At 69.6% G+C, this 113,566-nt stretch carries 111 protein-coding genes and 1 tRNA gene (1 of these 112 cut by a window edge); 58 read left to right on the top strand and 54 right to left on the bottom strand.

Features of this window, described 5'->3' with window-relative positions:
- Positions 1–151: the 3' end of a MurR/RpiR family transcriptional regulator gene (locus JD276_RS04925; RefSeq protein WP_200114467.1), read on the top strand. It extends 818 nt beyond the left edge of the window; the window shows 151 of its 969 coding nt (coding positions 819–969); its start codon lies off the left edge, out of view; the stop codon is at positions 149–151.
- A gap of 138 nt (positions 152–289) precedes the next feature.
- On the opposite strand, the gene JD276_RS04920 is transcribed toward JD276_RS04925, so the two are convergent.
- From JD276_RS04920 to JD276_RS04895, 6 genes are all read right to left on the bottom strand, one after another.
- Entirely contained in the window at positions 290–1,093 is an 804-nt protein-coding gene (locus JD276_RS04920) for an ATP-binding cassette domain-containing protein (protein WP_200114466.1), read from the bottom strand.
- Positions 1,090–2,130 (bottom strand): ABC transporter permease, encoded by a 1,041-nt coding sequence (locus JD276_RS04915; protein ID WP_200114465.1) that lies wholly within the window; start codon positions 2,128–2,130, stop codon positions 1,090–1,092. The genes JD276_RS04920 and JD276_RS04915 overlap by 4 nt, the downstream gene beginning before the upstream one ends.
- A 114-nt stretch (positions 2,131–2,244) precedes the next feature.
- Positions 2,245–3,336: a substrate-binding domain-containing protein gene (locus JD276_RS04910; protein WP_200114464.1), complete on the bottom strand. Its 1,092-nt coding sequence runs from the start codon at positions 3,334–3,336 to the stop codon at positions 2,245–2,247.
- A 295-nt stretch (positions 3,337–3,631) separates the two neighbouring features.
- Positions 3,632–4,348, bottom strand: coding sequence for a deoxyribose-phosphate aldolase (deoC, locus tag JD276_RS04905; protein WP_200114463.1), 717 nt, complete (start codon positions 4,346–4,348; stop codon positions 3,632–3,634).
- A gap of 37 nt (positions 4,349–4,385) precedes the next feature.
- Positions 4,386–5,087: an HAD-IA family hydrolase gene (locus tag JD276_RS04900; protein ID WP_200114461.1), complete on the bottom strand. Its 702-nt coding sequence runs from the start codon at positions 5,085–5,087 to the stop codon at positions 4,386–4,388.
- Entirely contained in the window at positions 5,084–6,130 is a 1,047-nt protein-coding gene (locus JD276_RS04895; protein ID WP_200114459.1) for an NAD(P)-dependent alcohol dehydrogenase, read from the bottom strand. Before JD276_RS04895 ends, JD276_RS04900 begins: the two co-directional genes overlap by 4 nt.
- A gap of 100 nt (positions 6,131–6,230) precedes the next feature.
- Between JD276_RS04895 and JD276_RS04890 the strand changes: the two genes are divergently transcribed.
- The 5 genes from JD276_RS04890 to JD276_RS04870 all read left to right on the top strand — a co-directional run bounded on the left by JD276_RS04890 (position 6,231) and on the right by JD276_RS04870 (position 11,420).
- Positions 6,231–7,163 carry a sugar-binding transcriptional regulator gene (locus tag JD276_RS04890; protein ID WP_200114457.1) on the top strand — a complete coding sequence of 311 codons (933 nt, stop codon included), beginning with the start codon at positions 6,231–6,233 and terminating at the stop codon, positions 7,161–7,163.
- 85 nt (positions 7,164–7,248) lie between these two features.
- Positions 7,249–8,325: a substrate-binding domain-containing protein gene (locus JD276_RS04885; protein WP_307866454.1), complete on the top strand. Its 1,077-nt coding sequence runs from the start codon at positions 7,249–7,251 to the stop codon at positions 8,323–8,325.
- Between the two features lie 41 nt (positions 8,326–8,366).
- The gene (locus tag JD276_RS04880; RefSeq protein WP_200114455.1) at positions 8,367–10,100 is read left to right on the top strand and encodes a dihydroxyacetone kinase family protein; all 1,734 of its coding nucleotides are present in this window, start codon (positions 8,367–8,369) and stop codon (positions 10,098–10,100) included.
- Between the two features lie 112 nt (positions 10,101–10,212).
- Positions 10,213–10,674: a ribose-5-phosphate isomerase gene (locus JD276_RS04875; protein ID WP_200114454.1), complete on the top strand. Its 462-nt coding sequence runs from the start codon at positions 10,213–10,215 to the stop codon at positions 10,672–10,674.
- A gap of 2 nt (positions 10,675–10,676) precedes the next feature.
- Positions 10,677–11,420: a GolD/DthD family dehydrogenase gene (locus JD276_RS04870; protein ID WP_307866453.1), complete on the top strand. Its 744-nt coding sequence runs from the start codon at positions 10,677–10,679 to the stop codon at positions 11,418–11,420.
- 56 nt (positions 11,421–11,476) lie between these two features.
- On the opposite strand, the gene JD276_RS04865 is transcribed toward JD276_RS04870, so the two are convergent.
- The 7 genes from JD276_RS04865 to JD276_RS04835 all read right to left on the bottom strand — a co-directional run bounded on the left by JD276_RS04865 (position 11,477) and on the right by JD276_RS04835 (position 19,915).
- Complete coding sequence (locus JD276_RS04865) at positions 11,477–12,955, bottom strand: mannitol dehydrogenase family protein (protein WP_200114450.1); 1,479 nt, start codon at positions 12,953–12,955, stop codon at positions 11,477–11,479.
- Between the two features lie 110 nt (positions 12,956–13,065).
- On the bottom strand, positions 13,066–14,232 hold the full coding sequence (gene rhaI / locus JD276_RS04860; RefSeq protein WP_200114447.1) for an L-rhamnose isomerase: 1,167 nt from the start codon (positions 14,230–14,232) through the stop codon (positions 13,066–13,068).
- 73 nt (positions 14,233–14,305) lie between these two features.
- On the bottom strand, positions 14,306–15,073 hold the full coding sequence (locus tag JD276_RS04855) for an SDR family NAD(P)-dependent oxidoreductase (protein ID WP_200114445.1): 768 nt from the start codon (positions 15,071–15,073) through the stop codon (positions 14,306–14,308).
- 61 nt (positions 15,074–15,134) lie between these two features.
- Complete coding sequence (locus JD276_RS04850) at positions 15,135–16,247, bottom strand: ABC transporter permease (protein WP_200114442.1); 1,113 nt, start codon at positions 16,245–16,247, stop codon at positions 15,135–15,137.
- The gene (locus tag JD276_RS04845) at positions 16,244–17,257 is read right to left on the bottom strand and encodes an ABC transporter permease (protein WP_200114440.1); all 1,014 of its coding nucleotides are present in this window, start codon (positions 17,255–17,257) and stop codon (positions 16,244–16,246) included. The genes JD276_RS04850 and JD276_RS04845 overlap by 4 nt, the downstream gene beginning before the upstream one ends.
- A complete protein-coding gene (locus JD276_RS04840) occupies positions 17,254–18,801 on the bottom strand; it encodes a sugar ABC transporter ATP-binding protein (protein ID WP_200114438.1) in 1,548 nt (515 codons plus the stop codon). Before JD276_RS04840 ends, JD276_RS04845 begins: the two co-directional genes overlap by 4 nt.
- Positions 18,802–18,886: 85 nt before the next feature.
- Positions 18,887–19,915, bottom strand: coding sequence for an autoinducer 2 ABC transporter substrate-binding protein (locus JD276_RS04835; protein WP_200114436.1), 1,029 nt, complete (start codon positions 19,913–19,915; stop codon positions 18,887–18,889).
- A 217-nt stretch (positions 19,916–20,132) separates the two neighbouring features.
- Here JD276_RS04835 and JD276_RS04830 point away from each other — a divergent pair, with 217 nt between their 5' ends.
- The 6 genes from JD276_RS04830 to JD276_RS04805 are packed head-to-tail and all read left to right on the top strand — an operon-like array spanning position 20,133 to position 25,805.
- Positions 20,133–21,224 carry a substrate-binding domain-containing protein gene (locus JD276_RS04830; protein WP_200114435.1) on the top strand — a complete coding sequence of 364 codons (1,092 nt, stop codon included), beginning with the start codon at positions 20,133–20,135 and terminating at the stop codon, positions 21,222–21,224.
- Entirely contained in the window at positions 21,215–22,066 is an 852-nt protein-coding gene (locus JD276_RS04825; RefSeq protein ID WP_200114434.1) for a helix-turn-helix domain-containing protein, read from the top strand. The genes JD276_RS04830 and JD276_RS04825 overlap by 10 nt, the downstream gene beginning before the upstream one ends.
- Positions 22,063–22,833 carry a histidine phosphatase family protein gene (locus tag JD276_RS04820; protein ID WP_200114433.1) on the top strand — a complete coding sequence of 257 codons (771 nt, stop codon included), beginning with the start codon at positions 22,063–22,065 and terminating at the stop codon, positions 22,831–22,833. Before JD276_RS04825 ends, JD276_RS04820 begins: the two co-directional genes overlap by 4 nt.
- Positions 22,834–22,892: 59 nt before the next feature.
- Complete coding sequence (locus JD276_RS04815; RefSeq protein WP_200114432.1) at positions 22,893–23,570, top strand: response regulator transcription factor; 678 nt, start codon at positions 22,893–22,895, stop codon at positions 23,568–23,570.
- A complete protein-coding gene (locus JD276_RS04810; protein WP_200114431.1) occupies positions 23,560–24,936 on the top strand; it encodes a sensor histidine kinase in 1,377 nt (458 codons plus the stop codon). The genes JD276_RS04815 and JD276_RS04810 overlap by 11 nt, the downstream gene beginning before the upstream one ends.
- 56 nt (positions 24,937–24,992) lie before the next feature.
- Positions 24,993–25,805, top strand: a complete 813-nt coding sequence (locus JD276_RS04805; protein WP_200114429.1) for a hypothetical protein — start codon at positions 24,993–24,995, stop codon at positions 25,803–25,805.
- A 55-nt stretch (positions 25,806–25,860) separates the two neighbouring features.
- Here JD276_RS04805 and JD276_RS04800 read toward each other — a convergent pair whose 3' ends face one another.
- The 3 genes from JD276_RS04800 to JD276_RS04790 form a co-directional block, all read right to left on the bottom strand.
- Positions 25,861–27,471 (bottom strand): amidohydrolase, encoded by a 1,611-nt coding sequence (locus JD276_RS04800; protein WP_307866451.1) that lies wholly within the window; start codon positions 27,469–27,471, stop codon positions 25,861–25,863.
- Positions 27,472–27,482: 11 nt separating this feature from the next.
- A complete protein-coding gene (locus tag JD276_RS04795; protein WP_233615361.1) occupies positions 27,483–28,844 on the bottom strand; it encodes a sugar porter family MFS transporter in 1,362 nt (453 codons plus the stop codon).
- Positions 28,845–29,049: 205 nt separating this feature from the next.
- Positions 29,050–30,447 carry a threonine/serine exporter family protein gene (locus JD276_RS04790; protein ID WP_200114425.1) on the bottom strand — a complete coding sequence of 466 codons (1,398 nt, stop codon included), beginning with the start codon at positions 30,445–30,447 and terminating at the stop codon, positions 29,050–29,052.
- A gap of 103 nt (positions 30,448–30,550) precedes the next feature.
- Between JD276_RS04790 and JD276_RS04785 the strand changes: the two genes are divergently transcribed.
- Positions 30,551–31,573 (top strand): acyltransferase family protein, encoded by a 1,023-nt coding sequence (locus JD276_RS04785; RefSeq protein ID WP_200114423.1) that lies wholly within the window; start codon positions 30,551–30,553, stop codon positions 31,571–31,573.
- Here JD276_RS04785 and JD276_RS04780 read toward each other — a convergent pair.
- Together JD276_RS04780 and JD276_RS04775 are read right to left on the bottom strand one after the other, a co-directional pair.
- Positions 31,560–33,107 (bottom strand): glycosyltransferase family 2 protein, encoded by a 1,548-nt coding sequence (locus JD276_RS04780; RefSeq protein WP_200114422.1) that lies wholly within the window; start codon positions 33,105–33,107, stop codon positions 31,560–31,562. The two genes, JD276_RS04785 and JD276_RS04780, sit on opposite strands and share 14 nt — an antisense overlap.
- Positions 33,108–33,274: 167 nt before the next feature.
- Positions 33,275–33,838, bottom strand: coding sequence for a phosphorylase family protein (locus JD276_RS04775; RefSeq protein ID WP_200114421.1), 564 nt, complete (start codon positions 33,836–33,838; stop codon positions 33,275–33,277).
- 433 nt (positions 33,839–34,271) lie between these two features.
- On the opposite strand from JD276_RS04775, the gene JD276_RS04770 reads away from it, so the two are divergent.
- Both JD276_RS04770 and JD276_RS04765 read left to right on the top strand, forming a co-directional pair.
- On the top strand, positions 34,272–34,568 hold the full coding sequence (locus JD276_RS04770) for a hypothetical protein (RefSeq protein WP_200114420.1): 297 nt from the start codon (positions 34,272–34,274) through the stop codon (positions 34,566–34,568).
- A gap of 151 nt (positions 34,569–34,719) precedes the next feature.
- Entirely contained in the window at positions 34,720–35,211 is a 492-nt protein-coding gene (locus JD276_RS04765; protein ID WP_200114418.1) for an S-ribosylhomocysteine lyase, read from the top strand.
- Between the two features lie 213 nt (positions 35,212–35,424).
- Here the strand turns inward: JD276_RS04765 and JD276_RS04760 are convergent, their stop codons facing one another.
- Positions 35,425–36,786, bottom strand: a complete 1,362-nt coding sequence (locus JD276_RS04760) for an amidohydrolase (protein ID WP_200114416.1) — start codon at positions 36,784–36,786, stop codon at positions 35,425–35,427.
- A 9-nt stretch (positions 36,787–36,795) separates the two neighbouring features.
- Complete coding sequence (locus JD276_RS04755) at positions 36,796–37,581, bottom strand: isoprenyl transferase (RefSeq protein WP_307866450.1); 786 nt, start codon at positions 37,579–37,581, stop codon at positions 36,796–36,798.
- Positions 37,582–37,745: 164 nt separating this feature from the next.
- Here JD276_RS04755 and trhA point away from each other — a divergent pair, with 164 nt between their 5' ends.
- Together trhA and JD276_RS04745 are read left to right on the top strand one after the other, a co-directional pair.
- Positions 37,746–38,531 (top strand): PAQR family membrane homeostasis protein TrhA, encoded by a 786-nt coding sequence (trhA, locus tag JD276_RS04750; protein ID WP_372432821.1) that lies wholly within the window; start codon positions 37,746–37,748, stop codon positions 38,529–38,531.
- Between the two features lie 129 nt (positions 38,532–38,660).
- Complete coding sequence (locus tag JD276_RS04745) at positions 38,661–39,056, top strand: response regulator (RefSeq protein WP_200114411.1); 396 nt, start codon at positions 38,661–38,663, stop codon at positions 39,054–39,056.
- 59 nt (positions 39,057–39,115) lie between these two features.
- On the opposite strand, the gene recQ is transcribed toward JD276_RS04745, so the two are convergent.
- The 3 genes from recQ to mca are packed head-to-tail and all read right to left on the bottom strand — an operon-like array spanning position 39,116 to position 42,135.
- Complete coding sequence (recQ, locus tag JD276_RS04740) at positions 39,116–40,951, bottom strand: DNA helicase RecQ (RefSeq protein WP_200114410.1); 1,836 nt, start codon at positions 40,949–40,951, stop codon at positions 39,116–39,118.
- Positions 40,952–40,954: 3 nt separating this feature from the next.
- Positions 40,955–41,269 carry a hypothetical protein gene (locus JD276_RS04735; protein WP_200114408.1) on the bottom strand — a complete coding sequence of 105 codons (315 nt, stop codon included), beginning with the start codon at positions 41,267–41,269 and terminating at the stop codon, positions 40,955–40,957.
- Entirely contained in the window at positions 41,266–42,135 is an 870-nt protein-coding gene (gene mca / locus JD276_RS04730) for a mycothiol conjugate amidase Mca (protein WP_200114404.1), read from the bottom strand. The genes JD276_RS04735 and mca overlap by 4 nt, the downstream gene beginning before the upstream one ends.
- A gap of 87 nt (positions 42,136–42,222) precedes the next feature.
- On the opposite strand from mca, the gene JD276_RS04725 reads away from it, so the two are divergent.
- Together JD276_RS04725 and greA are read left to right on the top strand one after the other, a co-directional pair.
- Entirely contained in the window at positions 42,223–42,648 is a 426-nt protein-coding gene (locus JD276_RS04725) for a DUF4307 domain-containing protein (RefSeq protein WP_200114401.1), read from the top strand.
- A gap of 120 nt (positions 42,649–42,768) precedes the next feature.
- A complete protein-coding gene (gene greA, locus JD276_RS04720) occupies positions 42,769–43,254 on the top strand; it encodes a transcription elongation factor GreA (protein ID WP_200114400.1) in 486 nt (161 codons plus the stop codon).
- Between the two features lie 147 nt (positions 43,255–43,401).
- Here the strand turns inward: greA and JD276_RS04715 are convergent, their stop codons facing one another.
- On the bottom strand, positions 43,402–44,814 hold the full coding sequence (locus tag JD276_RS04715) for an APC family permease (RefSeq protein ID WP_200114398.1): 1,413 nt from the start codon (positions 44,812–44,814) through the stop codon (positions 43,402–43,404).
- Positions 44,815–44,828: 14 nt separating this feature from the next.
- On the bottom strand, positions 44,829–46,544 hold the full coding sequence (locus JD276_RS04710; protein WP_200114396.1) for an amidohydrolase: 1,716 nt from the start codon (positions 46,542–46,544) through the stop codon (positions 44,829–44,831).
- 123 nt (positions 46,545–46,667) lie between these two features.
- On the opposite strand from JD276_RS04710, the gene JD276_RS04705 reads away from it, so the two are divergent.
- Together JD276_RS04705 and JD276_RS04700 are read left to right on the top strand one after the other, a co-directional pair.
- Complete coding sequence (locus JD276_RS04705; RefSeq protein ID WP_200114394.1) at positions 46,668–47,273, top strand: TetR/AcrR family transcriptional regulator; 606 nt, start codon at positions 46,668–46,670, stop codon at positions 47,271–47,273.
- Between the two features lie 408 nt (positions 47,274–47,681).
- The gene (locus JD276_RS04700) at positions 47,682–48,746 is read left to right on the top strand and encodes a type IV toxin-antitoxin system AbiEi family antitoxin domain-containing protein (protein WP_200114392.1); all 1,065 of its coding nucleotides are present in this window, start codon (positions 47,682–47,684) and stop codon (positions 48,744–48,746) included.
- Between the two features lie 132 nt (positions 48,747–48,878).
- Here JD276_RS04700 and ilvA read toward each other — a convergent pair whose 3' ends face one another.
- Positions 48,879–50,123 carry a threonine ammonia-lyase gene (gene ilvA, locus JD276_RS04695; RefSeq protein WP_200114390.1) on the bottom strand — a complete coding sequence of 415 codons (1,245 nt, stop codon included), beginning with the start codon at positions 50,121–50,123 and terminating at the stop codon, positions 48,879–48,881.
- Positions 50,120–51,334 (bottom strand): AI-2E family transporter, encoded by a 1,215-nt coding sequence (locus tag JD276_RS04690; protein ID WP_200114388.1) that lies wholly within the window; start codon positions 51,332–51,334, stop codon positions 50,120–50,122. Before JD276_RS04690 ends, ilvA begins: the two co-directional genes overlap by 4 nt.
- 185 nt (positions 51,335–51,519) lie before the next feature.
- On the opposite strand from JD276_RS04690, the gene JD276_RS04685 reads away from it, so the two are divergent.
- The gene (locus JD276_RS04685; protein ID WP_200114386.1) at positions 51,520–52,725 is read left to right on the top strand and encodes a winged helix-turn-helix domain-containing protein; all 1,206 of its coding nucleotides are present in this window, start codon (positions 51,520–51,522) and stop codon (positions 52,723–52,725) included.
- Between the two features lie 101 nt (positions 52,726–52,826).
- On the opposite strand, the gene JD276_RS04680 is transcribed toward JD276_RS04685, so the two are convergent.
- Both JD276_RS04680 and JD276_RS04675 read right to left on the bottom strand, forming a co-directional pair.
- The gene (locus tag JD276_RS04680; RefSeq protein WP_200114385.1) at positions 52,827–53,123 is read right to left on the bottom strand and encodes a hypothetical protein; all 297 of its coding nucleotides are present in this window, start codon (positions 53,121–53,123) and stop codon (positions 52,827–52,829) included.
- Entirely contained in the window at positions 53,120–54,514 is a 1,395-nt protein-coding gene (locus JD276_RS04675; protein WP_200114384.1) for an inorganic phosphate transporter, read from the bottom strand. Before JD276_RS04675 ends, JD276_RS04680 begins: the two co-directional genes overlap by 4 nt.
- A 215-nt stretch (positions 54,515–54,729) precedes the next feature.
- Here JD276_RS04675 and JD276_RS04670 point away from each other — a divergent pair, with 215 nt between their 5' ends.
- Positions 54,730–54,993, top strand: coding sequence for a mycoredoxin (locus tag JD276_RS04670; protein ID WP_200114377.1), 264 nt, complete (start codon positions 54,730–54,732; stop codon positions 54,991–54,993).
- Between the two features lie 73 nt (positions 54,994–55,066).
- On the opposite strand, the gene JD276_RS04665 is transcribed toward JD276_RS04670, so the two are convergent.
- The 6 genes from JD276_RS04665 to JD276_RS04640 form a co-directional block, all read right to left on the bottom strand.
- Positions 55,067–56,095: a 6-phosphofructokinase gene (locus JD276_RS04665; protein ID WP_200114372.1), complete on the bottom strand. Its 1,029-nt coding sequence runs from the start codon at positions 56,093–56,095 to the stop codon at positions 55,067–55,069.
- Positions 56,096–56,219: 124 nt separating this feature from the next.
- Positions 56,220–58,385, bottom strand: coding sequence for a DEAD/DEAH box helicase (locus tag JD276_RS04660; protein WP_200114370.1), 2,166 nt, complete (start codon positions 58,383–58,385; stop codon positions 56,220–56,222).
- 270 nt (positions 58,386–58,655) lie between these two features.
- Entirely contained in the window at positions 58,656–59,591 is a 936-nt protein-coding gene (locus JD276_RS04655; protein ID WP_200114368.1) for a bifunctional riboflavin kinase/FAD synthetase, read from the bottom strand.
- Complete coding sequence (locus tag JD276_RS04650) at positions 59,591–60,037, bottom strand: hypothetical protein (protein WP_200114731.1); 447 nt, start codon at positions 60,035–60,037, stop codon at positions 59,591–59,593. Before JD276_RS04650 ends, JD276_RS04655 begins: the two co-directional genes overlap by 1 nt.
- An 87-nt stretch (positions 60,038–60,124) precedes the next feature.
- A complete protein-coding gene (locus JD276_RS04645) occupies positions 60,125–61,306 on the bottom strand; it encodes a heparan-alpha-glucosaminide N-acetyltransferase domain-containing protein (RefSeq protein WP_200114366.1) in 1,182 nt (393 codons plus the stop codon).
- 56 nt (positions 61,307–61,362) lie between these two features.
- Positions 61,363–62,442 carry a PQQ-dependent sugar dehydrogenase gene (locus tag JD276_RS04640; RefSeq protein ID WP_200114365.1) on the bottom strand — a complete coding sequence of 360 codons (1,080 nt, stop codon included), beginning with the start codon at positions 62,440–62,442 and terminating at the stop codon, positions 61,363–61,365.
- Between the two features lie 202 nt (positions 62,443–62,644).
- Here JD276_RS04640 and JD276_RS04635 point away from each other — a divergent pair, with 202 nt between their 5' ends.
- Both JD276_RS04635 and JD276_RS04630 read left to right on the top strand, forming a co-directional pair.
- Complete coding sequence (locus JD276_RS04635) at positions 62,645–63,880, top strand: MFS transporter (RefSeq protein WP_200114363.1); 1,236 nt, start codon at positions 62,645–62,647, stop codon at positions 63,878–63,880.
- Positions 63,881–63,915: 35 nt separating this feature from the next.
- Positions 63,916–65,373, top strand: coding sequence for an MFS transporter (locus JD276_RS04630; RefSeq protein ID WP_200114362.1), 1,458 nt, complete (start codon positions 63,916–63,918; stop codon positions 65,371–65,373).
- 29 nt (positions 65,374–65,402) lie between these two features.
- On the opposite strand, the gene JD276_RS04625 is transcribed toward JD276_RS04630, so the two are convergent.
- Positions 65,403–66,299 carry a helix-turn-helix domain-containing protein gene (locus JD276_RS04625; RefSeq protein WP_200114361.1) on the bottom strand — a complete coding sequence of 299 codons (897 nt, stop codon included), beginning with the start codon at positions 66,297–66,299 and terminating at the stop codon, positions 65,403–65,405.
- Positions 66,300–66,439: 140 nt separating this feature from the next.
- Between JD276_RS04625 and JD276_RS04620 the strand changes: the two genes are divergently transcribed.
- Complete coding sequence (locus tag JD276_RS04620) at positions 66,440–67,462, top strand: zinc-dependent alcohol dehydrogenase family protein (protein WP_200114360.1); 1,023 nt, start codon at positions 66,440–66,442, stop codon at positions 67,460–67,462.
- Between the two features lie 5 nt (positions 67,463–67,467).
- Here the strand turns inward: JD276_RS04620 and JD276_RS04615 are convergent, their stop codons facing one another.
- The 4 genes from JD276_RS04615 to JD276_RS16300 are packed head-to-tail and all read right to left on the bottom strand — an operon-like array spanning position 67,468 to position 70,770.
- Complete coding sequence (locus JD276_RS04615; protein WP_200114358.1) at positions 67,468–67,827, bottom strand: hypothetical protein; 360 nt, start codon at positions 67,825–67,827, stop codon at positions 67,468–67,470.
- The gene (truB, locus tag JD276_RS04610; protein WP_307866449.1) at positions 67,824–68,849 is read right to left on the bottom strand and encodes a tRNA pseudouridine(55) synthase TruB; all 1,026 of its coding nucleotides are present in this window, start codon (positions 68,847–68,849) and stop codon (positions 67,824–67,826) included. The genes JD276_RS04615 and truB overlap by 4 nt, the downstream gene beginning before the upstream one ends.
- Before the next feature lie 14 nt (positions 68,850–68,863).
- On the bottom strand, positions 68,864–69,481 hold the full coding sequence (locus tag JD276_RS04605) for a response regulator (RefSeq protein ID WP_200114356.1): 618 nt from the start codon (positions 69,479–69,481) through the stop codon (positions 68,864–68,866).
- A complete protein-coding gene (locus JD276_RS16300) occupies positions 69,478–70,770 on the bottom strand; it encodes a sensor histidine kinase (protein ID WP_200114355.1) in 1,293 nt (430 codons plus the stop codon). Before JD276_RS16300 ends, JD276_RS04605 begins: the two co-directional genes overlap by 4 nt.
- A gap of 101 nt (positions 70,771–70,871) precedes the next feature.
- On the opposite strand from JD276_RS16300, the gene JD276_RS04595 reads away from it, so the two are divergent.
- Both JD276_RS04595 and JD276_RS04590 read left to right on the top strand, forming a co-directional pair.
- Positions 70,872–71,354: a DUF2871 domain-containing protein gene (locus tag JD276_RS04595; RefSeq protein ID WP_307866448.1), complete on the top strand. Its 483-nt coding sequence runs from the start codon at positions 70,872–70,874 to the stop codon at positions 71,352–71,354.
- Between the two features lie 9 nt (positions 71,355–71,363).
- A complete protein-coding gene (locus JD276_RS04590; protein ID WP_200114354.1) occupies positions 71,364–72,248 on the top strand; it encodes an iron-sulfur binding domain-containing protein in 885 nt (294 codons plus the stop codon).
- A gap of 28 nt (positions 72,249–72,276) precedes the next feature.
- Here the strand turns inward: JD276_RS04590 and rbfA are convergent, their stop codons facing one another.
- The 7 genes from rbfA to JD276_RS04555 all read right to left on the bottom strand — a co-directional run bounded on the left by rbfA (position 72,277) and on the right by JD276_RS04555 (position 78,136).
- Positions 72,277–72,720 carry a 30S ribosome-binding factor RbfA gene (rbfA, locus tag JD276_RS04585; protein ID WP_200114353.1) on the bottom strand — a complete coding sequence of 148 codons (444 nt, stop codon included), beginning with the start codon at positions 72,718–72,720 and terminating at the stop codon, positions 72,277–72,279.
- 68 nt (positions 72,721–72,788) lie between these two features.
- Positions 72,789–74,297 (bottom strand): acetate--CoA ligase, encoded by a 1,509-nt coding sequence (locus JD276_RS04580; RefSeq protein WP_200114351.1) that lies wholly within the window; start codon positions 74,295–74,297, stop codon positions 72,789–72,791.
- A 61-nt stretch (positions 74,298–74,358) separates the two neighbouring features.
- Positions 74,359–75,123: an enoyl-CoA hydratase/isomerase family protein gene (locus tag JD276_RS04575; protein ID WP_200114348.1), complete on the bottom strand. Its 765-nt coding sequence runs from the start codon at positions 75,121–75,123 to the stop codon at positions 74,359–74,361.
- 17 nt (positions 75,124–75,140) lie between these two features.
- The gene (locus JD276_RS04570; protein WP_200114347.1) at positions 75,141–75,926 is read right to left on the bottom strand and encodes an amino acid ABC transporter ATP-binding protein; all 786 of its coding nucleotides are present in this window, start codon (positions 75,924–75,926) and stop codon (positions 75,141–75,143) included.
- Positions 75,916–76,566 carry an amino acid ABC transporter permease gene (locus JD276_RS04565; protein WP_200114346.1) on the bottom strand — a complete coding sequence of 217 codons (651 nt, stop codon included), beginning with the start codon at positions 76,564–76,566 and terminating at the stop codon, positions 75,916–75,918. Before JD276_RS04565 ends, JD276_RS04570 begins: the two co-directional genes overlap by 11 nt.
- Positions 76,563–77,270, bottom strand: coding sequence for an amino acid ABC transporter permease (locus tag JD276_RS04560; protein ID WP_200114345.1), 708 nt, complete (start codon positions 77,268–77,270; stop codon positions 76,563–76,565). Before JD276_RS04560 ends, JD276_RS04565 begins: the two co-directional genes overlap by 4 nt.
- Positions 77,271–77,281: 11 nt before the next feature.
- A complete protein-coding gene (locus tag JD276_RS04555) occupies positions 77,282–78,136 on the bottom strand; it encodes a transporter substrate-binding domain-containing protein (protein WP_200114344.1) in 855 nt (284 codons plus the stop codon).
- A 132-nt stretch (positions 78,137–78,268) separates the two neighbouring features.
- Here JD276_RS04555 and JD276_RS04550 point away from each other — a divergent pair, with 132 nt between their 5' ends.
- On the top strand, positions 78,269–79,186 hold the full coding sequence (locus tag JD276_RS04550; RefSeq protein WP_200114343.1) for a LysR family transcriptional regulator: 918 nt from the start codon (positions 78,269–78,271) through the stop codon (positions 79,184–79,186).
- Between the two features lie 24 nt (positions 79,187–79,210).
- On the opposite strand, the gene JD276_RS04545 is transcribed toward JD276_RS04550, so the two are convergent.
- A complete protein-coding gene (locus JD276_RS04545; protein WP_200114341.1) occupies positions 79,211–79,972 on the bottom strand; it encodes an enoyl-CoA hydratase/isomerase family protein in 762 nt (253 codons plus the stop codon).
- On the opposite strand from JD276_RS04545, the gene JD276_RS04540 reads away from it, so the two are divergent.
- Positions 79,962–81,809, top strand: coding sequence for an AMP-binding protein (locus tag JD276_RS04540; RefSeq protein WP_200114339.1), 1,848 nt, complete (start codon positions 79,962–79,964; stop codon positions 81,807–81,809). The genes JD276_RS04545 and JD276_RS04540 overlap by 11 nt on opposite strands.
- 75 nt (positions 81,810–81,884) lie before the next feature.
- Here JD276_RS04540 and infB read toward each other — a convergent pair whose 3' ends face one another.
- From infB to JD276_RS04520, 4 genes are all read right to left on the bottom strand, one after another.
- Positions 81,885–84,554: a translation initiation factor IF-2 gene (gene infB / locus JD276_RS04535; protein WP_200114337.1), complete on the bottom strand. Its 2,670-nt coding sequence runs from the start codon at positions 84,552–84,554 to the stop codon at positions 81,885–81,887.
- Between the two features lie 74 nt (positions 84,555–84,628).
- Positions 84,629–84,886 (bottom strand): YlxR family protein, encoded by a 258-nt coding sequence (locus tag JD276_RS04530; RefSeq protein WP_200114336.1) that lies wholly within the window; start codon positions 84,884–84,886, stop codon positions 84,629–84,631.
- Positions 84,887–84,982: 96 nt separating this feature from the next.
- Entirely contained in the window at positions 84,983–85,978 is a 996-nt protein-coding gene (gene nusA / locus JD276_RS04525; RefSeq protein ID WP_200114335.1) for a transcription termination factor NusA, read from the bottom strand.
- 10 nt (positions 85,979–85,988) lie between these two features.
- Entirely contained in the window at positions 85,989–88,394 is a 2,406-nt protein-coding gene (locus JD276_RS04520) for an FtsK/SpoIIIE domain-containing protein (protein ID WP_307866447.1), read from the bottom strand.
- A 256-nt stretch (positions 88,395–88,650) separates the two neighbouring features.
- Between JD276_RS04520 and JD276_RS04515 the strand changes: the two genes are divergently transcribed.
- From JD276_RS04515 to JD276_RS04425, 18 genes are all read left to right on the top strand, one after another.
- Complete coding sequence (locus tag JD276_RS04515) at positions 88,651–88,806, top strand: hypothetical protein (protein ID WP_200114333.1); 156 nt, start codon at positions 88,651–88,653, stop codon at positions 88,804–88,806.
- Between the two features lie 17 nt (positions 88,807–88,823).
- A complete protein-coding gene (locus JD276_RS04510; RefSeq protein ID WP_200114332.1) occupies positions 88,824–89,495 on the top strand; it encodes a hypothetical protein in 672 nt (223 codons plus the stop codon).
- Positions 89,496–89,642: 147 nt separating this feature from the next.
- Positions 89,643–89,715, top strand: a tRNA-Thr gene (locus JD276_RS04505).
- 467 nt (positions 89,716–90,182) lie between these two features.
- Positions 90,183–90,611 carry a DUF4145 domain-containing protein gene (locus JD276_RS04500; RefSeq protein WP_200114330.1) on the top strand — a complete coding sequence of 143 codons (429 nt, stop codon included), beginning with the start codon at positions 90,183–90,185 and terminating at the stop codon, positions 90,609–90,611.
- A gap of 1,082 nt (positions 90,612–91,693) precedes the next feature.
- Positions 91,694–91,930, top strand: a complete 237-nt coding sequence (locus JD276_RS04490) for a hypothetical protein (protein ID WP_200114325.1) — start codon at positions 91,694–91,696, stop codon at positions 91,928–91,930.
- A 94-nt stretch (positions 91,931–92,024) separates the two neighbouring features.
- The gene (locus tag JD276_RS04485) at positions 92,025–93,353 is read left to right on the top strand and encodes a terminase large subunit domain-containing protein (RefSeq protein WP_200114323.1); all 1,329 of its coding nucleotides are present in this window, start codon (positions 92,025–92,027) and stop codon (positions 93,351–93,353) included.
- A gap of 8 nt (positions 93,354–93,361) precedes the next feature.
- Positions 93,362–94,744, top strand: a complete 1,383-nt coding sequence (locus JD276_RS04480; RefSeq protein ID WP_200114321.1) for a phage portal protein — start codon at positions 93,362–93,364, stop codon at positions 94,742–94,744.
- A complete protein-coding gene (locus tag JD276_RS04475) occupies positions 94,704–95,873 on the top strand; it encodes a hypothetical protein (RefSeq protein WP_200114319.1) in 1,170 nt (389 codons plus the stop codon). The genes JD276_RS04480 and JD276_RS04475 overlap by 41 nt, the downstream gene beginning before the upstream one ends.
- An 80-nt stretch (positions 95,874–95,953) precedes the next feature.
- Complete coding sequence (locus tag JD276_RS04470; RefSeq protein WP_200114317.1) at positions 95,954–96,448, top strand: capsid assembly scaffolding protein Gp46 family protein; 495 nt, start codon at positions 95,954–95,956, stop codon at positions 96,446–96,448.
- 15 nt (positions 96,449–96,463) lie between these two features.
- Positions 96,464–97,405 carry a phage major capsid protein gene (locus JD276_RS04465; RefSeq protein ID WP_200114315.1) on the top strand — a complete coding sequence of 314 codons (942 nt, stop codon included), beginning with the start codon at positions 96,464–96,466 and terminating at the stop codon, positions 97,403–97,405.
- Positions 97,406–97,459: 54 nt separating this feature from the next.
- Entirely contained in the window at positions 97,460–97,894 is a 435-nt protein-coding gene (locus JD276_RS04460) for a Gp19/Gp15/Gp42 family protein (protein WP_200114313.1), read from the top strand.
- Positions 97,891–98,280 carry a DUF6093 family protein gene (locus JD276_RS04455; protein ID WP_200114311.1) on the top strand — a complete coding sequence of 130 codons (390 nt, stop codon included), beginning with the start codon at positions 97,891–97,893 and terminating at the stop codon, positions 98,278–98,280. Before JD276_RS04460 ends, JD276_RS04455 begins: the two co-directional genes overlap by 4 nt.
- Positions 98,277–98,663 carry a hypothetical protein gene (locus JD276_RS04450; protein ID WP_200114310.1) on the top strand — a complete coding sequence of 129 codons (387 nt, stop codon included), beginning with the start codon at positions 98,277–98,279 and terminating at the stop codon, positions 98,661–98,663. Before JD276_RS04455 ends, JD276_RS04450 begins: the two co-directional genes overlap by 4 nt.
- On the top strand, positions 98,660–99,067 hold the full coding sequence (locus JD276_RS04445) for a hypothetical protein (RefSeq protein ID WP_200114309.1): 408 nt from the start codon (positions 98,660–98,662) through the stop codon (positions 99,065–99,067). The genes JD276_RS04450 and JD276_RS04445 overlap by 4 nt, the downstream gene beginning before the upstream one ends.
- A gap of 1 nt (position 99,068) precedes the next feature.
- Positions 99,069–99,275, top strand: coding sequence for a hypothetical protein (locus JD276_RS04440; protein WP_200114308.1), 207 nt, complete (start codon positions 99,069–99,071; stop codon positions 99,273–99,275).
- On the top strand, positions 99,256–99,774 hold the full coding sequence (locus JD276_RS04435) for a phage tail tube protein (RefSeq protein ID WP_200114307.1): 519 nt from the start codon (positions 99,256–99,258) through the stop codon (positions 99,772–99,774). Before JD276_RS04440 ends, JD276_RS04435 begins: the two co-directional genes overlap by 20 nt.
- A 79-nt stretch (positions 99,775–99,853) precedes the next feature.
- Positions 99,854–100,336: a hypothetical protein gene (locus tag JD276_RS04430; RefSeq protein ID WP_200114306.1), complete on the top strand. Its 483-nt coding sequence runs from the start codon at positions 99,854–99,856 to the stop codon at positions 100,334–100,336.
- Positions 100,337–100,386: 50 nt separating this feature from the next.
- Positions 100,387–100,737: a hypothetical protein gene (locus JD276_RS04425; protein ID WP_200114305.1), complete on the top strand. Its 351-nt coding sequence runs from the start codon at positions 100,387–100,389 to the stop codon at positions 100,735–100,737.
- Here the strand turns inward: JD276_RS04425 and JD276_RS04420 are convergent.
- Positions 100,734–101,138 carry a hypothetical protein gene (locus JD276_RS04420; RefSeq protein ID WP_200114304.1) on the bottom strand — a complete coding sequence of 135 codons (405 nt, stop codon included), beginning with the start codon at positions 101,136–101,138 and terminating at the stop codon, positions 100,734–100,736. The genes JD276_RS04425 and JD276_RS04420 overlap by 4 nt on opposite strands.
- A 42-nt stretch (positions 101,139–101,180) precedes the next feature.
- Here JD276_RS04420 and JD276_RS04415 point away from each other — a divergent pair, with 42 nt between their 5' ends.
- From JD276_RS04415 to JD276_RS04370, 10 genes are all read left to right on the top strand, one after another.
- Complete coding sequence (locus JD276_RS04415) at positions 101,181–103,718, top strand: tape measure protein (RefSeq protein WP_200114302.1); 2,538 nt, start codon at positions 101,181–101,183, stop codon at positions 103,716–103,718.
- Positions 103,718–104,575 carry a hypothetical protein gene (locus tag JD276_RS04410; protein WP_200114301.1) on the top strand — a complete coding sequence of 286 codons (858 nt, stop codon included), beginning with the start codon at positions 103,718–103,720 and terminating at the stop codon, positions 104,573–104,575. The genes JD276_RS04415 and JD276_RS04410 overlap by 1 nt, the downstream gene beginning before the upstream one ends.
- 9 nt (positions 104,576–104,584) lie before the next feature.
- On the top strand, positions 104,585–105,577 hold the full coding sequence (locus tag JD276_RS04405) for a hypothetical protein (protein ID WP_200114300.1): 993 nt from the start codon (positions 104,585–104,587) through the stop codon (positions 105,575–105,577).
- Positions 105,578–105,585: 8 nt separating this feature from the next.
- Positions 105,586–106,863 carry a hypothetical protein gene (locus tag JD276_RS04400; RefSeq protein ID WP_200114298.1) on the top strand — a complete coding sequence of 426 codons (1,278 nt, stop codon included), beginning with the start codon at positions 105,586–105,588 and terminating at the stop codon, positions 106,861–106,863.
- A 485-nt stretch (positions 106,864–107,348) separates the two neighbouring features.
- Complete coding sequence (locus tag JD276_RS04395; protein ID WP_200114297.1) at positions 107,349–110,618, top strand: carbohydrate binding domain-containing protein; 3,270 nt, start codon at positions 107,349–107,351, stop codon at positions 110,616–110,618.
- A 172-nt stretch (positions 110,619–110,790) separates the two neighbouring features.
- Positions 110,791–110,967 carry a hypothetical protein gene (locus tag JD276_RS04390; protein ID WP_200114296.1) on the top strand — a complete coding sequence of 59 codons (177 nt, stop codon included), beginning with the start codon at positions 110,791–110,793 and terminating at the stop codon, positions 110,965–110,967.
- A 29-nt stretch (positions 110,968–110,996) separates the two neighbouring features.
- The gene (locus JD276_RS04385) at positions 110,997–111,755 is read left to right on the top strand and encodes a peptidoglycan recognition protein family protein (RefSeq protein ID WP_200114295.1); all 759 of its coding nucleotides are present in this window, start codon (positions 110,997–110,999) and stop codon (positions 111,753–111,755) included.
- A 4-nt stretch (positions 111,756–111,759) separates the two neighbouring features.
- Entirely contained in the window at positions 111,760–112,182 is a 423-nt protein-coding gene (locus JD276_RS04380; RefSeq protein WP_200114294.1) for a hypothetical protein, read from the top strand.
- Between the two features lie 2 nt (positions 112,183–112,184).
- Positions 112,185–112,499 carry a hypothetical protein gene (locus tag JD276_RS04375; protein WP_200114293.1) on the top strand — a complete coding sequence of 105 codons (315 nt, stop codon included), beginning with the start codon at positions 112,185–112,187 and terminating at the stop codon, positions 112,497–112,499.
- Between the two features lie 9 nt (positions 112,500–112,508).
- Positions 112,509–112,826 carry a hypothetical protein gene (locus JD276_RS04370; RefSeq protein WP_200114291.1) on the top strand — a complete coding sequence of 106 codons (318 nt, stop codon included), beginning with the start codon at positions 112,509–112,511 and terminating at the stop codon, positions 112,824–112,826.
- 513 nt (positions 112,827–113,339) lie between these two features.
- On the opposite strand, the gene JD276_RS15850 is transcribed toward JD276_RS04370, so the two are convergent.
- The coding region (locus JD276_RS15850) for a hypothetical protein (RefSeq protein ID WP_233615336.1) at positions 113,340–113,566 on the bottom strand (227 nt) is incomplete at its 5' end.

Raw genomic sequence — 113,566 nt, 5'->3', positions numbered from 1 at the left:
CGCCCGGCTCCGCGGCATGAAGCAGAAGCTGGCCGGGTTCCGGGCCACGCTGGACCCGCACGCGGGCGAGCAGGGCGACGGGCCCGAGCAGGGGGCCGATCGGGATCCCGCGCAGAGCGACGCACCGGAGACGCGGGCCGAGAGCGCCTGACCGGCGAGCCGTCGCGGCGAGCGCGACAGGACCGGACCCGTCGGCACGCTCCGCGGCCGGCATCGGAGCACGCGGAAGGGGCCGCCCGGGAGCTGCGCGCCCCGTCCGGCCCCTTCTGCGCCGTGGTGGTCGTGCGGTCTACGCCTGCGCGGCGCCCGTCATGATCGCCACCGCATCCGTCATCGAGTGCGACTGCGGCGTGATCGTCGCCGCCCGCTTCCCCAGCCGCTGGATATGGATCCGATCGGCGATGTCGAACACGTTCGGCATGTTGTGCGAGATCACGATCACCGCCGTCCCGTTGTCCCGCAATCGCCTGATCAGATCCAGCACCTGATTCGTCTCCCGCACGCCCAGCGCCGCGGTCGGCTCGTCCAGCACCACGACCTTCGAGCCGAACGCCGCCGCACGCGCCACGGCGACCGCCTGGCGCTGACCCCCCGAGAGGTTCTCGACCGCGACCGTCACGTCCTGCAGCGTCGAGATGCCCAGCGCGCTGAGATTCTGCTTCGCCTTCTCGCGCATGCCCTTCTTGTCGACCACCCGGAACACGGAACCGAGGATCCCCTTCTTGCGCTCCTCACGGCCGAGGAAGAGGTTGGAGGCCACGTCGAGCGCCGGCGAGACCGCCAGGGTCTGGTACACGGTCTCGATGCCCGCCTCGCGGGCGTCCTGAGGGCGCTTGAAGTGGACCTGCTGCCCGTCGAGGAACATCTCGCCCTCGTCGGGGATCTCGGCGCCGGTGAGGCACTTGATCAGGGTCGACTTGCCGGCGCCGTTGTCGCCGATCACGGCGAGCACCTCGCCCGGGTAGAGCTCCATGCTCACCCCGTCCAGCCCCACGACCCGGCCGAAGGTCTTGACCAGGCGCCGCGCCCGCAGGATCGGCTCCGGCCCGCCCGTCGGGGCTGCGGCCTCCGCGGTGTTCACTGCGTTGCTCATTTGCGTACCTTCCGAATCCACTGGTCGACGGTGACCGCGACGATGACGAGGATGCCGACGGCGAGGGTCTGCCACAGCACGTCGAGGCCCGCGAGCGAGAGCCCGTTGCGGAACACGCCGACGATCAGGGCGCCCAGCAGGGTGCCCCAGACGAGGCCGCGGCCGCCGAAGAGGCTCGTGCCGCCGATCACGACCGCCGTGATCGAGTCGAGGTTGAGCTCGCCCGCCACGTTCGGGGAGGCGGCGTTCGAGCGGCCGATCTGGATCCAGGCCGCGACCGCGATGATCGCGCCGGCGACGAGGTAGACGCTCAGCAGCACCCGGTTCACGCTGATGCCCGCGAGGCGCGAGGCCTCGGGGTCGTCGCCGACGGCGTAGAGGTGGCGGCCCCAGGCGGTCTTCGCCAGGATGAGGCCGAGCACCACGTAGAGCGCGAGCATCATGAGCACGCCGACGGAGACGTTGACCCCGGCGAGATCGAACGTGGTGCCGGTCCAGGTGAGCAGATCCGGCATCGCCGCGCCGCGCACCGTGGCGCCCTTCGAGTAGAGCAGCGTGATCGCGAGGAACACGTTCAGGGTGCCGAGCGTCACGATGAACGGGGGCAGTTTCAGCCTCGTGACGAGGAAGCCGTTGAAGGCGCCGGTCGCGATGCCGACGACGAGGCCGATGAGGATCGCGACGATGGCAGGGAGGCCGTTGTCGGCCGAGAGCTGCGCCATCACCATCGACGACAGCGCCATCGCGGCGCCGACCGACAGGTCGATGCCCGCCGTGAGGATGATGAGCGTCTGCGCCAGCGCCAGCGTGCCGACCACCGCGACCTGCTGGGTGATGAGCGAGAGGTTGCCCGGCGAGAAGAAGCGGTCGTTCAGGATCCCGAACACGATGACCGCGATGACCAGCACGATGGCCGGGCTGAGCGCCGGGTACTTGTGCAGGGTGTTGCGGACTCGGGTGAGCGGGGTGGAACGGTCCAGGAACTCCTCGGCGAGATCGAGCGCCGAGGTGGGAGGGTCGGTTTTCGGTTGACTCATCTGTGTGCCCTTCTGAGGTGGGACGGAACGGGTGCGGGCGCGGGCGGCGGCCCGAGCGCGGTGCGGGGCATCCGGCTCGGACCGCCGGCGCGTCTCACGGACGCCGGTGCGGCCCTAGCCCCAGCAGATCTCCGAGGCGGCGGCGCTGTCGATCGACTCGACGCCCTCCATCGGCTCGTCCGTGACGAGCTCGACGCCCGTGTTGAAGAAGTCGAGCCCCTCGCTGGTCTCGGGGGTCTCCCCCTCGGTCGCGAGGTCGTAGATCGCCCGCACGCCCATGTCGGCCATCTTCATCGGGTACTGCTGGCTCGTGGCGCTGAAGGTGCCGTCGGCGATGGCGTCGACGCCGACGCAGCCGCCGTCGATCGTCACGACCTGCAGGTCGTCGGTCTTGCCCGCGGCTTTGAACGCCTCGACCGCACCGTAGGCGGCGGGCTCGTTGATGGCGTAGAGCACGTTGATGTCGGGGTTCTTCGCAAGCAGGGTCTCGCCAGCGGTGCGGCCCCCGTCCTCGGCGCCGAGCGAGGCCTCGTGGCCGACGATCTCGTACTCGCCGCCGCTGTACTCGCCCGTGGCGTCCTCATCGCCGACCACCTCCGGGTCGCCGATGTCGATGCCCATGCCGTCGAGGAAGCCCTGATCGCGCTCGTAGTCGACGGCCACGACCTTGTCGTCGAAGAGGTCGACCATCGCGATGGTGGCCTTCTCGCCGTCGAGCTTGGCGGCCGTCCACTGGCCGATCTTCTGGCCGGCGAGGAAGTTGTCGGTCGCGAAGGTGATGTCGACGGACTCGGCGTCGGTGGGCGGCGAGTCGAGTGCGATGACGTAGAGGCCGGCGTCGCGGGCCTTGATGAGCGCGTCCTCCACCGCGGGGCCGTTCGGCGTGATCAGGATCCCGGCGTCGCCGCGGGAGATCGCGTTCTCGATGGCCTGGATCTGCGTGTCCTCGTCGCCGTCCTCCTTGCCGGCCGCGAGCGTCAGGTCGACGCCGAGCTCGTCGGCGACCTCCTGGGCGCCCTCCTGCATCTTCACGAAGTAGGGGTTGATGTTGGTCTTCGCGATGAGCGAGACGCCGATCTCCTCGCCGCCGTCGCCGCCGCCGTCGCCCCCGTCCGACGAGCAGCCGGTGAGCGCGAGCCCGGCGACCATCGCCATCGAGCCGATCATGGTGAGCTGACGCCGCAGCCCCTTGCCAGTGCGATTCATCGTCGAATCTCCTTTCTGACGCGCGGAGGCCCTTCTCCGAGCGATGCGATCCCAAACGTACCAAGCGACAGCCGCTTTGTAGTAAAACTACTATAACGATTCGATGACCGCGGGCAAAACGGGTCGAGACAACGTAGTCTCGGGAGAATCGCCCGAATTCGAGTAGCAACGCTTAATCAGTGGTGCGACGGGGCGGCGCGCCGAGGGGGTGACGGTGGAAGCGCGCCGAGGGGTCGAGAGAGACCGCGAGGGGCGGCGGCGAGGGAAGACGGCGAGGAGCCGGTGGAAGCGGGAGTCAGTAGTCCGACGTCGGAGCGGCCGCGCCGACCCGGCCCTCCCAGTCGGCGAGGATCGCCGCGGTGCCGGACACTCCGAAGCGCGTCGCCCCCGCCGCCCAGAGCTCGCGCACGAAGCCGGCCGTTCTGACGCCCCCGGAGGCCTTGACGCCGAGCCGGCCGCCGACGGTCTCGGCCATGAGCCGCACGGCGTGGACGCTCGCGCCGCCGGCCGGATGATAGCCCGTGGAGGTCTTCACGAAGTCGGCGCCGCCGGTCTCCGCGGCTCGGCAGGCCCCCACGATCTCGTCGTCGGTCAGCGCAGCCGTCTCGAGGATCGTCTTGAGGACCAGGCCGGGACAGGCCTCCCGCACCCTCCGCACCTCGGCGGCGACGGCCTCCCAGTCGCCCGCGCGCACGAGGCCGAGATTCACCACCATGTCGATCTCGGCGGCCCCCATGGCCGCCGCGCTCCCCGCCTCGGCGGCCTTCACCTCGGCGAGGTGGGCGCCCGACGGGAACCCGGCGACGGCGACGACCTCGAGAGCGCCCGCCTCGACGGGCAGCGCCGAGGGGTTGAGGCAGACCCGCGCCACCCCGAGGTCGCGCGCTCCCGCGAGGAACTCCCGCACGCTCCCGCGCGTCGCGTCGCTCGCGAGGAGCGTGTGATCGGCCACCGCGAGGAAACGCTCCCTCGTGAGTTCGCCGCTCTCAGGGAGCTGGGGGTCCGGTGCCATGGGGCGCTCCTTCCTCTCGGTCCGTTGCGGGCCCACCCTATCGGCCGGTCGACGCGACCGACGGCCCGGCGACGGAATCGATCTCGAGGCGCACGCCCCGCTCGCCGACCTCCGCGACCCGCACGTCGGCGAGGCTCTCGACGACGGCGTCGGCGAACGGGGCCAGGCTCTCGGCCGTCTCGGTGCCGACGATGCCGACGGTGCGGCAGCCCGCGGCCCGCGCGGACCGCAGGCCGACGGCCGTGTCCTCGAACGCCACGGCGCGCTCCGGCCCGTCGGTCAGGCGTCCCATCAGATAGGGCTCGGGATCGGGCTTGCCCGCGGTCACGGCGTCGCCGGTGACGAATCGCTCGGACACCCGGATGCCGATGCCCGTGAGCCGCGCCTCGGCGACGACCCGGGTCGCCGACGTGACGACGGCCCAGCTCCCGTCTGGCAGGCTCGAGACGAGCTCGAGCGCGCCCGCGGTCGGGCGGGCGAGGCCGGCCGTCTCGACCTCGAGCGCGTTCATCCGCTCGAGGGAGGAGGGCACGCGATCGGGCGTCACGAACTCGGAGATGATCGCGACGGCGGTGCGGCCGTGGAAGGGGCCGAAGTCGGGGAGCTCGAAGCCCAGCTCCCGGGCCCAGGTGCCCCACGCGGCCTCAGCGGCGAGCACCGAGTCGACGAGGGTGCCGTCCATGTCGAAGAGGAGCTCCTCGGCCCACCAGTGCAGTGGCGCGCAGACCTCCACCGTCACGCCTCGGCCTCGGTCAGCGCCGGCACGACGAGCGTCTTGATCGCGGCAGGATCGGTCCGGCCCATCGTCAGCGCCTCCTCCACGGCGTGCAGCCCGTGGCGTCCGGTGACGAGCGGGGCCGGGTCCACGAGGCCGCTCGCCACGAGGTCGATCGCCGCCGGCCACGTGTTGACGTAGCGATAGGTGCCGATGAGGTCGACCTCCCGTTGCTGGATCGTCGAGATCGGCACCTCGAGGACGGTGCGGCCCATGCCGACGAGGCAGGCCGTGCCGCCCGAGCGGATCGCGTCGAAGGCCGGGAGGATGGCCTGGGGGCTGCCCGAGGCGTCGATGTAGATGTCGAAGTGCTGCGCGTACGCCGCCAGCCCCTCGGCGGTCGGATCGAGCACGGCCGTCGCTCCGTGCGCGAGCGCGAACTCGCGGCGGTTCGCCACGGGATCGCTCACGACGATCTCGGTCGCGCCGCACGAGCGCGCGACCTGCGCGGTCAGGATCCCGATCGGCCCGGCCCCCGTCACGAGCACCCGCGCACCGGGGAACACGCCGGCTCTGCGGCAGGCGTGCAGCGCCACGGACACGGGCTCGATCATCGCCCCCTCCTCCGCCGTCATCGAGGGCGGCAGCGGGAACGCGAAGTCGTCGTCGATGACGGCGTACTCGGAGAAGGAGCCATCGACGGGCCAGGCGGCGTAGAACTCGACGTCGGGGCAGAGGTGGTAGCGCCCGTCCTTGCAGTAGCCGCACCGGCGGCAGGGCCGCTGCGGCTCGACGGCGACCAGCTGGCCGACGCGGCCGGGGTCGACGTCGGCCCCGACCGCGACGATCGTGCCCGAGGTCTCGTGCCCGAGGATCACCGGGCCCTCCGCGACGATGTCGCCCACGTTGCCCGACTCGTAGAAGTGGGTGTCGGAGCCGCAGACCCCGACGGCCTCGACCCGCACGAGCACCTCCCGCGCACCGAGCGCCGGGACGGGGACCCTGCGCAGTTCGACGGTGCCGGGTTCGACGAGGACGCTGGCGAGCATGGTTTCGGGTGCGGTCATGGCTCTATCCTTGCAAACGAACCGCCGCGGTAGTGTAATCCGATACCGAGACGGGCCGACCCGGCTCCGCACTCGACCCGCACGCAGGAAGGGAGGGCGCATGGCGCTCGGAACCCTCGAGGCCGCACAGCTCGCGCACGTCGCGCGGGAGCACTACGTCAACGGGAAGTCGCGCGTCGAGATCGCCGCCGAGATGGGCCTCAGCCGCTTCAAGATCGGCCGGATGCTCGAGGAGGCGGTCGAGAAGGGCATCATCCGCTTCGAGATCGTGAGCACGCCGGGCATGAATCTCGACCTCTCGGTCCAGCTGCAACGGCGGTACGGGCTCGAGCACACGATCGTGGTGGACACCCCCGTCGACACCGACGCCGAGGCCCAGTCGACCCTCGGCAAGGCCGCGGCGGAGTTCCTGCACGAGATCGTCGGGTCCGAGGACGTGCTGGGCGTCACCTCGGGTCGCACGCTCAACGCGATGGCCAGGAACCTCCCCTCGCTGCCGTGCGCCGGCGTGGTGCAGCTGGCGGGCATCGCGGGCCCGGTCGAGGAGAGCGGGCTCGAGGTCATCCGCCGCCTGGCGGCGTTCCCGGGCGTGCACCCCTGGCCCATCTACTCCTCCCTCGTCATGAGCGACGCGGCGACGGCGACGGGCACCCTCCGGCAGCCCGGGATCCGCGCCGCCGTCGACATGTTCCAGCACGTGAGCGTCGCGGTCTGCGCGATCGGCTCCTGGGTGCCGCAGAACTCCCTCATGATGATGAACCCCGCGATCACGGAGCGCGATCACGCGGCGCTGCTGGCGCGGGGCGTCGTGGCCGAGATCGCGTCGACCCTGGTCACCGACTCGGGCGAGATCGTCGACGACATCAGCGACCGCTGCATCGCCATCACCGAGCAGCAGATCCGGAGGGTGCCGCGCCGGATCGCGGTCGCCGGCGGCCCCTCGAAGACGCGCGCGATCCGCGCCGTCCTCGCCTCCGGCCTGCTCACCGGCATCGTGACGGACGGGTTCACGGCGCAGCGCCTGCTCACATGAGCACTGCTATTTGCATTCTGCAAAAGGGGTCAATATCGTGACGGCAACGGCGTTGTCACACGATTACCCAGCAAAGGAGCTCGACGTGCCTCAGATCCCCTCCCCCAAGCGCTTCACCGGGCGGAAGCTCGCACTCGCCGCGACGGCGGGCGCCGCCGCGGCGGCACTGTCCCTGACCGGCTGCGGCGCGGGAGACCCCAACGCCGGAGAGGACACCATCACCGTCGGCGTGACGGTCTACGACATGTCGTCCTTCATCACCCAGGGCAAGGAGGGCATGGAGGCCTACGCCGCCGACAACGGCATCGAGCTGCAGTGGAACTCCGCCTCGGGCGACGTCTCCACCCAGGCGAGCCAGATGGAGCAGTACGTCAACGCCGGGGTCGACGCGATCATCATCGTCCCCGTGCAGGCCGACTCGCTCGGCCCCCAGGTCGAGGCGGCGAAGGCCGCGGAGATCCCGGTCATCGCCGTGAACACGGCGCTCAGCGGCACCGAGGTCGACGCGAGCGTGCAGCCCGACGACGTGGCCGCGGGCGAGCAGGAGGCCCAGATGATGGTCGACGAGCTCGGCGGCGAGGGCAACGTCGTCGTGCTGCAGGGCCCCCTCGGCTCCTCGCCCGAGCTCGACCGCGGCGAGGGCATCGACAACGTGCTCGCCGAGAACCCGGGCATGACGGTGCTGGCCAAGGACACCGCGAACTGGAAGCGCGACGAGGCCGTCAACAAGATGAAGAACTGGATCTCGGGCTTCGGCGACGAGATCGACGGCGTCATCTCCCAGAACGACGACATGGCGCTCGGCGCGATCCAGGCGCTGCGCGAGGCGGGGATGACCGATATCCCGGTCGTCGGCATCGACGGCATCGAGGACGGCCTGAAGGCCGTGGAGGCGGGCGAGATGATCGGCACCTCGCTGCAGCACGGCACCGTCGAGCTCGCCACCGGTCTCGCGGTCGCCGCGAAGGTCGTCCGCGGCGAGGAGGTCGACACCGAGCCCGTGTACGTGATGCCCGCCATCACGGCCGACAACGTCGAGGAGGCGATGAAGAACGTCGTCACCGAGCGCGAGCCCTTCCTGCAGGAGCTCTCCGACCTCGTCAACGGCAACCTCGAGACCGGCAACATCGCCTACGAGGGTCTCACCGGCCAGACGAAGTAGCCGGCGCCCCCGCCCACCGGCAGACCGATAGGAAGGCATCGATGACCACCCTCTACAACGACCCCGCCGAGTTCGCCGAGGATCAGCTCCTCGGGTTCGCAGACCTCTACGCCGACCGCCTGCGCGCGGTTCCCGGCGGCGTGGTCGCGCATCGCGGCCCCGAGCCCATCGTCGCGGTCGTCGTAGGGGGCGGCTCGGGCCACTACCCGGCCTTCGCCGGTCTCGTCGGTCCCGGGTTCGCCTCGGGCGCCGTCGTGGGCAACATCTTCACCTCGCCCTCCGCGGCGCAGGTCTACTCGGTCGCCAAGGCGGCGGACCAGGGCCGCGGCGTGATCCTCACCTTCGGCAACTACGCCGGCGACGTCATGAACTTCGGGATCGCGGCCGAGCGCCTGCGCCGGGAGGGCATCGACACCCGCGTGGTGCTCGTCACCGACGACGTCGCCTCGTCGCCCGTCGAGGAGCAGCGCCGCGGCATCGCCGGCGACTTCACGGTCTTCAAGGCGCTCGGCGCGGCGGCCGCCGCCGGAGCCGGCATCGACGAGGTCGAGCGCATCGGCCGCGCGGCGAACGCGGCGACCCGCTCGTTCGGCGTCGCGTTCTCGGGCTGCACGATGCCCGGAGCGACCGAGCCGCTGTTCACCGTCCCGCATCGCCACATGGGCGTCGGCCTCGGCATTCACGGCGAGCCGGGGATCCGGGACGAGCCGCTCATGCCCGCCCGGGATCTCGCGAGGCTCCTCGTCGACGGCATCCTCTCGGCGCGGCCGGAGCCGTCCGACGCGGCGCCGACGAGGGGAACGGGCGCGTCGCGCGTCGCGGCCATCGTGAACGGTCTCGGCACCACGAAGTACGAGGAGCTCTTCCTCCTCTGGAACGAGATCCGCCCCCTGCTCGACGCAGCGGGCCTCACCCCGGTCGAGCCGGAGGTCGGCGAGCTCGTCACGAGCCTCGACATGGGCGGCTGCTCGCTGACGCTCATGTGGCTCGACGAGGAGCTGGAGACCACCTGGCGCGCCGACGCCTACGCGCCCGGCTACCGCAAGCAGGCCGCGCCCCTCTCGGAGCTGCGCCCCGTCGATCCCGGGGCGCTCGACACCGCCGAGGCGGCCGCGCCCGAGCCCTCCGCGGCCGGAGCCGGGCTCGCCCCGCTCGTGATCGCGGGGCTGCGCGAGCTGCAGCGCACGCTGCACGAGAACGAGGCCGAGCTCGGGCGCATCGACGCCGTCGCCGGCGACGGCGACCACGGGCGCGGCATGGTCAAGGGCATCGACGGCGCGATCCGCGCGGTCGATGCGCTCGGCGACGCCGGCTTCGGCCCCGGCTGGGTGCTGCGGTCGGCCGGTCGCGCCTGGGCCGCCGACGCGGGCGGCACCTCCGGCGTGCTGTGGGGCGCGGGCCTCGAGGCGGCCGGGGACGCGCTGACCGACACGCGGGAGCGCTACGACGCCGACGCCGTGAGCGAGGCCGTGGGCGCCTTCGTCGACGCGATCCTCGAGCTCGGGCGCGCCGAGATCGGCGACAAGACCCTGGTCGACGCGATGGTCCCGTTCCGCGACGCGCTGAACGCGGGGATCGAGGCCGGCAGCGGTGCGGCGCGGGCCTGGGCCGCGGCCGCCGAGGTCGCGACCGACGCCGCGCGCGAGACCGCGGCGCTGACCCCGAAGAAGGGCCGCGCGCGGCCGCTCGCCGAGAAGAGCGTCGGCACCCCCGACGCGGGCGCGACGTCGTTCGGGCTCATGGTGACGGCCCTCGGCGCGCTCGCCGCGCGGTGAGCGGGAACCGGGCGACGGCGTGCAGCACCGGGCGACGACCGGCAGGGCCGCGGGCGTAGGCTCGGACGAAGACCGCAGACGTGAATACGGACGTACGAAGAAAGGAACACCCATGAGCGAGACCCCCCTCCGCCTCGTCATCGGCTGCGATGACGCCGGGTACGACTACAAGGAGATCCTGAAGAGCGATCTCGAGGCGGACGCCCGCGTCGCCTCCGTGACCGACGTGGGCGTCGACGCCGACGGCCACACCGCCTATCCGCACATCGCCGTCGAGGCGGCGCGCATCGTCGCCTCCGGCGAGGCCGACCGCGCCATCCTCGTCTGCGGCACGGGCCTCGGCGTGGCGATCGCCGCGAACAAGGTCCCCGGTATCCGCGCGGTGACCGCCCACGACTCGTTCTCGGTCGAGCGCGCGATCCTCTCGAACGACGCGCAGGTGCTGTGCTTCGGTCAGCGCGTCGCGGGCATCGAGCTCGTGCGCCGCCTCGCGAAGGAGTGGCTGGGCTACCGCTTCGATCCGAGCAGCGCCTCCGCCGAGAAGGTCAACGCCATCTGCGAGTACGAGGCGTGAGCGTGACCCGGGATTTCGCAGGCAGGGTCGCGGTCGTCACCGGCGCCGCGAGCGGCATCGGGCTCACGGTGGCCCGGTACTTCGCCGAGCGCGGCGCGCGCGTCGCCGGCGTCGACCTCAACGAGCAGGTCGGCGAGGTCGTCTCGTCGCTCCCGGGCGACGGCCACATCGGCATCGTGAAGAACCTCGTCGATCCGGACGCGGCCTCAGCGGCGATCGCGGAGACGGTGGAGAAGCTCGGCGCCCCGCACATCCTCGTGAACTCGGCGGGCCTCGTCTTCCTCGACCCGGCGGTCGACGTGCCCGCCGAGCGCTGGCAGAAGACGCTGGACGTGAACCTCAGCGGCACCTTCTACATGGCCCAGGCCGCGGGCCGGGTGATGGTGGAGGCCGGCTACGGGAGGATCGTCAACCTCGCCTCCCAGGCCGGCGTGATCGGCCTCGACCAGCACGCCGCCTACTGCGCGAGCAAGGGCGCCGTGATCGCGCTCACCCGCGCGCTGTCGCTCGAGTGGGCGCCGCGGGGCGTGACGGTCAACGCGGTCTCCCCCACCGTCGTCGAGACCCCGCTCGGCAAGGCGGCCTGGGCGGGCGAGAAGGGCGAGAAGGCGAAGGCGGAGATCCCGGTGGGCCGCTTCGCGCAGCCCGAGGAGGTGGCCGCGATGATCGGCTATCTCGCGAGCGAGGACGCCGCCATGGTGACGGGCACGAACATGCTGCTCGACGGCGGCTTCACCTCGGTGTAGCCGAGTCTCGACGCGGGGGTCGCTTCGGCGGGCCCCGCGGTCGTCTCTCCGGCCGCCTACGCCCGCTCGGCGAGCTCCGTCAGCAGGGCGCGCGCGCCGCGCTCGTTCAGGGCCGTGAGGGCGTACAGGTAGGGCTCCGTGAACTCCGGTCGCTCGGCGAGGTCCCCGAACAGCTCGGGGTCGCGGATGAACGCCAGCGGGTCGTCGCTCGGCGCGGCGGCCGCCATGACCTGCTCCCTGCGATTGTCGACGACCTCGATGGGCTCGCCCTGCTCGTCGACGCCCCGGGCGTAGCGCGCCCACGACGCGACGATCGCCGCCGAGAAGTCGACGCTCCGCCCCTCGGCGAGCAGATCGAACACGACGGGCAGCAGCCACTTCGGGATGCGATCGCTCGATTCCGCGCAGAGCCGCGCCACCGTGTCGCCGACCTGCGGGTTGCGGAAGCGCGAGATGCAGGTCTCGCCGTACTCGGCGGGATCGACGCCCCCGATCGGCCGCAGGGTCGGGATCGCCTCCCGGCCGATGTAGTTCCTCAGGAGCCCCGAGATCAGCGGGTCGCTCGTCGCGTCCGCCACGAACCGGTAGCCCAGCAGATAGCCGAAGTAGCAGAGCCCTTGATGCGACGAGTTCAGCAGCCGCAGCTTCATCATCTCGTAGGGCTCGACGTCGTCCACGAGCTCCACCCGGGCGAGCTCGTACGGCGGGCGGCCGTTCACGAACGAGTCCTGCAGCACCCACTGGAAGAAGGTCTCGCAGACCACGGGCCACGCGTCCTCGAGACCCGTGAGCTCGAGCGCCGACCGCCGGTCGGCGTCGGTCGTGGCGGGGGTGATGCGATCGACCATCGAGTTGGGGAAGGCGACCTCGGCGTCGATCCAGGCGGCGAGCTCGGGATCCTTCGCCTCGGCGAACGCGAGGATCGAGCGGTGCGCGACGCGGCCGTTGTCGGGCAGGTTGTCGCACGACATCACGGTGAACGGCGTGGTGCCGGCCTCCCGGCGGCGGCGCAGCGCCTCGACGATCAGCCCGAACACCGTGCGCGGCATCGCGCCCTCGGCGAGGTCGGCGACGACGTCCGGCGCATCGATCAGGAACTCGCCCGTCGACTGGTTGATGTTGTAGCCGCCCTCGGTGACGGTGAGGGAGACGATGCGGGTGGTGGGGGTCGAGAGCAGCTCGAGCACCGCCTCGGCGCCGTCGTCGGCGAGAGTCAGCATGCCGAGGATCGAGCCGATCACCCGCGCGTCCTGCGCGCCGTCGGCGTGCTTCTCGATGAGGGTGTAGAGCCCGTCCTGCTCGCCCAGCGCCGCCCGCATGCGGGAGTCCTCCGGGCGCACGCCGATGCCCGTGATCGCCCACTCCCGGGCCTCGCCCCGGCGCAGCAGCTCGTCGATCATCAGCGCCTGGTGCGCGCGGTGGAACCCGCCCATCCCGAAGTGGGCGATGCCCGTGACCAGGCCGGCACGGTCGTACGGCGGCGTGGCGACGCCGCTGTTCGCCTGATCGAGTGTCGCTGCTGTGAGTCGCGGCATGAGTGCTCCCTTGCGCAAAGTGAGAAAAGTGGAACGGGCGGGTGTGAAACGAGCCGTACAGCGAAGATATCGACTCGGCGGCCCGGGGGCCACGCGGACGGGCGCGGCCCCTACGCGCCCCAGCCGGCCTGGACGCCGCCGACGCGCTCCTCGGCGATGGCGGCGAGGTACCCGGAGTCGGCGAACGCCCGCTCGGGGTCGGCGGGGAGACCGCGCGACCGGCGCCACTCGACCAGCCCAGGCCGTACGTCGGTGTAGAAGGCGTCCATGAACACGCGGTTCGCCTCGAGCACGTCTCCGGCCGCCTGCGCCGAACGCAGCGCCTCGGCGTCGACGAGCAGCGCCCGCGCCGTCATCTCCTGCACGTTCAGCACCGAGCGGATCTGGCCCGGGATCTTGTCCTCGACGTTGTGGCACTGGTCGAGCATGAAGGAGACGTCCGGGTGGTTCAGACCGCCGCCCCGGATCACCTCGAACAGGATCCGGAAGAGCTGGAAGGGATCGGCCGCCCCGACGATCAGGTCGTCATCCGCGTAGAAGCGGCTGTTGAAGTCGAAGGAGCCGAGCTTGCCGAGACGCAGCAGCTGCATCACGATGAACTCGATGTTGGTGCCCGGCGCGTGATGGCCCGTGTCGAGGCACACCATCGCCCGATCCCCGAGCGCCGCCACCTGCGCGTAGCTCGTCCCCCAGTCGGGCACGTCCGTGTGGTAGAACGCGGGCTCGAAGAACTTGTACTCGAGCACGAGGCGCTGCGACTCGCCCAGGCGCCCGTAGATCTCGGAGAGGGACTCGTGCAGCCGATCCTGCCTGCCGCGCATATCGGCCTGCCCGGGGTAGTTCGACCCCTCGGCCAACCAGATCTTGAGATCCCGCGACCCGGTCTCGTGCATCACGTCGATGCACTCGAGGTGGTGGTCGATCGCCTTGCGCCTGATGCGCTCGTCCTCGTGGGTGAGGGCGCCGAACTTGTAGTCGTCGTCCTGGAAGGTGTTGGAGTTGACGGTGCCGAGCTCGACGCCGTGCTCCTCGGCGTGGCGGCGCAGGTCGGCGAAGGAGTCCACCCGGTCCCACGGGATGTGGAGCGCCACCTTCGGCGCGAGCGCCGTGTAGCGGTGCACCTGCGCGGCGTCCGCGATCTTCTCGTAGGGGTCGCGCGGCGTGCCGGGGGTGCCGAACACCTTGAAGCGCGTGCCCGAGTTGCCGAACGCCCACGAGGGCAGCTCGATCGCCTGCGCCTCGAGTCGATCGAGGACGTCGGATGCGAGGTTCGTCATGGTGCCTGCTTTCTCTCGTCGCCGGGGGGGGGGCCGGGCCGGCGAGCGCTCCGGAACCCGCCGGCCCCCTGCCTCAGTAGAGCGTGTAGCCGCCGTCGATCACGACGACGGACCCCGTCATGAACGCCGAGGCGTCGGAGACCATGTACACCACGGTCGGCGCGATCTCCTCGGGCACGGCGTACCGCTTCATGGGCGCGTCCTCGATCCAGTGCTGCCGGAACCGGGGCTCGTCCACGGGCGCCATCTCGGTCTTCACGTAGCCGGGGGCGATCGCGTTGACCCGGATCCCGTGCTCGGCCCACTCGGCGGCGAGCGACTTCGTGAGCTGGTGCACGGCGGCCTTCGAGGCGTTGTAGGCGGGCTGCCACTGCGGGCGGTTGACGATGAGCGAGCTGATCGATCCCACGTTCAGGATCGTGCCGCTGCCCTGCTCCTTCATCACGCGCGCCGCCGCGGTCGACACCTTCCACAGCGCGTTGAGGTTGAGGTCGATGACGGCGTGCCACTCCTCGTCGGGGATCTCGAGCGCGGGGCGGTGGATCGCGACGCCCGCGTTGTTGATGAGGATGTCGAGGCGCCCGAGGATGTCGACCGCGTCGGCGACCATCTGCGCGGCCTGCTCGCCGTCGGTGATGTCGACGGCGAGGGTGTGCACCGTGTGCCCGTCCGCCCGCAGCGTCTCGGCTGCCTCCTCGTTCTTCGCCGCGTCGCGGGAGGCGATGACGACCTCGGCGCCCGCCTCCGCGAGGCCCCGGGCGAAGGCGAGCCCCATGCCGCGGTTGCCTCCGGTGATGAGCGCCTTCTTCCCCGCGAGCGAGAACGTGTCGAGTACGGCCATGTCTGTTTCTCCTGTTCGATTGCGTGTGAATGCGTCTGAGCGCGCCGCCCGTGCCCTCGGGCTAGGTCAGCACTTGGAATCTCCGGTTCGTGTAGCCGTTCAGCAGCGCGGCGAACACGAGCACGACGCCGAGGGCGAGCAGCTGGTACTGCGTGCCGTGGTTGCCCGGAAAGATGAGCAGGATCCCGGCGTTGAGCCACACGACGAGCAGCCCGGCGAGCACGACGCCCGCCACCCGGCCGATGCCGCCCGTGATGGCCACGCCGCCCAGCACCGCGATCGTGATCGCGGGAAGCGCCATGCCGTTGCCGGAGGTGCCGGCGTCGGGCCGGGCCGAGGCGAACTGGCCGACCGTCACGACGGCGACGAGCCCCGAGATCATGCCCGAGATCACGAACGCGCGCATCCGCACCGCGGCCACGTTGATCCCGGCCCACTCGGCCGCGACGTCGTTGGTGCCCGTCGCGTACAGCCGGCGCCCGTAGGGGGCGCGGTTCAGCAGGTACCAGACCACGATCACCGTCGGGATCAGGAAGAGGAAGATGCCGAGCGGGATGTTCGGCACGAATCCGGAGAGGCCGGGGATCGGGATCGCCCGCGCCGTCTGGTACATCTCCTGGATCTCGGGCGAGTTGATGGGCTTCTGGTCGTTGACCACGAGCGCGATCGACCAGTAGGCGTAGTAGGTGGCGAGCGTCGCGATGAGCGGCGGGAAGCCGAGGTAGGCGACGAGCACGCCGTTGACCGCGCCGAGGATTCCGCCCGCTGCGATGGCGAGCACGATCGCGGGGATGAGGGGCACGCCCCACATGCCGTGGGCGAAGCCGAAGATCATGCTCACGAGCGACACCATCGATCCGACCGAGAGGTCGATCGCGCCGCGCCCCGTCACGATGACGACGAGCTGCGCGAGCGCCAGCATGACGAGCGGCACCACGTTGATGAGCGAGCTCGCGAGGTACTGGGCGTTGTAGTTGCCGCTCATCTGCCCCGACGCGTCGAGGGAGAACATCACGGCCAGCATCACGATGAGCAGGATCGCGACGAGCAGCACGCGCTGGGTCAGCACGGTGCGCAGGATCGAGGACCACCTGCTGTCGCTCCCGCCGCCGGTCTCCACGACGGGGCCGGTCTGCGGGGCGGGGCGGGTCTCCGCCCGGGTCTTCTCGCTCATGCCTTCCTCCTGAATCGCTGCTGGATGAGGTCGGCGCCCACGGCGATCACGATGGCGACGCCGACGAAGAAGTTGGCGAGCTGCGAGGGCCAGCCGAGCTGGATCGTGCCCGAGGTCACCGTCTGCACGAGGATCGCGCCGAGCACCGTGCCCAGCACCGTGCCGCGCCCACCGAGGATCGAGGTGCCGCCGATGACGACCGCCGCGATCACCTGCAGCTCCATCCCCTTCCCCACGGTCGGCGCGAGCGACTGGGTGCCGTTCGCGATGACGATGATCGATGCGAGGCCGGCGAGCAGACCGGTGAGCACGTACGGGATCATGGTGTGCCGCTCGACGCGGATGCCCGCGAGCTTCGCGGCCGGCGCGTCGCTGCCGATCGCGTAGAAGTGGCGGCCGCCGGCGGTGTAGCGCAGGAACCACCACACGATGGCCGCGAGCACGAGCATGATGAGGAACGAGTGCGGGATCCCGAACAGGCGCCCGGCCTCGCCGCGGCCGAACACGCCCACCGACGAGGGGATGCCGTTGACGACCTGCGCGTCGAAGATCCGCAGGCCGATGAACAGGAAGATGTTCGCCGTGCCGAAGGTGATGATGATGGGATGCACCCGTCCGATGGCGATGAGCACGCCGTTGAGCAGGCCGAGCAGGCCCCCGATCGCGACGCCGATCGGCAGCGCGACGGGGAGGGGGACTCCTCCCTCGGCCATCAGCTTCGCCATGACCACCGAGCAGACCATCACCATGCCCGCGACCGAGATGTCGATCCCGGCCGTGATGATGATGATCGTCATGCCGATGCCGATGATCGCGATCGGCGCGATGCTCGCGAGGAGCGGCTGCAGCGACGCGGGCTGCAGGAACCCGGGCGTGAAGACGCCGAGCAGCGCCCAGAGCAGGACGATGACGCCGATGAGCACGAACTCCTGCCCGCTGATCGCGCGGGGCAGCACGCGCCCGGAGGGGCGGCTGATCGCCTTCGTGTGCGTGGGGACCGAGGTGCTCATGCGGCCCGTCCTTCCTCGTCGCCGGCAGCCGCGGCGAGCAGGTCGACCTGCGTCGCGTCGGGGCCGAACGTCACGGTCGTCGTCCCGTCCCGGACCACGACGATGCGGTCCGCGAGGCGCAGCGCCTCGGGCAGGTCGGTGGTCACGACGAGCACGGAGACGCCGCTCTCGGCGAGCTCCGTGACGATCGAGTGGATCTCCTCCTTCGCGCCGACGTCGACGCCCTGGGTCGGCTCCTCGAGCACGAGCAGCCGGGGCCGCTCGACGAGCTGCCGCGCGAGCACGACCTTCTGGGCGTTGCCGCCCGAGAGCGCCCCGATGGGCTGCTTCTCGCTCGGGGTCTTCACCGCGAGGCGCTTCACCAGGTCGACGGCGATCTTGCGCTCCCTGGCACGGTCGAACCAGATGCCGAACCGGGTGAGCAGGCCGATCGAGCCTGCCGAGATGTTGAAGGCGATGCTCTGGAACCCGAACATGCCCTGGCCCTTGCGGTCCGCGGGGAGCAGCGCGATGCCCTTCTTCTGCACGTGCCGCGGCGACCGGGGCCGGAAGACCTCGCCGTCGAGCATGATCTCGCCGCCCGTCGCGCGCTTCATCCCCCAGATCGACGCCGCGACCTCGGACGCCCCCGAGCCGACGAGGCCGTACAGGGCCACGATCTCGCCGGGCGCGACCGAGACGTTGACGTCGCTGAAGTCCTCTCCCCTGGCCAGCTTCCGGAGTTCGAACAGCGGCTTCTCCCCCGAGAGGTCGACGTGGCGCTTCTCGGCCACCTCGATGCCGCCGACCATCGCCTCGGCGATCGACCTCACGGTCATGTCGGCCATGGAGTGGGTGCCCACCGTCCGGCCGTCGCGCATCACCGTGATGTCGTCGGCGATGCGGAAGAGCTCGTCGAGGCGGTGCGAGATGTAGATGATCGCCACCCCCCGCTCGCGCAGCCGGCGCACGACTCCGAAGAGCACGTCGATCTCGGCGTCGGTGAGGATCGCGCTGGGCTCGTCGAGGATCAGCACGGAGGCGTCCTGGGCCAGCGCCTTCGCGATCGCGACCTGCTGCCGGCTCGCGATGGAGAGGTCGTCGACCACTCTCGTGGCGTAGCGCTGAGGCAGGCCGATGATGTCGAGCAGCTCGTCGACCCGCTGCTTCTGCTGCTTCCAGTCGATGCGGCCGCCGGCGCGGAGCTCGCGTCCGATGAAGATGTTCTCCGCCACCGTGAGCTCGCCGAAGAGCTGCGGCTCCTGGTAGACGGTCGCGATGCCCGCGGCGATCGCGCCCGAGGTGCTCGTGTAGGACGCGGAGGAGCCGTCGATCTCGATGCCGCCCTGATCGGGGACCTCAGCCCCCGCGAGGATCTTGATGAGGGTGGACTTGCCCGCTCCGTTCTCGCCGACGAGCGCGTGCACGCTCCCCGGGCGCACGACGAGGTCGGCGTGCCGGATGGCGCGCACGGCGCCGAAGCGTTTGGATATGCCGCGCAGGGCGACCCGGGGCGGCGAGGAGTCCGCCGGGCGGGAGTCCTCGGTTGGCTGCTGTTCTGACAACGCCCTCTCCTTCGAGGTCATCGGCGTGGTGGATGCGGTGGGAACGGCTCGGGGGCGGAGTGCTCCGCCCCCGAGCCCCGGGCGATCAGTAGTCGTACCCGGCGGCGTTCTCGGCGTTGAACTCCATCGCCGGGCCGAGGATGAGGGTCTTCTCGTCGGCGATGTACTCCACCTCGGGCAGCGTGTCGCTGACCTCGTTGGTCGCCTGGAAGTCCTCGCCGAGGCCGAGCTGGAGGCCGGCCCACGCGGTGAGGTACCCGAGCTCCTCGACGTCCCACAGGATCGAGGCCGACGACGAGCCGTCCTCGAGGTAGGGCACCATCGACGCCGGCGTGCCGACGCCGACCGTGAAGACCTCGCCGATCTTGCCCGCGTCGCGCACGGCCTGGGCCACACCGACCGCGGAGGTCGTGCACTGCCCGATGAGGCCCTTCAGATCCGGGTGGGCGTTCATGAAGTCGGTCGCCATCTGCGCGTTCGCCGCCTGGTCCTCGCCCGAGTAGCCGATGTCGACCAGCTCCATGTCGGGGTAGTTCTCCTCCTGGTGGGCCGTCTGCGCCTCGATCCAGGAGTTGAGGTTCTCGGCGGTCTCCCCGCAGGAGACGACGGCGTACTCGCCCTCCTCGCCCATGGCCTCCGCGAGAGAGTCCATGACCTGCGACCCGACGCCCTCGGCGGTCGCCTGGTTGACGAAGACCTCGCGCACGGAGTTGGGGGCGTCGGTGTCCGCCGTGCCCACGCGGATACCGGCGTCCTTGGCCTCCTGCAGCAGCGGGGCCATAGAGTCGGGATCGTTCGGCGCGACGATGAGCACGTCGACCTGCTGCTGGATGAAGGACCGGACGACGTCGGCCTGGGCCGCGGCGTCTGCGGTGGTCGGGCCCTGGTAGAGCCACTCGAGGTTGTCGTAGTCCTCGGCGGCGACCTCGGCCCCGGAGTTCATCGCCTCGAAGAAGGGCGAGCCCTGGAGCTTCGGCACGAAGGCCACGGTGACCGTGTCATCGCCGCCGCCGTCTCCTCCGCCGTCGCCGTTGCCCCCGCCCGAGCAGCCGGCCAGCACGAGACCGGCGGTCGCAGCGGTGGCGATCATGAGTGTTGCGCGAGATTTCTTCATTGATGTCTCCCAGTGTGAATCGCCGCCCGTCCTCGGGTGGCGCGTGATCGGCGGCAGGCCGCTCGCTCCGTCGTGGCAGCGCTCGGCGCTGCCCCAAAGTGAACCATATACCGAACCCGAGTACAACATATGGTCCAATAAACGTAAGCTGTTCGTTACCGGAGCTCGAATCCTCCGGAGCCCGTCGGGGCGTCGGAGCCGTCGGAGGGACATCGCAGTGACCCCACACACCCGCTCACCGGCGGTCGCGCGCGCCGCGGCGATCCTAAGGCTCCTCGCCGCCTCGCCCGCGCCGCAGACGGTGGCGTCGATCGTGCAGGCGACCGCTCTGCCGAAGACGAGCGTGCTCGGGATCTGCCGGGCGCTCGCCGACGAGCGGCTGCTCGCCCGCGGGGCGAACGGCAGCTACGCCCTCGGCCCGCGGGTCGCCGAGTTCGCCGCCGCCGCACGGCTCACCGCTGAGCAGTCCCTGAAGTTCGGGCTGCTCATCCCGACGCGGGACAACGAGTACTACACCGCCCTCATCGAGGCCGCGGAGGAGGCGATGCAGGAGGCGGGGGGCGAGCTCATCGTGCTCCAGGCCGACGAGGATCCCGACCGGCAGCAGGCCCAGTGGCAGGAGCTCCTGGATCTCGGAGCCGACGTCGTACTCATCGACTCCGTGGACTCCGACGCCCTCGGACGCCAGCTCCGGCACTCGCAGCGGGCCGACGTGCCGGTCGTCGCGGTGGGATCCCGCATGAGCGGCGTGAACGCGTCGGTCAGCAGCGACAACACGCAGGCGGGCCTCCTCGCCGGCCGCTTCCTCGCATCCCGCCTCGGCCCCGGCGCGAAGGTCGCCGTCGTCGACGGGCTGCGCAAGAACGCCAACGCCGACCGGGTGGCGGGCTTCCGGGAGGCGCTGCTCGAGTTCTCCGGCGTGGAGCTCGTCGCGCACATCAGGGGCGATCACGACAACCCCGAGGCCGGCGGGGCGGCGATGCACCGGGCGCTGGACGAGCACCCGGACCTCGCCGGCGCCTTCGCCGTCTGCGACCCGATCGCCTTCGGCGCGTCCGAGGTGGCGCGCGGCGCGGGCCGCCCGATCCCGATCGCGAGCGTCGACGGGCGGGCGCGCGCCATCGACCAGATCACCGGCGCCGGCCCGATCGTGGCCACCGCCGCGCAGGATCCCGCCCGGATCATCCGCACGGCGCTCGACATCGCGAGGAACCTGTGCCGCGGCGTCGACCCCCCGCAGGGCACCGTCCTCATCCCCGTGAGGCTGATCACCGAGCAGAACGCCGGAGGGTACACGCCGTGGCTGTGAACGACTCCTCGCGGGCGCCGGCGGTGCGCCGCGCCGTCGCCGCCCTCGACTTCCTCGCCCACATCGGGAGGGCCAGCGCCGCGGACGTCTCGCGCGATCTCGGCCTCGCGAAGAGCTCGACCGCGGATCTGCTCGCGACGATGCAGGCGGTCGACCTCGTGCGCAAGCGGGGCGACGAGTACGAGCTGGGCGCCCTCGCCTCCGAGCTGACCGCGGGCTTCGTCGGGGACCCCGCCATCCTCGACGGCTTCGCGAAGCACTGGGCGAGGCAGCCCATCGTGAACGAGCACACGGTGACGATCGAGACGCTCCTCGGCGCCACCGCGCTCTGCCTCGACCTGCGCATCGGCCGCTACGTCCTGCCGTCGACCCCGCGGATCGGCAGACGGATCCCGCTCTGGGACGGCGCGGCCGGCTCGCCGCTGCTCCTCTGCATGCCGACCGAGGCCCTCGCCCGCACCCTCGAGCGCTTCGAGGGGTTCGACGGCTCGCCCGAGCGCACCGCGGCGATCCTCGAGTGGCGCGCCCGCGAGGCGCCCCGGCCGCGCGCCGCGACGCGCCTCAGCAGTCGGGGGAACATCGAGATCAGCCTCGCCCTCCCCGTCGCCTTCGCCGGCTCCCCTCCCGTGACCGTCACGGCGCACCTCCCGCCCGAGAGCGAGAACGGCGTGGTGTCCGCCGTCTCGGCGAAGCTCGAGGATCTGGCGAACGCCGTCGTCGGCTCGGCGAGCCCGACGAGCTCCGCCCTCGCCGAGCCCGTGCAGATCCTGCCGAGGATCGAAGCCGCGAGAGTGCGCGGGCGGAGCCCGCTCCCCGACTCGGTCGATAGGCTCGATGCATGACGTTCGCACTCATCCGCCACGGTCAGACCGATTGGAACCTCGCCGCACGCATGCAGGGGCGCAGCGACATCCCGCTGAACGCCACGGGCCGGGATCAGGCTCGAGCCGCCGCGCAGCGGCTCGCGGCCGAGGGGGAGCGCTGGGACGTGATCGTCAGCTCTCCCCTCGACCGCGCCCGCGAGACGGCGGCCATCATCGCCGAGGGGCTCGGGATCCCGCTCGGGAGCGCCTACGCCGGCCTGACCGAGCAGGACTTCGGCGAGGCGGAGGGACTGGCCGTCGAGGAGGCGCTGAGCCTCTGGCCGGATCGCCGCTACCCGGGCATGGAGCCCGACGCCGAGGTCGGCCTGCGCGGCGCGCGGGCGATCGAGGACGTGCTCGCCGAGCACGGGGACGTGCGCGTGCTCGCGGTGGCGCACGGCACGTTCATCCGGCGAACCCTCTCGGAGGTGTCGGGGCACGAGATCGAGCGGTTCCCGAAGCTCGAGAACACCTCGATATCGACGCTGCGGCGGCTCGAGCGGGCGATGGAGGACGAGGCCGCCGAGGCGCGGGCCACCGGCGCGCCGGACCTCGCCGAGCGGGCCGAGGCGCAGGCGGAGCGCGCCCGCGCACGGCTCTGGGAGCTGCTCACCGTCGGCGACGCCCCCGTCGGGCTCGCGCTCGGCCTCGACGCGGATCGCGTCGCGGATCCCGCCCACGGGCCCGGGGCCGGCCGGGGCGCGGGCCCGGGGGCATCCGGCGAGGTGCTCGGCCGACGTCCCTGACGAGCGCGCTTCAGCCGCGCTTCAGCCGCGCTTCAGCTCTCCCGATACACACTGGAGGCATGCGGATACTGCTGGTGGATGACGAGGTGCGCTTCGCCGACGGCGTCCGTCGCGGCCTGGAGGCCGAGGGGATGACGGTGGACGTGGCCCACACCGGCACCGACGGGCTGCGCCTGGCCGGCGAGAGCGACTACGACGCGATCGTCCTCGACGTGATGATCCCGGGCATGAGCGGCTACCTCGTGTGCCGCGAGCTCCGCGCCGGAGGCGACTGGACGCCCGTCCTCTTCCTGACCGCGAAGGACGGCGAGTGGGATGAGGTCGAGGGCCTCGACACCGGCGGCGACGACTGGCTCACCAAGCCCTTCTCGTACCCGGTGCTCGTGGCGCGGATCCGCGCGCTCGTGCGCCGGGGGGCTCGCGAGCGGCCCGCCGTGCTGGAGGCCGGGGATCTGAGGCTCGACCCCGCGGCGCGGCAGGTGTTCCGGGGCGCCACGGAGGTGTCGCTCACCGCCCGCGAGCTCTCGGTGCTCGACTTCCTGATGCGGCGGCGCGGGGAGGTCGTCACCAAGCGCGAGGTGATCGCGAACGTGTGGGGCGAGGAGTTCGACGCCGACCCGAACATCGTCGAGGTCTACATCGGTCACCTCCGGGCGAAGCTCGACCGCCCCTTCGGCAAGAACGCCATCCGGACCGTCCGCGGAGCCGGCTACCGATTGTCGGCCGATGGAGCCTAGACCCCGCCGGCGCCCGCTCCGATCGATCAAGGCCAGGGTCACGCTCGGAGCCGTGCTCGTGGTCGCGCTCGCGCTCGCGGGCGGGGCCGCGGGGGGCCTCGCGATCCTCTCGGGGTCTCTGACCTCGGGCGTCGAGGCCTCGCTGCGCCTCGACCTCGAGACCCTCGACGACCGGATCGAGGACGGGAGCTTCTCCGTCGGCGACTCGGAGGGCGACGCGCTCGTCGCGCTCCGCGGCGACGCGGTCGACGACGACCGCGATGGCGACGACGCGCTCGACGACGACCACGATGGCGAGGCGGATCCGGACTACTCGGACGACGACGCGGCCGAGCTGCCGACCGTCGCGGAGGATCGCTTCGAGAGGATCCGGATCGACGGCGAGCCCTACCTCGTCGCGTCCGAGCGCACCGATGCCGGCGTGCTCACCGTGGGGCGTCCCCTGGAGCAGGTCGACGAGGCGGTCGCGACGGCGGCGACGCTGCTCGCCGTCGCCGTGCCCCTCGCGGTGCTGCTGATCGGCGGGGTGGTCTGGATCGTCGCGGGTCGAGCGCTCGCACCCGTGGAGCGGATGAGACGCCAGGTCGACGACATCGACGCGTCCGAGCTCGACCGGCGCCTCGACGGCGGAGGAGCGGGCGACGAGATCGACCGGCTCGCGGGCACGATGAACGGCATGCTCGACCGGCTCGAGCGCTCGCAGCGGACCCAGCGCCAGTTCGTGAGCGACGCCTCGCACGAGCTCCGCTCTCCGCTCGCCACCGTGCGGCAGCACGCCGAGCTGGCCGCCGCGCATCCGGAGACGACGTCCGCGGAGGAGCTCACGCAGGTCGTGCTGCACGAGGGCGCGAGGATGCAGGAGCTGGTCGAGGCGCTGCTGCTGCTCGCCCGGCTCGACGAGCACCGCGGCATCGGCCCCGCCGCCGTGGTCGACGTCGACGATCTGGCGTTCGCCGAGATCCGTCGGCTCCGCGGCCTCGGGGTGGTCGTCGACGGCCGGGGCATCTCGCCCGGCCGGGTGCGCGGCAGCTCGGCGCTGCTCGGACGGGCGCTGCGCAACCTGGCCGACAATGCCGCGCGGCACGCTCGGCAGCGGGTCGCGATCCGGGTGCGCGCCGAGGGCGACCGCGTCGTCGTGACGGTGGAGGACGACGGCGCGGGTGTCGCTCCGGATCAGCGGGAGCGGGTCTTCGAGCGGTTCTTCCGCCTGGACGAGGGGCGGGCCCGCGATGCGGGCGGCAGCGGGCTCGGCCTCGCGATCGTCCGCGAGGTGGCGCTCGCCCACGGCGGTGCCGTGTCGGTCGGCTCCGGCGAGAGCGGAGGCGCGGTGTTCACCCTGGTGCTGCCCGCCGCGTCGGATTCCTGAAGCGTTCTTCAGCCGGCTTCAGAAGCGCTTCAGCACCCGCGCGAGAGGCTGGACGCATGAACGAGAACGAGAAGCCCACCGACGAGAAGCCCACCGACGACCACCAGTACCGGGAGCACGGCGGGGTCCCGGCCGACGGAACCGCCCCGGCGCCCCCGGCGCCCCCCGCGACATCGAAGCGCCGGCTCGGCCGCCCGGCGATCATCGGCATCGGGGTCGGAGCGGCCCTGCTGCTCGCGGGCGGCGGCCTCGCGATCGGCATGGAGATCGCCGACGATCGCGATGACTCCCCCGCGGCGGCGGCCGACCGCGCTGCGCGCGCAGACGACGGCGATCGCGCGGATCGCGACGCCGACCGCGGCGACGACGCGGACGATCGCGGCGACCTCGCGGACGATCGCGATGGCCTCGGGCAGGACGCCGGGCCGGGCGCATCGCTCCCGGCCTCCGACGGCGCCGCCCTGCGCGACGCGGCCGAGGCGGCGATCGCCGCCGTCGACGGCGCCGGGGCGACCTCGATCGACGTCGAGGCGGGAGGCTACGAGGTCGAGGTGCTGCTGAGCGGCGGCACCGAGACCGACGTCTTCGTCCCCGCCGACGGGGGCGAGGCCGAGCTCATCGACCGCGACGACTCGGACACGACGCGGGATCCCGCCCTCGACCTCGACGGCCTCGATCGGATCGTCGCGGCCGCGCTCGAAGAGGCGTCGCGCGTCTCCGACGGCGCCGACGGGAGGGTCGACTCCGTCTCCTCCTCCGATGATCGCGGCGTCGCCTCGGAGGTCACCGTGCGCCTCGACGCCGACCGCGAGGTCGAGGTGGCGCTCGACGCCGACCTCGGGGTCTTGTCGACGGACCTCGACGACTGACCGCCGACGGGGATCCGGCCCCGATCCCGATGGGGCGCCGGCACTCCCGGCGCCCCTACTCGAGCACGCCGTCCACGGCGGTCGCGAGCACCCGGCCCGAGGCGAGGGCCTCCGGTCCGACCGCGCGCGGGTCCACGTCGAGCACCGTGAAGTCGGCGTAGAGACCCGGCGAGAGCGCGCCGATCTCGTGCTCGCTGCGCAGCTGCCACGCGGCGTTCGCGGTGTGGGCCCGCAGGGTGTCGGCTCGCGCCGCGGGGGTGCCGCCGTCGAGGTGCCGGCCGGTGCGCGAGGTGCGCGTCTCGGCGACGGCCATGTTGCGCAGCGGTTCGCACGGCGTCACCGTGCCGTCGTTGTGGAACGTGGCCCGGTGCCCGGCCGCGAACGCCGCCCCGGCGTCGGCCCAGGCCGCTCCGCGCGGGCCGAAGAGATCGTCGACGAGCACGTCGCCCCAGTAGGTGATGTGGTCCACGAAGAGGCTCACGGTGACGCCGAGGCGGCTCGCCCGGCGGAACTGCTCGGGGGTCATCAGGCCGCAGTGCTCGACCCTGAAGCGGTGATCGCCCAGCCCGAAGCGCCCGATCAGCTCTTCGTAGGCGTCGAGCGTGCTGTCGATCGCCACGTCGCCGTGCGAGTGGCAGGCGAGCTGCCACCCGTCGCCCGCGTACTGCCCGCCGATCTCGATGAGCTGATCGGTCGTGTAGTTCGCGCGGCCGACGTGGTGCGGCCCCAGCCCGAGCGCACGGGTCGCGGGGGTGTCGAGGTAGGGGAAGGACGTGGCGATGTTGCCGACCCAGGGCGAGCCGTCCGACCAGACCTTCACGCCGACCTGCCGCAGCCGGGCGTCGCCGTTGCGCAGCTCGACGCCGGGCCGCCCGCCCGGCTTCGACATCTCGTAGGTGCGCAGGCGCACGGACAGGCTCCCGCTCTCCTGGAGGCCGCGGATGACGGCGTCGAGCGGGCGCGACCACGAGAGGTCGCCCACCGTCGTGATCCCGCTTCGCCGCAGGCCGCCGAGATAGGAGGCCATGAGTTCGGGCAGGCGCGCCTCCGCGGCCTGCATGGCGGGGCCCGCGACGCGGAAGACGGCGGCCGCCTCCAGTGCGACGCCGTCGAGCTCGCCCGACGCGTCGCGGCCGAAGGAGGCGCCCGCGGGATCCGGGGTGTCGCGGTCGATCCCCGCCTCGCGGGCCGCGGCGGTGTTGAAGTAGAGCGAGTGCCCGGAGTTGTGGACGATGACGAGCGGGGTGTCGCCCGCCAGCGCGTCGAGATCCCGGATCGTCGGCGCCGCGAGGCCCCGCTGCAGCAGCGGATCCCAGCCGTTCGCGAGCACCCGCTCGGGCCCCGCCGCGAGGGCGGCGCGGATGCGCTGCCACACGCCGTCGGCAGTCCCGATCACCACCGGTCGGATGTCCACGACGGCGTCGCTGAGCTGCACGGCCGCCTCCGAGGGGTGGCCGTGGGGTTCGATGAGGCCGGGCACGGCCCATCCCTCCCCCAGGTCGACGTCGTCGACGCCCCGCTGCGCGGGCACCTCGTCGCGGGATCCGAGCGCCGCGATGCGGCCGTTCTCGACGAGCATCGCCTCGGCCAGCGAGGCGGGGTCCTCGGGGTCGCGGTCGGTGCGGACGAAGCGCCCGGTGAAGCGGGTCGCGGTGGGATCGCTCACGCGCACCGGCGCTACTCCATCGACTCGAGCTCGCGCCCGCGGGTCTCGCGGACGAACTTCCACACGAAGAACAGCGACAGGACCGCCATCGCCGTGTAGAGGCCGTAGGCCAGTCCGAGGCCGGCATCGGCGAGCGGCGGGAAGGTGATCGACACGAGGAAGTTCGCCGCCCACTGCGCGGCCGCGGCCACCGAGATCGCGTAGGCGCGGATGCGGTTGTTGAACATCTCGCCGAGCAGCACCCACACCACCGGCCCCCAGCTGACCCCGAAGAACACGACGTAGAGGTTCGCCGCCAGCACCGCCACGACGCCCGCGGCGTCCGAGAGCACCGGCTGCACCTCGCCGCCGACCATCTCGGTGGGCGCCGTGCCGAAGATGTAGGCCATCGTGCCCAGGGTGATGGCCATGCCGACGGAGCCGATGACGAGCAGCGGCTTGCGCCCGATCTTGTCGACCAGCAGGATCGCCACGATCGTCGTCGCGATGTTCACCACCGAGGTGATGACGCCGGTGAGCAGCGCGTCGGACTCGTCGAAGCCGACCGCCTCCCAGAGCATCGTCGAGTAGTAGAAGATGACGTTGATGCCGACCAGCTGCTGGAACAGGGAGAGCAGGATCCCGATCCAGACGATCGGCGCGAGCCCGAAGCGGGGCCCCTTGATGACGGTGATCGACTGCGTCGCCTCGAAGTCGAGGGTCGCGCGGATCTCCTTGATCTTCTCCGTCGGGGTGCCGCCGACGTAGTGCTCGAGGATCCGCTCGGCCTCCTCCGTGCGCCCCTTCCCCACCAGGAATCGCGGCGATTCGGGGATCCTGAAGGCCAGGAGGCCGTAGATCACCGCCGGCAGGCACTCCGCCATGAACATCCATCGCCACGCCTCGAGCCCGAGCCAGAGCACGCTGCCGGCGCCGCCGGCGGCCTGGGCGAGCGCGTAGTTGCTGAGCAGGGAGACGAAGATGCCGACCACGATCGCGAGCTGCTGCAGCGACCCGAGGCGACCGCGGACATTCGCGGGAGAGACCTCGGCGATGTACGCCGGGGCGATCACGCTGGCGGCGCCGACGCCGAAGCCCCCGACGAAGCGGAACACCGTCAGCGACCAGATGTCCCACGCGAGGCCAGATCCCAGCGCCGAGATGAAGAACACGGCCGCGGCGACCTGCATCACGCGGATGCGGCCGAACCTGGCGGCGAGCGGCCCCGCGAACCACGCGCCGATCGCGCAGGCGATGAGCGCGCTCGCGACCGAGAAGCCGAGGAGCAGGGGCCCGGCCCCGCTCCACTTGCCGACGGCGCCGACTGCGCCGTTGATCACGGCCGTGTCGAAGCCGAAGAGGAAGCCACCCATCGCGGCCGCCGCCGCGATCATCACCACCCGCGATATCGGAGGCGTGGGCAGCACTCCCGAACCCGCATTCTGACCGACATCGACCATCTGCCCACACCACCTCGTGTCGCGGCCTCGAGCGTCTGCGCCGGATCCGGTCCGAGGCGATTGCCCGCTTGCGAGAAGTCTGGCGCACCGACACGATCAGCGTCAAACTCCCCGGCCCGGGCATACCCGGGCCGTCGCGTCAGCGCCCCGCGCGCATCCGGGACCGCACGACGCCGTCGAGCGTCGCCCGGACGGGCGTGCCGAGGTACAGGCCGAGGGACGCGCCCACCGCGAGCCCCACGCCGATCATGCCGGCGAGCACCAGGGCACCGGCCCCGGTCATGAGGACGGGCACCGAGCCGTCCGACTGGGCGAGGGCCAGCAGCCCTCGGAACACGGCGCCGCCCGGCACGAGCGGGATGATCGCCGCGGTGGTGACCGCGACCGACGGGACGTGGAGCCGATGCGCGACCAGCGTGCCGACGAAGCTCGCCACCAGCGCTCCGATGCCGCTCGCGGCGGCCTCCTCGATCCCGACCCCGATGCTGAGGAAGTGGCCGAGCATCGCGATGGCGCTGAGTACGGCGCTGACCGCGAGGATCCGGGCGCCGCCGCCGTTCAGCAGCGCCACCGCGACCGCCGCGACGACCGCCCCGACGAGCTGGTGGCCCGGCCCGGCGAACTGCTGCGCGTGCTGCGGCAGGTCGATGCTGAGCCCGAACAGCCGGGTGAGCCCGAGCCCGACGACGATGCCGATGACCACGCCGAGGGTCTGCATGATGAGCTCGAGGATCCGCCCGCCTGCGGTCAGGGCGAAGCCGTCGATGGCGTCCTGAGCGGCGCCCACGACGGTCATGCCGGCGAACATCATCACGATGCCCGACGCCACGATCACCGAGGGGCGCACGTCCTCGAACGGCCCGATCCCGAGCTTCGCCAGCTCGGACACCGCGACCGCGACGAGCGTGATCACCAGCGCTCCGGCGATCTGGCTGAAGAAGGACGGCACCCGCAGCCGCATGAGCCAGGCCTGGGTCGCCGCGGCGGCGAGCGCGGCGGCGAAGGTGGCCCCGAGGATCGTGGGCGAGGCGCCGAACATCACCGCGACCCCGACGGCGAGCAGCGCTCGGGAGACGATCACGACGACGGGCCGGTAGAGGAAGGGGGTCCGCCTGATCAGCCGGTACTCGGCGCGGGCCTCCTCGAGCGGCAGCCCGTCGCCGATGTCGGTCACCAGCGCCTGGAGCCGCTGCAGCTTCGCGTGGTCGGTCACCGCCTGCCGCACCACGCGCAGCAGCGTGATCGGCCGGTCCTCCCCGCTGCGGTGGAACGAGGCGGTGATCGAATTGTAGGTCACGTCGACGTGCGTCGGGTTCAGCCCGTAGTGCTCCGCCACCCGGGTCGCCGCGAGGGTGACCTCGTGGGCCGAGGCGCCGACGCCGAGCATCGATTCCGCGATCCGCATGGCGAGGTCGAGCACCCGCACGGCCGTGCCGTCGTCCACGACGGCGAGGGCCTCCGTGGGGGTGGCGCTCCGGGCATCCGCGTGGAGGGCCCGGCGCACGGACGCCAGGAGCCGCCGGCGTGGTTTCTGCATGCCCCCATTCTGCCGGTGCGCGGCTGATCGCCGCCTCCTCGTCGCGCCTCCCGCCCGCGCCCGGGCCCGGTCCCACAGCGCCGTGATAGAGTCCCGTGTCCGTATGGGGAGACGGGGAGAACTTCGAAGCTCGGGCGGTGGGCCGGAGGGGCGCGCGGAGCGCTCCGGCAAGGAGCGCTCGGGCGCCATCGACGCCGTGCGCCTGCTCAGCGTCGTCGCCATCGTCGCCGGCCACATCTGGGGGTACGACAACACGGCGAAGCTGCTCTACACCTGGCACGTCCCCGTCTTCTTCTTCCTGAGCGGCTACCTGTGGAAGCCCGGCCGGGCGGTCGGGGCCGAGCTCCGATCCCGGCTCCGATCGCTCGGACGCCCGTACGTCGCCTGGCTCGCGATCCTCACCGTCTGCCTCGTCGCGTTCGGGATCGCGGCCGGCGAGGACGTCTCCGGCGACGTCGCGGCCGGGCTCTACGGAGGGGCCGGCGCGACCCAGCCCTACACGACGATCTGGTTCGTGTCGGTGCTCTTCTTCGCCACGCTCGGATACCGCCTCCTCGAGCGGCTGCCCGGGTGGGCCCGGTGGGCCGCGATCCTCGCGGGCACGGCCTCGGGGTATCTCTGGGGGCCGGAGCTCGCGGCGACTCCCCTGAGCGTCGCCTCCGCGGTGCCGTGCCTCGTGCTGCTCGCCGCCGGCGCCGCGTGCCGCTCCCTCCGGTCGTCGATCGCGCGACCGCTCCTCACGGGCATCGCCCTGCTCGCGGCGAGCGCGGCGCTCATCCTCTTCGACGTCTCGGCGCCCGTCGACATCAAGGCCGGCGATTACGGCACGCCCGTCCTCTCGCTCCTGTGCGCCGTCGCGATCTCCTTCGCACTCGTGCTCGTCGCCGAGCGCGTCGTCCCGGCGGGGCGGGTCTCGCGCTGCCTCACCTGGCTGGCGCTCCCCGCACTCGCCGTGGTGTTCGCCCATCCCCTGTTCTTCGACGTGCCGGGTCCGCGCGTCGTCGTGTTCGCCGTCGCGTTCCTCGTCCCGCTTGCGGTGGGACTGATCGGCCTGCGCACCCCGTTGTCCCCGTGGCTCACGGGCCAGGAGCGGCGCGGCGCGGACCGGTCCCTCAGCCCTTCCTGACGTCGAGGCTCGCGTTGCCCTGGTTCGTCTCGTAGACGCGCACGCGGCGGCGCCCGACGCTCGCCTTGAGCGGCAGATCGCACCCGGCCCGCAGCCGCTCGCGATTGCCGTCCACGCCGTCCTCGCTGCGCGCCACCGTCCAGGCGTCCGCGATGTCCCCGCGGTACCGGCCGAGCGTCGCCGCCGGCACGATGAAGCTCCGGCGCGGCGCGTCGGCCGGCAGGCCGGCCGAGCCCTCCGTGCCCGCGCCCGCCGGGGCGAGGATCGCGGCGAGCACCGCGGGGCTCGGCCGGTCCCGGCCCGCCAGCTGCAGCGTCAGCGGCTGCTCGCCCCAGAGCGCCCGCTCGATCCGCCGGTAGAGGATCCGGCCCCTGCGGCGGTCGAGCAGGGGCGCGAGAAGCGACCGCGCCGCGCCGGCGAGACCCCGCCTCCACGCCGCGCGAGGGCCGGCGAGCTGCTCGGCGAACGCGTTCTCGCGGGCCGAGACGGCGACCACGAGCTCGAGCGTCCGCCGCATCGGCCGCACCTCCACCAGGGTCGCCGTGTGCCCCAGCGCGACGGCTGCGCGCACGACCGCGTCCATCGCCGCCGCGTCACCGGCCCGGATCAGTTCGAGCTTGAGCCGATCGGCCTGCTTCGGAGCGGTGGGGTCGAGCTCCGCCGGCACCAGGTCGGCCAGGTACTCGCGGTGCAGCTCCATCCAGCGACGCTGCCGCTCGGGGCTCATCTTCAGCCAGCGCTTGGGCGCGTAGAAGCGCAGCCCCTTGCGCAGGAAGAGCTCGAAGACGAGCCGGTCCGCCTCGTCCCGGTCCTCCACGTGCTCGCGCAGGATCTCGGCGATCGTCCTCACGGAGCCCGCGTACCCCGCCGGGTCGATGTCGCGCGAGGAGATGTTCTGCCCGTCGTCGCGCTGGGCGATGTAGTAGAGCGGGTGCTCGGCCCACATGCCGATCCTGCGGGCGAGCAGGTAGGCGCGGGTCACGAACATGCCGTCCTCGAGGCGCACCCGCCCCTCCGGGAAGCGCAGGGCGTGAGCCTCGACGAGGTCTCGGCGGAAGAGCTTCTGCGGCGAGAGGGTCTCCATCGCCCGGGCGATGGAGACGTCGCCGTGGGGGTGCTTGGTGAAGAGCGACTGCACGAGGCGCCCGCCCGTTCCCTCCATCCTCGGGATCACGACGTCCATGCCCTCGGCGTCGGCCATGTCGGCGAGGCGCCGCAGCGTCTCGGGCTCCATGGTGTCGTCGGAGTCCATGAAGAAGAGATACCGGCCGCGAGCGAGGCCGAGGCCCCGGTTCCGGGGCATGCCCGGCCAGCCGCTGTTGGGCTGGTGGACGACGGTGACGCGGCCGTCGGCGACGGCGAACCGGTCGAGCTCCTCCCCCGAGCCGTCGGTCGAACCGTCGTCGACCGCGATCACCTCGAGCTCGCCCTCCCCCAGATCCTGGGCGAGCAGCGACTCCATGGTCCCCGTGAGATAGGGCATGGAGTTGTACACCGGCATGATCACGCTGACGCGCGGTTCCCGACCGTTCACGGATCCCCCCTGTGTTCCTTCGGCTGGAGCGAGCCGGGCGCCGGGTCCCCCGCGGCCGCCGCCGGCGAACTCGGCTACAGCGCCAGGCTAGCCCGCTTCGCGCGGTCGAGGCTCCGAATATCCCGGTGAGAGGGGAACCCCGGGGTTCCGGGGAGGGATCCGCTCCGCTACGGCAGCAGTTCCGGCAGCGCGGCGGCGCAGAACGCCCGCAGCTGGTCGCTCTTGCTGAAGACCACCGTGTCCCACTCCTCGGCGGTCGTGGAGCTGTCCGCGAAGTCCGAGGGGACCTTGAACACCTGCAGCGGCACGCCGAAGCGCTCGCACACGCTCGCGTAGGCGTAGGTCTCCATGTCGACGAGGCTCGCCCCGAGGGCGGCGATCCTGGCGCGCTGCGCGTCGTCCTGCACGAAGAGGTCGCCCGTCGCGATCGCGAGGGTCCGATCCTCGTCCAGCAGGACGGGGCCGCCGAGGCACAGCTCGCGGGACGGGAGCGAGAAGTCGTGCTGCACGGCGCGGGTGATCTGGTAGACGGTGTCGAGCCGCGGGCCGGCCGCGACCACGCCCGCGGTGCCGAGCACCACGACGCGCTCCACTCCGCCCGCGGCGAGCTCGCTCGCGAGGCTCGTGGCCGCGTTCACCTTGCCGACGCCCGTCAGCACGTGCGGCACGTCGCCGAAGGCCGTCGCCTCGTCGGCGTGGGCGAACACCAGCAGCGTCTTCTCAGCGGTCACGTCTTCCTCCGGTTCTGCGCGCCCGATCGACGCGACCGATCCACACTAGCAACACGCCTGCATATGTGTATAATGGGAGGCTGAGCACGCGCGATCTCGTTGCAGACGCTACCCACCGAAGGGAGCGGGTTCCCCACCGGGAGCAGGATCGCAGCGGCTCGCGGGGCCCCGATCGGGCTCCGCTCACGGCGGCGGGCACCCCGTCCGCGCCGCGGCTGCCGCGCGCCGCGAACTCCCGCGCCGAAGCAGCGGCGGAGCGCTCGAGCGCCCGATCAGCAGCTCGCGGGGAGCAGGCGCGCACCATGCGCACCGGACGCGCGTCGGCCCCCACCATGGGGATCAACCGCGCGGAAGCGCACGGTCCCGCACAGCAAGCACCGCGCGGCACCCCGCGCAGCACCGCGCGATACCGCGCGGCACGAAAGGACTCATCATGACTCACACGATCAACGCATCCGCGACCGCGCGACCGGCGCGGCCCCTGCACACCCCCTACCACGCGCTCGGCGGCGAGCGCGGCGTGCACGTCCCCTCCTGGGTCGGGCACCGCTCCGTCTACCGCTCCGCTGGCCGGACCCTGTACCTGGTCGAGACCGACCGCCTCGAGGCGGCGCGGGGCGACCTCGACCGGCTCGCCTCCCAGGGGTGGGACGTGCAGGTCGAGCGCGCTCGGGCCGGCTCCGCCGCCCGGATCGCGCTGACCCAGCAGGATCTGGCCGTCGCCGCGTAACACGGCGACGCCGCGCGGCCGGGTGACGCTACCGTAGAGGAGGCGGATGCCCGCGCAGGGCGGGCGCCGCCCCCGGCCCGGGGCAGCCGCACGCGGCACGAGCGCACGCAGAGCCCCCGGGCACCGCACAGCACGAGACGAGGAGCACACCATGGGCGAGGTCGAACTGGCGGAGGTCGAGAGCTTCTCGCTGGACCACACGAGGGTGCGCGCGCCGTACGTGCGCCTGATCGGCGTCGAGCACGGCCCGAAGGGCGACGCGATCTCCAACTACGACATCCGGCTGGTGCAGCCCAACGAGGCCGAGATCCCCACGGGCGGGCTGCACACGATCGAGCACACGCTCGCGGCGCTGCTGCGCACCCGCTTCGACGGCCTCATCGACATCTCGCCCTTCGGCTGCCGCACGGGCTTCCACCTCATCGCGTGGGGCGAGCCCGAGCCCGCCGAGGTCGCCGCGGCGATCAAGTCGTCGCTCGAGGATCTCGCCCACCGCGTGGCCTGGGAGGACGTGCCGGGCACCGACGCCGTGAGCTGCGGCAACTACCGGGACCACAGCCTGTTCTCCGCCAAGGAGTGGGCGAAGGCGGTGCTGGACCGCGGCATCAGCCTGGACGCGTTCGACCGTTCCCGGATCGCCTGATCCCGCTGACGCGGAACGAGCCGTATACGTCGAGTTCGAGGCGGTGCCCTACCGCTGCGGGGCCCGCACCCAGGCGCGGGTGTTCGCCGACCTCCCCGAGGAGCTGTCCGAGGACATCCGGGAGATCCCGCGCCGTGGCGCTCGCCGGCGTCGTGTCGCGCGCCGGCGTCGTGTCGCGCGCCGGCGTGGTGTCGCGAGCCCCGGCCGCGATCCTCAGCCTCGAGCCGCCGCCGCGGCGCGCAGCCGCTCGGCGGCCCGGGAGGCCCGGGTCACGACGGCTGCCGCATCGAGGGTGAGGTGCCGGCCCTCGGCGTAGACGTGCCGGCCGCCGATGAAGACGTGGCGCACGTCGGCGCCGCGCGCCGTGAACCCCAGATGGGAGACGAGCGTCTCCGGGGCGAACGGAGCGGCCCCCGCGCCCCGTACGTCGAGCGCGATCACGTCGGCCCGCCGCCCGACCTCGAGGCTCCCCGTCTCCGGGAAGCCGATCGCCTCGGCGCCCCGCCGGGTCGCGATGTCGAGCACGTCGGCGGCGCGCACGGCCGCGGCGTCCTGTCTCGCCCCGCGGTGCAGCACGGTCGCGAGCTTGATCTCCTCGAACAGGTCGAGCGAGTTGTTGCTCGCCACGGAGTCCGTGCCGAGCGTCAGGCGGATCCCCGCCGAGACCATCTCGGGCAGTCGGGCGATCCCGGTGCCCAGCTTCAGGTTCGAGACGGGGTTGTGGCTCACGGCGGCTCCGCTCGCCGCGAGCAGGGCGATCTCCGCGTCCTCCAGGTGGACGCAGTGCGCGGCGAGCAGTCGTGCCCGGGACGCACCGCCCCCGCCGGCCCCGAGCAGCCCCAGCTCGTTCAGATGCCCCACCGGACGCACGCCGTGGCGATCCCCGATCTCCCGAATCTCCGCCGCCGATTCCGAGAGGTGGATGTGGATCGGGATCCCGGTGCGCCGCGAGCGCTCGGCGAGGTCCCGCAGGAACCCGGGAGGGCACGTGTAGGGGGCGTGGGGGCCGTAGGCGATCCTGATCTGCGGGTCGCCCGCGAAGCGCTCGGCGAGCTCCTCCGTGAACGCGGTCGTCTCCGCGCCGTTCATGGGGCTGACCCCCGGGAAGCCGACGCGGTCGGGCGCGAAGGTCGCGGGAGCGGCGAGCACGCGCATCCCGCTCTCCCGCACCAGGTCGAGCAGCCCGACGTCCCAGTGGTACATGTCGGCGAACGCGGTCGTGCCGCTCGCGATCATCTCGACGAGGGCCAGCTGCAGCCCGGCTTCGACGTCGTCGCGGGTGAGGTGCTGCTCCATGGCCTGCACCGCTGAGAGCCACGGCATGAAGCCGTCGTCGTCGGAGACGCCCCGCTGCAGCGTCATCGCCGAGTGGGTGTGCCCGTTGACGAGGCCGGGCATGAGCGCGTGGCCCCGCAGGTCGTGCGAGACGACCGACCCCGCCCTCGCCCGGCCGGCGTAGGCGATCCGGCCGTCGGGGCCGAAGGCGAGCTCGGCGTCCGGCACCGGACCGTCCGGGGTGAGCATCGCGTCGGCGCGCAGCACCGTCTCAGCTGCTCGACTCGACCCGGTCACCATGCGGCCAGACTATCCTCCGAGCCGGCGCTGGCGGGAGGAGTAGACCCGCAGCGCGCGCAGGAAGTCGACCTCACGCAGGTCAGGATAGAGGGCCTCGACGAAGTAGAACTCCGAGTGCGCCGACTGCCAGATCATGAAGTCGGAGAGCCGCTGCTCCCCCGACGTGCGGATCACCAGGTCGGGGTCCGCCTGCCCGCGCGTCCAGAGGTGCTCGCCGATGGTCTCGGGCGTGAGGCGCTCGGCGAGGGTGTCGATCGTGCCTCCGGCCGCCTGATGCTCGGAGATCACGCTGCGCACCGCCGCCGTGATCTCGCTCCGCCCGCCGTAGCCGACGGCGAGGTTGACGTGCAGCCCCTCGTGCTCGGCCGTGCGCTCCTCGGCGTCGCGCAGCGCCGCGATGAGCTCCTCCGAGAGCCCCTCGGTCGCCCCCACGTGTTTCACGCGCCACCGCGGATTGTCGGCGAGCAGGCACGCGAGCTCCGCGATGATCCCGAACAGGTCCTCGAGTTCCTGGCGATCCCTGGCCTGCAGGTTGTCGGCGGAGAGCAGGTACAGGGTGACGACGTCGATCCCCGCCTCCTCCGACCACCCCAGGAACTCCGGCACCTTCCGGGCTCCGGCGCGGTGCCCGAAGGAGGCGCGCTCCTGCAGCCGCTGCTTCGCCCAGCGGCGGTTGCCGTCGACGATCACGGCGATGTGGTGCGGCACCCCGGCGTGATCGATCTCCCGGCGCAGGCGCCGCTGGTACAGGCGGTACAGCGGCCCGGGCGTCGAGGTCTTCTGTTCGGGTGGCACTCTGAGAGTGTAACGGGCGGGACGCTCCCGGCCGCATCCTCCGGGCGCGCCCGCCGGGGGCGCATCCGCCGCCGGGGGCGCCCGGCCCGCCCGCCGGACGCGCTCGGCCCGCCCGCCGGGCATATGCCGACACTCCCAGCCTGCGAACGTAGACTCGGAAGATGATGCAGCAGGGAAGCGGATCCTCCGACCCAGCAGGCGCTCCGGCTCACCGCGACCGCCCGCTCCCCGAGCCGGACCGGCTCTCCATTCCGCTGCTCGAGGACGCCCTCGACCATCCTGCCGGGCACCGGGCGGAGGTTCCGGCCGAGGTGAAGCCGCGGTGGCGGGGCTGGATCCACGCCGGCACATTCCCCGTGGCCGTGGCGGCCGGCATCGTGCTCATCTGCCTCGCGCACGGCGCGGTCGCCAAGTGGGCGTCGGCGGTCTTCATGCTCTCGAGCATGCTGCTCTTCGGCGTCTCGGCCCTCTACCACCGCTTCAACTGGAAGCCGAGTACGAAGCAGGTGTTCAGGCGCCTCGATCACGCCAACATCTTCCTACTCATCGCCGGCACCTACACGCCCATCGCGCTGCTCGCGCTGCCGTCCGACAAGGGCGTCCTGCTGCTGGTGCTCGTGTGGGCCGGGGCACTGCTCGGGATCGGGTTCCGCGTCTTCTGGATCGGCTCGCCGCGATGGCTCTACGTGCCGCTCTACGTGCTGCTCGGCTGGGCCGCCGTCATGTACGTCGTCGACATCTACCACGCCAACCCGGCGAGCATGGTGCTCGTGGTCGTCGGGGGCCTGCTCTACACGGCGGGCTCCGTCGTGTACGGGATGAAGCGCCCGAACCCGGTCCCCGGCGTGTTCGGCTTCCACGAGATCTTCCACACGCTCACGGTGCTCGCGTTCATGTGCCACTGGACGGCGGCGCTGCTCGTCGCCCTCGACCCCGTCTTCCTGCGGTAAGGGCGTCCTCGCTCGCAGGCCCCGCCTGCCGCCGAGTTCTCCACACCCTCCACTCCGGGCTTGACCGCGCAGCATGCGTCTCGGGTAGCGTCGCTTGCACACCGCCGGGAGCGCAACGAGAATCGAGGCATGCACATGTCCCCCGAAGTCATCGCCACGATCGTCGCGGTGTTCACCGCCGTCGCGGCGATCTTCGCGGGCCAGTGGAGGCTGCAGCGAGGGCTCGAGGCGCGATTGGACAAGCGCTTCGAACAGGTGGATCGGCAGTTCGAACAGGTGGACAAGCGCTTCGAGCAGGTGGATCGGCGGTTCGAGCAGGTGGATCGGCAGTTCGAACAGGTGCGCGAGGAGTTCACAGCCGTCCGCGAGGAGTTCCGGACCGTGCGCGAGGAGTTCACAGCCGTGCGCGAGGAGATCAAGGAGGTGCGCGACGACGTGCGCATCCTCGCCGCTGACCTCACGGAGGTGAAGGTGTCGATCGCCCGGCTCGAGGGGCCGCGCCCGCCGCTCCTCCGAGTGCCGTAGCCCGCTCAGTCCAGGGTCCGATCGCCCCCTCGGGCCGAGCAGCAGACGGCGGGGCGGGGTCACCCCGCGGCGAGCACCTCGAGCACGGCCTCCCCGTAGCGGTCGAGCTTCACCTGCCCGATGCCCGAGATCTCGGTGAGCTCCTGCGGCCGCGCGGGCCGGTGCACCGCGAGGGCCGCGAGCGTCGCGTCGTTGAACACGACGTAGCCCGGCACCCCCTGCTTCCTCGCCTCGGACGCCCGCCAGGCCCGCAGCCGCTCGAACAGCTCGGCCTGCTCCGGCGTCAGGTCGGCCGCGGCCGCGGAGCGCTTCGGCGCGCCGCTCTCGCCGCGCGCACCGCGCCCGCCGGCGCGCTGCAGCACCTCCTCGCGCATGTGCACCTCGGCCTGGCCCCGCAGCACCGCGTTCGCCGCCTCGGTCGGCACCAGCACCCCGTACTCGCCCTGGCTCTCGAGCAGTCCGGTCGCGAGCAGGTGCCGCACGATCCCGCGCCACTGCTGCACGGAGAGGTCGGTGCCGATGCCCCAGGTGCTGAGCTCGTCGAGCCGCATCTGGGTGACGCGCTCCGACCCCACCCCGCGCAGCACGTCGATGTGCTGGCCGGCCGCATAGGTCCTGCCGCGCTCGCGCCCCGTGCGGATGATCGTCGACAGCAGCTTCTGCGCGGGAACCGTGGCGTCCCACAACCTTGGCGGGTTCAGGCAGACGTCGCAGTTGCCGCACGCCTCCTCCCTCGACTCGCCGAAGTAGCGCAGCAGGAAGACCCGGCGGCACGACGTCGACTCGCAGAGCGCGAGCATCTGGTTCAGGTGCCGCAGCTGGCTCGCCTGGGCTGCCTGGTCGCCCCCGCCGCCCTCGATGAACTGCCGCTGCTGCACGACGTCGGCCAGACCGTAGGCCATCCAGGCCTCCGACGGCAGGCCGTCGCGGCCCGCGCGGCCGGTCTCCTGGTAGTACCCCTCCACCGACTTGGGCAGGTCGATGTGCGCGACGAAGCGCACGTCGGGTTTGTCGATGCCCATGCCGAAGGCGATCGTGGCGACCACCACGACGCCGTCCTCGCGCAGGAACCGGGTCTGCGCCTCGAGGCGCTCCTCGGCGGGGAGGCCCGCGTGGTAGGCCACGGCGTCGATCCCGGCGTCCCGCAGCGCGGCGGCGGTCTGCTCCACGCGCTTCCGGCTCAGGGCGTAGACGATCCCCGCCTCCCCCGAGTGCTCGCCCCGGATGAAGTCGATCAGCTGCTTCCGCACCTGGCCCTTCGGCTCGATCCGGTAGCGGATGTTCGGGCGGTCGAAGCTCGACACGAAGTGCCGGGCGCGCTCGAGGTGGAGGCGCTCCGTGATCTCGCGATGCGTCTCGGGCGTCGCGGTGGCGGTGAGCGCGATCCGGGGCACCTCGGGCCAGCGCTCGGCGAGCGCTCCGAGACGCAGGTAGTCGGGCCGGAAGTCGTGGCCCCACTGCGACACGCAGTGCGCCTCGTCGATCGCGAAGAGCGCGATCCGCCCCTCGTCCAGCAGCTCGACCGTGCCGGGAGCGGAGAGCCGCTCGGGCGCCAGGTAGAGCACGTCGAGCTCGCCCGCGCGGTAGGCCGCGGCGACCCGCTGCCGCTCGGCCGGGTCCATGGCCGAGTTCAGCGCGGCCGCGCGCACCCCGACGAGGCGCAGCGCGGCGACCTGGTCGTGCATGAGCGCGACGAGCGGCGAGAGCACGATCCCCGTGCCCTCGCGGCAGAGGGCGGGGATCTGGTAGCAGATCGACTTGCCGCCGCCCGTCGGCATGAGCACGACGGCGTCGCCGCCCGCGATCACGTGGCGGACGATCGCCTCCTGCTCACCGCGGAACGAGTCGTACCCGAAGACCTCGGCGAGCACCCTGCCGGGGTCGGCCGCGATCACGGCCTAACTCCGGGGCTCGTCGCCGGTCTCGGGACGTCCCTGCGGGCCGGCGTCGGGAGATCCCCCGTCGGCGCCTCGCGCCTCGCCGGTCTCTCGCACCTCCTCGGCGTCCCGCGCGGCGAGCTCGGCCTCCAGCTCCTCCCGGATCTCGGCGCGGTACTGGCTGCGGCGCAGACGACGCACCAGGTTGACGCCGAGCAGGATGACGGCGACGGCCAGCAGGCCCGTCATCAGGAAGCCCACCGCCCCCGGCGACACCGTGTCGGGGTCGAACTGGGCGTCCTCGGCCGCGAAGAGCGCGGCGGCGGCGAATGTCACGAGGTCTCCTCCTCTATTCCCTGAAACAGATCGGCCTCGAACTCGCTGGTCGCGACGCGCGATGCGGCGAGCCGGTAGTCCTCGAACGGCCAGGCCTGGCGCTGCATCTCGTTCGGCCAGAAGAAGAACGGGCTGTCGGGCGGCACCTGGCTCGCGTGCGCACGCAGCGCCTCGTCGCGGCGATCGAAGAAGCGCCCCACGTCGATCTTCGCGGTGCCGTGGTAGCCGCGGCGGTCCATCCGCTCGTGGATCTCGGCGAACTGCTCGATGAGCGGCGACTCGGGATCCTGATCGAGCATCCACTGGTACACGGTGCGCACCCGCTCCGAGTTGAAGATCTCCTCGTAGTACATCTTCTTGATGACCCACGGCTCGCCTGCGTCGGGGTACGACTCCGCGTCGCCCGAGACCTCCCACGCGTGCCGGCTGATCTCGTGGCAGCGGATGTGATCGGGGTGGGGGTAGCCGCCCTGCTCGTTGTAGGTGATCATGACGTGGGGCCGGAACTCCCGCACCACGCGCACGAGCGCCTCGGCCGAGATCTCGATGGGGATCGCCGCGAAGGACCCGGGCGGAACGCCCTCCCCCTCCGCCGGCAGGCCCGAATCCTGGTAGCCCAGCCAGCGGTGCTCGAAGCCGATGATCTCGCGGGCGCGGGACATCTCCTCGCGCCGGAGGCCGGGCAGGTCGCGCCGGCTCTTCGGGTCGCGGGCCACGAGCTCGTTCAGCACGTCGCCGCGCTCGCCGCCGGTGCAGCTCACGATGAGCACCTCGGCGCCCTGGTCGAGATAGTGCGCGTAGGTGGCGGCCCCCTTGCTCGACTCGTCGTCGGGGTGCGCGTGCACCGCGATCAATCTGAACGTCATCGGTGTCCTTTCACACGTGCCTCCCGGGCCTTCCCGCTACGCTGGCACTCGGGCACACAGTCTAGTTGCCCGAGTTCGGAGGATCCCGTGCCCGAGACGGCCGCTGCGCCCGACGAGGCGTCGCGCACCCTCGAGGAGCGCTACGGCACGCGTCGCCAGCGCGGCGTCGATCGACGGATCGCCTGGACCGCGGTCGCCCTCCTCGCCATCGGCGGGGGCGCCTTCCTCGCGTTCGGCGGCTGGCAGCAGGGCAGCGCGATCGGCTTCCAGGACATCGGCCGCACGATCCACGGCGACGGTGAGGTGGAGGTCCGCTTCGAGGTGACGGCGCCCGCCGGCACGGCGGTCGCCTGCGCGGTCGAGGCGCAGAACGCGTCGAAGGCCACGGTCGGCTGGAGCGTCGTCGAGGTGCCGGCTTCGGAGCGGCACAGCAGCCGGGTGACGACGACGCTCGTCACCACCAACCGCGCCGCCACGGGGCACGTCCGCGACTGCTGGGCGCTCGAGGGCTGATAGTCTGATGACCGCGCCCTGCTGAGTCGGGGCGTTCTGTACATCCCCGCATCGGCGTCTCCGGGCGGGGCGCACGTACTCGCGCGGACCGCCGCGCGCACCCCGAGAGAAGGATCCAGCATGGCTGAGACGTCCCAGACCTGGCTGACCCAGGACGCCTACGACCGGCTCAAGGCTGAGCTCGACGAGCTGAGCGGCCCCGGCCGGCGCGAGATCGCCGCCCGCATCGAGGCCGCCCGCGAAGAGGGCGACCTCAAGGAGAACGGCGGCTACCACGCCGCGAAGGACGAGCAGGGCAAGATGGAGGCCCGCATCCGCGACCTGGAGGAGCTGCTGAAGCACGCCACCGTCGCCGAGGCGCCCAAGGCGAGCGGCGTCGTCGAGATCGGCACCGTGATCACGGCCGAGATCTTCGGCGACGAGGAGCGCTTCCTGCTCGGCAACCGCGAGCTGGCCGACGGCTCCGATCTCGACGTCTACAGCGCGGAGAGCCCGCTGGGCGCCGCGATCCTCGGCCTCAAGATCGGCGAGAGCGCCAGCTACGCGGCGCCCAACGGCAAGCAGATCGAGGTCAAGGTGCTCGGAGTCGACACCTACGCCGGCTGAATCGCGCCGCGGCAGCAGACCGCCGGCGGCCGGCGAAGGGCCGGGATCGACTCGCTCGATCCCGGCCCTTCGTGATCTCCGGGGCACCCTCCGGAGAGGCCTCCTCGAGTCCCGGCAGGCTCGCGTCTCCCGCCGCGCGCGCGACGACTACTCGTACATGCCGATGTTGATCGGCCCCGTGAGGTCGGGCGCGGCCGACCGGAACCCCCGCGTCTTCGCGAGCAGATACACGAACCCGAGCACCAGCCAGATGCCGCCGATCAGCATCGAGACGCCGTCGAGGCTGAACCAGAGCCACACGTTGATCGCGACGCCGACCCCCGGCACGAGCACGAAGCCGATCCACGCGCCCGCGCTGCGGCGCCTGAGGAAGCGGAAGAACACGAAGATCACCGAGAGGTTGACGAAGGTGAACGCGATGAAGGCCCCGAAGTTGATCATCGAGGCCGCCTGGTCGAGGTCGACGAAGAGCGCGGTCAGCGCGATCGCTGCGACGATCAGCACGTTCACGACGGGCACGCCGCTGCGGGAGTCCACCCGGCCGAAGAGCCGCCGCGGCAGTGCGCCGTCCCGGCCCATCGCGTAGAGCAGTCGCGCCGCGCTCATCTGCTGGGTGATGCCGCATCCGAGCACCGCCATCATGTAGCCGCCGACGAAGATCGCCTGGAACGCGGCCCCGCCGATGTACTTCGCGATCTCGGGCGAGGCCCCCACGATGTCCTCGAGCTGGGTCACGTCGGGGAACAGCACCTGCATGACGTACGTGACCGTCACGAAGAACAGGCCGGCGACGCCGATGATGATGAAGATCGCACGCGGGATGTCCCGCTCGGGCTTCTCGGCCTCCTCGGCGAGCGTCGACACCGCGTCGAATCCGAGGAAGGAGAGCGCGAGGATCGCCGCGCCCGCGGCGATCGCGGTCACCTGGATGTCGTTCGAGAAGAACGGTCGGATGGTGAACTCGGCCCCGTTCGCCCCGTTCACGATGTTGACGACCGTCAGCACCACGAAGACGACCGCGACGACCAGCTGGATCGAGACGAGCAGCACGTTCATGCTCGCCGCCAGCTTTACGCCCACGAGGTTCAGGCCGGTGCAGATCGCGATCGTGAGGGCGACCCAGACCCAGAACGGCACGTCGGGGAAGACGGCCCCCATGTAGATCCCCGAGAGGATCGCGTTGATCATCGGCAGCAGCAAGTAGTCGAGCGTCGCCGCCCAGCCCACGAGGAAGCCGAGGTGCGCGTTGATCGCCTCCTTGGCGTAGGTGTAGGCGGATCCCGCGATCGGGAAGAATCGGACCATCCGCGAGTAGCTGAACGCCGTGAACAGCACGGCGACCATCACCACGAGGTACGCCAGCGGCACGTGACCGTCGGTCTCGGCCGCGACGATCCCGAACATGTCGAAGACCGCGAGCGGCGCCATGTAGGCGAGACCGATGAAGACGAGGTGGCGCAGCTTCAGTGTGCGCTTGAGCCGGCCCTCGTCGTGCGCGACCGCGTGGGCGATCTGGTCGTCGCCGACGGCGACGGAGGAACGGGATGGCAGCGTTGACATCGAGGGGGCCTCTCTCAGTGGGTGTGGCAGTGGTGGTCGGCGGAGGGCTCGCTGCAGGTCTGGCCGTCGCCGGCCGGATCCTGCACCCGGGCGGCGGCGGGCGCGCCGCCGAGCTCGCCCCGGGCGTCGTGGATCGCCTCGCCGCCGACGATCGTCAGGTCGGCGCGCTGCTCGAGGATCTCGGCGGGCTCCATGCCGTAGAGATCGCCCGACCACACGACGAGGTCGGCGAGGTAGCCCTCGCGGAGCATGCCGAGCGCGTCCTCGTGGTGGAACGCCTCCGCGCCGCCGCGGGTGTACGCCCGGATGGTGGCGTCGAGGCCCAGGCGTTCGTCGGGGGTCCAGGTCTGCGAACCGTCGAGGCCGGCGCGGGTCATGGCGCTGTAGAACCCGACGAGCGGGTCCATCTCGCCCACCTGCCAGTCGCTCGAGAACGTGACCCGGGCGCCCGACTCGACCATCGAGCGGAAGCGCCAGGCGCGATCCCACCGGGCCTCGCCGACGTTCTCCATCCAGGTGCCGGCCACGAGGTCGGGCGAGGCGTGGCGGGGCTGCATCGCGGCGACGACGCCGAGCTCGCGGAAGCGCGGCAGATCCTCGGGCGAGAGGCACTCGACGTGCACGATGCCGTGGCGGGTGTCGGTGCGGCCGTTCGCCCGCTGCGCGGCCTCGATCGAGTCGAGGGTGAGGCGATTGCCCCAGTCGCCGGTCGCGTGGGTGTGCACCTGGTAGCCCAGGCGGTCGAGCTCGACGAACAGCCTCGTGAACTCGGTGGGCTCGAGGCTCGGGTGGCCGCGGTGCCCGGGGCGGTTGGCGTAGTCCTCGAGCATGGCCGCCGTGTGCGGCTCGATCACGTCGTCGGCGTAGAGCTTCACGGGTCCGAGCTTGAAGCGCTCGTGCTGCGGGGTCTCGCGGATCGCCTCCGTGATGTGCTTGCGGAAGTCGCCGTCGGCGCCCACGGGGTGGTAGATCGCCGCGATCGTGCGACTCGTCAGCCGGCCCTCGCGCTCGGCTCGGGCGAAGAGGTCGAGCTCCGCGAGCGGCACCTGGGGCTCGACCACGGTCGTGATCCCGAATCGCGCGGCCATGTCGAGGCTGTTCGCGATCTTCGCGTAGCGGCGATCCGGCGAGTACATCGGGATGTCGCGCTGCAGCTCGGCGAGGCCGTCGATCGTCATGGCGCTCGTGTAGAAGTCGGTGACCCAGCCCGTCGGCTCGCCCGTGGCGGCGTCGATCTCGGGGTTGCCCCAGGCGATGTCGCCGCCGTTCAGGATCCCGAGCTTCGCGAGTGCGGGCCGGTTGAGCCACACCGAGTGCTGGTCGTAGGTGGTGATGAAGACGGGCTTGTCGGTGACGCCGACGAGGTCGGAGGCTGCCGGGCGGCGGCCCTCGACCACGGAGTAGAGCGCGTTCTCGGCGCAGATCCAGTCGAGCTCGGGGTGGGCCTCGGCGAACTCCGCGATGCGGGAGCGCACCGTGTCGAGGCTCGTGACCTGGTCGAGGCTGACCGCCAGGTCGTCGAAGCCGAGCAGCAGGTGGTTGTGCGTGTCGGCCACGCCGGGCGTCAGCAGACGGCCCTCGAGCTGCACGGTGCGGCGGGCGGCCGGCGCGTCCTCCGCGGGGCCCACGTAGCTGACCCTGCCGTCGGTGACCCCGAGCGCCTCCGCCCACGGCTGCTCGGGGTCGAAGGTGCGGATCCTTCCACCGGTGAAGAGGGTGTCGACGGCCATGTCATCTCCTACGCGCTCGATCCCGGTCGCCCGGGGAGTTATTTCACTTAAGAGTAAATTAATTTACTCAAATGTCAAGAAACTCGATCGGGCCGCGCTCGGCGACCTGGCATACTGGCAGTCATGGCCCGACCGAGCAGGCAGCAGCAGCGTCGCATCGAGGTGATCGACGCCGCCCTCGAGGCGGCGGCCGAGCACGGGCTGCGCAACCTCTCGCTCACCGACGTCGCCAATCAGGCCGGGGTCACCCGCGGGGCGCTGCTCTACTACTACGAGGATCTCGACGCCATCCTCGTCGAGGCCCACGCGGCGGGCATGCGGCGCGTCGGCGAGGATCGCGCGGCGCTCGTCGCGCAGCGGAGCGGCGCTGCCGAGAAGCTCGCTGCCGCCATCGACGCGGGCCTGCCCGAGGGGCCCGATGACGCGCTCATGCGCCTCCTCTACGAATTCGACGTGCTCGCCGGCAAGTCGCCGCTGCACGACGAGCTCGTGCAGCGGCTCTACCGGGAGCAGCTCGACCTCTACCGGGGCATCCTCCGGGAGGGCGTCGAGGCGGGCGACTTCTCACTCACCGGCCCGCTCGAGGACATCGCCATGAACCTCGTCGCCCTCGAGGACGCCTACGGCCTCCACATCGTGGCGGGCGGCAGCATCACGGTCGCGGACGCCGGACGCGCGATCCGGCTCTACGCCGCCCAGGCCGGAGCGCCGCTGCCCGACGCGCCCTGAGCCGCGCCGCGCCGAGCGCCCCTCCCGCCGCCCCTCCCGCGCCGAGGGTCCCTTCCGCCGCCCCCTCCGTTCCCCTCCCGCCGCCCGTTCCCGTTCCCCTTCCCCGAGTGGACGCTTCTGCTGCGAGTGGATGCGCAACGTACCGTGAAACTCCCATCCGCTCGCGAAACACCCATCCACTCGCGGGGTGGGGGCGCGGGGCGGGGGCGCGGGGCGGGGGCGCGGGGCGGGGTGGGGGCGCGGGCGCGGGGCGGGGGCGCGGGGCGGAGGCGCGATGGCGGGAGGGGCGCGGGGGTGGCATCGGGCCCAGCGGGCGGGGGATCCGCTCACAGACGTTGTTCCCGCGAATCCATCCACAGATTCGGCTTCGGCCCCCTTTCGAGCGGCTGGAACAGCCATGCTCGTGTCATGGATCCCGGGAGAACGCGCGTCGACATCGAGCCCCACCTGCTCACCACCCGCCAGCTGCTGCGCTCCGGCATGAGTCAGCGCTCGGTGACCGCGGCGGTGCGGGCGGAACGCCTGCACCGGCTCCGTCCCGGCTGGTACGCGCCCGCTTCGTTCTGGGCCGGGGCGAAGGACGAGGAGCTCCAGCTCGCGGCCCTGAGCGCGTTCGACCGATCACGCAGGGCGCCCGCGGTCCTGTCGCACGTGTCGGCGGCCACCCTCCTGCGCTTTCCCGTCTGGTCGGCCTGGCTCCGCGACGGTCACGGTCCCCTCGACCCGAGAGTGGTGCACGCCACAGTGCCGCCATCGTCTCGGGGCAACTCACCGCCGTCGGTCAGGCGTCACCGGTGCGCTCTCGACGCGGTCGACACCATGCGGTCGGCGGGGATCCTCTGCACCACGCCCGACCGCACGCTCTTCGACCTCGCGCGATCGGAGCCGTTCCCGGCGGCACTCGCCTGCGCGGATGCCGTCCTCCGGCGGTCCGTACGATTCGGCGCGGAAGTCGACGTCGACGCCTGGCGGCGCTGGAGGGAAGGGCTCCTCGGGCGGGCGGCCGCGCTCCCGCACGGGCGGGGCGTTCGCGCGGTCCGCGCTCTCGCGCACCTGGCACACCCGCTCTCGGACTCGCCGCTCGAGAGCATGAGCCGCCTGCGACTGCTGCAGCTCGGCATCGACGTGGAACCGCAGCACCCGGTGCCTGCCGAGTCAGGCGGCACACTCCGCCTCGACTTCCTCTTCACGGGCCTCGGGATATTCGGCGAGTGCGACGGGAAGGCGAAGTACTTCGATCCCGGGCTCCTCGGAGGGCGCACCGCAGAGGACGTGGTGTACGACGAGAAGCTCCGATACGACTGGATCTGCGGCGTCACCGGCATGCGCGGCGTCCGGTGGGGCGCGAGCCATGCCGCGAGGGCCGACCGTCTCGCCGGTCGGCTCAGGAGCTTCGACGTTCCCGTGCCGGGATACCCGACACGGAGCTACGGGCCGGAGATCGCGGCCTTCCTCGACCGGCTTCCCCGATGAGACCGCCGCCGTGTCCCATCCTCCGCATGCGGGCGCCCGCGCGACGAGTAGCGCTCCACCCCTCGCTGCGCTCCGTGGGCCGGCCGCAGGAGCGACCGCGAGCGATACCGAAGAACGCGGGCGCGTGCTTCCCTAGTACCGCTCGCCGACCCGCACGGTGTAGCCGGCGTCGCGCAGCGCCTGCGCGACTTCCTCGCCGTGATCGTGCCCCCGCGTCTCGACGTGCAGCTCGAGCTCCACCTCGCTGATCGGCAGCTCCGTCGCGTGGCGGGTGTGGATCACCTCGACCACGTTGGCGTTGTGCTCGGCCACGATCGTGGCGGTGCGCACCAGCTGGCCGGGCACGTCGGGCAGCAGGATCCGGAGCTTGAGGTAGCGCGCCGCCGCCGCGAGACCGTGGCCGATCACGCGCTGCAGCAGCAGCGGATCGATGTTGCCCCCCGAGAGGATCGTCGCGGTGACGCCGCTCGCCCGGATCTTCCCGGCGAGCATCGCCGCGACCCCCGCGGCGCCCGCGGGCTCGACGACGAGCTTGGTGCGCTCGAGCAGCAGGACGATGGCGCGCGCGATGTCGTCGTCGCTCACCGTCACGATCTCGTCGACGTAGTCGCGGATGAGCGCGAAGTTGCGGCTGCCCGGGCGCGACACCGCGATCCCGTCGGCGATCGTCGGCCTCGTGCGGATGGTGACCGGCTCCCCCGCGTCGAGCGACGCGGGGTAGGGCGCCGCGTTCTCGGCCTGCACTCCGATGATCCGCATGGGCCGCCCGTCCCGCGCGGCGCGCTGCTTCGCGGCGACGGCGACGCCCGCGATCAGGCCGCCGCCGCCGATCGGCACGACGATCGTCTCGATCTCCGGCTCGACGTCGAGCATCTCGAGCGCGATGGTGCCCTGCCCCTCGATGACCGCGGGGTCGTCGAACGGCGGGACGAAGAGTGCCCCCGTCTCCTCGACGAAGCTCTGCGCCGCCGCGTTCGTGCCGGCGAAGTCGTCGCCGGCGAGCACGACCTCGGCGCCGTAGTTGCGGGTCGCCTGCAGCTTCGGCAGCGCGACCCCGAGCGGCATGAAGATGGTCGCCTTGATTCCCAGCTCGCGGGCCGCGAAGGCCACGCCCTGCGCGTGGTTGCCAGCGGACGCCGCGACGACGCCGCGGGCCCGCTCCTCCTCGCTGAGCTGCGAGAGGCGGTTGTACGCGCCGCGGAGCTTGTAGGCCCCCGTGCGCTGCAGGTTCTCGCACTTCAGGAACACGCGCGGCACGCCCAGGATGTCGGCGAGGAACCGCGAGGACTCGAGCGGGGTCTGCTGGGTCACCCGGTGCACCACGCCGAGGGCGCGCTCGAAGTCGGCGAGCTCGGGAGCGGCGAAGGTTTCGGTCATGGGGTTCCTTTCTTCCGTCGCAGGCGCGCGACGTTCCTGGCGCGATACCGCACCTTCTGCTGATGCTTGTCGGTGCGGTGGAAGTCGGCGACGGGGTCGGAGCCCCCGTGCCAGCGCCGTTCGACGAGCGTGTTCACGATGGAGTTGGCGGCCGCCGCGAACGGCACCGCGAAGAGCGCCCCCGGGATCCCCGCCAGCAGCGCCCCGGTCGAGACGGCGAGCACGACGCCGAGCGGATGCACGCGCACCGCGTTGCCCATCACGAGCGGCTGCAGCACGTGGCCCTCGATCTGGTTCACGAGGATCACGACGCCCAGCATCATCGCCGCGTTGACGGGGCCGTTGTAGACGAGCGCGATGAACACCGCGAGCGCCCCGGTGGTGATGGCGCCGAGGAACGGGATGAACGAGCCGAGGAAGACGAGGATCGCGATCGGGATCGGCAGCGGCACCCCGAGGATGGCCGCACCGAGCCCGATGCCCACCGCGTCGACGAACGCGACGAAGATCTGCACGCGCACGTACTGCCCGACCGACACCCAGCCGGCCCGCCCCGCCGTGTCGACGGCGGCGTGCGTCCTCGCGGGGAGGAAGCCGAGCACCCAGTACCAGATGCGCTTGCCGTCGATGAGCAGGAAGATGAGCGAGAAGAGGGTGAGCAGCAGGCCGGTGACGAACTGCCCGGCGGTCGTCGCCACGCCGAGGGCGCCGCTCCAGATCTCCGACTGGTGATCGTTGATGGTCTCCGTGATCTGATCGAGGAACCCGTCGAGCTGATCCGCGGAGAGCCCGAAGGCGCTGCCCTCGATCCAGTCCACGAACTGCTGCCAGACCACCTCCGACTTCCGGGCGAGACCGCCGAAGCCGTTGCGCAGCTGGGTCACGATCAGCATGATGAGGAACGTCACCGAGGAGACGAACAGCAGCAGCGCGGTGATGACCCCCAGCCAGCGCGGCGCGCCGTTCCGCTCGAACAGCTGCACGACGGGCGCGAGCAGCGCCGTGAGCAGGATCGCCACGAGTAGCGGGATCACGATGATGCGGACCTGGACGACGAGCCACAGGAAGCCGGCGAGGGCGAGCCCGATCAGGATGAGTCGCCACGACCACGCGGCGGCCACGCGCACGCCGAGCGGCAGCTCCTGGGCAGCGTTCGCCGCGGTCTCGTGCTCAGGGTCGCCGACGTGCGGTTCCCGGGTGTGCTCGTCCACGGGACAATCCTAGCGATCGACGTATTCCCGCTCTCTGTGCGCGGGCCGGGGCGACCGGAGCGCGGGCCGGGGCAGGACCGGAGCGTGGGCCGGGGTGGGGGCCGAGGCGGGATCGGCTGCCGGTTCCGAGGTACGCCGGACGCCCGTCTCGGGGCGATGTCGGAGCCGCTGGATAGGCTCGGTCCATGGCATCCAGCACGCGCGAATCCCTCACACCGGCAGAGGCCCGTCGCACCGCGCTCGCGGCGCAGGGCTTCGCCGCCTCCCCGCGGCTGCGCCGCCGCCGCCCCTTCGACCCCGCGCTGGATCGCCTGCACGTGCTCCAGATCGACTCGGTGAACGTGTTCGCGCGCAGCCACTACCTGCCGGTGTTCTCCCGCCACGGCGGCTACGACCCCGAAGCCCTCGACCGGCACCTGTGGTCGAGCGGCGACTTCACCGAGTACTGGGCCCACGAGGCCGCCTTCATCCCGGTCGAGGATCGGCCGCTGTTCGCCTGGCGCATGGCCGAGTACCGCGACCGCTATCGGAGCGACGGGCGCGCGACGGCCCTCGCGGACACCCTCGAGGCGGTGCGGTCGGCCCTCGCGGAGGGAGGGCCGCAGTTCGTGCGGGATCTCGAGGGCGGACCGCGCGAGCGCCGCGGCCCCTGGTGGGACTGGAGCGACACGAAGCGCGCGGTCGAGATGCTCTTCGCGTGGGGAGAGGTCGCCTGCGCCGGGCGCGAGGGGTTCCAGCGCCGCTACGCGCTCGCGCAGGACGTGCTGCCCGAGACCGCCCTCGCCGAGGTGCCCCGCGCCGAGGCGCACCGATGCCTCGTCGAGCGCGCCGCGAGGTCCCTCGGGGTGGCCTCGCTCGCCGACCTCGCCGACTACCACCGGTTGAAGGCCGGTGACGCACGGGCCGCCGTGCGCGACCTGGAGGAGGCGGGGATCCTGCTGCCGGTGACGGTGCGGGGCTGGACCGGGCCCGGAGGAGCGCCGCTGCCCGCCTGGCTGCACCGGGACGCGCGGGTGCCCGCTCGCCTGGCTCCGGACGCGCTGCTCACTCCGTTCGACCCGGTCTGCTGGTTCCGGCCGCGCGCCGAGCGGATGTTCGACTTCCACTACCGGATCGAGATCTACACCCCGAAGGAGAAGCGTCGCTACGGCTACTACTGCCTCCCGCTGATGGTGGGCGGCCGCCTGGCCGGGCGCATCGACCTCAAAGCGGATCGCGCGGGCCGAGAACTGCTCGTGCAGGCCGCGTGGCAGGAGGATCACGCCCCTCAGGGAACCGCCGAGGTCGCGGAGCGACTGCTCGCCGAGGCCGCGGCCTGGCAGGGGCTCGTCACCGTGCGCTCGACCGGGGCGGGCAACCTGCCGCTGCGTCCCCGCTTCGACGCCGCCTGACGCACCGCGAGGAAGACGGGTCGGCGCGATCCGCGTCGCCGCAGGAAGGGTCGGTGCGGTGCGCCGCGACGAGCGGCTCCGCCGTCACGGCGCGACGGACCTCACCAGGGGTGCAGGGCCGGGACGATCAGGTAGATCCCCACGAGCACGCAGAGCGCGGAGAGTCCGAAGCAGACGTTCGCCGCGGCGGTGGCCCACCGAGGGCGCCCGAGGTCGTCGACGTCGTCGTCCTCGTCGTCGCGCGAGGGGCCGTTCGGCTCGAACGTGCCGTCTGCCCGCCGAACGGGGGGCGCCGGCATCGCGAGGAAGCGGATCCCGAGCGAGTAGAGCGCCACCACGATGCCCGCCGAGGCGAGCGCGGTGCCGAAGACGATGAGGAAGGCCATCCAGTCGATCATCGGGCGTCGTCCCCCTTCTCGGCCGAGCGGTGAGCGCTCGCGGCCTCCTGCGCCGCCGACTGGGCGGCCTTCTCGGCCGCCCTCGCGGCCTTCTCGGCGTCCCGGGCCGCCTTCTCGGCCTCGCGGGCCGCCTTCTCCGCCTCCCGGGCCGCGATGTCGTCGCGCACCGCCGACTGCGCCACGGGAGTGAGGGGCGGCACGGTGCCCGTCTTCGTCGGCACGGGGCGCACCTTCTTGCCCTTGCGGATGCGCACCGCGTAGCCCGACTCGGCGACGTCGGGCACGGGGATCGCGTTCGAGGCGTCGACCCGGTTGCGGCGCGAGCGCCAGAAGATGAAGAGGATGAAGCCGAGGCCGAGCACGGCGTTCGCGATCACGCCGGCCACGCCGAGATGCGCGATGAGCGCGGCGAGGGCGCCCACGGCCCCCGAGGCGGGCAGCGTGAAGAGCCAGCCGATCCCGATCCTGCCGACGGCCCGCCAGCGCACGCTGGACCCGCGTCGGCCGAGCCCGGATCCGATCACCGAGCCGGAGGCCACCTGGGTGGTCGACAGCGCGAAGCCGAGGTGCGTGGAGGCCAGGATCGTCGCGGCGGTGCTCGTCTCGGCGGCGAAGCCCTGGGCGGGCTTGACCTGGGTGAGGCCGGCGCCGAGCGTACGGATGATGCGCCAGCCGCCCGAGTAGGTGCCGAGCGCGATGGCGAACGCGCAGGAGGCGATCACCCAGAAGTGCGGACCGGTCCCCGGCTCCTGCAGGTTCGCGGCGACCAGGGTCAGCGTGATGACGCCCATGGTCTTCTGCGCGTCGTTGGTGCCGTGCGCGAGCGCGATGAGGGAGGACGAGGCGATCTGGGCGTAGCGGAAGCGCCCGCGTCCGTCCTTCTTCCCGTCGTGGCGGCGCGTGATCGCGTAGGCGATCTTGGTCGCTGTGAAGGCGACGAGCCCGGCCGTGAGCGGCGCGGCGACCATCGGGATCAGGATCTTCGACAGGAAGACGCCGCCGTTGATCGCCGAGAAGCCGGCGCCGACGATCGCGGCGCCGATCAGGCCGCCGAAGAGCGCGTGCGAGGAGCTCGAGGGGAGGCCGTAGAGCCAGGTGACGAGGTTCCAGACGATCGCGCCGATGAGCCCGGCGAAGATCATCTCGGGACTGATCAGCACACCGCCGTCGCCCTCGTTGATGAGGCCGCCCGAGATGGTCTTCGCCACCTCGGTCGAGAGGAAGGCGCCGATCAGGTTGAGCACCGCGGCGAGCAGGACCGCCGTCTTCGGCTTCAGCGCCCCCGTGGCGATGGGGGTCGCCATCGCGTTCGCGGTGTCGTGGAAACCGTTGGTGAAGTCGAAGAACAGCGCCAGTGCGATGACCAGCAGCACGATGAGGGTGAGTTCCACCGGCGTCTTTCGTTCGAGTGTCTGCGTCCGTGAGACGCTCGCGACGGACACCGAACCTTCATCGAGGATTCATCCACTGCAGCCACCCCGCGCGCGTCTAGAGTATGGTTTCACCTCGCTCGGATGAGGTCAAGTTCTGTGCGGCGATGCGCAGGATCCCCGCATGGGCGGGGGTTAGACTCGCCGCAGCCGACGAACCGCACGGAGGGCGCACCATGAGCGACGACTACGTACCCCAGGCAGGCTCCATCACGATGTTCTCGACCCAGTGGTGCGGCTACTGCCGGCGGCTGAAGACGATGCTCGATCGCACGGGGATCGAGTACACCGAGATCGACATCGAGGAGGTGCCGGGCACCGCCGAGCTCGTGGAGAGCATCAACGGCGGCAACCGCACGGTGCCCACGGTGCTCTTCCCGGACGGATCCGCCGCGACGAACCCCTCTCTGAAGGACGTGCAGCAGCGACTCGGCGTCTGAACACCGCCCGAACCCCGGGTGAACGGCCCGCGGGCTTCCCGGGGTCCGCGGACCCCGCGGGCGCTCCGGCCGGCTACCCGAAGAGCAGCCGGACCTCCTCGTAGCGGCTCTCGGGCACCGACTTCAGCTTGTCGACCGCGTCGGACAGCGGAACCGTCTCCATCTCGTTGCCCCGCAGCGAGACCATCGTGCCCCACTCCCCCGCCTGCACGGCGTCGGCGGCCTTGATCCCGGCCCGCGTCGCGAGCACGCGGTCGAACGCCGTGGGCACTCCGCCGCGCTGCACGTGACCGAGCACGGTCGCGCGCGACTCGATGCCCGTGCGCTCCTCGATGATCGGGGCGAGCACCTCGGCGATGCCGCCCAGGCGCGGGCGCCCGAAGCCGTCGAGGCCCGCGCGCGTGGAGACGCTGTCCATGCCCTCGAGGCGGAATCCCTCCGCGACGACGACGAGCGGGCTGCGCCCGCGATCGCGAACGCTCTCGACCCAGGTGCACACCTGCTCGACCGACTCGGGGAACTCCGGCAGCAGGATCACCTGCGCGCCGCCCGCCATGCCGGCGTGCAGCGCGATCCAGCCGGCGTCGCGCCCCATCACCTCGAGCACCATGCAGCGCCGATGCGACTCGCCCGTCGTGCGCAGGCGGTCGATCGCCTCGGTCGCGATCGACACGGCGGTGTCGAAGCCGAAGGTGAAGTCGGTGCCGTCGAGGTCGTTGTCGATGGTCTTCGGCAGGCCGAGCACCGGGATCCCGGCCTCGGAGAGCATCATGGCGACCGTCTGCGTGCCGTTGCCGCCGATCGTGATCAGCCCGTCGAGCTCCAGCTCCGCCATGCGGCGCTTGATGCCCTCGGCGCCGCCCGCCTCATCGCTGAACGGGCTCACCCGGCTCGTGCCGAGGATCGTGCCGCCGAGCGGCGAGATGCCGCGCACGGCCCGGCGATCCAGCGGAATCCAGTTGTCCTCGATCACCCCGCGCCAGCCGTCGATGAACCCGATCATCTCGAAGCCCAGCACGTCGACACCGCGGAGCACGGCTCCGCGGATCGCCGCGTTGAGGCCGGGGCAGTCCCCGCCCGAGACCAGCATTCCAATGCGCATACGCACTCCTCCACACGCTCTCTGCCCGTGGTGCCGGGGCCGGAGCGCTCAGAACGATCCGGACAGCGTGGCCGGCACCTCGTTCGATGCTATCGTCAGGGGCCGACCCGTCGCCCGGGAAACGCTAGCCGTCCTCGCGGATGGCCCGGTGCAGCACGTGCATGAGCGCCTCGAGCTGCACGGAGTCCTCCTCCTCGCGCTTGGCCTCGGCGCCGTCGAGGGCGCGGGCGGCCAGCCCGGCCTTGCCGTCGATGAGCTCGGCGATCTTGGCGTCGATCGTCTGCGCGGCCACGATGCGCCACGCCGTGACCGGCTCCTCCTGGCCGATGCGGTGCACCCGGTCGATCGCCTGCGTCTGCTCGGCGTCCGTCCAGCTCAGCTCCGCCAGCACCACGTCGGAGGCGGCCTGCAGGTTCACGCCGACGCCGGCCGCGGTGAGCGAGCACACCGCGACCGAGACCTCCGGATCCTGGTTGAAGGCGTCGATCTGCTCCTGCCTGAAGGCCGAGGTCTGATCGCCTCGGATCGAGATCGTCTTCAGGCCTCGCTCGGCGAAGGCCGCCTCGGCTCGATCCATCACGTCGATGTGCTTCGCGAAGAACACGACCTTGCCGACCGAGCGGGCGAGCTGAGCCGCGTAGTCGGCTGCGAGCCCGGCCTTCGCCTGACCGATCTGCCGCACCATCGTGAACACGTTCGTGCCGTCGGCCGAGGCGTTCGACTCCTCGAGCTCCTGCGCGCAGATCATGCGGATGATCGCCTCGTCGGAGAGCTTCTCGCCGAGCTTGCCCGCCTTCGTCGCCGTGAATCGGTCGAGCAGCTTCTTCGCGAGCCGCTGCTCCGCCTCGCGGATGCCGCGGCCCACCTCGTCGTCGAGCTCGACGGGCAGGTCGACCACGCGCTTCGCGGGCAGGTCGGCGGCGACGTCGATCTTGCGACGGCGGACGATGCCCATGTCGATGACGCTCTGCCGCGCCTCGGGGTAGAAGGCGGAATCGGCCGGAGTCCAGCCGTTGCTCTCGAGGCGGGCCATGAGCTCGGGGCCCGGCTTCTCGGCGTCCGTCCAGCCGAGGAAGCGCCAGATGGCGCGGAAGTCGTCGATGTCGTTGATGAGGGGCGTGCCCGTCAGCGCGATGAGCAGCGGGGACACGCCCGGCGTCCGCTCGCGGATGCGCTCCGCGATCGCCAGGACGTTGCGGGAGCGCTGCGACTGCACGTTCTTGATCATGTGCGCCTCGTCGACCACCATGCCGCGGAACCCGAAGTCGGAGATCCAGCTGAGGTGCCGGTCGAGGATCTCGTAGTTCACCACGAACACGTCGGCGAAGGCGTCGATGTCCTGCCCGTCGCCGTGGATCACCGTGACACGGCGCTGCGGGGTCCAGCGCTCCGCCTCGCGAGCCCAGTTCATCTTCACGACGTTCGGCACGACCACGAGCAGCGGGTAGGCGCCCGCCACGGAGGCGGCGAGCACGGACTGCGCGGTCTTGCCGAGACCCGGCTCGTCGGCCAGCAGGAAGCTGCGGTGCCCCTCCTCGACCGCGGCGAGGAACCTCGCCTGGTGCGGCATCAGCTCGAGCCCGCGGGGCGCCAGATGATCCGGCACGGGGGGCTCGGGGAGCGCCATGCACGCCGACCCGCCGCCGCCCTGCTCGAACGACTTCAGCAGGGGGCTGAGCAGCTCCCAGTTCGCGAGGCGCACCACCGGCGTCGGCTTGCCGGTGCGCGTCAGGTCGGGCGCCAGGAACGGGCTCGCCATCATGCGGGCATCGATGCCGGGAGGCCTGACCTGGCGCTCCGCCAGCTCGGGCGGGACGCTCGGCGCGACCGGCTCCGCCGGGGGCTCCTCGGCGGGCAGCTCGATGCCCGCCTGCGTCAGCATCTTGCGCTTCAGCGCGCGGGTGGCATCGGTGATCGAGGCCGTCGGCTCGAGCAGCGTGATCAGCGAGGTGTCGCGAGCCGCGGTGCGGGCGAGGATCGCCGCGATGCCGTCGAGGCGCTTCAGCGTCTCGACGCGCTCGGCGTCGGCGATGCCCTCCTCGGTCTTCACCCTGGCGCGCTCCTCGCGCATCAGCAGCGCGATCACCTGGAACTTGGTGCGGTTCGCCGGCGTCGCCTTGCCCCGCTGCGCCGACGCCTCGACCTCGCGCACGGCGCGCGCGAGCAGCGGGATGATGCCCTCGTTGTGGGTGTGGCGGCGCTTGCCGGGGCTCTTCGCCCTCGTCTGCTTCGACGGTTCCGTCGTCTGGGACGGGCTCTGAGCAGTGCGCGCGGCGGTGGTGGATGCCATGGATCTCCTGATCGGCGAATACCGTCTCGGTGGTGTTCCCGAGGCGCAGGGCGGTGTCGGACGCTCTGCCCGACGACGTGCAACAGCGCGTCAGGGGGAGCGCGGCAGCGTCTCCCGCTCCAGCGGCACCGCCGCGGCGGTGTCCAGAGAGCGGAGCGTCGGACGGCTGCACGGGCACGAAAGACAGTGCCGACTTGCAACCCTGCGCAAGATTCTAGCATCCCGTCCTCCCGCGCCGCTCACCCCGACGGGTGGGGGCGGGATCCCGGGCTAGCCGAGCAGGCGGCGCGTCTCCGAGACGTCCTCCCGCATCTGGTCGACGAGGTCGTCGACGCTGGTGAACTTCTCCATCCCGCGCAGCCGGTGCAGCAGGCGCACCTCGACGCGGGCCCCGTAGATGTCGTCCGAGAAGTCGAGCAGGTAGGCCTCGACGCGCGACTGACCGCCCTCGGTGAAGGTGGGGTTCGTGCCGATCGAGATCGCGGCGTCGTGGCTGCGGCCGTCGAGCAGCACGCGCCCCGCGTAGACGCCGTCGGCGGGCACGAGGCCCTCCACGCCCCCGCCCAGGTTCGCCGTCGGGAACCCGAGCTCGCGCCCGCGCGCGTCGCCGTGCACGACCTCGCCCCGCACCGCGACGGGCCGCCCCAGCATGCGCGCGGCCAGGGACACGTCACCCGCCAGGATCGCCTCGCGCACCCGCGTGGAGGAGATGCGCCCCAGCTCCGGATCCTCGACGGAGCCGACGACGTCGGTGACGAAGCCCAGCCGCTCCCCCATGCGGCGCAGCAGGGCGACGTCCCCGGCGCCGCGGTGGCCGAAGCGGAAGTCCGAGCCGACGATGAGGTGCCGCGCGTGCAGGCGGTCGAGCAGCACCCGCTCGACGTATTCCTCCGCAGGCATGGTCGAGAGCTCCGCGTCGAACTCGACCATCACGCACGCCGAGACCCCGGATGACTCGATCGCGGCGAGCCGCTGCTCGCGGCTCATGAGGGGCAGGGGGCAGAGCTCGGGCCGGAGCAGGCTCAGCGGGTTGTTCGAGAACGTGAACACCACGGAGTCGAGCTCGGCGCCGTCTGCGATCCCGAGCAGACGGGCGAGGATCGCCTGATGCCCCAGGTGCACGCCGTCGAACTTGCCGATGGCGACGGCGCTGCCGCGCGGGAAATCGGTCTCGCGGATCTCTGCGAGCGAGTCGAATCGCCGCATCAGCGCACCGCCCCCTCCGCGCCGGCCGAGCGAGCGCGCCCGTCCCGGCCGCCGGCCCGGACGGCGCCCTCGGTCTCGCGGCTGCGGAACAGCCAGATCAGGCCCAGGATCGGCAGCACGAGCGGGATCCAGAGGTATCCCTGGCCGAAGTACGACCATACCGACGGATGCGCGAACCACTGCGGCGCCACGAGGCTCAGCGCACCCACCACGAGCACGCCCGCGAGCTCGAAGCTCAGCGCGGCCCACGCGATCCCGCGCCAGACGCCCCTGCGCTTGATCAGGGCGACGGTGGCGACGATGTAGACCGCACCGGCGACCGCGGAGAGCGAGTAGGCGAGCGGCGCCTCGTCGAACTTCGTGAGGATCTGGTAGAGCGAGCGGAACGTCGCGGCGATCGCGAGCACGATGTACACCGCGATGAGCACCTTCGCGAGGCCGCTCATGCGGTCGTCGGAAACCGCGCCCCGGGCGCGGGCGGGCGCGGGGGAAGCGGGGGTCGGATCGGCATTCGGCACGACAACCAGCTTAGATTACGCGCGCCGCTCGGCCTCCCGCCCGGTTCCCACCACTCCGGCGGAGAGCCGCGCGACGCACGCTTCGAGCGGTCCCCGCCCGACGCACACGGCCCAGAGGACGCACCCGACGATCACGCCGATCGTCATCGGCCAGAACGGATCGAGCGACGAGAACTGCACCGGCGGGTCGGCGAGCCCCGTGCGCGCCCGCTCACCGGCGAGCCAGATCCCCCAGACGACCAGGTGGGAGGCGTACGCGGTCAGCGGCATCGACCCCACGACGCGCACCGGCCACAGCAGCATGCGCAGCGGGGTCGCCCCGACGATCACGCACACGCCGATCGCGGCGAGGGCGAAGCCACCCGAACCGATCGCCTCGCCCACCCCGGAGGAGTGCGGTTCGTCCTGCAGCACGGCGAGGAACCAGGCACCCGCCGGCCCGGGAGATCCGGGCTCCGGGCCGACGGCGCGATCTCCGACGGGCCCGATGATCCCGTACCCCGTGACGGCGAGCACCGCGCCGGCCGCGACGAGGCCGGTCGCCCGACGAACGGGTGCCGCCGCGAGCAGGCGCCCCGCGCCGAGGCCGGCCGCGAGGAAGGCGGCCCAGAGAGGGAAGGGGTATCGCCATCCGAGCAGCAGGGGCCACGCCTCTGCGTCGCCCCCGAGTTCGGCGAATCCCGTGTCGTCGACGACGGCGACGACGAACGGCATCACCGTCGCGAGGACGGCGGCGAGCGCGAAGAGGGCTCGCCAGGAGAGACCGAGCATGCCGATGCCCGCGGCGAAGAGCAGTCCGTACGCGGGAAGGATGACGTACACCGGCACGGCGAGGCCGAGGAGGAGCACTCCGATGGCCCAGACGACGAAGGCGCGTACCGCGAGCAGCAGCCGGGCTCTCCGCAGCTGCGCTCCGCGCGGCGGGCTCGCCCCGCCCGACGCGAGCGCCAGCGAGACGCCCGCCAGCGTCGCGAACAGGATCGAGGAGCGGCCCTCGACCACGCCGAGCCACGTCTCGGGTTCGCCCCAGATGATCCGAGGCGCGTCGAGCAGGTGGGCGGCGAACATGCCGAGGACGGCGAGGCCCCGCGCGAGATCGACGCCGGGAAGCCGCGCCGGCGGCTCCAGGCGGGCGAGGCGATCACGGGTCCGCTCCGCCGGGCGCACGGATAGGCGGGGATGCGCTGCACCGTTCATCGCCCCAGTCCACCGCACCAGTCTTCGAGAACGCAGAACGGTCGCGGCGGCGCGGCTCAGCCCGCGGGGTCGAAGCGGAGCACGCGATCGTCGTCGGGGCCGGGCGAACCGCGGCCGTCGGTGTTGTTGGTCAGGATCCAGAGGGCTCCGTCCGGCGCGACGACCGCGTCGCGCAGGCGCCCGTGCTCCCCGACGAGGTGCTCCGTCGACGCCGCGAGGTCGCTCAACGGCACCTCCCGGAGACGTTCGCCCCGCAGGTTCGCGATGAAGACGGCCCCGTCCAGGATCGCGATGCCGCTCGGGCTGGCGTCCGCCGGCTTCCACTGCTGCACCGGATCGACGAATCCCTGCGTCTCGGCGATCCCCTCGACCTCGGGCCAACCGTAGTTGCCTCCGGCCTCGATCACGTTGAGCTCGTCCCAGGTGTCCTGCCCGAACTCGCTCGCGTAGAGGGTGCCGTCATCGGCCCAGGCGATGCCCTGCGGATTGCGGTGGCCGAAGCTGTAGACGTAGGAGTCCGGAAAGGGGTTGTCGCTCGGGACCTCGCCCTCGGCGGTCATCCGCAGGATCTTCCCGCCGAGCGACTCGAGGTCTTGCGCTCCGGGCCTGTCCCCGGCGTCGCCCGCCGTCGCGTAGAGCATGCCGTCCGGGCCGAAGGCGATGCGCCCGCCGTCGTGGTGACTGGCCGACGGGATGCCGTCGAGGATCGGCTCGGCGGGTCCGAGCCCGAGCGAGCCCGCCTCGCCGGTCAGCTCGTACCGCTCGATGCGGTTCTCCTCGGCCGCGGTGAAGTAGAGGTACAGGTGGCCGTCGTGCACGGCGATGCCGAGCAGGCCGCCCTCCCCCATCGGCTCCACCCCGTCGACCACGGCGACCTCGCGCGCCTCCCCGTGCTCGTCGAGTTCGAGAACGCGCGCGCTGTCGCGCTCGCCGATGAGCGGCGTCTCACCGTGGAACGCGATGGACCACGGCGCATCGAGCCCGTCGGCGACCACCGCGAGCCGCCCCTGCGGCGATCCGGAACCCCGCGTCGTCGGGGGCGGCGCCCCGTCGCCGGCCTGGGCGCCGCATGCGGTGAGCAGCAGCGGAAGTCCGAGCAGGATCACGGGAACCGCAACGCCTCTGCGTGAGCTCATCGCAGGCCCTCCTTCCTTCCGCCGGGTGCGTGGAACCCGTCGATGAATAGTCTGACGCGTCGGAGCACCGTTCGGGAGGCCCTGGCGAAGCAGGTACTCGCAGGGGCTCCCGCGCCGGTCGCGGATGTGATGCCCTTGATCGTTGTCCGCTGCGCGCCGCCGGCGCGCGCCCCTGCCACCCGAAAGAGATCCGCACCGCTTCATGTCAGCCTCCGCCAGCAGCCAGCGTCTCCCGCTCCTCATCTACGTGCTCGCCGCCGGCGTGTTCCTCATGGGCACGACCGAGTTCGTCGTCGCCGGGATCCTGCCCGAGATCGCCCGGGATCTCGACATCGCCGTCGCGCACGCCGGCCTCACCATCACCGTCTTCGCGATCGGCATGATCGTGGGCACCCCGACGATGGCGATCCTCACCTTGAAGCTCCCCCGCCGCGTCACGCTGAGCCTCGCCCTGGTCGTCTTCGCGATCGGTCACGTCGTCGGCGCCCTCAGCGACGATCTCACGGCCATCCTGATCGCACGCTTCATCACGGCGCTCGCGACCGGCGCGTTCTGGGCCGTCGCAGCGGTCGTCGCCGCGAAGGCCGCCGGCGCTGCGAGGGCGTCGAAGGCGCTCGGGATCGTGCTCGGCGGCGGCATGCTCGCCAACGTCGTGGGGGTGCCCCTCGGCTCCTTCGCCGGCCAAGCCATCGGCTGGCGAGGCCCGTTCTGGGCGCTCGCGGGGATCGCGGCCGTGGCCGCGGTGGTGATCTTCCAGCAGATGCCCGCGGAGAACGGCTCCGGGCCCGTTCCGTCGGTGCGAGCCGAGATCCGGAGCCTCGCGGACGGACGGGTGTGGCTCGTCTTCGCGGGAGCGGCGGTCGTGTGCGGATCCTCGCTGGCCGTCTACGCCTTCATCGCGCCGCTGCTCACGGACGTCAGCGGGCTCGACCCCTCCGCGGTGCCGCTCGTGCTCCTCGGCTACGGCGTCGGCGCCTTCGCCGGTTCCAACCTCGGCGGCACGCTGGGCTCCCGGCGCCCCTACGGCGTGCTCTTCCTGTCGGCCGCGATGACGTTCCTCGTGCTGGCCGCGATGTTCCTCTTCTCGCACAGCGCCGCGGCCGCCGTGGTGCTCGTGGCGCTGCTCGGCCTCTTCGGGATGTCCACCAATCCGGTCCTGATCGGCATGGCCGTGCGCTTCGCCGACCGGGCGCCCACGCTCGCCTCGGCGCTCGCGACGGCATCGTTCAACCTCGGGACGGCCGTCGGTTCATGGATCGCCGGGTTCACCCTCGCGACGTCCCTGGGGGCGAACGGTCCCGTGCTCGTGGGCGCCGTCATCGCCACGCTCTACTTCGTCCCCCTCTCGATCCTGCTGGTGACGGAGCGGCGCGCACCGTCGACACGCGCCGCTCGGCCTGGAGGTCGCCGTCGAACTCCTGGCGCGAGTTCCGTCTGACCTGGTGTTCTCCGCCGCCCGGGGTACAGTGGAGGATGCGCACTGCGGCCCCGTCGACGATCTGGGACCGGGCGTGGCTGGGCATCACCATCGGGTCGGTCGCGCTGATCTTCCTCGCCGCCACCGAAGCGCTGGCGGTCACGACGGTGATGCCGGTCGTCAGCGTCGATCTGCACGGGCAGGCGCTGTTCGCGGTCGCGTTCTCCGGCACGCTCGCGACCGGTGTGATCGGTATGGTCGCCGCCGGCGCGTGGAGCGACCGCACCGGCCCGAGGGCGCCGCTGTACACGGCGGTGCTGCTGTTCACGATCGGCCTCGTCGTCTCCGGAGTCGCGGCGGACATGTACACGCTCATCGCGGGCCGTCTGATCCAGGGCCTCGGCGGCGGCGCGCAGACCGTGTCGCTCTACGTGCTGGTGGCGCGGGTGTACCCGCGCGAGCTGCACGGCAGGATCTTCGCCGCGTTCGCAGCCGCCTGGGTGGTGCCTTCGATGATCGGCCCGTTCCTCGCCGGCGCGGTGACCGAGTTCCTGCACTGGCGCTGGACGTTTCTCGGCGTGGCGGTGCTGACGGCGCTGGCCTTCCTCTTGGTCTTCGCGCAGCTGCGCGGAGCCTCGCTCGGCGCAGCGGACGACGGCGCGGCGGATGTCGGCACCGCGGCCGACGACGATGGCACGACCGGTGCGGGCGGTGCGGGCGACGGCCGCGCGAGCGACGGAACCGACGCGGTGCGGCCGCCGAGCGGCCGCGCGATCGCCGTGCGGCTGCTCCTCTCCGTCGTCGTCGCGCTCGCGGCCGTCGCCACCGGTTTCGCGGCCGAGGCGCCGCCCGCGGTCGGTTGGCCGATCGCCCTCGGCTGCATCGCGGTGATCGCCTGCGCGATCCGGCCCCTGACGCCGCGGGGCACGCTGTCCTCGCGCGCGGGGCTGCCGAGCGTCATCCTCATGCGCGGGCTCGTGGCGGGGTCGTTCCTCGCGGCCGAGACCTACGTGCCCAAGCTCCTCATGGACCGGTTCGCATTCAGCCCGACGATCGCGGGGCTCGCCCTCACCGTCGCCGCGCTGGCCTGGTCGCTCGCCTCGTTCGCTCAGGGGCGGTACGGCGACCGCGTCGGCAGCATGCGACTCGTCATGCTCGGCCTTCCGCTCCTGCTCGTGGGAATCGTCGCCCTGCTGGCCGTCGCCGTCACGGACGGGACGCCCTGGCTGGTCGTGGCCGGCTGGGGCGTCGCCGGCGGCGGCATGGGTCTCCTCTACCCCCGGTTGACCGTGCTCACGCTCTCCTACTCGACGACCGCCGACGAGGGCTTCAACTCCTCGGCGCTCTCGATCTCGGACTCCACGGGCTCGGCGGTGGCGATCGCCGTCGCCGGCCTGGTGTTCCTCACCCTGCCGGTGTCCGGCTCGGGGTTCACGGCGGTCTTCGTCCTCGCGGCGGCGGTGCTCCTCGTCTCCCTGATCCCGGGCCTGCGGCTGGGCGACGGGAGGCGCTGAGGGAGCGAGGAGCGAGGCTCGCCACCGATTCAGGCGTTCGTCGCCTCCGCCTCCGAGTCGTGCCGCCCGGCTCCGGCGTCCTCGCTCGCCGCCCAGGAGGCGAGCAGCCGCATGCGCTCCTCCGAGGGCGACCCCGGTTCGGGCGTGTACAGGGTGAGGGTCAACCCCGGTTCGGAGGCCAGCTCGAGACTCTCGAAGGCCACGGTCAGGTCGCCGACGACGGGGTGGCGGAAGTACTTGACGCCGGTACCGTGCCTCGTCACGTTATGGGCGGCCCAGCGCCGGCGGAACTCGACGCTGCGGCAGCTCAGTTCGCCGATCAGCTCGTGATGCTCCTTGTCGTACGGATTGCGCGCCCCCTCCGCCCGCAGGATCTGCACGGCGGTGTCGGCCGCGCGTTCCCAGTCGAGATGGAAGTCGACGCCCCGCTGATCGAGGAAGATGAATCGCGCGAAGTTCGGGGTCGTGCCCGGCATGTCGTAGGCGTCCCGGTAGAAGGCGCGCCCCACGCTGTTCGCGGCGAGCATATCCATGCGCCCGTTGCGGACGATCGCCGCGCTGCCGGTCACGGAGTCGAGCGTCCACTGCAGCGTGCGGTGCAGAGACGACGGACGCGGGCGCCGCGTCCTCACGGCCCTGCCGACCGGTCCCGCCGCGTGCGCGAGGTCGAGCAGGTAGGCCTGCTCGGCGTGGTCGAGCAGCAGCGCTCGAGCGATGGCGTCGAGCACCTCCGGCGAGGCCCCGCCGATCGCGCCGCGCTCGATCCGGGTGTAGTACTCGACGCTCACGCCGGCGAGCGCCGCGACCTCGCTGCGGCGCAGCCCCTTCACGCGCCGGTTCGACCCCTCGGGCAGACCGACGCGCTCCGGCGTCACCCGCTCGCGCCTCGTCGTGAGGAACTCGCGCACCTCGGCCCTGTTGTCCATGCGTCCAGGGTAGGCGCGCCGGTCCGCTCCTGACAGTCACTCGCAGTACCCCTCTCAGGGGGTCTCCCCTGTCGAGCGGAGATGTGGTCTGCTGGAGACACGCACGAGAGACGTGCGACATCCCTGCGGAGGAGAGAGACATGCGCGCAGTCATCATGGACGCCCCCGGTCGGATCCGGGTCGGCGAGCGGGAGGATCCGAAGATCATCGAGCCGACCGACGCCGTGATCCGGCTCACGGCGACCTGCATCTGCGGGTCCGACCTGTGGCCCTACCGGGGCGCCGAGGAGGCGGATCAGCTGCTCATGGGCCACGAGTACGTCGGAGTCGTCGAGGAGGTCGGCTCGGAGGTGCGGACCGTGGAGCCCGGCGACTTCGTCGTGGGATCCTTCGTGATCTCGTGCGGCGAGTGCGAGATCTGCCGGTCCGGGTTCCCGTCGCGCTGCGTGCACGCCGAGTTCGTGCACGGCGGCATCGGCACGCAGGCCGAGAGGGCGCGCATCCCCTTCGCCGACGGCACCCTCGTCGCCACGCCCGGTGAGCCCGACGAGGACCTGATCCCGTCCCTGCTCGCCGCCTCGGACGTGCTCGGCACCGGCTGGTACGCCGCGGTCGCCGCCGAGGCCGGCCCCGGCAAGACCGTCGCGGTGGTCGGCGACGGCGCGGTCGGACTCATGGGCGTGCTGGCCGCGAAGCAGCTCGGCGCCGAGCGGGTCATCATCTCGTCGCGCCACCCGGCGCGTCAGGCGCTCGCCCGCGAGTTCGGCGCGACCGACATCATCGAGGAGCGCGGCGACGCGGCAGCCGAGAGGATCAGGGAGCTCACCGGCGGCCTCGGTGCGCACGGCACGGTCGAGGCGGTCGGCACGCAGGAGGCGATGATGCAGGCCATCCGTTCGACCCGGCCCGGCGGCAACGTGGGCTTCGTCGGTGTCTCGCACGGCGTCTCCATCGACGGCGGCGAACTCTTCTTCTCGCAGGTGCAGCTGCTCGGCGGTCCGGCGCCGGTGCGGCGGTTCCTGCCCGAGCTGATCCGGCTGATCTGGGATCGCGAGATCGACCCCGGCAAGGTGTTCGACCTCGTGCTCCCCCTCGACGAGGCCGCGGCGGGGTACCGGGCGATGGACGAGCGGAGGGCCACCAAGGTGCTGCTGACCGTGTGACCGGCTCACCCGCTCCAGATGACGAGCATGCGGTAGGTCATCACGGCGACCGAGAGGTGCACCACCGCGAGCACGAGGTTGGCCCACCGCGTGCGGTCCACGAGCGCCCAGAACCCCGCACCGACGGGCAGCAGCAGGGCGACGATCAGGTACATCCAGAACTCGAGCGGGTCGCCCCGGGGCGGGTTGCCGGTGAGCGGGGCGACGATCGAGATGACGACCTGGGCGACGAGCATCAGGGCGACGAGCAGCGTCGCGCCCATCGTGTAGTCGTTCGGGCCGCCCCGCCGGAGGCACACGACAAGGCACGTCGCGAGCCCCGCGAGCGCGACGGCGATCAGCGCGATGGCGTACCAGAGGATCACGGCGCGACACTCCCCGCGGGCGCAGCCGCGTCGGACGTCCCCGCGTCGGGCGTCGGGAAGTTCGTGACGACGCGGGTGCGGCCCCGCTTCACCTCGACCAGCCCGATCAGCCGACCGTCCGGCGCGACCGCGGCCGCGAGCTTCGCGTCGGGGTGCTCGTCGGCGCCGAGCTCGAGGCGCTTGCCGTGGCCGAGATCCACCGTCTGCCGTTCGGTGAGCCGCAGCTCGGGGAACAGGCCCGTCGCGACCTCGGCCGGTGCGAGCAGCTCTCCGGGCTCGCCGCCCGCGAGGCGCTCGGTGCTCGTCGCGCCCGCCACCGAGAACGGCCCGACCTCGGTGCGCCGCAGAGCCACCAGGTGGCCGCCGACGCCGAGCGCCTCGCCGAGATCCCGGGCGAGCGCCCTGATGTACGTGCCCGACGAGCACCGCACCGTCGCGTCGATGTCGATGACGTCGACCGGGGTCTCGCCGCCGGCCAGCCGCACCGCCGAGACCACGCGCGGCTGCTCGATCTCGAAGGCCTCGATCCGCACGGGCCGCTTCTTCAGCTCCACCTGCTCGCCGGCGCGCACCCGGTCGTAGGCCCGCCGGCCGTCGACCTTGATCGCGCTGACCGCGCTCGGCGCCTGTTCGATGTCGCCCGTGAGCACCGCCACAGCGTCGGCGATGCGCTGCGGCTCATCGGCCAGCGCTTCGACGTCGGCGGGCCGGGCGACGGCGAGGATCTCCCCCTCGCGATCGTCGGTGACCGTGGAGACGCCGAGCCGGATCGTCGTGGTGTAGGTCTTGTCGAGCCCGACGAGATGCGTGAGCAGCCTCGTGGCGGGCCCGGCGCCGAGCACCAGCAGGCCGGTCGCCATCGGGTCCAGGGTTCCCGCGTGCCCCACCTTGCGGGTGCCGAGCGCGCGCCGCGCCTTGGCGACGACGTCGTGGCTGGTCCAGCCCTCGGCCTTGTCGATCAGCAGGATCCCGCCCTGCGGCGGCAGCGGCCGGGGCGTCTGGGCGGCAGGGGTGTTCGTCACCCCACCTACCCTACTCATTCGAGCAGGCCGCGCTCCCTGGCGACGGCGGCGGCACGCCCCCGGCTGTCCGCCCCGAGCTTGGCGAGCAGGTGCACGACGTGCGTCTTCACCGTCGACTCGGAGACGAAGAGCCGCCTCGCGATCTCGCGGTTCGAACGCCCCTCCGCGAGCAGCGCCAGCACCTCGAGCTCCCGCTCGGTGAGGCGGGCCGCCGGCGCCGCGCGTTCCGCCCGCACCCTGAGCTCGGGGGCGATCACCGTGCGCCCCGCAGCGGCGTCGGCGATCCCCGCGAGGATCGTCCCGGTCGGCGCGTCCTTCAGCAGGTATCCGGCCGCGCCGGCCTCGATCGCCCGCAGCACGTCGACATCGCGGTCGGAGGTGGTGAGGATCAGCACCGCGGGAGCCGACCGCAGCTCCCGCAGCCGCGCCGTCGTCTCGATCCCGTCGATGCCGTCGCCCAACCGCAGGTCGCAGAGCACGACGTCTGGGCGCAGCACGTCCGCCGCCTCGATCGCCTCCTCCCCCGTCGCCGCCTCGCCGACCACCCGGGCGCCGACGGCCGAGTCGAGCACGGTGCGCAGGCCCGCGCGCACGATGGGGTGGTCGTCGACGAGCAGCACGCTGAGCGTCATGAGGGAGCCTCCGCGCCACGGGATCCACCCTGGGATCCGCCCCGGGTCGCACCCGTCGGCTCACTCGTCGACGCCCGCCGCAGTGGGGCTCCCCGCGGCACCCAGGCCGAGAGCGCGGTGCCCTCGCCCGGCCCGCTCTCGATGTCGAGGCCCCCGCCCAGCTCGCGGAGCCGCTCGCGCGCCTCCCGCAGCCCGACGGAGACGCCGCCTCCGCCGGTCCGCTCCCAGGCCGCGATGTCGAAACCGCACCCGTCGTCCACCACGTCGAGTCGCACCTCGTCGCCCACCTCGCGCAGCTCCACACCCACCCGGGACGCCGCGGCATGCGCCCTGATGTTGGCGAGCGCCGTCTGGAGCGTGCGCAGCAGGGCCACCTCGGCACCCGTGCCGAGCGGGCGCAGCGGATCCGCGGCGAAGCCCGCCGGGATCCCCGACTCGGCCGCGAAGCCGCGCGCCAGACGCTCGAGCGCTTCACCGAGCGCCGACGCCTCCAGCTCCGCAGGGAGCAGCGCCCGCACGATGCGCCGCGCGTCCTCGGCGCCCCGGCGCGCGACGGCGTCGATCCGGGCGGCCGCCTCGTCGTCGACGCCTCCGCGCGCGAGCAGGGAGATGGACGAGAACTCCTGGGCGATCGTGTCGTGGATGTCGCGCGCGATCCTGGTCCGCTCCTCGCTCGCCCCCGCCTCGCGCTGCACCCGCGCGAGCTCGGCCTGCAGCGCATCGGTCTCGCGCCCGGCCGCCACCAGGCTCGCCACGAGACGGCGGTGCTCATCGGCATCCGCCAGCAGCGACGAATAGAGGCGGGCCATGCCCAGGGCGAACGCCCCGCCGATCACCGGTCCGAGCACCTCGGGCGTCGAGGTCTCTCCCCGCATCGCCCACGGTACGGCGATGGCTGCGGCCACGATGCCGGCCCCGCCCACGGCGCCCGCGGCGCCCCGCAGCAGGTGGCCGCTCACGAGCAGCAGCGGGAAGGACACCCAGACGAAGTCGGGCGAGAGCAGCAGTGCGCCCAGCCACACCGCGGTGAGCGCACCCAGCCAGAGCATCGCCCGCCGGCGATCGCGCAGGCCGGCTCCGGCGGCGTAGCAGCCGAGCAGCAGGATCCCGACGCCCGCGGCCGCCCAGAGCGGGGCGCCCTGCTGCACCGCGCGCAGTACCGACACGCCGACGAGCACCACCGTGATCCCGTGCAGCCCGAGACGCGCCGTGCGTAGAGCGCGGGTGCGGTCACCCGCCCCCGACGCGGGCCCGGCCCCGCTCGCCATCCCCGGCTCTGCGCTCGTCACCCCTCGATTCTGCTGGAGACCGGGGCGCGGCGCGAGGTCGACGCCCGGATCTCAGCAATTCGGACGATGCCCCCGACCGCTCGACGCGGAAGCCTGGAAGGGTGAAGACACCACTGCATCATCTGCTCGTATCCGCATTCGTCTACGCGGGCCTCGGCGTCGCGTCGGGCCTCTTCTACCGGGAGTTCACCAAGCTCAACGGGTTCCCCGAGGGAGCGTTCACCCAACTCGGTCTCGCCCACACCCACCTGCTCGCTCTCGGGTTCTTCCCGTTCCTCATCCTGCTCGGCCTCGAGCAGGCCTTCCGGTTCTCAGCCGCCCGGAAGCGCTTCGTCTGGTTCCTCTGGCTCTACCACGCGGGCGTCGTGCTCACCTCGGCGATGCTGATCCTGCACGGCTCGCTCACGGTGCTCGGGCTCGAGTCGTCGAAGATGATCGCGGGCGTCGCCGGTCTCGGGCACATGGCGATCACGGCGGCGATCGCGGTGCTCTTCACCGCGCTGCGCACCGCGATCCGTACCGCGGGCGCGCCCGCGGTACGGCGGGAGGAGCCCGCACCGGTCGCGGTGCGAGGCGGCGCCTAGACTGGAGGGGTGGGGAAGACCGAGATCGCCAGCGCTCTGAACTCCTGGTACGAGCGCGAGGCGCGGGACCTGCCGTGGCGCGCCGAGGGCGCGTCGCCCTGGGCGATCCTGGTCTCGGAGTTCATGCTGCAGCAGACCCAGGTCGAGCGCGTGCTCCCCCGCTGGGTCGCGTGGATGGAGCGCTGGCCGACGCCCTCCGCACTCGCCGCAGAGGAACCCGGCGAGGCGGTCCGGGCCTGGGACCGCCTCGGCTACCCGCGCCGGGCGCTCTGGCTGCACCGTGCCGCGACCGAGATCGCGACCCTGCACGGCGACGCGGTGCCGGCCGACGTCGACCGGCTGCTGGCGCTCACCGGCATCGGCCCCTACACGGCCCGCGCGGTCTCGGTCTTCGCGTTCGGCGAGCGGCACCCCGTCGTCGACACCAACACCCGCCGGGTGATCGCCCGCCTCGTGCACGGCCGCGCGGCGGCCGGCATGCCCTCGCCCCGCGATCTCGCCGACATGGAGGCCCTGCTCCCCGAGAGCGACGCGGAGGCCGCCGTCTTCAACGCGGCCGCGATGGAGCTCGGCGCCGTCGTCTGCACCGCGCGGTCTCCCCGGTGCGACGACTGCCCCGTGGCGGCCTGGTGCGAGTGGCGCGGAGCCGGCTACCCCGACAACGCGCCGGCGAAGCGGCCGAAGCAGGCGAGGTTCGAGGGCAGCGACCGGCAGGTGCGGGGCAGGATCATGGCGCTGCTGCGGCGCCGGCCCGATCCCGCACCGCTCGCGGACGTGCTCGCGGCCGCCGCCGAGGGCGGGGTCCGGGATCCCGGGCAGCCGCGCCGCGCCCACGACTCGCTCGTCGCCGACGGGCTCGTCGTCGAGCTCGACGGTCTCGTCCGCCTGCCCTGAGCGGCTCCCCTGCCCGGTCTGCGGGGGCTCAGACCGTGTCGTCGTCCTCGTCGTCCTCGCGCGGCTTCACGTAGGGGTCGGCCTCGCCCGCGTAGCTCGCGCCGGCCGCGAGGGCCGCCGACTCCTCGTCGCGACGCTTCGCCTCGGCGAGCAGCTCGCTCAGGTGCTGCGCCGACTCCGGCAGCTCGTCGTGGATGAACTCGAGCGTCGGCGTGAGGCGCGTGCCGAGCTGCTTGCCGACCTCGCTGCGCAGCATGCCGGTCGCGGCCTTCAGCGCGGCCGCGGTGTCCGCCTGCTCCTCCTCGCTGCCGTACACCGTGTAGAACACGCTCGCGTTCTGCAGATCGCCGGTGACGCGCACATCCGTGATGGTGACGAAACCGAGCCGCGGATCCCGCAGCCCCTTCTCGAGCCTGCGGGCGATGATCTGCTGGATCCGCTCCGCTACCTTGCCCGCACGTGGATTACTCATGCCTCAAGCCTACCGCCGCACGGCGCGGGCGGAGGACGAGGGGCGGCGCCGGTCACCGCCCCGCGTTCTCACGCGCTCTCGGAGAAAGCGGCGTAGTGTCTGCGCAGCTGCGCGCGGTTGAGCTTGCCGGTGGCCGACACCGGCAACTCGTCGAGCACAACGAGCTCCTTCGGGGAGGAGAAGGCTGCATGCTCGGTCTTCACGAGCCGCTGCAGCTCTTCGAGCAGACCGGCAGAGGGTTTCCGGTTCCGCAGGCGGACATAGGCGACGAGTCGATGGCCCTTCACCGGATCCTTGATGCCGACGAGCGCCGATTCCATCACATCGGGATGGGTGTTCATCACCGCTTCGACCTCGTGCGGCGCGATCCGGTAGCCCGCGACCTTGATGGCGTCGTCACGGCGGCCAACGTAGAAGAAGTAGCCGTCGGCATCGACGTAGGCGACATCCTTGGTGTGGAACCACTCGCCGCCGAAGTCGCGCTCGGTTTCCTCGGGCTGCCCCCAGTAGCCGAGAGGGTACTGCAGCGTCGATCCGGCTTTCAGGCAGATCTCTCCCGGCTCTCCGATCGGAACCTGCCGCCCCGTCTCGTCCAGCACACGAACAACGCTGCTGCCGAGCGGCTTGCCCATCGACCCCGGCTTCACCGGTTCATGGCACCGTGCGCCGATGAAGAGCCCCATCTCCGTCGATCCGTACATCTCGCGCGGTGACACCCCCAGGTGGTCGCGCACCCACGTGGCCGTACCCGCGCCGAGCGCCTCGTTCGAACTCGTGATCGTCGTGAAGGCGTCACGGTACGGGGCGGTGTCGGGAACGTCCCGCTGGATCATGCGCAGCGCGGTCGCGTTGATGAAGACGTTGCGCACTCCGTGGTGCACGAGCCGGTCCAGCAACCGCACCGGGTCGAACCGGTCGTATCGATACACCAGGATCACGGCCCCGACCTTCCAAGGTCCGAGCAGCTTGCGCACCCACCAGCTCCAGTCTCCGATCGCGAAGTACCGCTCGCCCTCATGAAGATCCTGGACCTGGATGTACTCCTCGATCGAGAGCATCGAGCGGTGAGGGATCACGACGCCCTTCGCGGGCCCGGTCGTACCGGAGGTGAATCCGATGAACGCCGGCGCATCGGCCGACAGCACGACCGTGGGGAACGGGCAATCTCTGCTGGTCTCCAGCTCCTCGAGCTTCACGACCGGGCCGGAGAGCAGGCCTGCAACACGATCGCTCAGCCGTGCCTCGACGATCGTGAGGACCGGCTCGACCCGCTCATGCCGCTGTCGAAGCTGGCCATCGGCCCACAGCTCGCTCATGGTGACCAGCACCGCTCCGGCGCGCAGCACCGCCAGCATGACGGCGGCGGCCTCGGGGCTCTGCCTGAGCACGGTGACCACCCGATCACCCGGGAGCACCTGCATCTCCTGCAGCTGATGGGCGTACGCCGACGAGAGATCCTGAAGAGCGCCCCATCGGATATGCTCCTCGTGCCCGTGATCATCGTCCCAGATCATGGCGAGCTTGTCCGAGGGGAGCTCCTCGCAGAGATCGAAAACGGCGTTGTACTCTGCGGGCACGGGTACGGTCGGCGCAGCGAGCGTTCCTCGGGACTCCACCGGGACCACCGGCGGAGCCGACTCACCGCGATTCGACGTCTGCAGCGACTTTGGCGACAAAATCCCTCGATCCCTTCTGCGAGACGCCCTCGGCGAAGAGCGCGCGATGCAGTGCGACCGCGTCTTCGAACACGCGCCGCATCTCCGCCTCGATGCTGTCGAACAGCCACCGTTTGCTGCTCGCGAAGGCCTGTGAGGGCGAGGACGCCAGCTTGCGTGCCACCGCGATCGCCCGTTCCCGGACCCCGTCGGCCTCGACCATCTCGTCGACGATGCCGAGCCGCAGGAGTTCCTCCCCCTCTACGAGACGAGCGCTCAGGGCGAGCTCCCGAGCACGCATGTCGCCGAGCGAACGGCGCATGAGCCATGCGCCCGTGATGCTTGCGAGGCCGTTGGCGACCTCCGGCTGACCCATCCGCGCAGTGGTCGACGCGATGCGCGCATCGCAGAGCAGTGCGAGTTGGAAGCCTCCGCCCGCAGCGACACCCGGGATCGCTGCGATGACGGGCTTGCTCGTCGTCCACACGGTGCGGTAGAGATCCTCGAACTCCTCGACCCATGGCACCCCGTCGTCCCAGCTCGCACTCTCATTGAGATCCTGACCTGCGCAGAAGGCGTCTCCTTCGCCGGTCACGATCACGGCCTCGACGGTATCGTCGGCCTCATGCCGTCTGAGCCCTTCGAGGAAGCGCTCGCGCATGCTTCGAGTGAATGCGTTGAGCTTTCCTGGCGTGCTGAAGACCAGGTATCCGATCCCGTCCTCGACGTAGACCTCTGTCGTTCCCATGGGAATCTCCTTTTCGATTAGTGGCTGAGCACCGAGTTGAGAAAGCTCCGCGTTCTCGGATGCGTCGGAGCCTCGAAGATGATCGAGGGGTCGGCGAACTCGACGACCTTGCCTCCCGAGAACATCGCGACCCGATCCGACACGTCGCGCGCGAAACGCATCTCGTGCGTGACCGTGAGGATCGTGATGTCCGTCTCGCTGGCGAGGTTCTTCACCACGTCGAGCACCTCCCCGACGAGCTCGGGGTCGAGCGCCGACGTGATTTCGTCGAGCAGCAGGATCTCGGGTCGCATCACGAGCGCGCGGGCGATCGCGATGCGCTGCTGCTGACCGCCCGACAGCTGCCGAGGGTAGGCGTCCTCCTTATCGGAGAGACCTACGAGGGCGAGATACCTGCGCGAGGCCTCGACGGCCTCGTCTCTCGACATCTTCAGCACCGATTGCGGCGAGAGCGTCAGGTTCGCCAGCACGTTCATATGCGGAAACAGGTTGTATTGCTGGAAGACCATGCCGCAGCGTCGCGCGAGGTCGGGGCGGGATGCGACCCCGGGCTTCAGCTTGCCCTCCGCCTCGGTCGGCAGCTCTTCGCCGAGTATCTTCAGCGATCCGCTCGTGACCGACTCGAGCTGCATCGCCATGCGCAGCACCGTCGTCTTACCGGATCCGCTCGGACCGATCAGCGACACCGTCTCGCCCCGCGCGATACTGAAATCGAGCTCGTCGAGCACCCGGTTGTCTCCGAACTCCTTGACGACGTCGCGGAAGTCGAGGGCGGGCACCGCGGTGGAAGCACTATCGTTCATTTTTCACCTCGAGTTTGTGGAGAACGGCGATGAATGGCAGGTTGAGCAGCAGGTAGATCACAGCGGCGATCGTGTACGGCTCGAGGTACTTGAAATTGTTGTAGCCGGCCATCTGCGCCTGGCCGAGCAGGACGGGCACACCGATGGCGAACAGGAACGACGACTGCTTGTAGAGCAGCAGCACGTAGTTCATGAGCGACGGTGTCACCGAGCGGATCGCCATGGGCATGAGAACTCGACGCCATTGCACCGAGCGCTTCAGTCCGAGCGCCTGGCAGGCGTCGTGAATCGAACTCGGGATCTCGGCGATTCCGCCGCGATACACCTCCGAGCAGTAGGCCGCATAGACGATGCCCAGCACGAGGATGCCGACGACGAGCGGAGAGAACATGATGCCCACCTGCGGCAGCACGTAGAAGCCGAAGTAGAGCAGCACCAGGATCGGTACTCCGCGGAACGTCTCGACGAACACCCGCAGCAGCCAGGTGATGACACGCGGAGAGTCGTTCGTCGCGATCGTGAGAAGCAGGCCGCCTCCGAGGGCGATGACGGCAGATGCGAAGGTCACGATGATCGTGAGCAGCGCGCCCTGCAGAAGGAGCGGCAGGATCTGCAGCGAGTAGTCCCAGTCCCAGGTCATTTCGACACCACCTCCAGGAGGGCGGTGATCGGTTTCAGTTCAGCCTTCTTATGAGCCCGGTTCGCGGGCAGCAGCGCCTCGATCACGCGGAAGACGAGTGCCGTCAGGTAGCAGAGACCGATGTAGACCAGTGCGACGAGCAGATACACCCACATGCTCTCCTGCGTCAGACTGCGTACCGTGCCCGCAGCGAAGAGCAGATCCTGCACTCCCACGAAGCTCACGATAGAGGTCCACTTCACGACGTCGACGGCCAACGATCCGAAGGCCGGGACGATCTGCACGAGGGCCTGGGGGAAGATGACGCGGAAGAGCGCGACCGGCTTCGACAGGCCGAGGGCGTGCACCGCGTCATGCTGAGCCCGCGGCACCGCTTGCAGGCCCGACCTGACGATCTCCGCGCCGTACGCACCCGCGCCCAACGAAATGACGAGCACGCTCGCGGTAAGGGGGCTGAGCTGCGGGGCGCCCGGGATCAGCGGCAGCGCGTAGTAGATCCAGAACAGATAGATCAGCACGGTTGCGCCGCGCAACAGCTCGACGATCGCGAACCCCGCCCGCCGCACCGGGCGCGGCCGGCTCGACCGCACCACGCCGAGCACCGCGGAGACGATCATCGTGCCCCCGATGCTCAGCAGCGCCACCTGGACGGTCACCCACAGTCCACTGAGGAGGATGGGGAGATACTCGAGAGTCTCGAACATGACGAACAGCGTCAGCAGCTCGGCACGACGTCGGAGGGAGTGCTGACGCTTTCCAGAATCTCGCGGTTGGTGAAGCCCCACTTCTCGTAGAGATCTCCGAGCTCACCGCTCTCTCGCATCTCGTTCAGCACCCGGTCGAAGTCCTCACGCAGCTGGGAGTCCTCCTTGCGCATCCCGACGCCGATACCCATGAGCGGAGTGTCGAGATCGGGCATCACCTCGAGGCCTCGTTCCTCCGCATCACCGATGCTGAACTGGCCGAGCAGGATCGCGTCTCCGCGCCCGTTCGTGAGCGCATCCACCGCGGCCTGCGCATCGCTCACCGCAGCGACGCGGCCGCGGTCGATGCCCTGGTCGAGCAGGTACTTCTCCTGGGAGGACCCCTGCAGCGCGATCAGCTTCACCTCGTCCCGGTCCACGAGCTCGGCGACCGAACTCAGTTCCTTCGGGTTTCCCTCGGGCACGTAGAGCGCGTCGTTGTTCACCGTGATCGGGGCGGAGTACCCGATCACCTCGCAGCGTTCGGGCGTATATGTGAGGCCACCGGGCAGAAGGTCGAACTGCTTCGCCTGGAGTCCGGGAATCATCGCATCGAAGGTGGTCACGGTCGTCTGGATGTCGGTGACCCCGAGCTCGCCCATGACCTGCTTCACGACGTCGATCGAGTACCCTTCCGGATCACCGTTCTTGTCGGTAGCGGCGTAGGGCAGGAGCTGAGCGATCGCGATGTGCACGCTCTCCCCCGAACCGCCGCTCTGCCCCTCGCCCGCATCGCCGCCGGAGGCTGCGGTGCACGCGCTCAGGCAGAGGAGCCCCGCAGAAGCGACGGCGATGAACTGCGCGCGCCGAGTAATGGTCTGATGCATGATGAACGACTCCTTTGTCAGGTGGTGAGTGGTAGGTGGTACAGCCCCTCAGCAGCTATACAACAGCGCATTCTTCGGGCTGTCCAAGACTTGCTTCGCACCCTAGGAATACCCAAATGGTATCGTTGCCGAATGGACATCCATCATCTTCGAGCCTTCCTCGCCGTCGCGGATGAGCTCCATTTCGGACGGGCTGCAAAGCGTCTGCGCATCAGTCAGCCACCCCTGTCGCGCAAGATATTCGATCTGGAGAAGGAGCTCGGCGTCCGTCTGTTCGAGCGCAGCCCCAGGAAGGTGTCCCTGACGGCGAGCGCCGAGAAGCTTCGGCCCCTCGCCGTCGCCGCCGTCGCCGCATTCGACAAGGCCGTCGAGGCGTTCACGCCGGGGCAGAGCCTCAGCGGCCGAAAGCTCAACGTCGCGCTTCCCGGCGACACCGCCTCGTCGCTCGAGCCCTGGCTGATCCGTCGAGCATCCAGTCAGCAGATCCGGCTCACCGTTCACGAGATGAACTCCAAGCAGCAGATCGAGGCACTGCTCGGGGGCGAGATCGACCTGGCCGTGCTCCGTGCACCCGTCGACGTTCCTGGCGTCCGTCACTCGCCGATGCTTCGCAAACCGCTTGGGGCAGCACTCGCGGCGGAGCACGCGTACGCTTCCAAGCCGTCGCTCAGCGTACGGGACTTCGACGGATTCCCCCTGGTGCTGTTCCCGCGCGATCTCTCCCCCGGGCTGCACGACAGCACACTGGAGGCGGCGGCCTCCTACGGCTACACGCCCACGGAGATCGAGTACTGCCTTCGCGCTTTGACCAGCCGCCTGCAAGTATCCGGAGGCGTCGCCTTCGTGCCTGCCGACTACCAGTTCATGTCACCGGGCGCGACGGTCTGGGTACCCCTCGATGACGACATGTCATGGCATACCGTCGTCGCCTGGCGCGAGCATGACGAGTCCTCGAGCACGCTGATGGAAGTGGTCACCCATCTCTTCCACGGGCTCCAACTCGAAGACGGCTGGGCACGGGTGCCTGAACTGCCCGGCGGCGCGGCGTAGCGCGGCCGCCGTCTGTTCTCGCGCTCAGCTCTTCCGAACGAAATCGCTCATCTTCCGCTGCGGCTCGCCTGAACCGTACGCTCGGCGGTGGATGCGCTTGGCCGCTTCGAAGGCCTCGACGAAGCTCGCCTCGGTGAGATCGCGGATCCGCTGCTTCGTGAGACGGACGGCCCCCTGCGGCAGCGCCGAGATTCGCTGACCGAGCGCCCGTGCCTCGCTGAGCGCTTCACCGGGCTCGGCGAGGAAGTTCACCAGGCCGAGGCTCTTGGCCTCCTGAGCGTCCACGAGTTCGGCGCTCAAGGCGAACTCCGCCGCCTTGCTCAGGCTCATGATATTCGTCATCGCCCACAGGCCCGTGACACTCGGGATGCCCGAACGCGCCTCGGGCTGCCCCAACCGAGCTCGCGCATCGCCCACGCGGAAATCGGCCAGCAGCGCCAGTTGGAAGCCCGAGCCCGCCGCTACTCCATTGATCGCAGCAATGGTGATCTGATCCAGTTCGCGCACGGCGCGGTAGAGCTCCTCGAATGAATCGATCCATCGATCCGCAGCATCGTGGTCGCTCGGATCGGTGCCGGCGCTCTCCCCGAGATCCTGCCCCGCGCAGAAACCCCGCCCGGCGCCGGTGATGATCACGACTCGGCAACTGTCCTCCTCGCCGACCGAGCGGAGCGTCTCCGTCAACCGTCGCCGCATGTCCGCAGTCCAGGCGTTGAGCTTCTCCGGCCGGTTCAGAGTGATCACCGCGTGGTCATCGTGGCGCTCCAGAAGGATCGTGTCTGACATCGTCGCTCGCTTTCGGTCTCGTGGGTTCGTCTCACCTCAGCACGGCGGCTTCGACGGTGTCCAAGACTTAAGACGCAACGCAGCCATACGGTATTGGTATGACCGCTCTGCTCGGGGCAGAGAGTCCGTCTCTGCATCCGTGCTACTTTGGCAACCGGTACAGCACCCGATACGCCTGCAATCTCGCAGGGCTCGATATCGCTCGAGCTCTGCGAACATCTGGAAAGGGACCCCGGTGCTGACACCCCATTCGGACTTCGGCTTCATCCATCTGCTCGACGAGAAGGCGCGGACACATCCCGAGGCGGTCTACGCGACGTGCGAAGGCGACGCGCTGGACACTCGGACGCTTCGATCGAATGCTTTGCGGTGGCAACAGTTCTTCGAGGATCAAGGCCTGAGCGCGGGCGACCGCGTCGGCTTGATGCTGAACAACTCGTTCGACGCGATCGCCATCCTCTTCGCACTGCTGCGCACGGGACTCGTCTGGCTGCCGATCAACCCCGCGCTGAAAGGCTCGAACCTCGCGTATCTCATCAGCCATGCGGGTCCGCGACTCGTCATCGCAGAGGCATCGCTCGCCGAGGCGTACCTCGAAGCCCGTGCAGGTAGCGATCCGGTTCACGCTTCCGGCTCGTGCTCCGGCGCCGATCAGGATCTCGATTCAGCGAGAATCCCTGCGAAGGACGCCCTCCTGGTGCGACGCCTCGCACCATCGAGCTTCTCCGTCGACCTGCCCGCCGAGCGAGATGTATCGGCGGGCCCGCTCTCGGTCCGCAGCAGTGCGCCGGCAGCGCTCATGTACACCTCCGGCACCACGGGTCCGCCGAAAGGTGTCATCGTCTCGCACGCCATGATGCGCATCGCCGCCGAGGGCGGCCTCATCGCGTCGCAGGGCGAGGACGGCGACGTCTTCTTCTACTGGGAGTCGATGGGGCATATCGGCGGTGCTCAGGTGCTGCTGTTCCCGCTGCTGCGCGACATCACGCTCGCAATGGTGCCGAGGTTCAGCGCATCCCGCTTCTGGCAGCAGACGCGCGAGGCTCGAGCCACCCACATCCACTATCTCGGAGGAATCCTGCAGATGCTGCTCAATCAGCCGTCCAGTCCTCGCGACCGGGAGCACCCGGTCCGGGTGGCGTGGGGCGGCGGGTGCACTCGTGAGACGTCCCTTGCGTTCCAACAGCGGTTCGGCGTGCCCACCCGCGAGTGCTACGGCATGACCGAGGCGTCGAGCATCGCGACGGTCGCCGACGGTTCCGCACCTGGCTCCGTCGGTCGTGCGCTGCCGTGGATGCGGGTGTCGATACGAGACGGAGGCGGTACGCCTCTCCCGGCGGGCGAACAAGGAGAGATCGTGCTGGAGACCGATGTCCCCGAGGCGTTCTTCTCCGGATACTTCGAGAACCCCGAGGCCACGGCAGCTGCGCTGCGCTGCGACCGTCTGCATACCGGAGATCTGGGAACCATCGATCGGAACGGCGATCTCTTCTACCTCGGGCGCCTCACCGAGAGCATCAGGTGTCGGGGCGAGAACGTGTCGGCGTGGGAGGTCGAGCATGTCCTCCTGGAGCATCCCGCGGTGAGCGGAGCAGCAGTGATCGGTGTCGACGCAGAGGTCGGAGAACAGGACATCATGGCCTTCATCGAATTCGGCGTCGTCGAGCCGCCGAGCTACCGAGACGTGGTCCGGTGGCTCGAGCCGCGGCTCGCAAGATATCAGTTGCCGCGCTACTTCAAGACCGTGACCGCGTTCGAGCGAACCGCGTCGCAGAGGATACGGAAGCATCTCCTCGACACTGGCATCGACGGCAGCTGGGACCGGCTCGGGGGTTGAAGGCCCTCGCACGCGAGAGGGCCGGTGCAGTTCGAGTGAACTGCACCGGCCCCGGTCCTGGCCCGAACCCCGAGGCTACCCGCGGGGCTTCTCGACCATCTCAGTCGTCTCGATCTCGTCGCCGATCTGGATGTCGTTGTACTTGCCGAGGCCGATACCGGCTTCGAAGTCGGTCTTGACCTCGGTCACGTCGTCCTTGAAGCGACGCAGCGACTCGATCGCCAGACCATCGGCGAGCACAACGCCGTCGCGGATGACACGAGCCTTCGCGTTGCGCGTGATGGTACCGCTGCGAACGATGACACCCGCGATGTTGCCGAACTTCGACGAGCGGAAGACCTCGCGAATCTCGGCGACACCCGACTGGACCTCCTCGTACTCCGGCTTGAGCATGCCCTTGAGCGAGCTCTCGATGTCATCGAGCGCGTTGTAGATGACGTTGTAGAAGCGGATGTCGATGCCCTCGCGCGCTGCGCGCTCGCGGGCCTTGACATCGGGGCGCACGTTGAAGCCGATGACGATCGCGTTGTCGATCGTCGCGAGATCGATGTCGCTCTCGGTCACCGCACCGACGCCGCGGTGCAGAATGCGCAGCTGCACCGAGTCGTCGACCTCGATCTTCATGAGCGACTCCTCCAGCGCCTCCACGGCACCGGACACGTCGCCCTTGATGATGAGGTTGAGCGACTCGACCTTGCCGTCCTCCAGCGCCTTCGTGAACTCCTCGAGGCTGATGCGCTTGCGGGCCTTCGCCAGCAGGGCGTTGCGCTCGGCGGCTTCGCGCTTCTCGGCGATCTGACGCGCGGTGCGATCGTCGCCGGTCACGATGAAGTTGTCGCCGGCACGGGGCACACTCGAGAGACCCTGCACGAGCACCGGCCGCGAGGGCAGCGCCTCGGCCACCTGCTCGCCGTTCTCGTCGATCATCGCCCGCACACGGCCGTAGGCCGTGCCCGCCACGATCGCGTCGCCGACGCGCAGGGTGCCCGACTGGATGAGCACGGTCGCGACCGAGCCGCGGCCCTTGTCGAGCTTCGCCTCGATGGCCACACCGCGCGCGTCCTTGTCGGGGTTCGCGCGCAGGTCGAGGCCCGCGTCGGCCGTGAGCAGCACGGCGTCGAGCAGATCGGTGATGCCGATGTCGTTCTTCGCCGACACGTCGACGAACATGACGTCGCCGCCCCACTCCTCGGCGACCAGACCGAACTCGGTGAGCTGCTGGCGCACCTTCTCGGGGTTCGCGCCCTCCTTGTCGATCTTGTTGACCGCGACCACGATCGGCACGTTCGCCGACTGCGCGTGGTTCAGAGCCTCGATCGTCTGGGGCATGATGCCGTCGTCGGCCGCGACCACGAGGATCGCGATGTCGGTGACCTGCGCACCACGGGCGCGCATGGCGGTGAACGCCTCGTGACCCGGGGTGTCGATGAACGTCAGCGCGCGGTCGATGCCGTCGTGCTCGGTGTGCACCTGGTAGGCGCCGATGTGCTGCGTGATGCCACCGGCCTCGCCGCCGCCCACGTTCGCCTTGCGGATCGCATCGAGCAGGCGGGTCTTACCGTGATCGACGTGGCCCATGACGGTGACCACCGGCGGGCGGGGCAGCAGGACGTCGTCACCCTCCTCCTCGAGCTCGGCATCGATGTCGATGTCGAAGCCCTCGAGCAGCTCGCGGTCCTCGTCTTCCGGCGAGACGATCTGGATCTTGTAGCCCAGCTCGTCGCCGAGGATCTCGAAGGTCGCCTCGTCGAGCGACTCCGTCGCCGTCGCCATCTCCCCGAGGTGGAACAGGATCGTCACGAGGTTCGACGCGCTCGTATCGATCTTGTCGGCGAAGTCGGAGAGCGAAGCACCACGGCGCAGACGGACCAGCGTGCTGCCGTCGCCGCGGGGTACCTGCACGCCGCCGATCGACGGCGCCTGCCGCATCTCGAACTCTTGCCGCTTCGCCCGCTTCGACTTACGAGCCTTGCTCTTCGAGCCGCCACGACCGAACGCGCCGGCCGTGCCGGCACCGCGGCCGCCGCGGCCGCGACCGGCGAAACCGCCACCGGGACGGGGGGCGCCGAAGCCGCCGCCACCGCCGGGAGCACCGCCGCCCGGGCGGTTGAATCCGCCACCGCCGCCGGAACGCCCGCCGCCCGGGCGACCGCCGCCGGGGCGACCGGCTCCGGCGCCCTGCGGACGAGGCGCGGGCCTCGGGATGTTCCCCGGGTTCGGCCGGTTGCGGCCGCCGCCCTGGTTGGGGGTGAACGCGTTGTTGCCGGGCCTCGGCGGGCGGGGGATGCCCATGCCCTGACTCGAGGCGAACGGGTTGTTGCCCGGGCGGGGACCGCCGGGCTTGGGGGCGCCGGGGCGGGGACCGCCGGGCTTCGGAGCCGCAGCGCCGGGCTTCGGACCGGCCTTGGGGGCCGATCCCGGCTGGGGCGCGTCAGCGGCGGGCTTCGCCGGCTCGGCCTTCGGCGCCTCGGGGGCGGCCTGCGGCTTCGGAGCCGGCTTCGGGCCGGGCTTCGGGGCCGCAGCCTTCTTCTGCGCGGGCTTCGCGTCGCCCTTCGATGCGTCGTCGCCCTTCGGCTTCGCGACGCCTTCCGCCTCGAGGGCGGCCTTGACCTTGCGCGCGACCGGGGGCGCGACGCTGGAGGAGGACGCCTTGACGAACTCTCCCATATCCTTCAGCTTGGCCAGGACGACCTTGCTGTCGACACCGATCTCCGCAGCGATCTCGTGTACGCGTGGGTTTGCCACTTTTCTCCTGTCTGGGTTCACGCCAGACAGGCGAGAACCATAATTATCGGACGGGCCTCATTTTGAGCCGCTCATTAGTTGTCCATGAGTGTTTTCAGCCTGTTCTCTAAGGGGCTGGTGTCGGGCTTCCCCGACACCCTCAGCGCACGCGAAAAAGCTCCGCGCGACACCGCTTTGCTCAGACACTCCGCCGTGGGATGCACCCAGGCGCCTCGGCCGGGAAGCGCTGCCCGCTCGTCGACGATGAATCGACCCTCGTGCAGCACGACTCGGAGGAGATCTGCGCGCGAAGCACGTCGGCGACACGCGACACAGGTCCGAACCGAATCCATCTTACCAGCTTCCCTCTTCCCAGTCTTCCCGCGGCGTTTCTCGGCGCTCCTCGCCCGGGTCGCCCGGCGACCGGGCCCGCCGGGCGGCCGAGAGCCTCAGTCGTTCATGATCGAGTCCGGCTGGATATCGATCTTCGCGCCCGTCAGCTTCGCGGCGAGGCGGGCGTTCTGCCCCTCCTTGCCGATCGCGAGCGAGAGCTGGAAGTCGGGCACGAGCGCCCGCACCTGCTTGAGCGACTCGTTCAGCATGAACACCTCGGTCACCTTGGCGGGCGACAGGGCGTTCGCGACGAACGCGGGCAGATCCGGCGAGTAGTCGATGATATCGATCTTCTCCTCGCCGAGCTCGCTCATGACGGCTCGCACCCGGCTGCCCATCTCGCCGATGCAGGTGCCCTTCGCGTTGATCCCGGGCTGCTTCGCGCGCACGGCGACCTTGGTGCGATGCCCCGCCTCGCGGGCGAGGGAGACGATCTCGACGATGCCCGAGCCGAGCTCCGGCACCTCCCGCTCGAAGAGCTTGCGCACGAGACCGGGGTGCGTGCGCGAGACCGTGATCTGCGGCCCCTTCAGCCCCTTCGAGACGCTCGTCACGTAGACGCGCAGGCGCATGCCGTGCGGGTAGGATTCACCGGGGATCTGCTCCTCGGGGGGCAGGATCGCCTCGAGCTCGCCGAGGTCGACGTGGATCATGCGCGGGTTCGGCCCCTGCTGCACGACTCCCGAGAGGATCTGCCCCTCCTTGTCCTTGAAGGCGCCGAGCACGGCGTCGTCGGAGAGATCCCGGAGGCGCTGGTTGATGACCTGCTTCGCCGCGCTCGACGCGACGCGGCCGAACTCGTCGGTCGTGACGAGCGCCTCGCCGATCACGACTCCCTCGTCGTCGAGTTCGGGCACGAACACCGAGATGTCACCGGTCTTGCGGTCGAGCACGACGCGCACCTGGTCCTCGGCGGGCACCGGCATGTTCTGGTTCTCGGCGTGCTTGAAGTAGGCGGAGTGGATAGCCTGCTCAATGATCTCCGCGAGTTCCTCGAAGGGGATCTCCTTCTCGCGCTCAAGCCCGCGCAGCATGGCGAGGTCGATTCTCACTGTGGCCTCCTTATTCAGATGTGAGTCCCGCGTTCGCGGGTCGATCGTACAGAATACCGCACTCCTTCCGTCCGTTCCCGGGATCGCCCGATCCGTCGCCTCCGAGCTCACAGGCCGCGTCGGGCCACCCGTCGGGACGCGCCACCTGCACCGGGACGACGCGCCCGTTCTCGATCGCGAACCCCCTGCCCGGTGGAAAATCGGCGCGCCTCACTCGACCGAAAGGCTCCCGGAAGGGGGTCTGCCCCTCGCCTTCGTCCGGCTGCAGCGCGAGGCCCCACCCGGGCTGCCTGAGCGCGGCGAGGAGCTCCCAGATCGCGCCGGCGGTTCCCGTCTCGAACTCGAAGAGCACCAGGGCGGGCGAGCGGCGAGCGGCCTTCGCCAGCGCCACCAGCTCGGGCAGCGCCCGGGTCCCCTCGGCCTCGGCAGGACGTTCGACGGCGACGAGCGGCGCGCCCCGCTTCTCGCGCAGTGCACCGGCGAGCTCCCTCGCCGCCGCACCCACCTCCTCCTCGCCGCATGCGATGCGGTCCCACGCGCCCGCGAGCGCCAATCCGTCCGAGGTGAACGTCAGCAGGATCCGTTCGGACATCGCCGCCTCCCGTTCCGCACGGCGCCCGGCCGCTTGAACGCATGCGAGCATCGCGGTCGAGAGGCCCGATCCGGCGGGGCCCGAGACCACGCCCAGCCCGTGCCCGGGCAGCCCCACGGGTTCGAGGCTCCGGGTATCGATCCCGTAGGCCGGGCGTCCGGCGGCGTCCGAGTCCAGATCGCGGAGCGGGATCGTCTCGGGGGCGTTGCGGATCACCGGCGCCTGCTGCACGCCGTCCGCCCGGAGGGACGCGGCGATGCGCTCCAGCCCCGCGGCCTGACCGGCATGATCCGCGGCTCCCTCGATCAGCGCGAACTGCAGTTCGTGATGTCCGCCCGCGGTCAGCGCCCTGCCGGGAGGCGCGTTCTCGAGCGCGTCTGCCGACACGCTCAGCTGCGCGTAGTCGTGCCGGTCGGCGAGCCGCATCGCGTAGCGCTGCTGCAGGCCGGCGGACATCGCGGCGGGGATCGCAGCCGGGCGATCGCAGGTCACGACGACGTGAACGCCGACCGACCGGCCCCGCACGATGATCTCTCCGAGCACCTGCGCGGGCGACGGCTCCGGGATCGGAAGGGGCGCCTCCGCAGCCTGCCGGAACGCGGCGAATCCGTCGACCAGGAGCACGATTCTGGGCTCCTCAGGATGGGCGCGGCGATAGTCGGAGAGCGTTCCGGCTCTAGCTGAGGCGTAGCGGGGGCCCCGGTCGGCGACGACGGCCAGCACGTGACGCAGCACCCGCGCGACCAGCTCGGCATCGGCGAGCGGGGCGACGGCCCCGACCGTGGGCAGTGCGCTCAGCGCGTCGAGCGCACCCCCGCCGGCATCGACGGCGTAGATCTGCACGGGATGGCTCGTCGTCGCGCTGAGAGACGCCGTCAGGGAGAGCAGGGCGCTCGTCTTGCCGGTTCCGCTCGCGCCGACGATCGCGATGCTCCCGACCTCCTCGAAGTCGATCGCGAGGGGCGTCTGCCGCTGCGCCTCCGGCTCGTCGCGGAGACCGACCACCGCAGCGTCGGCTCCTCCCGGAGGCGCCGCCTCCGCCCGCCGCCGCACGTCGTCCAGGTCGAGGAGCTTCGGCAGCGCATCGAGCCAGGGCCTTCTCGCCGCCCCGATGCCCGCCGCTCGAGCCGCCAGCGCGATCCCGTCCCGGAGCCGTTCGATGTCGCGCACCGGTTCTGAGGAGCCCGCACCGGCGGACGCGGGATCGGGAGGGATGTCCCAGGGCGCCTCCTCGGCGAACCCGAGAGAGCGGACCTCGATGTCCGGGCCGCACTCGCGCCCCGAGGTGCGGCCGCCCAGGTAGCCGCACTGGAAGCGGCTGACCCGTCCCGGGCCGATCTTGATCGCCCCGCGGCCCGGGAAACCGGGGTCGAAGAAGGCGGCGTCCTTCGCGCCGATGACGTCGGTGCTGTCCGCTTCGTCGGCCATGCGCAGCGCCACGCGCAGGTTGGTGTTCGCCCGCAGGCTTCCCGTGATGACCCCTGCCGGCCGCTGCGTCGCCAAGACGAGATGCAGACCGAGAGACCGCCCCCGCTGCGCGATGTCGACGACCCCCGGGACGAACTCCGGCACCTCGGCGGCGAGCGCCGCGAACTCGTCGACCACGATGACGAGGGACGGCGGCGCTGCGGGGTCGGAGCGGCCTTCCATGGCGAGGAGGTCTTTGGCGCCGGCGGCGGCGAGCACCTCCTCGCGGTGGCGCAGCTCCGCCCGCAGCGAGGCGAGCGCCCGGCGCACGAGGTGCGGGCTCAGGTCGGTGACGAGCCCCACGGTGTGCGGCAGGCCTGTGCACTCGGCGAAGGCGGCGCCGCCTTTGTAATCCACCAGCAGGAAGTACCGTAAACCACGACACGCCAGGATGGTTGCATGGAGATCGCAAGTGCCGGCTTCTGAGCTAGCTCGATACATCGAATCGCGAGCACAGTAGTAGGAGTTACCCCCAGGAAGGGGATGTAGTTCCCGACGCCCACGAGCAGATCGTGTTAACGTTATCTCGGACCTAGCGGCCCATCATAACTAGAACAGCCTTCGGGCGTTCGTCATGGTGGGCCGCTTTTCGTCGTTAACGGGAGGGTGTGCAGTGACTCAGGCTGAGATGGAGAAGATGCTCGAGGACCGCCAGCAGGCGGTCGAGGCGCTGACGGGATTCAAGCAAGCGTTCGTCCTTGCCGGGTGGAACGAGACCGTTGCCGAGCAGATGGTACTCGCAATGGTCCATTCGGGGGGAAAGAAGTGACGGATACGGCGCGAGCGGTGGAACGACTGACGGAGGACCACGTTGAGGTCGTCGATGGGCACGCTACGGAATGGCCACCGTTGCTGCAGTGGCTAGAGAACAGCGTCACCGAGATCGTCGCCCGCAATGGTGGTGGTGGCGGCGGCAACGGGATCCCGATCAACGAGGACGCGCTCCTGCTCCTCGATCACGTGCGGAAACGCATCAAGATGATGGGCGCCGCACTCTTTCTCCCTCTCACTGGTGACGTAATCGCAGACACGCAGGCAGCATGGGCGAAGGCTCAGGATGAGCGCACGGGCAACCGCATGGACGACCCGGCGTGGGAAGCGATCTGCGACGAGTTCCCCGACTGGGTACAGCGCATCACCGCCGCCGATGATCGCCCACACCGCATGGAGATGACGACACCTTGCCCCAGATGCGATGCGCGGTGGGTGTATGAGATCGACCGCAACGAGTTCGACACAGCCATGCTGTCCCCCACTGACCCCCGGAAAGCGGCGCTCGTGTGCGAGTGGAACATCGGACGCGCCCCGGTAGCCGAGTGCCGCAACCCCGACTGCGGCACACTGTGGGCTGGATGGGCTGAGGTGGCACGACTCGGGTTCACTATCGGAGCCCGCCAAGACGCCGCGGTCCTGGACGCGTGCGGAATCTCGCTGGAGCTCCACGCACAGGCTGGGTAACCACGAATCGAACATGTGTTTGCAACTGGTGTTCGATTTTGTGTTAACCTAGAGATGGCCCGTTGAACGCTGCCCAAAGGCAGGTTCCGGGCCTTCCTTATGCCCGAAGCGCCGGGCCACAACTGAATAGCCCGCGACGGCGGGTACGCCTTCTTAGCTCATCTGGTAGAGCAGCGGTCTTGTAAACCGCAGGTGGCCCGTTCGAGTCGGGCAGAAGGCTCGACTCCCGTGCGTGACGGGATCGTCCGGATCTGTGGGTTCGCCACAGGCCCAGGAAGCGGGCATGACGGTAGACGTTCCCGGACCAGAGCGGCTGTGCACGGCCGCATCACGTCGTCCTCGACGGCGACGGCCGAGACGTTCGAGAGCCGGTGGCGACAAGGCGCGCACGACCGGCACGACTTCAGGCAAGATGTAGCCATGCTCTCTCATCGCTGCGCATTCTGCGGAAACCAAACCCACCTCACAGCAAGGACTGCCCGGATTTGGGGCGAAGAGGTTCGCGAGGGCGTAGGTGAAGAACGCCGCACCGCGTCCGAGTGGCGCAGATTCTGCATCAGCATTGCGGCCACATGCGACGCCTGCCACAAGTTCAATGTAGGCACGGGCTTAACTTCATGGCGATATCAGAATCGCAATGTCCCCGACATCCTCGATGAGGCGACGGCGCGCAAGGAGGCTGAGGAAATGACCGAGGTCACATGGTCGCCCCCGTCCATGGTGCAGGCCGACACGGAATACCTCCCTGAGAAGATCGCGGGCTTCTACCAGGAAGCTCACGATGCCTTCAGCATCGGAGCATTCCGAGCAGTCCTTCTCCTGTCCCGAAGTGTCATTGAGGCGACCGCGAAGGTGAACAACGCCAGCGGTAAGACGCTCGTGAACAAGATCGACAGCCTCCACGAAGAGGGGCTCATTCGCCCCGGAACTAAGAAGGTTGCTCACGCTCTGAGAATCTTGGGTAACGACATGGCCCATGGTGACCTCAGCGAATCCCCGACTCCGATCGATGCTGAGGACGTCCTAAAGCTCGTGCGGATGGTGCTCGATGACGTCTACGTTGGCGAAGCCATGACAGCCGACATCCTTGCGCGGCGCGGGAAAGCCGCCGACTGACATGTCTAAGAACGAAACCCCCACGCCTCACCGGCTGGGGGTTTCGTCATTTCTAGATCACCCGTGCCGCGTCACACTCACTCATTGCCGATACCAGGGCGTCCGAGCACGGGGAACACTTCACAACGATCATGAACACCTCGCCTGGGACGGAGAAAGACTGATGTTCGAGAAGCTCCGTGAACGCGCCCCACTCATCTCCGCCATCCTCGACCCCGTGCTGATGCCCACCGAAGTCATCGTGAGCACGGTCACCGAGACCGAGGAAGACTGATGCATGAGTGCGAGGTGTGCGGAGGCATGTACCCGTCAGCGCTCGCAGCAGCCCTCTGTGGCGAGGATGATCGCGAAGCTGACCTCCATGCCCGCCAGATGATCCGCGGACGACACCGAGCTACCCAGTAGCGAACCCGAACCGATCCAGCATGGCCGGGCTCATCGGCCGGGTGAAGTGCTCCACGAACACCCCACACTGCAAGCACTCGTACCGCACCTCAGCAGGTGACGCCGCCCCCGCAGTGTACGAACCATCACGCGACTGATGCTCCACCATCAGCTCCACCTGCGACACATACCGGGTGATACGAAGCCGCTGCTGCTCACCACAGCCCGGGCATTTCATCGGACGCACACTCATGAGGGCAGGGTAAACGACATCACCGACACGGAGGACCGTGCCATGCCAGCCAAGGGCGACACCTGGGACCGGGAGCGAGCAGCACTCCGCACCACAGCACAACGCAGCAACACGCCGTGCTGGATCTGCCGCCAACCCATCGACTGGAACGCAGCACCACGCACACCACGATCATTCAGCGCAGACCACGTCACACCAACCAGCCTCGGCGGCGACCCACTACGACGCGCCAACCTCAAGCCCGCCCACTACGGCTGCAACAGCTCACGCGGCAACACCACACGCGGACAGTTCCCCAACTCACGCAAGTGGTGACCCCACCCGGGCCGGCGACCAAGCCGACCGATACCCCAGGGGGGCACCCCCATCGACGGGCAGGCTCCCGGACCTCCGGGGCGGGCAAGTTTCTCTCCCCACGTAAAAATCGGCTTCTGAGGGGGCTCTGGTGAGTGTTCTGAGTGCAATCACGGCGGAGCTGGAGGGGCTGACTTGTAAGCCGTGGGAGCGAGAGTCTGCGCTGGCCCTTGCGGGGCAGATGGATGAGTCTCCGAATGCGTCGCTTCATAAGGAGTTGCGCCAATTGATGCAGGATCTTGGTGCTTCGAAGCCGGTCGAGGCGGGTGATGTTGCTGATGAGCTTGCTGCTAAGCGGGCCGAGCGTCGTCGCGCCCAGGGTTCGTAGTGTCCCGGAGTATTCGTTCTCGTCAGGTGTTGAGGCGATAGAGCTCGCGGAGTCGGTTGGGCTTGAGCCTGATGTGTGGCAGCGGAACGCGGTCATGGACATCCTCGCGGAGGATGATTCAGGGCATTGGGCTGCGTTTGAAGCTGGCCTGATCGTTGCCCGTCAGAACGGCAAGGGCGCCGTTCTCGAAGTGATCGACCTCGCAGACCTGTTTCTTTTCAGCGCTGGCACTCGGGATTTCCTCGCGATTCACACCGCGCATGAGTTCAAGACCGCTCAGGAGGCGTTTCGGCGCGTCCTATTCTGGGTGGAGAACAACGACTGGCTGCGGAAGAAGGTTGATCGTGTTCGGACCTCGCATGGCGAGGAAGGTATCGAACTGCTGTCGGGTGCGCGTCTTCGGTTTCTCGCCCGTTCGGGCGGGTCAGGGCGCGGGTTCTCATGTGATCGGCTCACTTACGACGAGGCGTACGATCTTCCGGATGAGACGGTAGCGGCTTCGCTTCCGACGATGTCGGCTCGCCCGAATCCGCAGGTGATCTACACTTCATCGGCTCCCACGGGTTCGGTGAAGTCGGACGTGCTGCGCCGCGTGATGGCGCGCGGACGATGCGAGCCCGAGGAGAAGGACGGTCCCCCTCGAGAGCCGGACCCGAACCTCTGCTACATCGAGTTCAGTGCTGACCCGAAGGCTGACCTTGATGATGAGGTCGAGTGGGTACGTGCGAATCCTGGTACGGAGTCTGGGCGCATCCGGCTCGAGTTCATCGCGAAGGAGCGCTCGGCTATGTCCGAGGTGGCGTTCGCTCGTGAGCGTCTCGGGATTCTGGACGAGAACCAGGGCGCGACGGTCATCGATATGTCGGTGTGGGAGCAGCAGGGCGACGTGTTGTCGTCACCACTGGACCCGGTCGGGTTCGCCATCGACGTGTCTCCGGATTCGGCGTGGTCGTCGGTCGCCGTGTGCGGCCGTCGCGCGGATCAGAAGATGCATGTCGAGGTCGTGGAGCGTCGGCGAGGTACCGGCTGGGTGGTCGACCGCGTCGAAGAGCTTGTAGCTGCGTGGGCGCCGGTTTCGGTGACGCTGGATGCTATCGGTCCTGCTGGTGCGCTGTTGCCGGCGTTTGCGGAGCGAGGGATCGCTATCGAGGTCGTTTCGATGACGCAGTACGGGCAGGCTTGTGCTCTGTTCAAGAACGCGGTCGATGACGGCCAGCTCTTCCACAAGTCCCAGACCGGGCTTACGGCGGCTCTCGAGGCCGGCCGGAAGCGGCCTCTCGGTGAGGCCGGGCTCTGGGGTTGGCATCGCCGCGACACGACTGACATTACGCCATTGGTGGCGTCGACTCTTGCCGTATTCGGCTTCTCCCGCGGGGCGATCGCCCCTGAACCCGAGGATAACCGGGTGATCATCATGAGGTAGGTGGCTGTATGGCTGAAGCGATGGAAGTCCTGGGGAAGCTCGAGGACCGTCTGCGGATCCGTCAGCCTGATCTACAGGAACTCAATGAGCGCTTTGAGGGCGTGAATAAGCTGCGCCAGCTAGGGGTCGCGATCCCGGAAGAGCTCAAGTCGTTCACGGTGGTCCTGAATTGGGCGCGCGTGGTGGTCGATGCGATCGAGCATCGTCTGGACCTGTCGGGGTTTCGGATGCCGGGCGCTGAGGCTGCTGATACGTCGCTGTGGCAGGTGTGGCAGTACAACAACATGGATGAGCGGCAAGGCTTCGTGCACACTGATGCTCTGGCGCTGGGTACGTCTTTCGCTTGTGTGGGAACGAATGAGGACGACAAGGACTCCCCGCTCATCACTGTGGAGTCACCGCTGGAGATGACGGTACGGAGGGATCCGCGCACGCACCGCGTCACGGAAGCAGCCCGTTTCTATGATGCTGACGATTCAGGAACGGCGCAGCGCGCGACCCTGTATCTTCCGAACGAGACGCGCTGGCTGAAGCGCGAGCGCGGCCAGTGGGTGAACGAGCTCGAGCCTGATCTGCACGGGCTGGGCGCTGTCCCGGTAGTGCCGTTCGTGAATCGGCACCGCACTACCCGTCTTCGCGACAGTGTTCTCGAGGGCGCGTCGGAGATGGCTGACGTGATCCCGATCGCGGATTCCGCGTCGCGGGCGATCACCAACACCCAGCTCTTGCAGGAGACGCTCGTGGCACCCGCCCGAGGGGTGCTCGGTGCGACCAAGGGTGATTTCGTCGGTTCTGACGGGAAACCGTTGACCGCGTGGGAGACGTACTTTGGTGCGGTGTGGGCGATGGCAAATAAGGACGCGAAGACGTTCCAGTTCGACGCCGCCGACATGAAGAACATCGAGACGATCGTGAACATGTACGCGCGCCTCGCGTCTGGTGTGTCGCACCTGCCGGTCGAGTACTTCGGCCTCACCACGAACAACCCGCCCTCTGCTGAGGGGTACCGTGCTGGTGAGACGCGCCTCGTGAAGACGGCGGAGCGGAAGCAGACCGCGTTTGGGAACTCGTGGGAAGCCGTAATGCGGCTCGTGATCCGGTTCCGGGACGGTAAGTGGTCGGAGGACGCTCGCCGTATGGAGGCGCTGTGGCGTGACGCTGGCACTCCGACTGTGTCGATGGTCGCTGACGCGGTGTCGAAGTACTTCGCTGCCGGTCTTGTCGATTGGGAGACCGCGCAGGAGGATATCGGGCGTTCGCCGGAGATGATTCGGCGGATGAAGGAGCGGCGCGAGAAGGAGTCCGAGGCGGCGTTGTCGTTCGGCGTGCAGCAGGCATCCGAGGTGGTCAATGAGTATCCAGTCGGAAGCAGCGTACCGGTTTCAGAATGATGCAATTCGGCGTTCCGATCAGTTGACGGCGCGCGTCCTCCGATTGTGGGGGCGCGTGCCGGTCGATGATCTTGACGGAGGGTGGGAGCTCGTTGAGTCGGAGATGGTAGCCGCGGTTTCGAATGTCGCTGTCCAGAACGCGGCTTCGGGCGGTCGTATGGTCTCCACTGTGGGACGTGCTGACGGTGTGGCTTCTGGCGACATGGTCGTGCCGCACGCGTTCGCTGGCATCGACGGGGCGGGGCGCGACAGTGCGGGCTTGCTGCATGGTGCGGTAACGACGACGAAGGAACAGATCGGCCGCGGGGTGGCTCCGCACTCGGCGTTCCTCGCTGGCGCCTCATACCTGGCTGCGATGACGAAGACGGCGGTCGCTGATCTTGCCAGGTCGTCGGCGGCAGTAGCGTCTGCTGGGCGCGGGTACGTCCGTTATATCCGTGTCGTGAATCCGGGCGCGTGTGATCGGTGCGCGATTCTTGCCGGCTCGGACAGGTTCTCGAAGCCGTTCCAACGGCACCCGTCATGCCGGTGCACATCGGCACCTATCCGAGACGGTGATGCGACACCGGACGGGCTTCTGGCTTCCCCTGAGGAGCATTTCGCCTCCCTGTCTCGAGAAGAGCAGGACCGCATCTATGGGAAGGCCGGGGCTGAGGCTATCCGCATGGGGGCCGACCCGATCCAGGTTGTCGGTGCGCGTCGCGGAGCGTCCGGCATGTCGTACTCCCGGGCAAACCCTCGCTTCCCCGGGCAGAGGCTTCGCATGCAACGCGTCCAGATCGGCCGCAATCCGGACGGCTCCCCCATCATGGGCTACACCACGATCGAGGGCGTCACGAAGCGCGGCGTGTACGGACGCGCGCAGATGCGCGTCGGGGAAGAATTCGCACGGGTCGGGAACCGGCACTACTCGACGGCGAAGCGTGCACGACTCATGCCAGAAACGATTATGGAGCTCACGAATGATCCGGATCTGCGGAGAGCTCTCCTGCGTGATGCCGGCTACTTGCAGACCCCGCTCCGGGATCGCAGTACGAATGCGTGGATTCAGGAGCGTCTGCGCCAGCAGCAGCTCGACCGCGTGACTGCCGACACCTTCTATCGATCCCTCGGGATCGATCTCTACTAGCCGCCTACGGGCGGCTTTCTTGTTTTCCGGCTCGTGCGATGCGGGCCGGTTTCCGTTGAGCGATTCAAGGAGAAACACCCATGTCCGAACAGGTTGAGACGCAGGAGCCCGCGGTTGAGGCAGCGGAACCGGCCGAACTCGGCGATGCAGGTAAGAAGGCGATTGCTGCTGAGCGCGATGCTCGCAAGCAGGCCGAAGCCGCCGCTGCCGAGTACAAGAAGAAGCTGGATGCGATCGAGCAGGCCAGCCTCTCAGAGCTCGAGAAGGCCCAGCGTGCCGCAGAGTCCGCTGCCGAGGAAAGCGCACGGTTGAAGGCCGAGATCGAGTCTCGTGATCTTCAGATCCTCAAGCAGTCCATCGGTGCGGAACTCAAGCTGCCACCCGAGCTCGTAGCCCGACTCCAGGGCGACACCGAGGAAGCCCTGCGCGAGGACGCGAAGTCGCTCGCTGCTCTTGTCCCGGACACCACCTCTCCGTTCCCGAAGGCTGACCCGTCGCAAGGCGTACAGGGTTCCGCAGCCGGGGGCACCAACGCTGACCGCTTCGCGTCGTTCCTCGACAAGAAGCTGAACTAACGAAAGGAGCCAGCAATGGCTGGTATCGATCTGAACCGCACTACCACTGGTGCGGCCGATCTCCTCCCGAAGGAGATCTCTACCGAAATCTGGGCGGAGACGCAGGAGCAGTCCGCTGTGATGCAGCTCGCCCGCCAGATCAACATGCCCGGCAGCGGTGTGACGATCCCGATCATCACCGGCGACGCTGAGGCTGACTGGGTCGCTGAGACCGACGAGAAGCCCGTGTCGCGTGCGTCGATCGGGTCGAAGCAGATCACCCCGTACAAGCTCGCAGTGATCGAACCGTTCTCGAACGAGTTCCGCCGCGACCTGCCTGCAGTGTACGAGGAACTGCGTCGGCGTCTCCCGAACGCGATCGCGAAGAAGTTCGATCAGACCGTGTTCGGCACGACCGCCCCGGGTTCGAACTTCGACACCCTCGGCGGTGCGGCCGCGGTCGCGATCGGCCCCCATGCGACCGATGCGAAGAAGTCGACCTATGCGGGCCTCGTCGAGGCCTACAACAAGGTCGCCGAAGCGGACGGCGCGCTCGACGGGTGGGCACTGTCGCCGCAGGCGAAGGGTCTCCTCCTCAACCAGGTCGACTCCACTGGGCGTCCGCTCCTGTTCTCGTCCATCCAGGACGGCACGAGCATCACGCAGATCCTCGGCGAGTCGGTGTACTACACCAAGGGCGTGTTCAAGGCCGGCAATCCCGCGACGATCGGGTTCGCTGGCGACTGGAACTCCGCGATGTGGGGTTCGGTCGAGGGCATCAAGGTGTCGGTCTCGAATGAGGCGACCATCACTGACGGCACCGTGACCGTCGGTTCCGGTGAGAACGCCGTCGAGATCCCGAACCAGCTCAACCTGTGGCAGCGGAACATGTTCGCGATCCTCGTTGAGATCGAGGTCGGATTCCGTGTCCGTGATGAGGATCGGTTCGTGCGTCTCACCAACGGCGCCCGCAGCTAACCGGCGTGAGGGGCTGGCTGCGGCCGGCCCCTCACACGTTCTTGGGAGGTAGTGATGGCTACGAACCCTGCAACGAAGGATGATCTGCAGGCGCGCTCGTTCCGAACCCTGACCCCGACGGAACTCGCAGTTGGTGAGACTCTGCTTGGCGATGCGTGGGCGCTCGTGCTCTCTGCCCGACCAACGGTTGCGGATCGGCTCGACGCCCTGCCGAAGGACATCGTGTTCGAGGCGCTCGTGAAGCAGATCCTCTGCGCGATGGTGCTGCGCGTTCTCTCCAACCCGGAAGGGAAACTCGAGGAACGACAGGACGACTACCAGTACCGCCTGGACTCGGCGGTGTCCTCGGGAGCGCTGTACCTGTCGGATGACGAGCTTGCTCGCCTATCTGACGGTGACGACTCCTCGAGCGGTGCGTGGACCATCGGCCCCTCGTTCTCGAACGTGCGCAAGTGCTGGACCGGGCCCGACACATGGGTACCAGCATGATCGGGCACGCACTCGAAGCCGGACGACGCATGGCCGAAACCCGCATGACTGAGATGGTCACGGTGGGGCGGTTCGAGATGGTACGCCCGCCGGGATCGCTGGATGCCGTGCGGACTCTCGTAGAGACCTTCTACGAGGGGCCGGCGCGTGTGAAGTACCCGTCTGCCTCGGCGTCGGTGAAGAACCCGGCCGGTCAACAGATCGCTGAGACGAACATTGTCGTGTCGCTTCCAGCGGTGTCGGCTTCGGTGCCGACTGGGGCGCTCGTAAGGGTAGATGCGTCTGCTTCTGACTCGGCGTTGGCGGGGCGGTTCTTTCGTGTGGAGGGTCCTGCGCAGGCGGGTCAGACGACGGCGCACCGTTATCCGGTGGTGGAGGAGTCATGAGCGATCTTGACGACCTGCACCGAGATCTCGGGACAGTGCCACGGTACTCACAACGGTTCGTGCATGCAGCGCTGGGTAAGACGGCGCTCGGCATGAAGAAGTCCTGGCAGGAGCACGCTGCTGGCCCTTCCGGTTCTCACGCGCGTGGGTACCCGTTCTCGGTCGATTACGACGTGACGGGTGACTTCCCGAGGTATGAGGCTGAGGTTGGTCCGAATCTGGGACGTGGGCAGGGTGCGCTGGGCATCCTTGAGGACGCTCCTGGTGGTGTGTCGGCGGCTCCGCAGAAGGCGCGCCCGAAGGTTGTGTCGGATAACGAGGCCGATTTCGAGAAGGGTCTCGATAAGGCTGTTGATGATGCGTTGCGGAGGGCTGGCCTATGAGCGAGTTCGATGCGGTGCGGAGTCTGCTTGCCGATCAGCCGATGCTGTCGGGCCGTGTGAAGGATACTGCGGTCACGGATCGGGGCGAGGTTGTCAGGGATAACTACGTGGTGCTGTTCGGTGCCGGCCCTGACGAGCTCGATGACGCCCGGTATGGGTCGATTCCGCGTCCTGAATCGGACGCTGAGTTCGAGTTTCCGGGGCGTGCTGTTGGGACGGATCCGGAGGCGGTGCGGCTGATCCTGCATGCGGTTCGGCAAGTCGTTGGCCGGAAGCCGCTTGTCGCTGGGCGGCGGTGTGATCCGGTGGTGGTCGATTTCGACTCGGTGAAGGTCGACAACTCGGTGTCGCCGCCGCTGTACTTCAGTGATTTCTGGGTCCGGTTCTGGTCAAGGAGGGCATGACGTGTTTATCAGGGTGAAGTCGCGTGACACCGGTCACGAGTTCGACATTCACGAAGAGCAGTTCGATGAAGCGAAGCACACGCAAGTGAAACGGTATCCGCCGTCGAAGCGTGTGCGGCGCACCAAGTTCAGGGCCGGCTTCAAGCCGACCCTTTCTGTTTCCCCGGTTGGGGAGGAAGGAGTTGGGGATGGTTCAGACGATTCCTAACGGTGTGAAGTCGATGGGCACCCGTCGTGTGGTGTTCATTCCGGGCGGTGTCGCGGATCTCGATGCGATCACTGTAGCCGAGGTCACGAGTGGTGAGAACGTGTCGTGCTATCTGACGCGTGCTGGCGGGTTCGAGGTCGGCGGCGAACAGCAGACGATCACAGATAGCCGTTACTGCTCGGCTCAGGATTTCGAGATCCCAGGCACGAAGCAGAAGACGCTGCAGACGCAGTACACGTTCAACCTGGGCGATCCTCTGCAGGACGAGGCCCGCCTGGCGCTTGTCGAGGGCACGAAGGGCACGATCGTTCACTTCCTCCAGAAGGACGAGGACGACGACACGTTCGAGGCTGACGACTGGTATGAGGCCGTCAATGTGGAGTGCGGCGAGCAGAGCGTGGTCGCTGTCGAGGACAACGCTATGGACCGCATCCGGCAGAAGCTGTTCGTGCAGTCGAACTGGGTGCAGTTCAAGCAGCTCGTCGCAGGCACGCCGTAACTGACTTCCGGGGTGGGGTTGCCCACGAGCTCCACCCCGGAGCACCTCTCATCGTGGAATCGTGGATGGAGACTTTGATATGTCGTTGAAGACGAAGCTGAAGCAGGCGAAGCCCGATTTTGAGGACTTCACGATCTGCCTGGACCGGCCGCTCGCGCGCGAGTACGAGAAGGCCAAAGAAGCTGCGCTTGCCAGCGCGAAGGATCGCATGGCGGCGAATCCGGCGAAGGATCCCGAGGTTGTGCGCTTGGGGAAGCTGGTGGATGAGGCCTCGGTGACGCTCCGCATTTATGCGCTGCCGTGGGGTGAGTACAACGAGCTCGTGAATCAGCATCCGGCCCGTGATGGTGTGGATGAGCAGTTCAACTCGATGACGTTCTTCCCTGCCGCAGCGAAGGCCAGCGCGGTCGAGGTGACCGACAAGAGCGAGATCCCCGTCCATGACGAGGACTTCGACGCGCTGGTGGAGCAGATGAGCGATGGCGAGTTCGATCGACTCGCTGGTGCTGTGGTAATCGCGAACCGGTCGAATCGTTCGGTCGGTATCGCCCCTTTAGCGTAAGGCTCCGCACCGACAGGAAGCTGCTGCGTGACCTTCGTATCGCGAAGGAAATGGGTTTCGCGCCGCGGCGCCTGTGGGGGTGGGAGCCAGAAACCCGGATCGTGCCAGACGGTGACGGGTGGCTGATCCTGCGGGAGCCGGAGTTCGACAAGGAACAGTACGAGCTACTCGCGGCACTGCACGAGCATGAGGCGTCCGTGAACGATCTCGGGATCCCGCTCGACGAGGCCATGTCTCCGCTTGCCGACCCGGACCATCCGAATGCTACGCACGCGTATGTGGCGAAGCCGGTTCGTGATTGGGCTGAGCAGGCTGTGTATGAGGCGCAGCAGGACGAGAAGTGGAACGGCGACAACTACACGCCGGCACGGAAGTGGCGCGTCGAACGCGTTGACCTCTAACCCGAGTACGTGCTGACGGATATCGGCGCTCCGTCGGCCTCGCACGCACGCGAGACGGCGTTGATGAGGTCGTTGGTCTTCTGCCGAGCTTCCTCGTACACGTAGACATCGCCAACGTTCGGCAGTTCCTGTACGAGTGTCTGGAGTCGAGCCTTCACATCGCCTTCAGCGGCCAGCGAATCCCGGTCGAAGTCGTCGCGTAGAGACACCCAAAGGTCTTTCGCGTTCCCCTTGGCTTCGTCAAAGATGTCCGCAATTCGGCTCGTGTTGCTCGCGAACGACGAGCAAGCTTCCTCGTTAGCTGAAACCTCTTCTGTCGGCTCGTCGGGAATCGTCTCCGCTGTCGTTCCGCAGCCAGTTAAGACCAGCACGAGCAGCGCCGTAGCGGCCAGTTTCTTCACGCCCCCATCTTAGGGGGCTTTTTGCGTTTCTAGGAGGCCTGCATGGCTGAACGGATTGTCACGATCAAGCTGATCGCTGAGGCGACTGGTCTGGTGCAGGGCTTCAACCGTGCGAAGGACGCGGTTGCGGAGACGAAGACGAAGGTTGAGGAGTCGGCACGGTCGTCGCGTGAGGAGTGGGCGAAGGTCGGAACTGGCCTGACTGCTGTTGGCGTCGCTATCACTGGTGTAGGTGCTGCCGCGTTGAAGACGGGCATTCAGTACAACACGCTGCAGCAGACGACTCGTGCAGCGTTGACGTCGCTTCTGGGGTCGGCGCAGGCGGCGAATGCGCAGATGGACAAGCTGGATGATTTCGCGCGCAATAGCCCGTTCTCGAAGGCGACGTTCATCACTGCGCAGCAGCAGATGTTGGCGTTCGGGATAGAGGCTAAGAAAGTCATCCCGTACCTGGATGGGGTGCAGAACGCGGTCGCTGCCGCAGGTGGCTCAAACGCTGACATCGAGGGCATCGTTGCGACGATGTCGAAGATCCAGTCGTCTTCGAAGATCACTGCTACCGACCTGATGGAGTTCGGCAATCGTGGCGTGAACGCGGCCGAGCTGATCGGTTCGCAGATGGGCAAGACCGGCGCCCAGATCCGTGAGGACATCACCGCCGGCACCCTGTCCGCGGAAGACGCCCTAGATGCGCTCGCGAAGGGCATGTCAGAGACGTATGAGGGTGCTGCGGACAATGTGAAGAACACGTTCGCGGGGGCAATGGACCGGGTGAAGGCGGCTTGGCGTGACTTCAGCGCCGAGCTTGCTGCTCCGTTGGTGGACCCGAACGGTGGCGGCGCACTCGTCGATCTATTGAACTGGGCGGCGGACGCGATGCGCGCCTTCGAGGACCTGCCCGGCCCGGTCAAGACAACTGTGACGGCGTTGACGGGACTCGTCGGCGTGGGGACCCTGGTGGCTGGCACTGCGATCCTCGCGCTTCCGAAGTGGTTGGCTTTCAAGGACGCGCTTGCGACGTTCTCGCCGGCTACCGCCACGGCCAGGGGCGGTCTTATGGGCATTGTCCGGTTCCTTGGTGGACCGTGGGGCATCGCGCTCATGGCTGCAGCGGCATCGGTCGCGGTTTTCAACGCCGCGATGGATGGGTCTAAGGCTTCAGCGCAGCAGATGGAGACCGCCATTAAGCAGGGCAAGTCCGCTCTCGATGAGATGTCGTCTACCGCGGCACAGAACGAGCAGGGGCTGACGACCATGTTCGTCAATGTTGGTCAGCATATCGACGACCTGCCGGCACTGATGGACAAAGCAGCCACGGCAGGACGCGGGTTCTTCTCCTCGATGACGTTCAACGAGAACGCAGCGTTGGATGTCGTCGCAGAATTCGGAACAACTCTCTCGAATCTCGCCGCGACCGATCTTCCGCGTGCGCAGGCTGCGTTCAAGGCTTTCTATGACACGGCCGGTTTCAACGATGCTCAGGCACTAACTGCCATCAACGAGGAGATGCCCGGGTTCAAGAACGGTCTGATCGACGCAGCGAACGCTGCAGGTCTCGCGACGGATGATGCGACCTTGTTGAAGCTCGCTCTCGGTGAGCTCGAGGGGGCTACAGCGGATGCAGCCGAGGGTGGCGAACAGGTGTCGGCGTCGCTGGCAGAGATTCAGGGGGTTGCGGCCTCAGCGAACGAGGCGATCACAGCGCTCGCGGAGGAGATCGCCGGTTTTGGATCTGCTCAGATTGACGCGGAGAAGGCGGCACTCGCGTTCGAGGAACAGCTCGCCTCGCTGAATCAGCGAGTCGCTGAGGGGGCGACTGGCCTTGATCTGAGCACTGAGTCTGGGCGTGAAAATAGGGCGTCCTTGTTGGCTATGGCTGAGGCTACCAATACGGCGGCGGCTGCAACACTGCAGGCGACAGGGTCTCAGGAGAGTGCGAATGCAACGCTTGGGCGGGGTCGGGACGCGCTGATCGCGGCCGCCATCCAGTACGGGTGGACTGAGGCTGAGGCGAAGGCTTACGCGGATCAGGTGATGGCGACTCCGGAGACGGTGGCGACGTGGTTTTCGAACAATGCGGATGCGGCTCGTGCGGCCGTGGAGCAGTACAAAAACACGATTGACGCGATTAAGTCGCAGGTCGCAACAACGATCACGACAACGCTGGACGTGTTTACGAATCTCTCACCGGATAAGAAAGCGTACGGCGGAACGGTCGGCTACGCGGCTGGCGGCACCATCGGCGGTATCGGTGGAGGGATTGCTGACGGCACTGTGTACGGGCGGGGTGGAACGAAGTCTGACTCCGTTCTCGTCCGACTTTCGCGTGGCGAAGAGGTCATCCAGGAACCGTACGCGTCGATGTATCGGCGTGAACTGAAGCAGATGAACCGCGGCGACTTCGCCCCGTCTTCGGCGGCGGGGCACCAGGTGATCGTCGTGCGTGAGGTCGGTGATGTGTATGTGCAAAATCCGTTTACGGGCAAGTACCTGCTGTCGAAGGTAGATGCTGTCGCGAACTCTGCCATCGATCAATTCGTGGAGCAGACCGAGACTGAGCGGCGAAGGGCTGGTGTGTGATGGCGTGGACACTGAATGCGGGTGACCGCCATCTCGAGTTCGGGTCGTCGCTAACTGGTCTCGGCCTGATGACGACGCCCGAGGTTCGGGCGACGCTCGAGCGGGACTCGTACCGCAACCCTCGCAGTGACGGCCGGCGTCTCGGCCGCGGCTACCGGGCCGGTCAGGTCGTGTCACTCCAGGTGGAGGCACGACCTGACCATCGGCCTCTGGATGAGGTGTGGCGTGAGCTGTTGGCGGTGTGGCGGGCTGACGGGGTGCGCGAGCGCCCCGGCGGGTACGCCACGCTGACAGCTGACTCTGGGCGCACGGCGTACGGGCTGCCGGCGGAGCTCGACCCGGATCAGCAGCACCACCTCTACCAGGTCGACCGGGCCGGACTCGAGTTCGAGTGCATGGACGACCTCTGGTACGGGCCGACCGAGAACACCACTGTGCGCTTCTCGGTCCCCGAAACTGGTGGGCTCACCTTCCCCGCTGAGGCCCCGTTCACGTTCGATTCGGGTCCGGTGCAGCGCAACGGTGTCCTCGTCGTCGGCGGGGACACGCTCACTGGCCCCCGGTTCGTGATTCACGGCCCGGTACTCAACCCCGTGGTTGAGGTCCGCGGCGTCGGCACCTTGCGCTTCGACGTGGATCTTGCGTACGACCAGGTGCTCATCGCGGGGACCAGGTGGTGGGAGCGATGGACGGTAAGGGACGGCGCACCGGTCCCCGGTGTGCTCTCTCCGCAGGGGGATCGGCTCGCGGATATGCAGCTAGGCCCTGGCAGTTACGAAGTGGTCCTGACGGGGTATGACCCGTCCGGGACCGGCTATTTGGATGTGCAGGTTGAGCCTGCCTTCACGAGCCCTTAAGGAGGCATCATGGCGTGGCTTGTCCCCTATGTCATCAATGGCGCGCAGCACACGGCGAGTTTGTTTCGTCGGCAGGCGCAGCGCCCCGCAACGGATACCTCCGGGGTTGCCCGGCCGGACGATCTCAAGGTCACCCAGTTGCCGCAGGCCGAGGCCGGGGTCCGGATCATGCCCGGCGGGCTCACGATCCAATCCAGGTTCCCGAACCGCGACCGCGAGTCCTACGGGGTGGAGAACGCTGACGGCGCGGTCGATATCACCGGCCTCACCGGTACGACCAGCGCAGCCCGGCGTGACGCGGTGATCGTGCAGGTGCTCGACCCGAACTACATGGCGATCACCCACGAAGCCGCCGCGCTGGAGAACTACACGCGCGTCACCGTCGTGCAGGACGTCTCCACGAGTGCGAAGCAGATCGGTGACATTCCCTCCATGAACGGGGTCACCGGCTACGTGTTGGCGTTCATCGACTGGCCGGCGAACCAGACCGTCGTGCAGGGCTCCTACATTAAGGACGCCCGGAAGCTGGCGTCTCCGAAGCGTACGGACGGGACCACGATCGCGTACCCGACCGGGGCGACGACCACGGGTCGGCGCATCCCGAACGGCCCCACCGCGTACGGGGACTGGCCGCTCGAGGGGAACGAGCGCCCCCTGGTGGAGATCCCCACCTGGGCGACATACATTCTCGTCACCGCGATTGTCGAGGGTGCCTGGTATGCGGGCGGCTCCAACACGACCGCGAACACCGTGGGTGCTACGCGCGTTGCGCTCGGCGGCCAGTACTCGGAGAACGGAATCCTCGTCAAGGGGCAGGATGACCGCGGCGACCGGCATGGGTTCGCGATCATCGGCCGTGTCGCGATCCCAGAGGCGATGCGTGGCACCACGCAGCGGCTCAGCCTCCAAGGGGTGCGCACTTCCGCTTCGAACACTGGCGGCTGGTTCGTGGATTACCAGTCGTGCATCTCGATGACGTGGGTGTTCTCTGAGACGACGTAGGAGGCGGCATGCTGCGGTACATCGTCGAACGCGCCTCGGACGGCCGCTTCCTCGAGCTGGATATTCCGATCGATGTGACAGGAGCGTCTCGTGTGCTGTGTGGTCCGGGCCGCCTCTCCGGCAGCATCGCCCCGGACCTCGGCGATCTGCGCACCGCGACCGGGGATCTCCTGATCGATCAGTACGCCGCGTTCGTCCACGAAGAGGCAGACGGCGTGATCCGCGGCACCTGGTTGGCCACTCGCTCCGCCTACCCCGATGAGGAGTGGACGATTGAGGGCGCTGGTTTCTCCGCGTTTCTTGACGGCCGCCCATACACGGGCGAGTACAACGGCGTGAACGTGGACGTCGCCGACGTCGTGCGGCACATCTGGGCGCACGTGCAATCACAGACCCGCAGCAACATTAATGTGACTGTCACTGGCAGCACGGGTGTGAAGGTCGGCACGTCATCCGATCAGGCGCTCGCGCAGGCGCAGTCCGCGGCGACGGCCGCGAAGGCCGCAGCGGATGCCGCGAAGCGGAACCTGGATGCGGCCAGGGCGCAGGCGAAGGCGTCACCCACGCCGGCGAATAAGGCGCTCGTGGAGTCGCGGAAGGCGCAGTCCGACGCGGCGAACGCGGCGAAGAAGGCCGCCGATGCGCGCCTGTCCGCAGCGAAGACCCGCGTGAAGGAGGACGGTGGGGCGTGGAAGATCCTCTGGTGGGATACCCCTGACTGTCTTACGGAGATGCAGGACGCGATCGAGGAGGCCGGCCATGAGTGGGTCGAGTGGTCCGGGTGGAACGCTGACCGCACGAGAATCTTGAAGGAGATCCGGATCCTGCCCCGTGTGGGGCGTCGGCAGGATGAGCTCGCGTTCATCGAGGGTGACAACATCATCGAGGCCGTCACCGTGGAGGCCGACTCCGCGGAGTTCGCGAACCAGGTCGTCGCGATCGGTGCCGGGGAAGGCAGGGCTGCGCTGCGCGTCACCCTCACCGAGAACGACGGCCGCCTCGTCAAGCCGTACGTGCTCGACGCGAAGCACGTCACCAAGAAGAGCGTCCTCGAGACGCTTGCCAGGAACGAACTCGCCCGCCGCAGCGTCCCGTTCCGTGTCGCTGCGATCCGCGTCGACACCTCACACCCGAACGCGCCCCGCGGATCGTTCCAGGTCGGCGACGAGATCCTCGTCGACTGCACCGTGTCGCGGCTGGGCCGCAAACAGCTGTGGCGGCGTATCGAAGAGATCGACTGGATCGACCTCGACACCTGCGACCTCATGTTGGGAGATGCTCTATGACTAGCCTCGCACGCAAGGTGCAGCTCCGCCGCCAGGCGCAGACCGCGAAGAACACCGCGGAGCGGATCTCCGCGATCTCCAGGACGGGTCAGGTGTCCCGCACTACCGTCCCGGTGGGTGAGGATGATCTTCCTGTGGTGGAGGTCGCGGAGGACGCGAAGCTCGCCACCGAGGCGCTCCCCGATCTCGAGGACTCGACGCTGCTCGCTGGCGATGATGCCTGGGAGGCGTGGGACCAGTCGGAGTACGCGAAGACCCTCGCGGATCGCCTCGAGGGCGAGCTCGGCGACGCCCGTGATGAGATCGACCAGACCCGCACCGAACTCGAAGACCGCCTGTCGAACGCGGAGACAGGCCTTGAGGGTGCGGATCAGCGCATCACCGCGGCGAAGGACCGCGCCGATGAGGCGTTCGGGGAGGCGGAGACCGCTCAGGCTGCGGCCGACGTAGCGAATGCGCGTCTTGCCGACGCGATCGCGAGCAGCGTGAACGGCATCGAGAACTCATCGTTCGAGAGCGGGCTGCAGGGGTGGACCTCGTCGACGTTCTCGGCCGCGGCGAGCTCGACCGCGAAGCACGGCCAGCACGTCGCCGAGCGCGTCAGCGTGGCCGGCGTCTGGGAAGCCATCCACTCCTCACGGGTGCGGGTCTCGGCCGGTCAGGTGTGGCGGATCAGCGGGTGGTGGCGGAAGACGGTCGACGGTGCAGCCGGCATCGTGCAGGTCATGTTCCGCACGAACGCTACCTCGAGCGATGTCGCTACGAAGGTGCTGGGCACCAGTGAGCTCCCGGTCGGACAGTGGGTGCAGCTCTCCCAGGAGTACACCATCCCCGAGGGCGTCACCGAGATCTGGGCGAAGTTCCAGATCAACAACGCCGCGACGGGCACGTTCCAGCTCGATAAGACCTCGCTGTCGGATGTGACGGAGGAGCTCGCCCTCCGGAAGCTCGCAGCGGATGCCCAGGCCGCCGCGACCGCCGCGCTCGCACAGGGTAAGGCAGGCCTCGCAGCCTCCGGCGAGCTGCTCCCGAATCCGATCTTCTCGCTCGGAAGCAACGGCCTCGACGGGTGGAGCGGCACCGGTGGCCGCTCACGCGGAGACGGTCTCATCATCGGGATGACGCTCGATATGGCGAGCTTCCTCCCCGAGACCGTGAACCGCACCTCATATGCAGCTGCGATCGTTCCGATCGCACCCGGCGACGTCATTGAGATCGCCGCGGACTTCATCCTCATAGGGACGGAGCCCCTCTACCTCGATGTCACTGTCGGTGGTGTCCTCGAGACTGTGACCATCCCAGCGGGCACGAGTGAGCGTTCGGTCGCGGTGCGACGCACCAACACGGCCTCCAGCGCGTCGGCCGTGATCGTCCGTCTGCGGATGGATGCAAGCGGAGGAGAATCCGCCGCGTTCGTGTCCAAGATGTCCGTGAAGAACATGACCGCGCTGGCCGCGGCGGAGTCGACAGCGAGTGAAGCCCGGCAGAAGGCCGACTCTGCCGTCGCGTCGCAGGTTGACGAGTACGCGATCAGCGACTCCCCGACGGCGGAACCGAGCGGGGGGTGGTCGCAGACCCCGCCCGCGTACGTCGAGGGGCAGTGGGTCTGGCGGCGCGCGATCACCACGCTCGGCGACGGCAGTGTCGTGGTCGGGTTGCCGGTCCTCACGACGGGACCCGAGGGTGCGCCGGGTGATGCTGGCGCGTCGGCGGTGTCTGTGGCAGTGGGCAACGAGGCGGTCACGATCCCGTGCACGAGCGACGGTAAAGTCGTGACGGCGACCGAGATCGCTGTGCCGTATTCCGGCTGGGTGGGGAGCGAGAGGGCGGCGGCGACGATCGCGGCCACGAATCTCCCCTCTGGGATCACGGTGCAGTTCACTACGCCGGCGACCACCACCGGGAACGGGCTGCTCGTGCTGCGCGCGGAGGGAAATTCCACGCTCGGGGGTGCCGCGTCGGGGACGATCTCGCTGACGGTCACGACGCAGGGCACGCCGTTCCTGGTGCTGCTGTCGTGGGCGAAGGCTTCGGCCGGTGCCGCGGGAGCGCCGGGTGACCCGGGAGCGCCTGGCGCTCCGGGCGCTCCCGGTGCCCCGGGAGCGTCGGTGTCGACGCTGACGATGTACTACCTGCTGTCAGCATCACAGCCCGCGGTGCCCGTCACGTCGCCGCCGCCAGCCCCGTGGACGGGTACCGAACCGACGCCCAGCGCGGGCGAGACACGAAGTCTCTACGCAGTGGTGCGGACGGTCCTGTCGACCGGCGCATGGTCGTACGGGCCCGTGTCGAAGGTCGCGTCGTTTTCTGCGGCGCGTACCGCGTACGAGCGGGCCGACTCCGCGCTGACGATGGCGGGCACGAAGTCTCGGGTGCTGTACTCGACCTCGTCGCCGTCAGGTACGGCATATGCGGGTGACCTGTGGCGACGCCAGCCCACCACGGCGGAGATCGCCGCCGGTGCGAGCACTGGCGACATCATGCAGGAGTGGCGCCACACGGGTACCGCGTGGCAGGAGACGAAGATCTCGTCCTCGGCGATCGCGAACCTCGACGTCGGGAAGCTGACCGTCGGGACCGGTGTGATCTCGGACCTCGTCGCGCAGCATCTCGCGGCGCGCGCGGGTCAGTTCATGGAACTCGACGTCGACCAGCTCAACGTCACGGGCGGCAGCGCCATGCGGCAGGCGGTCATCGACTACCTGTTCGCGAACGTCGTCAAGGCGAAGCTGCTGACGGTGACCGAGAAGATCATCACGCAGGATGTCATCGCGGATGGCGCGATCCTCGCCCGCACGCTCGCCGCCAACGCGATCGACGGCATGACGATCACGGGTGCTCTGATCCGTACTGCGCCAAGCGGGCAGCGTTTCGAGCTCGCCGCGGTTGGTCTGCGCGCCTATAACTCGGCGGGCCAACTGGTGTCGACACTGTCGCCTGCCAATGGTGCGTTCAATGTGAGCCGCGGTACAGCGCAGGAGTATGCACAACTGGATCCGCTGAACGTTCACGTCCGTCAGCCAGACGGAAGCACCTACCGGTTCGCGAACATGAGCAGCCTCGGTGTCAGTGTGGCCCAGTATGCCGGTGGTGCGGATCCCACGCGGAGGAATTCGCAGGGGTTGTACTACTCCTCCAGCTTTGGGGTATCCCGGGTCGCACCCGTCGCAACTCTCGATACCACGTTCCGTGTGAATGGGTCCGTTGAGGGCACGCAAGCTTCGGTCTATGCGTCAGGTGCCCGAGGCAGTGAGTACCGTTACGCGGGGTTCGGTATTGGGACTGACAGCAACGATCAGCTGTACTCATATGGGAACTTTGATCGCCTAACCGTCGACCGGATCACGTCGGCCGAGAGCGCGATCGACGTGAATGTTCCTATCGCCGTCAATGAAATTCGCTCTCGGAGCACTGGCACCATTCGGTTCGCCGATCCCGTCGAGTACGCCTCCGATACTGACTGGGTGTACCCAACCTTGATTCGCGGTACGAATCTCGTGGGAAACGAGTTCGGATATCGCCGTGTCGGCGGCGTCGTCTGGTTACGGGGACGAGTGATCATGCCACAAGGGCAGCCGATATTTGTCATGCCCCCCGGTTTCCGGATCGATGGTGGTGACGACAATATCGTCCCCGCTGATGGTGGCGTCTATGTGAGGTTGAACATTATGGGCAACGGCGGCATCCAGTCGCAGACCAGTCAGGGTGGCTACGTCTCGTTCGGCGGCATCAGTTATCTGCCCGCCCCGGCCTAGTGCTGGGCGTCTTTCGAAAGGTGAATATGTGTCATATCTGAAACTGTTTCGGCTCATGGAGGACCGAACCCTGCTGACGAGGGTCGCTGCGTGCGCGGCGACCCTCCACGTTGTGGAGCCTCTGCAATGGGCGCATGATCGCGCCTGGGAGCTCGCTACCCAGGAAGGGTGGGTGAGCGCCTACACGGAGGCGGAAGGGACCGATCCCGGGGCTGATGAATCAGCGATCACGGATGCGATGATCCTCGTCGCCGTCGAAGACATCCTCTCCACCGAAACCCCGCCCTCTGATGCCCCGCCCGAGGATGCGTCCCCGGATCCGAACACCGACCCGAGCCCCGCCGAGTAGCGGGGCTTTTCGCATGAAAGGAGGGGCCCATGGGCTTCTCAGCACTCGCCTCTCGCGCGGTCGCAAACCACGGCAAGTACAGCCCGAGGCAGGGCACAGCCGTCCGATACCTGATCGTGCACCATTGGGCTGGCACGAGCGGCGGTGACGCTCGCCTCGTGAACCCATTCGAGGCGGTCAGCGCGAGCTACATCCTCTACTCAGACGGCTCTCTCGTCGGTCAGGTGCCCGAGGAGTACCGGCCGTGGACGTCGGGGTCGTGGGACGCTGACGCTCCTGCCGTGACGGTCGAAACCCAGAACTCGGGAGGTGCCCCGGACTGGCCGGTGTCGGACGCCGCGCTCGAGCGGATCGCGCAGCTCGCTGCGGACCTCTGCCGCCGCTACGGCTGGGGACGCCTCGACCGCAGCCGCGTGCGCGGCCACCGCGAGTTCTACGCGACCGCATGCCCGGGCCCCTACCTGTGGGCGCGTCTCGACTACATCGTCCAGCGAGGTAACCAGATCCTCGCCGGCTCACCATCTACGACTCCCCAGGAGGATGACATGACCCCCGAACAGGCCAAGCAGCTCAAGGCCGTCTACGACGCCACCTTCACCACCTCCGAGACGTCGCGCGGCACGATCCGCGGCGTCCTCGGGATGCTGAAGATCGTCTACGACGCGATCTTCAAGTCCACGAAGACGAGTGCGGGCACGCCGGGCGGGCTGCTCCCGTCGATGAAGGTCATGCTCGACCAGCAGGCGGAGATCCTCTCCCGCCTCGACAAGCTCGAGCCCCGGGAGTAGGCCGATGCCGGACCGGTTCATCCCGCCCCGATGGCGAACCGCGCTCCGCGGCATCCGCGCCACTCTCTACGTCCTCGTTGCCGGGGCCGGGATCGCGGCGATGACCCTCACCCCGACAACGATCGCGGGGACTATCGGGGAGCCGTTGATGTACTGGTGGGCCAGTCTCGCCACGGTCGGCGCGCTCACAGCGCTCTGGGGCGTAACGGCGGACCGGTATCGCATCGAATGGGTGGCGTCGTGGCCGGCGACCGGCGGCACCCTCGTCTACGCCGCCACCGTATGGGGACTCGTCGCACAGGGTGAGTCCACGCGCTCAACGCAAGCGTTCATCGTCACCGCGCTCACGGTCGCGCTCGCCTACCGCGGAGTGGAGCTCGCCGCGCACGCCGCGAAGCTGCGCGCTGATCACCACAGGGGGAAGTGAGTATGGAGTGGATCGGGATCATCACCGGCGTACTCGGATCGCTTGTCGCGGTGGGCGGCCTCATCCTGTCCTGGCGGAAAGCGCGCCACGATGAGGAAGACGGCATCTCAACCAGTGAGCGAGAGTCACGCCGCGACACGATCGCCGACCGCGACGCTTTCATCGACCAATACCAAGAGGACATGCGCGACATCAGATCCCGCATGTCCTCGGTCGAGGGTGAGCTCGATATCGAGCGGGCCTGGAATCGCATGCTCGTGGACCACATCTACCGGCAGCTCCCGCCCCCACCCCCGTCCCGACCGACACGAACTTAGGAGACCCCCTTGATCGAATTCGTTGTCCCACCCGCACTCATCATCGGTGTGCTCGTTGCGACCGTGCTCCCCCTCCTGGTGGGACTGGTCACCTCGACCATCACGCATCCCGGGAAGCGGGCCGTACTACTCGCGGTCCTCTCGGCAGTGACGGGCCTGCTGTCCGAGCTCGGCGCAGCGCTCACTGACGGCACGACCTACAACCTCGGCATCGGTCTCCTGACCGCTCTCGCGGCGTTCCTCACCGCGGTCGGTATGCACTTCGGCCTGTACAAGCCCACCGGCACCGACAAGAAGCTGCAGTCCATCGGTCGCCACGCGGCCTGACGCCACACACGATCACGCCCCCGTCCTGCTCTTCGGAGCCGGGCGGGGGCTATTCGTCGTTCTCCGCCTGCACGGCTTCGAGACCCCCACCTGCCACATCGACAGTGAGGGTCTCGACCAGACGTATAGTGGCAGTCAGCATGATCCGAGACTACCGCCCGAACCGGCCGCTGCCCGGCCGAGTGGGCATTGATGCTTCCCGACTAGCGGGATAGGTTGAGCGGTATGGCTAGAACTACTCCGCATCGGATCACGAACAAAGAACTCCGCGGACTCGAGGCCAGCACGGCCCTGCTAGCGCATTACGCTGAATTGCTGAGCAAGCCGGGATTGGAGAAGCCAGTCTCATCTCTCGATTCCTCGTATGCGAACATTCTTGAATCCGTGAAGATTGTGGAACGGATCTCAACCCACGTTCATGATCTCGCGCGCAAAGCAAGGGATAACCACGAACTAGAGTTGCGAACGCGCTCATCCACAGATGCGTAATGAGCTCTAGCCTTCCGCTAGCACCTAAGCGTCAGTGCCGAGTATTCCTCGTTCGATGAGTGCATGCACGGCTTTCGCCGCTTGTGTCGCCGTGCGCCCAAGAATCGCGATCTCGATGTCCCCATCGCTGGGGAGTCGTGACGCACACTCAGTGAAGCCGTCCGAGAATCCGGCCATCATTAGGTCGGCGTCGTACCGGTCGCGCACCTTCGAATGCTGGTACTCCACGAGCGCCTGACGTCGCGCCGCCT

This window comes from Leucobacter chromiisoli, from assembly GCF_016522505.1.
GTDB lineage: Bacteria > Actinomycetota > Actinomycetes > Actinomycetales > Microbacteriaceae > Leucobacter > Leucobacter chromiisoli.
Note: the sequence above shows the minus strand (reverse complement) of the source record. Positions and strands in the feature narration are given on the sequence as shown.

Coding starts and splice junctions, on each gene's coding strand:
- JD276_RS04920 (WP_200114466.1), bottom strand. CDS start 1,093: ATGAGCAACGCAGTGAACACCGCGGAGGCCGCAGCCCCGACGGGCGGG.
- JD276_RS04660 (WP_200114370.1), bottom strand. CDS start 58,385: ATGGCATCCACCACCGCCGCGCGCACTGCTCAGAGCCCGTCCCAGACG.
- JD276_RS04530 (WP_200114336.1), bottom strand. CDS start 84,886: ATGGATTCGGTTCGGACCTGTGTCGCGTGTCGCCGACGTGCTTCGCGC.
- JD276_RS04385 (WP_200114295.1), top strand. CDS start 110,997: ATGGGCTTCTCAGCACTCGCCTCTCGCGCGGTCGCAAACCACGGCAAG.
- JD276_RS04460 (WP_200114313.1), top strand. CDS start 97,460: ATGGCTACGAACCCTGCAACGAAGGATGATCTGCAGGCGCGCTCGTTC.
- JD276_RS04790 (WP_200114425.1), bottom strand. CDS start 30,447: ATGCAGAAACCACGCCGGCGGCTCCTGGCGTCCGTGCGCCGGGCCCTC.
- JD276_RS04485 (WP_200114323.1), top strand. CDS start 92,025: ATGGACATCCTCGCGGAGGATGATTCAGGGCATTGGGCTGCGTTTGAA.
- ilvA (WP_200114390.1), bottom strand. CDS start 50,123: ATGACCGAAACCTTCGCCGCTCCCGAGCTCGCCGACTTCGAGCGCGCC.
- JD276_RS04465 (WP_200114315.1), top strand. CDS start 96,464: ATGGCTGGTATCGATCTGAACCGCACTACCACTGGTGCGGCCGATCTC.
- JD276_RS04705 (WP_200114394.1), top strand. CDS start 46,668: ATGGCCCGACCGAGCAGGCAGCAGCAGCGTCGCATCGAGGTGATCGAC.
- trhA (WP_372432821.1), top strand. CDS start 37,746: ATGCAGCAGGGAAGCGGATCCTCCGACCCAGCAGGCGCTCCGGCTCAC.
- JD276_RS04575 (WP_200114348.1), bottom strand. CDS start 75,123: ATGGGAACGACAGAGGTCTACGTCGAGGACGGGATCGGATACCTGGTC.
- JD276_RS04745 (WP_200114411.1), top strand. CDS start 38,661: ATGCACATGTCCCCCGAAGTCATCGCCACGATCGTCGCGGTGTTCACC.
- JD276_RS04700 (WP_200114392.1), top strand. CDS start 47,682: ATGGATCCCGGGAGAACGCGCGTCGACATCGAGCCCCACCTGCTCACC.
- deoC (WP_200114463.1), bottom strand. CDS start 4,348: ATGGCACCGGACCCCCAGCTCCCTGAGAGCGGCGAACTCACGAGGGAG.
- JD276_RS04470 (WP_200114317.1), top strand. CDS start 95,954: ATGTCCGAACAGGTTGAGACGCAGGAGCCCGCGGTTGAGGCAGCGGAA.
- JD276_RS04565 (WP_200114346.1), bottom strand. CDS start 76,566: ATGACCTGGGACTGGGACTACTCGCTGCAGATCCTGCCGCTCCTTCTG.
- JD276_RS04845 (WP_200114440.1), bottom strand. CDS start 17,257: ATGAGCACCTCGGTCCCCACGCACACGAAGGCGATCAGCCGCCCCTCC.
- JD276_RS04545 (WP_200114341.1), bottom strand. CDS start 79,972: ATGTCAGACACGATCCTTCTGGAGCGCCACGATGACCACGCGGTGATC.
- JD276_RS04605 (WP_200114356.1), bottom strand. CDS start 69,481: ATGACGCTCAGCGTGCTGCTCGTCGACGACCACCCCATCGTGCGCGCG.
- JD276_RS04375 (WP_200114293.1), top strand. CDS start 112,185: ATGGAGTGGATCGGGATCATCACCGGCGTACTCGGATCGCTTGTCGCG.
- JD276_RS04910 (WP_200114464.1), bottom strand. CDS start 3,336: ATGAATCGCACTGGCAAGGGGCTGCGGCGTCAGCTCACCATGATCGGC.
- JD276_RS04555 (WP_200114344.1), bottom strand. CDS start 78,136: ATGCATCAGACCATTACTCGGCGCGCGCAGTTCATCGCCGTCGCTTCT.
- JD276_RS04430 (WP_200114306.1), top strand. CDS start 99,854: ATGTCGTTGAAGACGAAGCTGAAGCAGGCGAAGCCCGATTTTGAGGAC.
- JD276_RS04475 (WP_200114319.1), top strand. CDS start 94,704: ATGAGTATCCAGTCGGAAGCAGCGTACCGGTTTCAGAATGATGCAATT.
- JD276_RS04805 (WP_200114429.1), top strand. CDS start 24,993: ATGAACGAGAACGAGAAGCCCACCGACGAGAAGCCCACCGACGACCAC.
- rbfA (WP_200114353.1), bottom strand. CDS start 72,720: ATGAGTAATCCACGTGCGGGCAAGGTAGCGGAGCGGATCCAGCAGATC.
- JD276_RS04655 (WP_200114368.1), bottom strand. CDS start 59,591: ATGCGGCGATTCGACTCGCTCGCAGAGATCCGCGAGACCGATTTCCCG.
- JD276_RS04785 (WP_200114423.1), top strand. CDS start 30,551: ATGGGGAGACGGGGAGAACTTCGAAGCTCGGGCGGTGGGCCGGAGGGG.
- JD276_RS04915 (WP_200114465.1), bottom strand. CDS start 2,130: ATGAGTCAACCGAAAACCGACCCTCCCACCTCGGCGCTCGATCTCGCC.
- JD276_RS04435 (WP_200114307.1), top strand. CDS start 99,256: ATGGTTCAGACGATTCCTAACGGTGTGAAGTCGATGGGCACCCGTCGT.
- JD276_RS04770 (WP_200114420.1), top strand. CDS start 34,272: ATGACTCACACGATCAACGCATCCGCGACCGCGCGACCGGCGCGGCCC.
- JD276_RS04685 (WP_200114386.1), top strand. CDS start 51,520: ATGGCATCCAGCACGCGCGAATCCCTCACACCGGCAGAGGCCCGTCGC.
- JD276_RS04815 (WP_200114432.1), top strand. CDS start 22,893: ATGCGGATACTGCTGGTGGATGACGAGGTGCGCTTCGCCGACGGCGTC.
- JD276_RS04480 (WP_200114321.1), top strand. CDS start 93,362: ATGGCTGAAGCGATGGAAGTCCTGGGGAAGCTCGAGGACCGTCTGCGG.
- greA (WP_200114400.1), top strand. CDS start 42,769: ATGGCTGAGACGTCCCAGACCTGGCTGACCCAGGACGCCTACGACCGG.
- rhaI (WP_200114447.1), bottom strand. CDS start 14,232: ATGACGAACCTCGCATCCGACGTCCTCGATCGACTCGAGGCGCAGGCG.
- JD276_RS04895 (WP_200114459.1), bottom strand. CDS start 6,130: ATGACCGCACCCGAAACCATGCTCGCCAGCGTCCTCGTCGAACCCGGC.
- JD276_RS04835 (WP_200114436.1), bottom strand. CDS start 19,915: ATGAAGAAATCTCGCGCAACACTCATGATCGCCACCGCTGCGACCGCC.
- JD276_RS04855 (WP_200114445.1), bottom strand. CDS start 15,073: ATGGCCGTACTCGACACGTTCTCGCTCGCGGGGAAGAAGGCGCTCATC.
- JD276_RS04715 (WP_200114398.1), bottom strand. CDS start 44,814: ATGTCAACGCTGCCATCCCGTTCCTCCGTCGCCGTCGGCGACGACCAG.
- JD276_RS04795 (WP_233615361.1), bottom strand. CDS start 28,844: ATGATCGCGGCGGCGGCCGCGATGGGTGGCTTCCTCTTCGGCTTCGAC.
- JD276_RS04665 (WP_200114372.1), bottom strand. CDS start 56,095: ATGCGCATTGGAATGCTGGTCTCGGGCGGGGACTGCCCCGGCCTCAAC.
- JD276_RS04405 (WP_200114300.1), top strand. CDS start 104,585: ATGGCGTGGCTTGTCCCCTATGTCATCAATGGCGCGCAGCACACGGCG.
- JD276_RS04630 (WP_200114362.1), top strand. CDS start 63,916: ATGCGCACTGCGGCCCCGTCGACGATCTGGGACCGGGCGTGGCTGGGC.
- JD276_RS04400 (WP_200114298.1), top strand. CDS start 105,586: ATGCTGCGGTACATCGTCGAACGCGCCTCGGACGGCCGCTTCCTCGAG.
- JD276_RS04810 (WP_200114431.1), top strand. CDS start 23,560: ATGGAGCCTAGACCCCGCCGGCGCCCGCTCCGATCGATCAAGGCCAGG.
- JD276_RS04550 (WP_200114343.1), top strand. CDS start 78,269: ATGGACATCCATCATCTTCGAGCCTTCCTCGCCGTCGCGGATGAGCTC.
- mca (WP_200114404.1), bottom strand. CDS start 42,135: ATGACGTTCAGATTGATCGCGGTGCACGCGCACCCCGACGACGAGTCG.
- JD276_RS04620 (WP_200114360.1), top strand. CDS start 66,440: ATGCGCGCAGTCATCATGGACGCCCCCGGTCGGATCCGGGTCGGCGAG.
- JD276_RS04850 (WP_200114442.1), bottom strand. CDS start 16,247: ATGAGCGAGAAGACCCGGGCGGAGACCCGCCCCGCCCCGCAGACCGGC.
- JD276_RS04380 (WP_200114294.1), top strand. CDS start 111,760: ATGCCGGACCGGTTCATCCCGCCCCGATGGCGAACCGCGCTCCGCGGC.
- JD276_RS04410 (WP_200114301.1), top strand. CDS start 103,718: ATGGCGTGGACACTGAATGCGGGTGACCGCCATCTCGAGTTCGGGTCG.
- JD276_RS04625 (WP_200114361.1), bottom strand. CDS start 66,299: ATGGACAACAGGGCCGAGGTGCGCGAGTTCCTCACGACGAGGCGCGAG.
- JD276_RS04765 (WP_200114418.1), top strand. CDS start 34,720: ATGGGCGAGGTCGAACTGGCGGAGGTCGAGAGCTTCTCGCTGGACCAC.
- JD276_RS04760 (WP_200114416.1), bottom strand. CDS start 36,786: ATGGTGACCGGGTCGAGTCGAGCAGCTGAGACGGTGCTGCGCGCCGAC.
- JD276_RS04650 (WP_200114731.1), bottom strand. CDS start 60,037: ATGAGCGGCCTCGCGAAGGTGCTCATCGCGGTGTACATCGTGCTCGCG.
- JD276_RS04500 (WP_200114330.1), top strand. CDS start 90,183: ATGACCGAGGTCACATGGTCGCCCCCGTCCATGGTGCAGGCCGACACG.
- JD276_RS04865 (WP_200114450.1), bottom strand. CDS start 12,955: ATGCCGCGACTCACAGCAGCGACACTCGATCAGGCGAACAGCGGCGTC.
- JD276_RS04455 (WP_200114311.1), top strand. CDS start 97,891: ATGATCGGGCACGCACTCGAAGCCGGACGACGCATGGCCGAAACCCGC.
- JD276_RS04880 (WP_200114455.1), top strand. CDS start 8,367: ATGACCACCCTCTACAACGACCCCGCCGAGTTCGCCGAGGATCAGCTC.
- JD276_RS04645 (WP_200114366.1), bottom strand. CDS start 61,306: ATGAACGGTGCAGCGCATCCCCGCCTATCCGTGCGCCCGGCGGAGCGG.
- JD276_RS04425 (WP_200114305.1), top strand. CDS start 100,387: ATGGGTTTCGCGCCGCGGCGCCTGTGGGGGTGGGAGCCAGAAACCCGG.
- JD276_RS04570 (WP_200114347.1), bottom strand. CDS start 75,926: ATGAACGATAGTGCTTCCACCGCGGTGCCCGCCCTCGACTTCCGCGAC.
- JD276_RS04445 (WP_200114309.1), top strand. CDS start 98,660: ATGAGCGAGTTCGATGCGGTGCGGAGTCTGCTTGCCGATCAGCCGATG.
- JD276_RS04875 (WP_200114454.1), top strand. CDS start 10,213: ATGAGCGAGACCCCCCTCCGCCTCGTCATCGGCTGCGATGACGCCGGG.
- JD276_RS04710 (WP_200114396.1), bottom strand. CDS start 46,544: ATGGCCGTCGACACCCTCTTCACCGGTGGAAGGATCCGCACCTTCGAC.
- JD276_RS04450 (WP_200114310.1), top strand. CDS start 98,277: ATGAGCGATCTTGACGACCTGCACCGAGATCTCGGGACAGTGCCACGG.
- JD276_RS04560 (WP_200114345.1), bottom strand. CDS start 77,270: ATGTTCGAGACTCTCGAGTATCTCCCCATCCTCCTCAGTGGACTGTGG.
- JD276_RS04640 (WP_200114365.1), bottom strand. CDS start 62,442: ATGAGCTCACGCAGAGGCGTTGCGGTTCCCGTGATCCTGCTCGGACTT.
- JD276_RS04670 (WP_200114377.1), top strand. CDS start 54,730: ATGAGCGACGACTACGTACCCCAGGCAGGCTCCATCACGATGTTCTCG.
- JD276_RS04415 (WP_200114302.1), top strand. CDS start 101,181: ATGGCTGAACGGATTGTCACGATCAAGCTGATCGCTGAGGCGACTGGT.
- JD276_RS04680 (WP_200114385.1), bottom strand. CDS start 53,123: ATGATCGACTGGATGGCCTTCCTCATCGTCTTCGGCACCGCGCTCGCC.
- JD276_RS04820 (WP_200114433.1), top strand. CDS start 22,063: ATGACGTTCGCACTCATCCGCCACGGTCAGACCGATTGGAACCTCGCC.
- JD276_RS04890 (WP_200114457.1), top strand. CDS start 6,231: ATGGCGCTCGGAACCCTCGAGGCCGCACAGCTCGCGCACGTCGCGCGG.
- JD276_RS04635 (WP_200114363.1), top strand. CDS start 62,645: ATGTCAGCCTCCGCCAGCAGCCAGCGTCTCCCGCTCCTCATCTACGTG.